The 109,852-nt window shown below is 72.5% G+C and carries 109 protein-coding genes, 2 tRNA genes and 1 pseudogene (1 of these 112 cut by a window edge); 51 read left to right on the top strand and 61 right to left on the bottom strand.

Going from position 1 to position 109,852, the window contains the following annotated elements; translation table 11 throughout:
- Both OF850_RS13810 and OF850_RS13805 read right to left on the bottom strand, forming a co-directional pair.
- A protein-coding gene (locus OF850_RS13810; protein WP_301590803.1) for a tetratricopeptide repeat protein crosses the window boundary here: on the bottom strand, window positions 1-1,213 show its 5' portion. It extends 101 nt beyond the left edge of the window; 1,213 of the gene's 1,314 nt are visible here — the first part of the coding sequence; it begins with the start codon at window positions 1,211-1,213; the stop codon falls past the left edge of the window.
- Between the two features lie 98 nt (window positions 1,214-1,311).
- A complete protein-coding gene (locus tag OF850_RS13805; protein WP_301590801.1) occupies window positions 1,312-2,529 on the bottom strand; it encodes a pyridoxal phosphate-dependent decarboxylase family protein in 1,218 nt (405 codons plus the stop codon).
- Between the two features lie 63 nt (window positions 2,530-2,592).
- Between OF850_RS13805 and gnd the strand changes: the two genes are divergently transcribed.
- The 4 genes from gnd (at window position 2,593) to OF850_RS13785 (ending at window position 5,367) form a co-directional block, all read left to right on the top strand.
- Window positions 2,593-3,555: a phosphogluconate dehydrogenase (NAD(+)-dependent, decarboxylating) gene (gene gnd, locus OF850_RS13800; protein ID WP_301590799.1), complete on the top strand. Its 963-nt coding sequence runs from the start codon at window positions 2,593-2,595 to the stop codon at window positions 3,553-3,555.
- A gap of 174 nt (window positions 3,556-3,729) precedes the next feature.
- Entirely contained in the window at window positions 3,730-4,239 is a 510-nt protein-coding gene (locus tag OF850_RS13795) for a gluconokinase (RefSeq protein ID WP_301590798.1), read from the top strand.
- Window positions 4,240-4,273: 34 nt separating this feature from the next.
- Window positions 4,274-4,990: a ribonuclease activity regulator RraA gene (locus tag OF850_RS13790; RefSeq protein WP_301590796.1), complete on the top strand. Its 717-nt coding sequence runs from the start codon at window positions 4,274-4,276 to the stop codon at window positions 4,988-4,990.
- Window positions 4,991-5,016: 26 nt separating this feature from the next.
- Complete coding sequence (locus OF850_RS13785; protein ID WP_301590794.1) at window positions 5,017-5,367, top strand: hypothetical protein; 351 nt, start codon at window positions 5,017-5,019, stop codon at window positions 5,365-5,367.
- Here the strand turns inward: OF850_RS13785 and OF850_RS13780 are convergent.
- Window positions 5,361-6,383 (bottom strand): asparaginase, encoded by a 1,023-nt coding sequence (locus tag OF850_RS13780; RefSeq protein WP_301590792.1) that lies wholly within the window; start codon window positions 6,381-6,383, stop codon window positions 5,361-5,363. The genes OF850_RS13785 and OF850_RS13780 overlap by 7 nt on opposite strands.
- Window positions 6,380-6,808 carry a PaaI family thioesterase gene (locus tag OF850_RS13775; protein WP_301590791.1) on the bottom strand — a complete coding sequence of 143 codons (429 nt, stop codon included), beginning with the start codon at window positions 6,806-6,808 and terminating at the stop codon, window positions 6,380-6,382. The genes OF850_RS13780 and OF850_RS13775 overlap by 4 nt, the downstream gene beginning before the upstream one ends.
- A 176-nt stretch (window positions 6,809-6,984) precedes the next feature.
- On the opposite strand from OF850_RS13775, the gene OF850_RS13770 reads away from it, so the two are divergent.
- Genes OF850_RS13770 through OF850_RS13755 form a run of 4 tightly spaced genes read left to right on the top strand, consistent with a single transcriptional unit; the run spans window position 6,985 to window position 17,373 of the window.
- Entirely contained in the window at window positions 6,985-14,028 is a 7,044-nt protein-coding gene (locus OF850_RS13770) for a type I polyketide synthase (protein WP_301590790.1), read from the top strand.
- Window positions 14,025-15,320: an aminotransferase class I/II-fold pyridoxal phosphate-dependent enzyme gene (locus OF850_RS13765; protein ID WP_301590789.1), complete on the top strand. Its 1,296-nt coding sequence runs from the start codon at window positions 14,025-14,027 to the stop codon at window positions 15,318-15,320. The genes OF850_RS13770 and OF850_RS13765 overlap by 4 nt, the downstream gene beginning before the upstream one ends.
- Window positions 15,317-16,084: a formyltransferase family protein gene (locus OF850_RS13760; RefSeq protein ID WP_301590788.1), complete on the top strand. Its 768-nt coding sequence runs from the start codon at window positions 15,317-15,319 to the stop codon at window positions 16,082-16,084. Before OF850_RS13765 ends, OF850_RS13760 begins: the two co-directional genes overlap by 4 nt.
- Window positions 16,081-17,373, top strand: a complete 1,293-nt coding sequence (locus OF850_RS13755) for a capsule biosynthesis protein (protein WP_301590787.1) — start codon at window positions 16,081-16,083, stop codon at window positions 17,371-17,373. The genes OF850_RS13760 and OF850_RS13755 overlap by 4 nt, the downstream gene beginning before the upstream one ends.
- On the opposite strand, the gene OF850_RS13750 is transcribed toward OF850_RS13755, so the two are convergent.
- Entirely contained in the window at window positions 17,318-18,103 is a 786-nt protein-coding gene (locus tag OF850_RS13750) for a M23 family metallopeptidase (RefSeq protein WP_301590786.1), read from the bottom strand. The genes OF850_RS13755 and OF850_RS13750 overlap by 56 nt on opposite strands.
- Window positions 18,103-19,596 (bottom strand): exodeoxyribonuclease VII large subunit, encoded by a 1,494-nt coding sequence (gene xseA, locus OF850_RS13745; protein ID WP_301590785.1) that lies wholly within the window; start codon window positions 19,594-19,596, stop codon window positions 18,103-18,105. The genes OF850_RS13750 and xseA overlap by 1 nt, the downstream gene beginning before the upstream one ends.
- A gap of 43 nt (window positions 19,597-19,639) precedes the next feature.
- On the opposite strand from xseA, the gene purD reads away from it, so the two are divergent.
- Entirely contained in the window at window positions 19,640-20,914 is a 1,275-nt protein-coding gene (purD, locus tag OF850_RS13740) for a phosphoribosylamine--glycine ligase (protein WP_301590784.1), read from the top strand.
- A gap of 99 nt (window positions 20,915-21,013) precedes the next feature.
- Here the strand turns inward: purD and OF850_RS13735 are convergent, their stop codons facing one another.
- Window positions 21,014-21,409: an SRPBCC family protein gene (locus OF850_RS13735; RefSeq protein ID WP_301590782.1), complete on the bottom strand. Its 396-nt coding sequence runs from the start codon at window positions 21,407-21,409 to the stop codon at window positions 21,014-21,016.
- 9 nt (window positions 21,410-21,418) lie between these two features.
- On the bottom strand, window positions 21,419-22,342 hold the full coding sequence (locus OF850_RS13730; protein WP_301590781.1) for an alpha/beta hydrolase family protein: 924 nt from the start codon (window positions 22,340-22,342) through the stop codon (window positions 21,419-21,421).
- Window positions 22,343-22,421: 79 nt separating this feature from the next.
- On the opposite strand from OF850_RS13730, the gene OF850_RS13725 reads away from it, so the two are divergent.
- A complete protein-coding gene (locus tag OF850_RS13725; RefSeq protein WP_301590780.1) occupies window positions 22,422-23,315 on the top strand; it encodes an NAD(P)-dependent oxidoreductase in 894 nt (297 codons plus the stop codon).
- Between the two features lie 21 nt (window positions 23,316-23,336).
- Window positions 23,337-24,908 carry a Na/Pi cotransporter family protein gene (locus OF850_RS13720; protein ID WP_301590779.1) on the top strand — a complete coding sequence of 524 codons (1,572 nt, stop codon included), beginning with the start codon at window positions 23,337-23,339 and terminating at the stop codon, window positions 24,906-24,908.
- Window positions 24,909-24,957: 49 nt separating this feature from the next.
- Here OF850_RS13720 and OF850_RS13715 read toward each other — a convergent pair whose 3' ends face one another.
- Window positions 24,958-25,752, bottom strand: coding sequence for an undecaprenyl-diphosphate phosphatase (locus OF850_RS13715; protein ID WP_301590778.1), 795 nt, complete (start codon window positions 25,750-25,752; stop codon window positions 24,958-24,960).
- A 3-nt stretch (window positions 25,753-25,755) separates the two neighbouring features.
- Complete coding sequence (gene proB, locus OF850_RS13710; RefSeq protein WP_301590777.1) at window positions 25,756-26,871, bottom strand: glutamate 5-kinase; 1,116 nt, start codon at window positions 26,869-26,871, stop codon at window positions 25,756-25,758.
- Window positions 26,872-26,952: 81 nt separating this feature from the next.
- Between proB and OF850_RS13705 the strand changes: the two genes are divergently transcribed.
- Window positions 26,953-27,597: a YjbF family lipoprotein gene (locus OF850_RS13705; RefSeq protein WP_301590776.1), complete on the top strand. Its 645-nt coding sequence runs from the start codon at window positions 26,953-26,955 to the stop codon at window positions 27,595-27,597.
- 13 nt (window positions 27,598-27,610) lie between these two features.
- On the opposite strand, the gene OF850_RS13700 is transcribed toward OF850_RS13705, so the two are convergent.
- From OF850_RS13700 to argH, 3 genes are all read right to left on the bottom strand, one after another.
- The gene (locus OF850_RS13700) at window positions 27,611-28,789 is read right to left on the bottom strand and encodes a sensor domain-containing diguanylate cyclase (protein ID WP_301590775.1); all 1,179 of its coding nucleotides are present in this window, start codon (window positions 28,787-28,789) and stop codon (window positions 27,611-27,613) included.
- A 212-nt stretch (window positions 28,790-29,001) separates the two neighbouring features.
- Window positions 29,002-29,199, bottom strand: a complete 198-nt coding sequence (locus OF850_RS13695; RefSeq protein WP_301590853.1) for a hypothetical protein — start codon at window positions 29,197-29,199, stop codon at window positions 29,002-29,004.
- The gene (argH, locus tag OF850_RS13690; protein ID WP_301590774.1) at window positions 29,196-30,587 is read right to left on the bottom strand and encodes an argininosuccinate lyase; all 1,392 of its coding nucleotides are present in this window, start codon (window positions 30,585-30,587) and stop codon (window positions 29,196-29,198) included. Before argH ends, OF850_RS13695 begins: the two co-directional genes overlap by 4 nt.
- An 18-nt stretch (window positions 30,588-30,605) precedes the next feature.
- Between argH and OF850_RS13685 the strand changes: the two genes are divergently transcribed.
- Window positions 30,606-31,127: a TlpA family protein disulfide reductase gene (locus OF850_RS13685; RefSeq protein WP_301590846.1), complete on the top strand. Its 522-nt coding sequence runs from the start codon at window positions 30,606-30,608 to the stop codon at window positions 31,125-31,127.
- Here the strand turns inward: OF850_RS13685 and OF850_RS13680 are convergent.
- Window positions 31,124-32,281, bottom strand: a complete 1,158-nt coding sequence (locus OF850_RS13680; RefSeq protein ID WP_301590773.1) for an alpha-hydroxy acid oxidase — start codon at window positions 32,279-32,281, stop codon at window positions 31,124-31,126. The two genes, OF850_RS13685 and OF850_RS13680, sit on opposite strands and share 4 nt — an antisense overlap.
- Window positions 32,282-32,428: 147 nt before the next feature.
- Between OF850_RS13680 and OF850_RS13675 the strand changes: the two genes are divergently transcribed.
- On the top strand, window positions 32,429-32,674 hold the full coding sequence (locus OF850_RS13675; RefSeq protein ID WP_301590772.1) for a helix-turn-helix domain-containing protein: 246 nt from the start codon (window positions 32,429-32,431) through the stop codon (window positions 32,672-32,674).
- On the opposite strand, the gene OF850_RS13670 is transcribed toward OF850_RS13675, so the two are convergent.
- Window positions 32,661-32,933 carry an usg protein gene (locus OF850_RS13670; RefSeq protein WP_301590770.1) on the bottom strand — a complete coding sequence of 91 codons (273 nt, stop codon included), beginning with the start codon at window positions 32,931-32,933 and terminating at the stop codon, window positions 32,661-32,663. The genes OF850_RS13675 and OF850_RS13670 overlap by 14 nt on opposite strands.
- Window positions 32,934-33,154: 221 nt before the next feature.
- Here OF850_RS13670 and groES point away from each other — a divergent pair, with 221 nt between their 5' ends.
- Entirely contained in the window at window positions 33,155-33,469 is a 315-nt protein-coding gene (gene groES / locus OF850_RS13665) for a co-chaperone GroES (RefSeq protein ID WP_301590769.1), read from the top strand.
- A gap of 33 nt (window positions 33,470-33,502) precedes the next feature.
- The gene (gene groL, locus OF850_RS13660) at window positions 33,503-35,140 is read left to right on the top strand and encodes a chaperonin GroEL (RefSeq protein WP_301590768.1); all 1,638 of its coding nucleotides are present in this window, start codon (window positions 33,503-33,505) and stop codon (window positions 35,138-35,140) included.
- Window positions 35,141-35,352: 212 nt separating this feature from the next.
- Here groL and OF850_RS13655 read toward each other — a convergent pair whose 3' ends face one another.
- Complete coding sequence (locus tag OF850_RS13655; protein ID WP_301590767.1) at window positions 35,353-38,538, bottom strand: DEAD/DEAH box helicase; 3,186 nt, start codon at window positions 38,536-38,538, stop codon at window positions 35,353-35,355.
- A 2-nt stretch (window positions 38,539-38,540) separates the two neighbouring features.
- Between OF850_RS13655 and OF850_RS13650 the strand changes: the two genes are divergently transcribed.
- Entirely contained in the window at window positions 38,541-38,849 is a 309-nt protein-coding gene (locus tag OF850_RS13650; RefSeq protein ID WP_301590766.1) for a hypothetical protein, read from the top strand.
- 100 nt (window positions 38,850-38,949) lie between these two features.
- Here the strand turns inward: OF850_RS13650 and OF850_RS13645 are convergent, their stop codons facing one another.
- Window positions 38,950-40,548, bottom strand: coding sequence for a DEAD/DEAH box helicase (locus OF850_RS13645; RefSeq protein ID WP_301590765.1), 1,599 nt, complete (start codon window positions 40,546-40,548; stop codon window positions 38,950-38,952).
- 49 nt (window positions 40,549-40,597) lie between these two features.
- Entirely contained in the window at window positions 40,598-41,767 is a 1,170-nt protein-coding gene (locus tag OF850_RS13640) for a zinc-dependent alcohol dehydrogenase (RefSeq protein ID WP_301590764.1), read from the bottom strand.
- An 88-nt stretch (window positions 41,768-41,855) separates the two neighbouring features.
- Between OF850_RS13640 and OF850_RS13635 the strand changes: the two genes are divergently transcribed.
- The 7 genes from OF850_RS13635 (at window position 41,856) to OF850_RS13605 (ending at window position 46,464) form a co-directional block, all read left to right on the top strand.
- A complete protein-coding gene (locus OF850_RS13635; protein ID WP_301590763.1) occupies window positions 41,856-42,638 on the top strand; it encodes an SDR family NAD(P)-dependent oxidoreductase in 783 nt (260 codons plus the stop codon).
- Window positions 42,639-42,648: 10 nt separating this feature from the next.
- A complete protein-coding gene (locus OF850_RS13630) occupies window positions 42,649-43,545 on the top strand; it encodes a PfkB family carbohydrate kinase (RefSeq protein WP_301590762.1) in 897 nt (298 codons plus the stop codon).
- Window positions 43,546-43,591: 46 nt separating this feature from the next.
- Window positions 43,592-43,789, top strand: a complete 198-nt coding sequence (locus OF850_RS13625) for a heavy-metal-associated domain-containing protein (protein WP_301590761.1) — start codon at window positions 43,592-43,594, stop codon at window positions 43,787-43,789.
- Window positions 43,786-44,103 carry a DUF305 domain-containing protein gene (locus OF850_RS13620; RefSeq protein WP_301590760.1) on the top strand — a complete coding sequence of 106 codons (318 nt, stop codon included), beginning with the start codon at window positions 43,786-43,788 and terminating at the stop codon, window positions 44,101-44,103. Before OF850_RS13625 ends, OF850_RS13620 begins: the two co-directional genes overlap by 4 nt.
- Before the next feature lie 113 nt (window positions 44,104-44,216).
- A complete protein-coding gene (locus tag OF850_RS13615) occupies window positions 44,217-44,981 on the top strand; it encodes a hypothetical protein (RefSeq protein ID WP_301590759.1) in 765 nt (254 codons plus the stop codon).
- Window positions 44,978-45,373, top strand: a complete 396-nt coding sequence (locus tag OF850_RS13610; protein WP_301590758.1) for a phage holin family protein — start codon at window positions 44,978-44,980, stop codon at window positions 45,371-45,373. The genes OF850_RS13615 and OF850_RS13610 overlap by 4 nt, the downstream gene beginning before the upstream one ends.
- On the top strand, window positions 45,370-46,464 hold the full coding sequence (locus OF850_RS13605) for a DUF3618 domain-containing protein (protein WP_301590757.1): 1,095 nt from the start codon (window positions 45,370-45,372) through the stop codon (window positions 46,462-46,464). Before OF850_RS13610 ends, OF850_RS13605 begins: the two co-directional genes overlap by 4 nt.
- A 70-nt stretch (window positions 46,465-46,534) precedes the next feature.
- Here the strand turns inward: OF850_RS13605 and nhaA are convergent, their stop codons facing one another.
- Both nhaA and OF850_RS13595 read right to left on the bottom strand, forming a co-directional pair.
- Window positions 46,535-47,776: a Na+/H+ antiporter NhaA gene (nhaA, locus tag OF850_RS13600; protein ID WP_301590756.1), complete on the bottom strand. Its 1,242-nt coding sequence runs from the start codon at window positions 47,774-47,776 to the stop codon at window positions 46,535-46,537.
- Between the two features lie 99 nt (window positions 47,777-47,875).
- Complete coding sequence (locus OF850_RS13595) at window positions 47,876-49,453, bottom strand: sensor histidine kinase (protein ID WP_301590755.1); 1,578 nt, start codon at window positions 49,451-49,453, stop codon at window positions 47,876-47,878.
- A 156-nt stretch (window positions 49,454-49,609) separates the two neighbouring features.
- On the opposite strand from OF850_RS13595, the gene OF850_RS13590 reads away from it, so the two are divergent.
- The 4 genes from OF850_RS13590 to OF850_RS13575 all read left to right on the top strand — a co-directional run bounded on the left by OF850_RS13590 (window position 49,610) and on the right by OF850_RS13575 (window position 53,681).
- Window positions 49,610-52,303 carry a hybrid sensor histidine kinase/response regulator gene (locus tag OF850_RS13590; protein ID WP_301590753.1) on the top strand — a complete coding sequence of 898 codons (2,694 nt, stop codon included), beginning with the start codon at window positions 49,610-49,612 and terminating at the stop codon, window positions 52,301-52,303.
- A 37-nt stretch (window positions 52,304-52,340) separates the two neighbouring features.
- Window positions 52,341-52,526, top strand: a complete 186-nt coding sequence (locus OF850_RS13585; RefSeq protein ID WP_301590752.1) for a hypothetical protein — start codon at window positions 52,341-52,343, stop codon at window positions 52,524-52,526.
- Between the two features lie 34 nt (window positions 52,527-52,560).
- A complete protein-coding gene (locus OF850_RS13580) occupies window positions 52,561-53,199 on the top strand; it encodes a TetR/AcrR family transcriptional regulator (RefSeq protein ID WP_301590751.1) in 639 nt (212 codons plus the stop codon).
- 74 nt (window positions 53,200-53,273) lie between these two features.
- Window positions 53,274-53,681 carry a phasin family protein gene (locus tag OF850_RS13575; protein WP_301590750.1) on the top strand — a complete coding sequence of 136 codons (408 nt, stop codon included), beginning with the start codon at window positions 53,274-53,276 and terminating at the stop codon, window positions 53,679-53,681.
- Window positions 53,682-53,820: 139 nt separating this feature from the next.
- Here OF850_RS13575 and rho read toward each other — a convergent pair whose 3' ends face one another.
- The 4 genes from rho to OF850_RS13555 form a co-directional block, all read right to left on the bottom strand.
- Window positions 53,821-55,101, bottom strand: a complete 1,281-nt coding sequence (rho, locus tag OF850_RS13570) for a transcription termination factor Rho (RefSeq protein WP_301590749.1) — start codon at window positions 55,099-55,101, stop codon at window positions 53,821-53,823.
- Window positions 55,102-55,213: 112 nt separating this feature from the next.
- Window positions 55,214-55,687 (bottom strand): hypothetical protein, encoded by a 474-nt coding sequence (locus tag OF850_RS13565; RefSeq protein ID WP_301590748.1) that lies wholly within the window; start codon window positions 55,685-55,687, stop codon window positions 55,214-55,216.
- Window positions 55,688-55,689: 2 nt separating this feature from the next.
- Entirely contained in the window at window positions 55,690-56,139 is a 450-nt protein-coding gene (hemJ, locus tag OF850_RS13560; protein WP_301590747.1) for a protoporphyrinogen oxidase HemJ, read from the bottom strand.
- Window positions 56,136-56,636 (bottom strand): D-glycero-alpha-D-manno-heptose-1,7-bisphosphate 7-phosphatase, encoded by a 501-nt coding sequence (locus tag OF850_RS13555; protein WP_301590746.1) that lies wholly within the window; start codon window positions 56,634-56,636, stop codon window positions 56,136-56,138. Before OF850_RS13555 ends, hemJ begins: the two co-directional genes overlap by 4 nt.
- 48 nt (window positions 56,637-56,684) lie before the next feature.
- On the opposite strand from OF850_RS13555, the gene hisB reads away from it, so the two are divergent.
- The 12 genes from hisB to OF850_RS13495 all read left to right on the top strand — a co-directional run bounded on the left by hisB (window position 56,685) and on the right by OF850_RS13495 (window position 67,470).
- Window positions 56,685-57,284, top strand: coding sequence for an imidazoleglycerol-phosphate dehydratase HisB (gene hisB / locus OF850_RS13550; protein WP_301590745.1), 600 nt, complete (start codon window positions 56,685-56,687; stop codon window positions 57,282-57,284).
- Window positions 57,284-57,649: a DUF2628 domain-containing protein gene (locus OF850_RS13545; protein ID WP_301590744.1), complete on the top strand. Its 366-nt coding sequence runs from the start codon at window positions 57,284-57,286 to the stop codon at window positions 57,647-57,649. The genes hisB and OF850_RS13545 overlap by 1 nt, the downstream gene beginning before the upstream one ends.
- Complete coding sequence (gene hisH, locus OF850_RS13540) at window positions 57,646-58,293, top strand: imidazole glycerol phosphate synthase subunit HisH (RefSeq protein WP_301590743.1); 648 nt, start codon at window positions 57,646-57,648, stop codon at window positions 58,291-58,293. Before OF850_RS13545 ends, hisH begins: the two co-directional genes overlap by 4 nt.
- Entirely contained in the window at window positions 58,281-58,856 is a 576-nt protein-coding gene (locus OF850_RS13535; RefSeq protein WP_301590742.1) for a GNAT family N-acetyltransferase, read from the top strand. Before hisH ends, OF850_RS13535 begins: the two co-directional genes overlap by 13 nt.
- The gene (hisA, locus tag OF850_RS13530; RefSeq protein WP_301590741.1) at window positions 58,853-59,578 is read left to right on the top strand and encodes a 1-(5-phosphoribosyl)-5-[(5-phosphoribosylamino)methylideneamino]imidazole-4-carboxamide isomerase; all 726 of its coding nucleotides are present in this window, start codon (window positions 58,853-58,855) and stop codon (window positions 59,576-59,578) included. The genes OF850_RS13535 and hisA overlap by 4 nt, the downstream gene beginning before the upstream one ends.
- Window positions 59,579-59,667: 89 nt before the next feature.
- Window positions 59,668-60,441, top strand: a complete 774-nt coding sequence (hisF, locus tag OF850_RS13525; RefSeq protein WP_301590740.1) for an imidazole glycerol phosphate synthase subunit HisF — start codon at window positions 59,668-59,670, stop codon at window positions 60,439-60,441.
- Window positions 60,441-60,947 carry a phosphoribosyl-ATP diphosphatase gene (locus OF850_RS13520; RefSeq protein ID WP_301590739.1) on the top strand — a complete coding sequence of 169 codons (507 nt, stop codon included), beginning with the start codon at window positions 60,441-60,443 and terminating at the stop codon, window positions 60,945-60,947. The genes hisF and OF850_RS13520 overlap by 1 nt, the downstream gene beginning before the upstream one ends.
- A gap of 54 nt (window positions 60,948-61,001) precedes the next feature.
- Window positions 61,002-61,092 (top strand) — tRNA-Ser (locus OF850_RS13515).
- Window positions 61,093-61,296: 204 nt separating this feature from the next.
- Window positions 61,297-62,388, top strand: coding sequence for an MBL fold metallo-hydrolase (locus tag OF850_RS13510; RefSeq protein WP_301590738.1), 1,092 nt, complete (start codon window positions 61,297-61,299; stop codon window positions 62,386-62,388).
- A 101-nt stretch (window positions 62,389-62,489) separates the two neighbouring features.
- Window positions 62,490-65,468, top strand: coding sequence for a PAS domain-containing protein (locus OF850_RS13505; protein ID WP_301590737.1), 2,979 nt, complete (start codon window positions 62,490-62,492; stop codon window positions 65,466-65,468).
- A gap of 84 nt (window positions 65,469-65,552) precedes the next feature.
- Complete coding sequence (locus OF850_RS13500; RefSeq protein WP_301590736.1) at window positions 65,553-66,011, top strand: MarR family winged helix-turn-helix transcriptional regulator; 459 nt, start codon at window positions 65,553-65,555, stop codon at window positions 66,009-66,011.
- 55 nt (window positions 66,012-66,066) lie between these two features.
- On the top strand, window positions 66,067-67,470 hold the full coding sequence (locus OF850_RS13495) for an MATE family efflux transporter (protein ID WP_301590735.1): 1,404 nt from the start codon (window positions 66,067-66,069) through the stop codon (window positions 67,468-67,470).
- Between the two features lie 28 nt (window positions 67,471-67,498).
- On the opposite strand, the gene OF850_RS13490 is transcribed toward OF850_RS13495, so the two are convergent.
- On the bottom strand, window positions 67,499-68,398 hold the full coding sequence (locus OF850_RS13490; protein WP_301590734.1) for a hypothetical protein: 900 nt from the start codon (window positions 68,396-68,398) through the stop codon (window positions 67,499-67,501).
- A 164-nt stretch (window positions 68,399-68,562) separates the two neighbouring features.
- Between OF850_RS13490 and OF850_RS13485 the strand changes: the two genes are divergently transcribed.
- Window positions 68,563-69,585, top strand: coding sequence for an LLM class flavin-dependent oxidoreductase (locus OF850_RS13485; RefSeq protein WP_301590733.1), 1,023 nt, complete (start codon window positions 68,563-68,565; stop codon window positions 69,583-69,585).
- An 18-nt stretch (window positions 69,586-69,603) separates the two neighbouring features.
- On the opposite strand, the gene fdhF is transcribed toward OF850_RS13485, so the two are convergent.
- Together fdhF and OF850_RS13475 are read right to left on the bottom strand one after the other, a co-directional pair.
- Window positions 69,604-72,351 carry a formate dehydrogenase subunit alpha gene (gene fdhF, locus OF850_RS13480; protein ID WP_301590732.1) on the bottom strand — a complete coding sequence of 916 codons (2,748 nt, stop codon included), beginning with the start codon at window positions 72,349-72,351 and terminating at the stop codon, window positions 69,604-69,606.
- Window positions 72,348-74,048, bottom strand: a complete 1,701-nt coding sequence (locus OF850_RS13475; RefSeq protein WP_301590731.1) for an NADH-ubiquinone oxidoreductase-F iron-sulfur binding region domain-containing protein — start codon at window positions 74,046-74,048, stop codon at window positions 72,348-72,350. The genes fdhF and OF850_RS13475 overlap by 4 nt, the downstream gene beginning before the upstream one ends.
- A gap of 144 nt (window positions 74,049-74,192) precedes the next feature.
- On the opposite strand from OF850_RS13475, the gene OF850_RS13470 reads away from it, so the two are divergent.
- Together OF850_RS13470 and OF850_RS13465 are read left to right on the top strand one after the other, a co-directional pair.
- A complete protein-coding gene (locus OF850_RS13470) occupies window positions 74,193-75,392 on the top strand; it encodes an MFS transporter (RefSeq protein WP_301590730.1) in 1,200 nt (399 codons plus the stop codon).
- Window positions 75,393-75,451: 59 nt separating this feature from the next.
- On the top strand, window positions 75,452-75,676 hold the full coding sequence (locus OF850_RS13465) for a hypothetical protein (protein ID WP_301590729.1): 225 nt from the start codon (window positions 75,452-75,454) through the stop codon (window positions 75,674-75,676).
- Here the strand turns inward: OF850_RS13465 and OF850_RS13460 are convergent.
- Genes OF850_RS13460 through OF850_RS13445 form a run of 4 tightly spaced genes read right to left on the bottom strand, consistent with a single transcriptional unit; the run spans window position 75,613 to window position 79,184 of the window.
- Entirely contained in the window at window positions 75,613-77,517 is a 1,905-nt protein-coding gene (locus OF850_RS13460; RefSeq protein ID WP_301590728.1) for a heavy metal translocating P-type ATPase, read from the bottom strand. The genes OF850_RS13465 and OF850_RS13460 overlap by 64 nt on opposite strands.
- Window positions 77,484-77,657 carry a hypothetical protein gene (locus OF850_RS13455; RefSeq protein WP_301590726.1) on the bottom strand — a complete coding sequence of 58 codons (174 nt, stop codon included), beginning with the start codon at window positions 77,655-77,657 and terminating at the stop codon, window positions 77,484-77,486. The genes OF850_RS13460 and OF850_RS13455 overlap by 34 nt, the downstream gene beginning before the upstream one ends.
- Window positions 77,658-77,667: 10 nt before the next feature.
- Window positions 77,668-78,366 carry a CBS domain-containing protein gene (locus OF850_RS13450; protein ID WP_301590724.1) on the bottom strand — a complete coding sequence of 233 codons (699 nt, stop codon included), beginning with the start codon at window positions 78,364-78,366 and terminating at the stop codon, window positions 77,668-77,670.
- Window positions 78,367-78,404: 38 nt separating this feature from the next.
- Complete coding sequence (locus OF850_RS13445) at window positions 78,405-79,184, bottom strand: universal stress protein (RefSeq protein WP_301590723.1); 780 nt, start codon at window positions 79,182-79,184, stop codon at window positions 78,405-78,407.
- A gap of 263 nt (window positions 79,185-79,447) precedes the next feature.
- Here OF850_RS13445 and OF850_RS13440 point away from each other — a divergent pair, with 263 nt between their 5' ends.
- On the top strand, window positions 79,448-80,512 hold the full coding sequence (locus tag OF850_RS13440) for a sensor histidine kinase (protein WP_301590716.1): 1,065 nt from the start codon (window positions 79,448-79,450) through the stop codon (window positions 80,510-80,512).
- Between the two features lie 9 nt (window positions 80,513-80,521).
- Here OF850_RS13440 and OF850_RS13435 read toward each other — a convergent pair whose 3' ends face one another.
- On the bottom strand, window positions 80,522-80,929 hold the full coding sequence (locus OF850_RS13435) for a response regulator (protein WP_301590715.1): 408 nt from the start codon (window positions 80,927-80,929) through the stop codon (window positions 80,522-80,524).
- A 250-nt stretch (window positions 80,930-81,179) separates the two neighbouring features.
- Here OF850_RS13435 and OF850_RS13430 point away from each other — a divergent pair, with 250 nt between their 5' ends.
- Window positions 81,180-82,415: an MFS transporter gene (locus tag OF850_RS13430; protein ID WP_301590714.1), complete on the top strand. Its 1,236-nt coding sequence runs from the start codon at window positions 81,180-81,182 to the stop codon at window positions 82,413-82,415.
- A 7-nt stretch (window positions 82,416-82,422) separates the two neighbouring features.
- On the opposite strand, the gene OF850_RS13425 is transcribed toward OF850_RS13430, so the two are convergent.
- The 8 genes from OF850_RS13425 to nrdR are packed head-to-tail and all read right to left on the bottom strand — an operon-like array spanning window position 82,423 to window position 88,805.
- Window positions 82,423-83,613, bottom strand: a complete 1,191-nt coding sequence (locus OF850_RS13425) for an MFS transporter (RefSeq protein ID WP_301590713.1) — start codon at window positions 83,611-83,613, stop codon at window positions 82,423-82,425.
- On the bottom strand, window positions 83,610-84,539 hold the full coding sequence (gene thiL, locus OF850_RS13420) for a thiamine-phosphate kinase (RefSeq protein WP_301590712.1): 930 nt from the start codon (window positions 84,537-84,539) through the stop codon (window positions 83,610-83,612). Before thiL ends, OF850_RS13425 begins: the two co-directional genes overlap by 4 nt.
- Window positions 84,540-84,554: 15 nt before the next feature.
- The gene (nusB, locus tag OF850_RS13415) at window positions 84,555-85,043 is read right to left on the bottom strand and encodes a transcription antitermination factor NusB (protein ID WP_301590711.1); all 489 of its coding nucleotides are present in this window, start codon (window positions 85,041-85,043) and stop codon (window positions 84,555-84,557) included.
- Entirely contained in the window at window positions 85,040-85,516 is a 477-nt protein-coding gene (gene ribH, locus OF850_RS13410) for a 6,7-dimethyl-8-ribityllumazine synthase (RefSeq protein WP_301590710.1), read from the bottom strand. Before ribH ends, nusB begins: the two co-directional genes overlap by 4 nt.
- On the bottom strand, window positions 85,513-86,640 hold the full coding sequence (gene ribB, locus OF850_RS13405; RefSeq protein ID WP_301590709.1) for a 3,4-dihydroxy-2-butanone-4-phosphate synthase: 1,128 nt from the start codon (window positions 86,638-86,640) through the stop codon (window positions 85,513-85,515). The genes ribH and ribB overlap by 4 nt, the downstream gene beginning before the upstream one ends.
- The gene (locus OF850_RS13400; RefSeq protein WP_301590708.1) at window positions 86,637-87,239 is read right to left on the bottom strand and encodes a riboflavin synthase; all 603 of its coding nucleotides are present in this window, start codon (window positions 87,237-87,239) and stop codon (window positions 86,637-86,639) included. The genes ribB and OF850_RS13400 overlap by 4 nt, the downstream gene beginning before the upstream one ends.
- Window positions 87,240-87,244: 5 nt before the next feature.
- Window positions 87,245-88,342 (bottom strand): bifunctional diaminohydroxyphosphoribosylaminopyrimidine deaminase/5-amino-6-(5-phosphoribosylamino)uracil reductase RibD, encoded by a 1,098-nt coding sequence (gene ribD, locus OF850_RS13395; protein ID WP_368044692.1) that lies wholly within the window; start codon window positions 88,340-88,342, stop codon window positions 87,245-87,247.
- 10 nt (window positions 88,343-88,352) lie between these two features.
- Window positions 88,353-88,805 carry a transcriptional regulator NrdR gene (nrdR, locus tag OF850_RS13390; RefSeq protein ID WP_207538212.1) on the bottom strand — a complete coding sequence of 151 codons (453 nt, stop codon included), beginning with the start codon at window positions 88,803-88,805 and terminating at the stop codon, window positions 88,353-88,355.
- A gap of 144 nt (window positions 88,806-88,949) precedes the next feature.
- Between nrdR and OF850_RS13385 the strand changes: the two genes are divergently transcribed.
- Window positions 88,950-89,621, top strand: a complete 672-nt coding sequence (locus tag OF850_RS13385; protein ID WP_301590707.1) for a phosphoribosylanthranilate isomerase — start codon at window positions 88,950-88,952, stop codon at window positions 89,619-89,621.
- Window positions 89,622-89,631: 10 nt separating this feature from the next.
- Here the strand turns inward: OF850_RS13385 and glyA are convergent, their stop codons facing one another.
- The 7 genes from glyA to OF850_RS13350 all read right to left on the bottom strand — a co-directional run bounded on the left by glyA (window position 89,632) and on the right by OF850_RS13350 (window position 96,134).
- Window positions 89,632-90,930, bottom strand: a complete 1,299-nt coding sequence (glyA, locus tag OF850_RS13380; protein WP_301590706.1) for a serine hydroxymethyltransferase — start codon at window positions 90,928-90,930, stop codon at window positions 89,632-89,634.
- Window positions 90,931-90,941: 11 nt separating this feature from the next.
- Window positions 90,942-91,382 (bottom strand): ribose 5-phosphate isomerase B, encoded by a 441-nt coding sequence (gene rpiB / locus OF850_RS13375; RefSeq protein WP_301590705.1) that lies wholly within the window; start codon window positions 91,380-91,382, stop codon window positions 90,942-90,944.
- A gap of 47 nt (window positions 91,383-91,429) precedes the next feature.
- The gene (locus OF850_RS13370; protein WP_301590704.1) at window positions 91,430-92,236 is read right to left on the bottom strand and encodes a dienelactone hydrolase family protein; all 807 of its coding nucleotides are present in this window, start codon (window positions 92,234-92,236) and stop codon (window positions 91,430-91,432) included.
- Complete coding sequence (locus OF850_RS13365; protein ID WP_301590703.1) at window positions 92,233-93,279, bottom strand: methylated-DNA--[protein]-cysteine S-methyltransferase; 1,047 nt, start codon at window positions 93,277-93,279, stop codon at window positions 92,233-92,235. Before OF850_RS13365 ends, OF850_RS13370 begins: the two co-directional genes overlap by 4 nt.
- Window positions 93,280-93,333: 54 nt before the next feature.
- Window positions 93,334-93,927, bottom strand: coding sequence for a tetratricopeptide repeat protein (locus tag OF850_RS13360; RefSeq protein WP_301590702.1), 594 nt, complete (start codon window positions 93,925-93,927; stop codon window positions 93,334-93,336).
- 196 nt (window positions 93,928-94,123) lie between these two features.
- On the bottom strand, window positions 94,124-94,906 hold the full coding sequence (locus OF850_RS13355) for an NYN domain-containing protein (protein WP_301590701.1): 783 nt from the start codon (window positions 94,904-94,906) through the stop codon (window positions 94,124-94,126).
- Window positions 94,907-95,144: 238 nt separating this feature from the next.
- Complete coding sequence (locus tag OF850_RS13350; protein ID WP_301590699.1) at window positions 95,145-96,134, bottom strand: Bug family tripartite tricarboxylate transporter substrate binding protein; 990 nt, start codon at window positions 96,132-96,134, stop codon at window positions 95,145-95,147.
- 213 nt (window positions 96,135-96,347) lie between these two features.
- On the opposite strand from OF850_RS13350, the gene OF850_RS13345 reads away from it, so the two are divergent.
- The 4 genes from OF850_RS13345 (at window position 96,348) to OF850_RS13330 (ending at window position 100,568) form a co-directional block, all read left to right on the top strand.
- Entirely contained in the window at window positions 96,348-97,745 is a 1,398-nt protein-coding gene (locus OF850_RS13345) for an SEL1-like repeat protein (RefSeq protein WP_301590698.1), read from the top strand.
- Window positions 97,742-99,040, top strand: coding sequence for a glycosyltransferase (locus OF850_RS13340; protein ID WP_301590697.1), 1,299 nt, complete (start codon window positions 97,742-97,744; stop codon window positions 99,038-99,040). The genes OF850_RS13345 and OF850_RS13340 overlap by 4 nt, the downstream gene beginning before the upstream one ends.
- Window positions 99,018-99,094, top strand: a tRNA-Arg gene (locus tag OF850_RS13335). Before OF850_RS13340 ends, OF850_RS13335 begins: the two co-directional genes overlap by 23 nt.
- Before the next feature lie 796 nt (window positions 99,095-99,890).
- Window positions 99,891-100,568 (top strand): hypothetical protein, encoded by a 678-nt coding sequence (locus tag OF850_RS13330; RefSeq protein ID WP_301590696.1) that lies wholly within the window; start codon window positions 99,891-99,893, stop codon window positions 100,566-100,568.
- A 50-nt stretch (window positions 100,569-100,618) separates the two neighbouring features.
- Here OF850_RS13330 and OF850_RS13325 read toward each other — a convergent pair whose 3' ends face one another.
- The 11 genes from OF850_RS13325 to OF850_RS13275 form a co-directional block, all read right to left on the bottom strand.
- Entirely contained in the window at window positions 100,619-100,897 is a 279-nt protein-coding gene (locus tag OF850_RS13325; protein WP_301590695.1) for a hypothetical protein, read from the bottom strand.
- 167 nt (window positions 100,898-101,064) lie between these two features.
- The gene (locus OF850_RS13320; RefSeq protein ID WP_301590694.1) at window positions 101,065-101,292 is read right to left on the bottom strand and encodes a hypothetical protein; all 228 of its coding nucleotides are present in this window, start codon (window positions 101,290-101,292) and stop codon (window positions 101,065-101,067) included.
- A 98-nt stretch (window positions 101,293-101,390) separates the two neighbouring features.
- Window positions 101,391-101,801, bottom strand: coding sequence for a hypothetical protein (locus OF850_RS13315; protein ID WP_301590693.1), 411 nt, complete (start codon window positions 101,799-101,801; stop codon window positions 101,391-101,393).
- Complete coding sequence (locus OF850_RS13310) at window positions 101,798-101,995, bottom strand: hypothetical protein (protein WP_301590692.1); 198 nt, start codon at window positions 101,993-101,995, stop codon at window positions 101,798-101,800. Before OF850_RS13310 ends, OF850_RS13315 begins: the two co-directional genes overlap by 4 nt.
- Before the next feature lie 206 nt (window positions 101,996-102,201).
- The gene (locus OF850_RS13305) at window positions 102,202-103,725 is read right to left on the bottom strand and encodes a DUF3987 domain-containing protein (protein WP_301590691.1); all 1,524 of its coding nucleotides are present in this window, start codon (window positions 103,723-103,725) and stop codon (window positions 102,202-102,204) included.
- The gene (locus OF850_RS13300; RefSeq protein ID WP_301590690.1) at window positions 103,718-104,590 is read right to left on the bottom strand and encodes a DUF7146 domain-containing protein; all 873 of its coding nucleotides are present in this window, start codon (window positions 104,588-104,590) and stop codon (window positions 103,718-103,720) included. The genes OF850_RS13305 and OF850_RS13300 overlap by 8 nt, the downstream gene beginning before the upstream one ends.
- Window positions 104,587-104,799, bottom strand: a complete 213-nt coding sequence (locus tag OF850_RS13295) for a hypothetical protein (RefSeq protein WP_301590689.1) — start codon at window positions 104,797-104,799, stop codon at window positions 104,587-104,589. Before OF850_RS13295 ends, OF850_RS13300 begins: the two co-directional genes overlap by 4 nt.
- Window positions 104,796-105,026, bottom strand: a complete 231-nt coding sequence (locus OF850_RS13290; RefSeq protein WP_301590688.1) for a hypothetical protein — start codon at window positions 105,024-105,026, stop codon at window positions 104,796-104,798. The genes OF850_RS13295 and OF850_RS13290 overlap by 4 nt, the downstream gene beginning before the upstream one ends.
- The gene (locus tag OF850_RS13285) at window positions 105,023-105,247 is read right to left on the bottom strand and encodes a hypothetical protein (protein WP_301590687.1); all 225 of its coding nucleotides are present in this window, start codon (window positions 105,245-105,247) and stop codon (window positions 105,023-105,025) included. Before OF850_RS13285 ends, OF850_RS13290 begins: the two co-directional genes overlap by 4 nt.
- 233 nt (window positions 105,248-105,480) lie before the next feature.
- Window positions 105,481-105,708, bottom strand: a complete 228-nt coding sequence (locus OF850_RS13280; RefSeq protein WP_301590686.1) for a hypothetical protein — start codon at window positions 105,706-105,708, stop codon at window positions 105,481-105,483.
- A 107-nt stretch (window positions 105,709-105,815) separates the two neighbouring features.
- Entirely contained in the window at window positions 105,816-106,319 is a 504-nt protein-coding gene (locus OF850_RS13275; protein ID WP_301590685.1) for a hypothetical protein, read from the bottom strand.
- A gap of 505 nt (window positions 106,320-106,824) precedes the next feature.
- Here OF850_RS13275 and OF850_RS13270 point away from each other — a divergent pair.
- A complete protein-coding gene (locus tag OF850_RS13270) occupies window positions 106,825-107,115 on the top strand; it encodes a hypothetical protein (protein ID WP_301590684.1) in 291 nt (96 codons plus the stop codon).
- Window positions 107,116-107,187: 72 nt separating this feature from the next.
- Here OF850_RS13270 and OF850_RS13265 read toward each other — a convergent pair whose 3' ends face one another.
- From OF850_RS13265 to OF850_RS13255, 3 genes and pseudogenes are all read right to left on the bottom strand, one after another.
- Window positions 107,188-108,483 (bottom strand): tyrosine-type recombinase/integrase, encoded by a 1,296-nt coding sequence (locus OF850_RS13265; RefSeq protein WP_301590683.1) that lies wholly within the window; start codon window positions 108,481-108,483, stop codon window positions 107,188-107,190.
- Window positions 108,484-108,863: 380 nt separating this feature from the next.
- Window positions 108,864-109,056 (bottom strand): annotated as a pseudogene (locus tag OF850_RS13260) (IS481 family transposase); the annotation flags it as partial.
- A gap of 294 nt (window positions 109,057-109,350) precedes the next feature.
- Window positions 109,351-109,852, bottom strand: a 502-nt coding sequence (locus OF850_RS13255) for a transposase (RefSeq protein ID WP_301590682.1), incomplete at its 5' end; no start/stop codon positions are given.

Genomic DNA, 109,852 nt, shown 5'->3' with positions numbered 1-109,852 from the left:
CGAGATAGGCCTTCAGCAGCGTGAACTCGACGAGGTCGATCTGCGCGCGGCTGCCGCCCATCCGCTCCCGCTCGGCGAAGACGCTCTCGATGCCGGTGATCGCCGCGTCGTAGTCCCGCTTCTCGAAGGCGATGAAGGCACGCGCCAGGGCGGCGACGACGTGCCCCGCCGGGTAGCGCCCGGCGCTCGCCATCCCGTCCATCTCCGCGAGGCGCGCCTCGGTCTCCGCCGGGTCGCCGTTCACGGCGTCCACCAGGGCGATGTGCCAGTCCGCGTAGGGCAGGCCCGGGCGCGGAAACAGGCGGCGCACGAAGCCGCGCAGCGCCTCCCAGCGCGCATGGTCGCGCGGATGTCCCGCCAGCTCGGCGCGCCACAGGAAGGAGGGCGCGTCGAAGATCTTGATCAGCGCCGGGCCCGGATGATCCTCCGCCGCGAAGCCCGTGTCGAAGAGCCGGGAGGCTTCGTCGAACTCGCCCTGGTGCAGCCGGACCACTGCCAGGTGCCAGCTCAGGTGGCCATGCAGGGCGCCGTTGCGCGGGTAGTCGGTCAGCCAGGAGCGGAGGAAGGCGGTGGCGGCCTCGGCCTCGCCGTTCTCGTAGTGGAAATGCGCCAGCGTGTGCGCCGCGTAGGCGTTGCGCGGGCATTGCGCGATGGAGGATTCGATGCGCGGGCGCGCGGCGTCCTGGTGGCCCAGCTCGGAAAGGGCGAAGGCGTAGTGGCTGTTGAACCACCAGTCGTCGCCGTAATGCGGTTCCAGCATCGCCAGAAAATCCAGCTGGTCCTGCTCGCGCGTCGGGCTTCCGGAGATGCCGATCAGCCCGGTCTGGTTGGCCGCGACGCTGACCGCAACCGCATCGCGCGGCCAATCCGCCACGTGGCGCCGCAGGGCTTCCAGCGACGATGCGGGCTTGCCACCGAGCAGCAGGTCGAAGACCTCCACGTGGCTGGCATCCCGGTCCGAGGCCCCGCTGCCGAGGGCGGTGCGTGCGGCGGCGATGGCCTCCCGCGCGCCGGCAACGTCGCCGCCGAGCTGCAGCGCCCGCGCGCGGCCGGCATGCGCCAGCGCGAATCCCGGATCGGCGTGGGCGGCACGCTCGAACAATTCGGCCGCGCCGGGGTACATGCGCAGCAGGATGTCGCATCCCTCGACATAGGCGTCGCGCGCCTCGGGCGATGAGGTGGAAAGGGGGAGTCCGTATTGGTCTGTGAGCATGGGCCGCGTCCCGTCGCGAGGGAAATTTCTCATTCGGCGGCGGAAGTCTAGGGGAATGGGGGGCGGGACCGCAACGAAAGACGCGGCCCCGCGCAGCCTCAATAGGCGCGCACCTCCTCCTTCGGCCGTGCCACCCCGGTGCGGCGCGCCTCCGCCGCCGCCTCACGCAGGGCGGCGGCGTATTCCTCCGCCACCTCGGCATGGAGGGGGTTCAGGTGCAGGTGGATGCCCTCCGGCTCCACCTGGCGGGAAACGAGCCAGCCGCGCCGCTCCAGCCCGTCCGCCACGGCGGCGATGGGCAGCGCCGGGTCGGCCGAGCGATACACCAGGATGGCGTGGTTGCCCGGCAGGGCCTCGAGGCCCGGGATGGATTCCACCGCCGCCACGATCGTCGCGCGCGCCCGCATCACCCGCTCCGCGCAGTCGCGGTAGCCGGCGCGGCCCAGGAAGCGCATCACCGCCCATGCGGCGGCGACCGCCCCGCCCGGCCGCGTGCCCTGCGCCGTGTGGGCGGCGTAGAGGCCGCGCGCCCAGGCGCGGCTTTCGAAGCGGTGGAAGCGGCGCAGCGCCTCGTCGCGCACCAGCAGCAGCGACGCGCCCTTGGGCGCCATGCCGTGCTTGTGGATGTCGGCGCTGATGCTGCTCACGCCGGGCACCGCGAAGTCCCAATCCGGCAGCCCCTCGAGGAAGGGATTGATGAAGCCGCCGACGCAGGCATCCACGTGCAGCCACAGCCCGCGCTCCGTCGCCAGCGCGCCAAGCTCGCGGATCGGGTCCACCGTGCCGAAGGGGTAGCCGGGAGCGGAACCGACGATCGCGACGGTCTTCTCGTTGCAGGCGGCCGCCATCGCCGCCACGTCGCCGCGCCGGTCCGCGCCCACGGGCACGCGCCTCACCTCGAGGCCGAGATACCAGCAGGCGCGGTCGAAGGTGAGGTGCGCCGTGTCGGGCATGACGACGTTGCCACCGACGGCGCCGGATTTTTCGCGCGCCGCCAGCATCGCCAGGAAGATGCTCTCGCTGCCGCCGGAGGTCATGGTGCCGCCCGCGCCTTCCGGCGCGTGCATGAGGTCCAGCGCCATGGAGACCACCTCGCCCTCCAGCTTTGCCAGCGAGGGGAAGGCGCGGCCCGCACCCAGGTGATTCTCCGTCCAGAACAGGCGGTAGGCGTCCTGTCCGATGCGCTCCAGTTCCTCGTCCAGGTAGTAGAAGAACACGGCCATGCGGCCCTTGCGCCAGGAATGGTCGCGCGCCTTGGCGTCGCGCAGCGCCTCCTCCAGGGCGGGCCAGGCCTCGCCCTTCTCCGGCAGCTTCATCGGACTTTCCTCCCCATCGCGTTTCCGCCATCACAGCATGAGGATGCGCGGGGAGGAAACTTCATGACGCTCGGCATGGTCGGACTGGGCCGGATGGGGGCCAACATCCTGCGCCGCGCGATGCGCGCGGGCATCGCGGGGGCGGGGTTCGACCGCGACGCGGGCGCCGTCGCCGCGCTGGTGGCGGAAGGCGCGGCGGGGGCGGACAGCCTGGAGGGGCTGGTGGCGATCCTGGACGCGCCGCGCACCGTCTGGGTCATGCTGCCTGCCGGCGAGGCGACCGAGGCCGCGCTGCGCGAGCTTCACGCGCTGCTCGCCCCGGGCGACACGATCATCGAGGGCGGCAACTCCCTCTACAAGGACAGCATGCGCCGCGCCGCCGAGGCGCGGGCGAAGGGGCTGCACTACCTCGACGTCGGCACCTCCGGCGGGGTGTGGGGGCTTGGGCGCGGCTACTGCCTGATGATCGGCGGCGACGCGGCCGCCGTGCAGGCGCACGAGGCGCTGTGGCGCGCCCTGTCCCCCGGCGAGGGGGCCGCCCCGCCCACGGGCGGCCGCGAGAGGCGCGACCCACGGCCAGAGGCGGGCTTCGTTCATTGCGGGCCGAGCGGCGCCGGCCATTACTGCAAGATGATCCACAACGGCATCGAGTACGGGATGATGCAGGCCATGGCCGAGGGGCTGGACCTCTTGCGCCGCGGCCCATTCCCCGAACTTCCGTTGCCCGACGTGACCGAGGCGTGGCGGCGCGGTTCCGTCGTTTCCTCCTGGCTGCTGGACCTGACGGCGCAGGCCCTGGCGCTGGACCCGGACCTCACGGAGTACGGCGGGGTAGTGAGCGACAGCGGCGAGGGGCGCTGGACGGTGGACGCGGCGGTGGAGCACGCCGTGCCCGCTCCGGTGCTGGCCGCCGCGCTCTTCGCGCGCTTCCGCTCGCGCGGGACGGAGAACTTCGCCGACAAGGCACTGAGCGCGATGCGCAAGGGTTTCGGTGGGCATCTGGAGCCGAAGGCTCCAGATGCGTGATTCCTGCCCTCAGACGCCGGGCGCGGCCTCCGGCCGCTTGGCTTCGCCGCGCGACGGGCGCGCTGATCGGACGGGCGGTCTGGCGGCGCCGGCCGCTGTGCGGCCGGATTCTTCCTGGGCGTCGCATCGTCGGGGCAGGGACTGGCTGGCTTCGGCGTGTCGGACCCTTCCGCCATGACCCCCCGCCGCGTCCTGGTCATGGGCGTGTCCGGCTCGGGCAAGTCCACGCTGGGGGCGCTGCTGGCCCAGCGCCTCGGCCTGCCCTTCGCCGATGCGGACGCGTTTCACCCGGAGGCGAATATCCGCAAGATGAGCGCGGGCAACCCGCTTTCCGATGACGACCGCTGGCCCTGGCTGGACGCGCTCGGCGCGTGGCTCGCGGCGCAGGAGCGGGGCGGGGTGATCGGCTGCTCGGCGCTGAAGCGTTCCTATCGCGACCGGCTGCGGGGCCATGCGCCCGGTCTCCTGGTCGTGCATCCGTATGGCGATTTCGCGCTGATCGCCGCGCGCCAGGCGGCGCGGCCCAGCCACTTCATGCCGCCCGCCCTGATGGAAAGCCAGTTCCGCACGCTGGAGCCCCCCACGCCGGAGGAAGGGGCGCTCGGCCTCGACGTCGCGGACCCGCCGGAGGCGCTGGCGGCGCGCGCCGCCGCCTGGGTGGACGCGCGGTCGGGCCGCGCATAAAGCGGTCGGGACCGAAAGGAAGGGGGAAGACACCATGGCGCTGTCCGCTGAGACCAAGAGCAAGCTGGAAGGCATCACCACCGCGACGCTGACGACGGTGCTGCTGAAGAAGGGCCTCCGCAACGTGTGGATGCGCGGCGCCGTCCCCTTCACCCCCGCCGCCCAGGGCAAGCGCCTCGTCGGCGAGGCCTTCACCCTGCGCTTCATCCCCGCGCGCGAGGATCTCGCGACGCCGGAATCCTGGTCCTCGCCGAAATCCACCCGCGCCGCCATCGAGGCGATGCCGGAAGGCGCCATCGTCGTCGCCGACGCCATGGGGGTGAAGGACGCGGGCATCTTCGGCGACATCCTCTGCGCTCGCCTGCACAAGAAGAACGTGACCGCCCTGGTGACGGACGGCGCGGTGCGCGACGTGGCCGGGGTGAACGGCACCGGCCTGCCCGTGTGGTGCGCGGGCGGCGCCGCCCCGCCCTCCGTCGCCGGCCTCACCTTCGTGAACTGGCAGGAGCCGGTGGGCTGCGGCGGCGTGGCCGTCTTCCCGGGCGACGTGATTGTGGCCGACCCGGACGGCGCCGTGGTCATCCCCGCCGACCTCGTGGAGGCGGTGACGGAAATGGCGGTGGAGCAGGAGCGGCTGGAAGGCTGGATCATGAAGCAGGTGGAGGCCGGACAGGCCCTGCCCGGCCTCTACCCCGCCAATGCCGAGAACAAGGCCCGCTACGAGGCCGACAAGGCGGCCGGCCGCATCTGACGTCCGCGCCCGGCGTTGGGAGGGGGATGACGCTCCGCCTCCTCCCCACCCTGGCCCTGCTGGCGGCCTGCTCCCCCGTGGTGGTGGTGCAGCCCATCGACATCCGCATCCCGGCCTGCGACGGCCGCTTCCAGGTGGTGAACGTCTCGGGCGCCACCGTCCGCAGCCTCGTCGTCCGCACGCCCGGCGGGGGCGAGCGCGACGTGCTCGGCCTCGGCAACCTGCCGCCGGGGACGGAGCTCACCGTGGCGGCGCCGCCCGGCCCCAACCTGGTGCGCGCCATCCTGGCCAGTGGGCAGGAAATGGCGCTGGGTGGCTTCGACCCCTGCCGCGCCGAGATCCTGCGCGTGACGCCGGTGGGGCTGCGCCCTCAATAGGCGTCGAACAGCGCCCGCAGCTCCGCCCGGTCTCGCGTGCGCGTCAGCCCGAGCATCAGCAATACCCGCGCCTTGGCCGCGTTGAGGTTGTCCGCCGGGATCAGCCCCGCCGCGCGGCTGCGCGTCGTTTCCACCACGCGGCCGCCCCCGGCGCGGGTGGTGGCGGCGACCGGCACGGGGGCGTCGCGCAAGGCCTCCATCAGCGCGGGCGTGCCGCCGCTGGGCGCGAACCCGTCCAGAACCAGCCCTTCCGCCCCAGCGCGCAGGAAGGCCTCCACCGCCACCCCGTCCGCCCCGGCATAGCAGGGCACGATGTCCACCCGCGGCAGCGCCGCCAGGCCGGACAGGTCGAAATTCCCGGGCGGGCGCAGCGGGCGGCGATACCAGTGCACCGCATCCGCCTCGGCCAGGCCCAGCGCGCCGAAATCCGGGCTTTGGAAGGCCTGGAGCCGCGCCGTGTGGGTCTTGGTCACCTCGCGCGCCGCGTGGATCTCGTCATTCATCGCCACCAGCACGCCGAGGCCCCGCGCCCCCGGATCGCCCGCCACGCGGCAGGCATTGGCGAGGTTCATCCCGGCGTCGCTGGACAGAGCGCTGGACGGGCGCTGCGCCCCCACCAGCGCCACCGGCGGCTGCTTGCCGCCCTGCGCGGTGAGGTGGAGGAAATACGCCGTTTCCTCCAGCGTCGCCGTGCCATGGCCGATGACGATCCCGTCCACGCCCCGCGCGGCCACGGCATCCACCAGCCGCCGCAGCTCCAGCCAGTCCGCCGGGCCGATGGCGGTGGATGGGACGGCGCGAAAGGCGATGGGCTCCACCGCCGCCACCCCTGCCGCTTCCGGCCAGCGGGCGAGCAGGGCGGCCGCTTCCATCACCGTTCCGTGGCGCCCGTAATCCTGGATGTCGAACGGCCCCTCGCCGAGCGAGGCGATGGTGCCGCCCGTGCCGATGAAGGCGATGCGCTTCTTGTCCGACTGATTCACGCTCCGCTCCGCGATCAGGCGGGGCCGCCTCACTTGCGTTCCACGATCGCGGTGGTGAGGCGGGACACGCAGGACAGCTCGCCGTCCTCGCGCCGCAGCTCGATGTTCCAGACATGGACGGAGCGGCCGATCCGCACCGGGGTGCAACGCCCGCGCACCGTCCCGCCCTTAGGCACGGGGCGGAGGTGGTTCGCGTTCACCTCCAGACCCACCGCGCCGAAGCCCGGATCGCAGCACATCACGGAGGCGAGGGAGCCCAGCGTTTCCGTCAGCACCACGGACACGCCGCCATGCAGGATGCCGAAGGGCTGCACGTGGCGCCCGTCCACCGGCATCTCCCCCTCGATCCAGTCCGGCCCGACCTCGGTGATGCGGATGCCGAGCAGGCCGTTCACCGTGTCCGCGCTGAAGCGCTGGTTGATCTCCTGGGCAGTGGCCGGTTGGCGCCAGATGGTCATGCGGGCTGTCCTTCGCGTATGAGGCGAGGCCACGCCAGGATGGAGGAGCTGTCAACCGCTGGGGGTCGGAAGTTGCAACCCAGGGGCGAAAACCTTTCGCTCGCCTGTTTCCATTGCGGCCCCGTCCCCTTAACCTGTCGTCATTCAATGAACAGTCCGGGGATCCAGGCGCTGGGATGAGCGGGGGCCGAATCCGCAAGCGAAACGGGGCATTCGGCCGGGGGGCCGTTGCCGTGGTGGGGGCGGCTTGCCGCCTGCCCGGCGCACCTGATCGCGCGGCCTTCGCAAGGCTTCTGATGGAGAGAAGGGACGCGGTCACCACCGTGCCCGCCGACCGCTTCTCCCAGGAACGCTTCCTCCATCCTCGCCCCGGCGAACGCGGCCGCGCGCTCCATTTCCAGGCTGGCACGATCGGCGAGGTCCATCGCTTCGACGCCGCCGCCTTCGGCATCTCACCGCGCGAGGCGGAGGAGATGGACCCGCAGCAGCGCCTCCTCCTCGTGCTCGCCCGCCGGGCGTTGGAAGATGCGGGCTGGCCGGAGGACAAGGCGGCCGGGCAGCGCATCGGCGTCTTCGCCGGCGCCTCGACCACGGACTGGTCGGACCTCCGCCAGCACGACATGGGCGGCGGCGACCGCTACGCCATGACGGGTGGCGCCCTGTCCATTCTGGCCAACCGCCTTTCCCACGCCTTCGACTGGCGCGGCCCGGCCATGACGGTGGACACGGCCTGCTCCTCCGGCCTTGTTGCCCTACATCAGGCGATGACGGCGATCCGCGCCGGGCTGCCGGCGGCGCTGGTGGCCGGGGTGAACCTGCTGCTGTCGCCCTTTCCCTTCGGCGGATTCTGGCGCGCGGGCATGCTCAGCCGCCGCGGCCGCTGCCAAGCCTTCGGTGCCGGGGCCGACGGCTACGTGCGCGCCGAGGGCGGGGTGGCGCTGCTGCTGAAGCCGCTGGAGGCGGCGCTGGCCGATGGCGACGCGGTGCGCGGCGTGATCCTGGCCAGCGGGGTGAACGCGGCCGGACGCACCAACGGCATCTCCCTGCCCGACGGCGCCGCCCAGGCCGCGCTGATCGCCGAGACCCTCGCCGCCTCCGGCCTCGCCTCCGACGAGATCGGCTATTTCGAGGCGCACGGCACCGGCACCCCGGTGGGCGACCCGATCGAGGCCGAGGCGATCGCGCACGGGGTCGGCGCGCGGCGCCGCCCGCTCCCGGTCGGCTCGGCCAAGAGCAATATCGGCCACACGGAGGCGGCGTCCGGCCTGGTTGGCGTGCTGAAGGCGCTCGCCGTGCTGGAGAGCGGGCGCATCCCGCCCACACTGCACGCCGACCCGCCCAACCCGGCCATCCCCTTCGCGCGGCTCGGCCTCGCCCCGGCGGTGTCGGCGCGCCGGCTGGCGGGGCGTGGCGTGATGGTGAACGCCTTCGGCTTCGGCGGCACCAATGGCTGCGCCGCCCTGGCCCGCGCGCCGGGACCGGCCCGCCCCCGCGCCGCGAAGGCCGCTTCCCCCGCGCCGCCCCTGCTGCTGTCCGCCCATTCGGAGGCGGCGCTGCGCGGCCTCGCCCGCGCCTGGGAGGCGCTGCCCGCCACCCCCGCCCTGCTGCGCGGCCAGGCCCGGCACCGCGACCTGCGCCCGCATCGCCTCGTCTTGCGCGACCCCGCTGCCCTCGGCCCCTGGCTGCGGGGCGAGGAGGTGCCGGGCGCGGTGTCCGGCCTCGCCGGGCCGGGCGCCGGGGTGGGCTTCGCCTTCAGCGGCAATGGCGCGCAATGGGCCGGGATGGGGCAGGGGCCGATGCGCCATTCCGCCGCCTTCCGCACGGCGGTGGAGGCGGCGGACGCGCATCTCCGCCCCCTGCTCGGCTGGTCGGTGGCAGAAGTGCTGGCGCGCGGCGCCACCGCCGAGGAGGCGGAGGGGACGGACCGCGCCCAGCCGCTGCTCTTTGCGCTGCAGCTCGGCATCGTCGCGGCGCTGGCTGAGGAGGGGATCCGACCCGACCTCGTGCTGGGCCATTCGGTGGGAGAGGTGGCGGCGGCGCAGGTCGCCGGGCTGCTCGCCCCCGCCGAGGCGGCGCGGCTCGTCGCCGTGCGCTCGCGCCACCAGCACGCGACGCGCGGCGCCGGGCGCATGGCCGCCCTCGGCGCCCCGATGGAGGAGGCGGCGCCGGTCCTCGCCGCGCTGGGCCTCGAACTGGCGGCCGAGAACGCCCCCGCTGCCCTCACCGTGGCGGGGGACGAGGCGGCGCTGGAGCGGCTGCGCACCGAGGCCGAGGCGCGGCGCTGGTCCTTCGTGCCGCTCAGCCTTCCCTACGCCTTCCACTCGGCGGCGATGGACCCGGTGCGCGACGCGCTGCTGCGCGACCTCCGGGGGCTGCAGAGCCACGCGCTGCGCCTGCCCATGATCTCCTCCGTTTCGGGCGCGGAACTGCGCGAGGCGCCGGCGGAATACTGGTGGCGCAACCTGCGCGAGCCGGTGCGCTTCCGCGACGCGGCGCGCGAGGTGGCCGCGCGCCGCCCGGCCGTCCTGCTGGAGATCGGGCCGCATCCCATCCTCCAGGCCTATCTGCGCGCGACCACCCGCGCCGCCGGCTGGGACGCCGCGACCTTGCCGACGCTGCGCCGTGCCCCCGAGCCGGAGGCGGCCGACCCTTTCCCTGCCATCGCCGACCGCGCCACCGCCGCCGGGGCCGACCCGCGCGGCGGCCCGGCCTTCGCGGGACCGGCCACGTGGCGCGACCTGCCGCCCCTTCCCATGGAGGGCGAGGCGTTGCGCCCCGCCGCCTCGCCGGAAGCGCGCAGCCTGGTCGTTCCGCACCGCGACGGAAGGCTGCTCGGCTTCCGCCACGACGAGGAAGGCGGCGAGGAATGGCGCCGCAGCCTCGACACGCTGGAGGAGCCGTGGCTGGCCGACCATGCGCTGCGCGAGGGCGTGGTGCTGCCCGCCGCCGCCATGGCCGAGATCGCGCTGGAAGCCGCCGCGCACCGGCACCCCCAGGCCCCGGCGCTGGAACTGCGCGACTTCGCCATCCTCCAGCCCATCCCGCTTTCCGCCGAGACGCCGCGCGAGATCCGCGCCCGGCTGGACGCAGCGGGCGGCTTTTCCCTGGAATCCCGCCGCCGCCTGTCGGGCGAGGCCTGGTCGCGCCATGCCACCGGCCGGGTCGCCGCCCTGCCGGGCCTCGCCGCCCCCGGCCCCGCCACCACCGATGCCCCCTGGCGCGACGGCGCCGCGCTGACGGAGCGGGCGCGGCTGCGCGGCCTCCATTACGGACCCGCCTTCCGCCCGGTCTGGCGCTGGCGCCTGGGCGCCGCGGCCTTGGAAGCCGAGCTGGCCTTGCCGGATGCTGCCCCGCCCGACAGCGACTTCGTGCTGCATCCGGTGCGGCTGGACGGCGTCCTCCAAGCGCTGCTCGGCCTGCCGGGCGAGGGCGACACGGAGGACGGGTTCCTGCCCGTGCGCTTCGGCCGCATCGCCCTGCGGCGCGGCGCCGCCGCCCCGGTGCGGGCGGAGCTTCGCCCCGTCGCGTCCGGCGCCCGCTCCCTCCTGGCCGATGCCGTGCTGCGCGACGCGCTGGGCGAGGCGGTGGCGGTGGTGGAGGCGGCGGAACTGCGCCGCGTCTTCCGGCCCGAGCCGGGGCAGGACCTCCTGTTCCGCGCCGAGATGGTGCCCGCCGCCCCGCCGCCCGCCTTTCCCGCCGCCCCGCCCGTGCTCGACCCGGCGCGCCTCGCCCCCAGGATGGAGGAGGATCTGCGCGAGGCGGCGATGCTGCTCGACGCCTTCGCGGAGGCCGCCCTGGCCGAGGCCGGGCTGGCCACCGCCCCCGGCGCCCTGGCCGAGGCGCTGCGTGCGCGGCTTCCCGACTCCGATGCCACCTCCCTCCCTGCCGCCGGCGACATCTGGGGCGAGGTCTGGGCGGAGCGCCCGGCGCTGGCGCATGAACTCGCCCTGCTGGCCGAGGCGCGCGAGGCGCTGCCGGCCGCGCTGGCGGGCGGCGCCGTCCCGAAGCTGCGCCTTTCGCCGCATGCCGAAAGCCTGCGCCGCCTCGCCGAATGCCTGGCGGAGGAGGCGGCGCGTCTGCTGACCGGCTGGCCCGCCGACCGGCCCTGCCGCGTCCTCGTGGCGGGGGCGGAGGAAGGGCCGCTGCTGCCCGCCTTGCGCCGCGCCCTTCGCTTCCTCGGCCCGGCGCTGCGCCTTTCCCTGGCGCCGCTGCCGGAAGCGCGGCTTCCTTCCGTGCCGCCGGAAACCGGCCTGGTCGAGTGGAGCCCGGCCGCCTCGCCCGAGGCGGAGGCGGAACTCGTGCTGGGGCTTGGCCTGTCCGGCCGCGCCGGCCCGGCCGCGACGATCGCCGCGCGGCTGCGCCCGGCCCTCGCCCCCGGCGGCGCCCTGCTGCTGGCGGAGCCGGCGCCGCACCTGTTCTGGGATCTTTCGGAGGGGCTGCACCCCGACGCCCGTGCCCCCGGCCGCCTCGCGGGGGCGGAGGGCTGGGAGGCGACGCTGCTTCAGGCGGGGCTGGACGGGGTGCGCGCCCTCGCCCTGCCGCCCGTGCCCTGGCCGGCCCTGCTGCTCTGCGGCGCGGCTCCGGCCGGGGCGCGACTCCTGGCCGCCGCGCCGGGGCGCCGCTTCGTGATCTCCCCCGCCCCGGCCACCTCCGGCCTCGCCGCCGCGCTGACGGAAGCGCTGGAAGCCGCGGGCGCCCAGGTTTCGCTGGCGGAAGGCGAACCCGCGCCGCGCCAGCTTCGCGGCGCCGCGCTGGTGGCGCTGCCCGGCTCGGGTCCCGATGCCCTGGCCGCGCTGGGCCGCCTTGCCGCCACGGCCGAAGGTGCTGCCGCTTCCTTCCATCTCGTCGTCCGCGACGGCGAAACGAATCCGGACTCCGCCGCCGCCCTGGCGCTGGGCCGCGTGCTGGCCAACGAGGCGACCCGGCTGAAGCCGCGCCGGCACGACCTGTCCCCCCGGCTGTCCCCCGAGGAAGCGGGCCGCGCCCTCGCCGCCGCCCTGCTCGCCCCGCCGGATGGGGAGGGGGAGCAGCGCGTGACGCCGGCGGGGCGCCTGGTCCCGCGCCTGCGCGCCGGGTTGGCCGAGGCGCCCCGGTCCGCGACGCTGCGGCTGGAGGCGGCCCGGCCCGGGCGGCTGGACAGCCTCGCCTGGCGCCCCGCCGCCCTGCCGGAACCCGGGCCGGGCGAAATCCGCATTGCAGTCGCCGCCGCCGGGCTGAATTTCCGCGACGTGCTCTGGGCGCAAAACCTCCTGCCCGAGGAGGCGCTGCTGCCGGGCTTCGCCGGGCCGGGGCTGGGCATGGAGGTGGCGGGCACGGTCGAGGCGGTGGGCGAGGGCGCGCCCTTCCGCCCGGGGGACCGGGTCTTTGGCGTCGCGCCGCGCGGCCTCGCCACCCATGCCGTCACCGGCGCCGCCGCCCTGGCCCCGCTGCCGCCCGGCCTGTCGATGGAGGCGGCGGCGGCGCTGCCCGTGGCCTTCCTGACGGCGCTGCATGCGCTGGAGGAACTCGGCCGCGTCGAGGCGGGCGACCGGGTGCTGATCCATGGCGGGGCGGGGGCGGTCGGCCTTGCCGCGCTGCAGGTGGCGCTGGCGCGCGGCGCCCGCGTCGCCGCCACCGCCGGCACCCCTTCCCGCCGTGCCCTCCTGCGCGCCGCGGGGGCGGAACTGGCGCTGGACAGCCGCGACGCCTCCTTCGCCGATGCGCTGCGCCTCCACTGGGAAACCGCGCCGGGCGAGGGCTGCGTGGATGTCTGCCTGAACTCCCTGGCCAGCGAGGCGATGGAGCGCTCCCTTGGCCTCATGGCGCCCTTTGGCCGTTTCCTGGAGCTGGGCAAGCGCGACTTCGCCGAGGCGACGCGGGTGGCGCTGCGCCCGCTGCGCCGCAACGTCGCCTGGTTCGCCGTGGATCTGGACGAGCTGGCCCGCGCCCGGCCGGCGGTCGCCGCGCGCCACATGGCGACGCTGACCCGCCGCTTCGCCGAAGGGGAGTTTCTCCCCCTGCCGGTGCGCGCCCACCCGGCCGAGGAAGCGGAGGAAGCGTTCCGGCGCCTCCAGGCCGGCGGCCACATCGGCAAGCTTGTGATCCGCCCGCCCGCCCCTGCTCCCACGGCGCCCCGCGCCTGGTCGGTCGAGGGGACGGCCGTGGTGACCGGCGGCACGGGCGGTTTCGGGCTGGAGGCGGCGGTGGCGCTGGCGCGGGCCGGGGTGCGGCACTTCGCCCTCCTTTCCCGGCGCGGCGCGGGGACGCCCGGCATCGCGGAGGGGCTGGCGCGGCTGGAGGCATTGGGGGCGGAGGCGCGGGTTCTCGCCGCCGACGCCGCCGACCGCGACAGCCTCGCCGCCGCCCTGGCGGAGATTCGGCGCGACCTGCCGCCCATCGCCCACGTAGTCCACGCCGCCGCGGTCTTCGCCGACGCGCTGGCCGCGCGCATGGACGAGACGAAGCTGCGCGCCGTGTGGGACAGCAAGGTGACGGCAGCGCTGCAGCTGGACGCGCTGACGGCGGGCGACGCGCTGCACTCCTTCGTCCTTTTCTCCTCCGCCACCGTGCCGATCGGCGCGCCGGGGCAGGGGGGCTACGTCGCCGCCAATGCGGGGCTGGAGGCCATCGCGCGCAGCCGCCGCGCGCGGGGCCTGCCGGCGCTGGCCGTGCAATGGGGGCCGATCGCCGATGCCGGGGCCCTGTCCGCCGATGGCGGCGCCGCCCTGTCGCACCGGCTGGGCGCCAGGCCCATGGCGGCCGCCGAGGCGCTGTCCTTCCTGCCGCGGCTCCTTGCCGGGCCGGATGCGGTGGTGGCGGTGGCGCGGCTCGACTGGGGTGGCGCCCGCCGTTCCCTGCCCGTCCTGGCCGAGGCACCCTTCCATGCCCTGGCCGGCGAGGCTGCGCCGGAGAACGAGGAGGGCGAGGACATCGCCGCCCTGCTGCGTCGCCTGGGTCCGGAGGAGGCGCTGGAGGCGCTGCGCCGGGGCATCGGGCGCGAGGTGGCGCGCATCCTGCGCCTGCCCGAGGGCGCGGTGGCGGCGCAGGCCCCCTTGCAGCGCCTGGGCGTCGACTCGCTGGGCGGGCTGGAACTCCGCACGGCGCTGGAGCGCCGCTTTTCCGCCGCCCTGCCGCTCGAGGGGCTTTCCGAGGAACTGACCGTGGACCTTCTCGCACGGCGCCTGCTCGCCGGGGCCGCCACCTTGCCGGACGCCGCCTCCCGGCCGGAGGCGGCGGAGTGATCCGCCGCGGCCTGTCCCCCGAAGCGCGCGCCAGCCTGCTGGGTCGCTTCTGCACGGGCGGCGGGGCGCCCGCCCCGTCCGGCTCCCCGGCGCGCGACTTCGCGACCCTGCCCAATGCGCGCGAGCTGGCGGAGGCGCGGCGCCTCGGCCAGCGGCACAATCTCAGCAACCCGTTCTTTCAGCCGCATGACGGCGTGGCCGGCGCCCGCACCCGCATCGCGGGGCGGGAGATGCTGAACTTCGCCTCCTACAACTACCTGGGCCTCAACGGCGACCCGCGGGTGAACCTGGCGGCGGCGGAGGCGCTGGCGCTGCACGGAAGCTCCGCCTCCGCCTCGCGCATGGTGTCGGGAGAACGGCCCGTCCACGCGCAGCTCGAAGCCGCGCTGGCCCGCAACTACGGGGCGGAGGAGGCGCTGGTGCTCGTTTCCGGCCATGCCACCAACGTTTCGGTGATCGGCCATCTGCTCGGGCCGGACGACCTCGTGGTCCACGACCAGCTGATCCACAATTCCTGCGCCGAGGGGATGCGGCTTTCCGGCGCGCGGCGCGTCGCCTTTCCGCACAACGACCCGGAGGCGGCGGAACGCGCCCTGGCCGGGGCGCGGGCGCGGCACAAGCGGGCGCTCCTGCTGATCGAGGGCCACTACTCCATGGACGGCACCGTGCCCGACCTCGCGCGGTTCCGCGACATGGCGCGGCGCCACGATGCCTGGCTGATGGTGGACGAGGCGCATGGGCTGGGCTGCCTGGGCCCCACCGGGCGCGGCGTGTGGGAGGCGCAAGGCGTCTCGCCCGACGCGGCCGATATCTGGATGGGCACGCTCAGCAAGACGCTCGCCTCCTGCGGCGGCTTCATCGCCGGGTCGCGGGCGCTGGTGGACTGGCTGCGCCACACCCTGCCGGGCTTCGTGTATTCCGTGGGCCTGCCGCCCCCCATGGCAGCGGCGGCGGAATGCGCGCTGCGGCTCATGGAGGAGGAGCCCTGGCGCGTGGAACGGCTGCAGCGCAACACGCGGCGCTTCCGCGCGGCGCTCCAGGCGCGCGGCTTCGACACGGGCGGCTCGACGGGCGGGTCCATCGTGCCGGTGATCCTCGGCTCCTCGCTGCGCGCCGTGCGCCTCGCCGAGAAGATGGCGGCGCAGGGCATCAACGTGCAGCCCATCGCCTTTCCCGTGGTGCCGGAAGGCCAGGCGCGGCTGCGCTTCTTCCTGTCCTCCGAGCACGAGGAGTCCGAGCTGGACGAGGCCGCCGAGGCGCTGGGCCGCGCGGCGCGCGAGGTGGCGGCGTGAGGCCATGCATCGCGCTCTTCACGCTCGAAGGCGCAGCCAGTGCCGAGGCGGCGCTGCGCTTCGCCGAGACCCACGCGGATCGCATCGCCCTGGTCGGCTGGTCCTCGCCCTTTCGCGCCGGGCGGGCGCTGAGCCGGGCGCTGCGGCGCGGCGGGCCGGGGCTGCTGCCCTATCTGTTCGTGAACCACGCCCTGCCGGCGCTGTCCGGCCGCCCCGGCCTCGCCGCCTTGTGCCGCGGGCGCGGCATCCCCGCCCTGCGCCTGGGCGACGAAGCGGCGACGATCCGGGCGCTGCGCGACAGCGGGGCCGAGCTGCTGGTCTCCTTCCACCTGGACCGCATCCTGTCCCCCGCCCTCCTTGCCGTGCCGAGGCTGGGGGGGGTCAACGTGCATCCCTCGCTGCTGCCGCGGCATCGCGGCCCCATCCCCGCCTTCCATGGCCTGGCCGAGGGGCGGACCGGCGTGTCGGTCCACGCGCTCACGCCGGAGGTGGATGCGGGCGGGATCTGGGCGCAGCGGGAGGTGGCGCTGCCGCCGGGGCTTTCCGCCTCCGCCGCCGCACGCAACCTGCACCTCGCCGCCCTGCCGCTGCTGGAGGAGGCGATCGCCCGCATCGCCGCGGGGGAAGCGCCGCCGGAGCCCCCGCCGCGCCTGCCCTACGCCCCCTGGCCCGACCGCGCTGCCCGCCGCCGCGCCGGCGTGCCCCTCTTGCGGCTTTCCGACATCGGCGCCGCCTGGCGCGCCCCGGCCGGGGGGTGGCGGTGAGGCGCTCCTTCCTGTTCCTCCAGGGGCCGACCAGCCCCTTCTTTCGCGAACTGGGCGCCGCGCTGGCTTCGCGCGGCCACGCGGTCCGGCGCATCAACCTGTGCCTGGGCGACCGGCTCTTCTGGAAGGACGAGCGCTCGGAGGATTTCACCGGCCGCGCCCGGGACTGGCCGTGTTTCCTCGAATCCCGCCTCGGGGGCGTGACGGATCTCGTCCTGCTCGGCGAGCAGCGGCCGCTGCACCGCGCCGCCATCCTCGCCGCCCAGGCGCGCGGCATCGCGGTGACGGTGACGGATTTCGGCTATCTTCGCCCCGACTGGATCGTGCTGGAGCGGGACGGGATGAACGCCCTGTCGCGCTTTCCCCGCGACCGCGCCGGCATCCTCGCCCTGGCGGCCGAGGCGCCACCACTGGACACGGCGCTGCGCCATCCGGGGCGCTTCGCCCTGCTGGCGCGGGGCGACATGGCGTTCCACCTCGCCTCCGCCATGCCCTGGCCCTTCCCGCACTGGCGCAGCTTCGCGGTCCACTCGCCCTTCCTGTCCTACCCGGCGACGGGGCTGCGCCTGCTGCTGCGGGGCCGGGAGACGCGGCGCGCCCAGGAATTCGTGGCGTCCATCCCGGCGGAGGCGCCGGTCTTCCTTTTCGCCATGCAGATGGAAACGGACTATTCCATCCGTGCCTATTCGCCCTTCCCGGACATGGACACGCCGCTGCGCGCCGCCATCCGCTCCTTCGCGCGCGAGGCCCCGGCGGAGGCCCGGCTGCTGGTGAAGCCGCACCCCTACGATGCCGGGCTGAAATCCTGGCGCGTCCGCGTCTCGGCCATGGCGCGGGAAGCGGGGGTGGCGGACCGCGTCGCGCTGGTGGACGGCATCCCGCTCGACCCACTGCTGGAGCGCGCGGCCGGGCTCGTCACGGTGAACAGCACCACCGGCATCCGCGCCCTGCAACTCGGCCGTCCCGTGCTGGCGATGGGCGAGGCGCTGTGGGACGTGGAGGGGCTGGCGCACCGGGGCGGGCTGGACTCGTTCTGGGCGGCGCCGCAAGGCCCGGATCCGGTGCTGGCCGATGCCTTCCTGCGCGGCATCGCGCACCACCTGCATATCCGCGGCGACTATTACGAGCCGGGCGGGCGCCGCGCCGCCGTGGCAGCGGCGACCGAGCGGCTGGAGGCGGGCGCCGGCCCGCCGGAGGTCGCCGCCCCGCCGCGCCCGCGCCTCGTCGTTTCGGTTACGCCGGAAGCAGCGGCTGCGGGTCCAGCCATACGGGCCCGAGCCCCAGGCTGAAATGGAGGTGCGGGCCGGTGACGCGGCCTGTCGCCCCGATATCGGCGATGCGCTGGCCCTGGCGCACCTCCTCCCCCGCGCCGACATGCTGCGCCGAAAGATGGGCGTAGAGCGTGTGGACGGCGTGGCCGTGCTCGACGACCAGGAGGCGGCCGAAGAAGTGGAAGTCGCCCGCCAGCGTCACCCGCCCGGCAGCGGCGGCCAGGACCGGCGTTCCCACCGGCCCCGCCACGTCCAGCCCATAATGCGGGGCGCGGGGCTGGCCGTTCAGCACGCGCTGCGAGCCGAAGACGCCGCTGACCCGCCCGCGCGCCGGCCAGGCGAAGCCCCCGGCGAAATCCGTGCGCTCGGAGGCGAGGGCGCGGGCGCGGGCCAACTCCTCCCGCTCGCGCGTGATGCGGCGCAGCGCCTCGGCATCGGGCGTCACCTGGGCGGGGGGCAGGCCGGAGATGTGCTGCACGTCCCATTCGCGCGGCCGCACCGGCAGTTCCTGCGCCGCGCCGTCCACGGAAAGCACGGCGCGCGGCCCGTGGTCGCGCCCGAAGCCCAGGGCGAAGAATCCCTCGGGCGAGACGCGCACCGGGCGCCCGTCCAGCGCGACGCGCCGCCCGGCCGCGCCGCTGCCTAGCACCAGCGCCCCCTGGGTGGGGGCGGAATGCAGCGTCACCGCTGCCCATGCCGGCCGCGCGAGGAGCAGGCCAGGCAAGGCGAGAAGGATCCGGCGATGCATCAGAACAGCCTCCCCTGGCGGTCGCTTTCCTCGCGCACCGTGGCGCTGCCATCGGCGAAGACGAGGGTGAGCTTCTCCCCGCGCTTCAACGCCGCGGCCTCGGTGACGGCGGCACCGCCGGCGCGCTGCACCAGGGCGAAGCCGCGCCGAAGCACGGAATTGTAGCTCACCGCCTCCAGCGCCGCCGACAGCGCCTCCAGCCGCGCCCGCGCCTCCCGCCCCGGCCGCCCGTCCGAGCCCAGCGCCTCCAGCCGCGCCCCGAGGTCGCGCAGGCGGTCATGGCCGGCGCGCAGCCGCGCCTGGATGGGAGCGGGGGACAGGCGCTGGATGGCGGGGGCGGAGCAGCGGCGCTGATGGGCCTGGCCCCAGGCGGCGTGGAGCTTGCCCGCCGTCTCGCCCAGCGTGCCGCGCTTCGCCGCGATCACCTCGCGCGGGTGGCGCAGCGCCCCGGCGAGGCGCGACAGGACGAGGCGGCGCCCGTCCAGGAAGCGGGGCAGGGCGCCGTCCAGTCGCTCCGCCCGCTCGTCCAGGCGCTGGCGGGCGTTGGAGACGAGCGAGGGCAGGTCGGGCAGGCCGCGCCCGGCGACGCGCAGCCGCAGCCGCGCATCGCCCAGGCAGGAATCCGCGCGCCCTTTGAGCCGCGCCCCAAGCTGGGCAAGGCCGGCCGCCATCTCGTCGCGCGAGGGGACGGCCATCTCGGCGGCGGCGGTCGGCGTCGGGGCGCGGCGATCGGCGGCGAAGTCGATCAGCGTGGTGTCCGTCTCGTGCCCCACGGCCGAGATTAGCGGGATCGTGCATTCCGCCGCCGCACGCACCACCGCCTCCTCGTTGAAGGCCATCAAATCCTCCAGCGAGCCGCCGCCGCGCGCGACGATGATGACGTCCGGGCGCGGCACCGCGCCCCCCGCGGCCAGGAGGGAGAAGCCGCGGATCGCCGCCGCCACCTGCTCCGCCGCCGCGGCGCCCTGCACCTGCACCGGCCACAGGATGACCCGGCGCGGGAAGCGCCGCGCCAGCGTGGTGCGGATGTCCTGGATCACCGCGCCGCTTTCGCTGGTGACGACGCCGATCACCTCGGGCAGCAGGGGCAGGGGGCGGCGGCGCTCGAACAGCCCTTCTTCCTGGAGGCGCTGGCGCAGCATCTCGATGCGCTTCAGCAGCGCGCCCTCGCCCGCGTATTCCAGCCGCTCGATGATGAGCTGGTACTTGGAGCGGTCGGCGTAGGTGGAGATGCGGCCGGTGGCGATCACCTCCACCCCGTTCTCGGGCTTGAGGCCGACGCGCGGCACGGTGCCCTTCCACACCACGGCCTCGACCTTGGCCTGGCCATCCTTCAGCGACAGGTAGACGTGGCCCGAGGAATAGGGCTTCACCTCCGTCATCTCGCCGCGCACGCGGATGCGCCCAAAGGCGGATTCCAGGGTGCGCTTGATGGCGCCGCCCAATTCGCCCACACCGTATTCGGGAATGTTGCCGCTGGCGCCGTCCATCATGCGTCCTCTTACCGCCGCGGCGTCCGAATGCGGAGTGGTCTCAATGAACATCCTCGTCGTCGGCTCGGGCGGGCGGGAGCACGCGCTGTGCTGGAAGCTCGCCCGGTCGCCGCTGCTCAGCAAGCTGTGGTGCGCGCCGGGCAATCCCGGCATCGCCGCGGTGGCGGAATGCGTGGAGGTCGGCGCGACCGACATCGAGGCGCTGGTCGCCTTCGCGCGCGACCATGCGGTGGACCTCGTGGTGGCAGGGCCGGAGGCCCCGCTGACGCTGGGCCTCGCCGATCGCTGCGCGGCGGCGGGCATCCCCTGCTTCGGCCCCTCCGCCGAGGCGGCGCGGCTCGAGGGCTCCAAGAGCTTCTTCAAGGAGATCGCCTTGGCCGCCGGCGCCCCCACGGCGCGCCACGCCGAGTTCACCGATGCCGCGGCCGCGCGCGAATACATCCGGCGCGAGGGCACGCCCATCGTGGTGAAGGCCGATGGGCTGGCCGCCGGCAAGGGCGTGGTGGTGGCGACGAGCGTGGCGGAGGCGGAGGAGGCCATCGCCGATTTCATGGAGCGCCGCATCCACGGCGATTCCGGTGCACGCGTAGTCGTCGAGGAATTCCTGGACGGCGAGGAGGTGTCCTTCTTCGCCCTGTGCGACGGCACGCGCGCCGTTCCCTTGCAGGGCGCGCAGGACCACAAGCGCGCGGGCGACGGCGACACCGGGCCGAACACGGGCGGCATGGGCGCCTATTCCCCCGCCCCGGCCTTCACGCCGGAGATGCAGGGGGCGGTGATGGAGTCCTGCATCGCCCCCGTCCTGGCCGAGATGGCGCGGCGCGGGTCGCACTTCCGCGGCGTGCTCTTCGCCGGGCTGATGCTGACGGCGCAGGGGCCGAAGCTGCTGGAGTTCAACGTCCGCTTCGGCGACCCGGAATGCCAGGCGCTGATGCTGCGCCTCGAATCCGACCTGCTTCCCGCGCTGCTCGCCGCCGCGCGCGGCGACCTGTCGGGCGTGGCGCTCGAATGGTCGCCGGAGCCCTCGCTGCTGGTGGTCCTGGCGGCGGAGAACTACCCCGGCACGCCGCGCACCGGCACGGTGATCGGCGGGCTGGCGGAGGCCGCCGCCGTGCCCGGCGTATCCGTGTTCCACGCCGGCACGAAGGCGGGGCCGGACGGGGCGGTCCTGGCCGCCGGCGGGCGCGTGCTGGGCATCGGCGCGCGGGCCGCCACGCTGCGGGAGGCGCGGGACGCGGCCTATCGCGCCGTGGACGCGATAAACTGGCCCGAGGGGTTCTGCCGCCGCGACATCGGCTGGCGGGCGCTCGGGCGCTGAAGCATTTTCAAGCCGAGCGGAATCGCTTAGCGACTCGAAAAATGCGTGCAAACAATAGGCTAGATTCGTTTTGCCGCATCCGGATGTGGCGAAACGGGCCTAGCCCCCGGCCCAGTCCCGCAGCGCCTGGAGGTCGCGCCGCATCCAGGCGAAGTCGGCCTCGAACTGCTCGTCCGTCATGCCCGGCTGCCGGAACAGGGTGAGCATCACCTCCGCCCCCGCCCCGTTCGGCACCACCCGCATCGGGACATGGATCACCGACCCGTCGCCCGTATCCACGAAGTGGTCCATGACGCCGAAGGCGTTGTGGCCGGTGAAATGGATGCGGACCGGCCCCTCCGGGCCTTGCGCCGTCCACGCATCGCCCTCCGGCTGCAGGGTGGACCGGCTCAGCCCGGAGGCCCAGCGCGGAAAGCATTCCGGCCGCCAGATCGCCTCGTAGAGTTCCCGCCAGGGGCGGTTGACCGAGACGCTGACCGTCCGCGCGTCCAGCATGCGCGGTGCTTACCCCACCCAGTCCTTGGTGGTCAGCCGGTCGCCGGGCTGAAGCAAGGCACTCGCGCCGCGCCCGATCTCCGCCGCCGCCTCGGCATCGGCCAGCAGCGCGGCGCGCAGGAACAGCACGGCGAGCGCGGCGGTGCGGGCATGGAAGGTGGGCGCGACATGGCCTGCCCCAGCCTCCTCCCGCCCCGCAAAGGCGAGGTGCCCGGCCCCGGCGAAGATGGCGGCCGCCTGCGGCGTGCCCGCGATGGCCTCGAAGATGGCCAGCCTTTCCTCCGGCCCGGCGCGGTCCAGCAGCGTCCGGTCCTCCGTGCCCGTGATGTGCAGCAACGGCACGCGGATGGCGTTCGCGGCGGGCGGGCCGAAGAAGCCCAGAACGGGGGAAAGCAAGATGCCGGCGCGCAGCCTTGCGTCGGGAATGCGGGGCAGGGAGAGCGGCAGGGCCTGGCCCAGCGCGTGCTGCGCGGTCCAGGAGCCGAAGGAATGCCCGGCGATGGCGATGCGCGCGGGGTCGATCCGCGCGCCCAGTCTCCGCTGCGCCTCGTCGAGCGCGAAGGGCACGTCCAGCAGACGGTTCGCCGCCACCAGCGGGTCGCGCCCCGCGTTGCGCATGCCCGAGACCGGATCGGAAGCGCCGCGCCAGATCGCGCTGTCGCTGCCCAGGTGCTGCAGATGCACCGCGATGAAGCCCGCAGCCGCCATGGCCTGGCCCAGAAAGGCCATCCCTTCGCGCGAGCCGCCGAGGCCGTGCGAGACGAGCACGAGCGGCGCGGGCGCCTCGCCCGCCGGAAGGCGCAGGAGCACCGGCACGTCGCGGTCCCGCGCCGCATCGCGCCAGGTTTCACGCCGCTCCGCCGCAGCGGCGGCACCGGCAGCGGCGGGAAGGATGAAGGGCAGGCTCATGGCGAGGCGGCGGGGCGGCGTCATCCCGCCCCCAACGCGCCGGGCTTCGCGCGGCTGCCCCGAGGGGCCATGCTGACACGAAGCTTTCACGAGGGGGATTCGGATGGAACGGGTGGGATTCATCGGGCTGGGCAACATGGGCCGGCCCATGGCGGCCAATATCCGCCGGCGGCAATTTCCGATGACGGTGTTTGACCTCGCGCCCGGCCCCGTCGCCGCGCTGACCGAGCTGGGCGCCGAATCGGCGCCCGATGCCGGCGCGGTGGCGCGGGCCAGCGACGTGGTCATCACCATGCTGCCCGGCCCGCGCGAGGTGTCCTCCACCGTGCTCGGCCCGGTGCTGGACAACGCAAAACCGGGCGCGCTGGTGCTCGACATGTCCACGGTGGACCCGGAAACCACGGACGCGCTGGCCAAGGCTTGCGCCGAGCGCGGGCTGGGCTTCGTGGACGCGCCGGTCGGCCGCCTCGCCGCCCATGCGGAGCGGGGCGAGAGCCTGTTCATGGTCGGCGGCTCCGACGCCGACGTGGCGCGGGCACGGCCGCTGCTGGAGGCGATGGGGAGCACCATCCACCATTGCGGCGGGCCGGGTGCCGGGACGCGCACCAAGCTGGTGAACAACTACCTCGCCATCCTGCTCTGCCAGATGAACGCGGAAGCGCTGAGCCTCGCCACCGCCTTCGGCCTGGACCTGTCCAAGACGCTGGAGGTGCTGCACGGCACCACCGCCACCAACGGGCAGCTCCTGGTGAACTGGCCCAACAAGGTGCTGAAGGGCGACGTGCAGCCCGGCTTCGCCATCGACCTCGCGCACAAGGATCTGTCGCTGATCCTGGGCGCGGCGAACGCGGCGCGGGTGCCGCTGCCCATGGCGGCGGCGGGGCGCGAGGCCTTCACCGCGGCGCGGGCGCGCGGCATGGGCGGGCAGGATTTCTCCTCCATGCTGGACGCGCAATGCGCCGCCGCGGGGGTCGCGCCGCCGCGCCTCCCACGCTGACCGCCACGCGTTGGGCGAGCGATGCGCGAACTGGCCTTTCTCCTGGAATTCGCTGGCGAAGCGGCGCTGCTGCTCTGGGGGCTGCACATGGTGCAGACCGGGGTGCAGCGCGCCTTCGGCACGCGGATGCGGGCCGGACTCTCGCTTGCCCTCGGCACGCGGCGCCGCGCCTTCCTCGCGGGGCTGGTGACCACCTTCGCGCTGCAATCCTCCACCGCCACGGCGCTGATGGTGGCGGGCTTCGCCGCCTCCGGCACGGTGGCGCTGGCCCCGGCGCTGGCGGCGGTGGCGGGGGCCAATCTCGGCACCGCCATCCTGGTGCCGCTCCTGTCGCTCGACACGGGGCCGCTCGCCTTCGGCCTCATCCTCGCGGGGGTGGCGGTGTTCCGGCGCCGCCCCTCCTCGCGTCTGCGCGACCTCGGGCGGGTGGCGATCGGGCTCGGGCTGATCCTGCTGTCCTTGCACATGCTGACCGCGACGCTGACGCCCATCGAGCAATCGCCCGGGCTGCGCGCGGTGCTGGGGGCGATGGAAGGACGGCCGCTGCTCTTCGTGCTGATGGCGGCGGTGCTGGCCTGGGCGGCGCATTCCTCGCTGGCGGGGGTGCTGCTGGTCGCCTCGCTCGCCGGCTCGGGCAGCGTCACGACGCCCGATGCGCTGGCCATGGTGCTGGGGGCCAATCTCGGCTCCGCGCTCAACCCGCTGATCGAGTCCGCCTCCGGCCCCGCCGGGCGGCGCATGCCGGTGGGCAACCTGCTGAACCGGCTGGCGGGGGTGGCGCTGGGGCTCGCGCTGCTGCCCTGGCTGGCCGAGGGCCTCGCTGCGCTGGACCTCAAGCCCGCCACGGGGGTCGCGCTCGCGCACCTGCTGTTCAACGTGGCGACCGGGCTGCTTTTCCTGCCCTTCCTGCCCGCCCTGGCGCGCTGGCTGGAGCGCTTGCTGCCCGACCCGCCGCCCGGCCCCGACCCCGGCGCGCCGCGCTTCCTCGACCGCGCGGCCTTGCGCGCGCCCTCCGTCGCGCTCGCCCAGGCGCAGCGCGAGGTGCTGCGCATGGCGGAGATGATCGAGGACCGGATCGAAGGGCGCGAAGCCGGCAGCGCCGCCGATACCGGACGGCTCCAGGCCGCGATCCACGCCTACCTGTCCGAGCTGCCTTCCGAATCCCTGGGCGAGGAGGAAGCGCGCCGCGCCGCCGACCTGCGCCACTTCGCCCAGGTGCTGGACGGCACCATGCTGGCGCTGGAGGCGGATCTGCTGAAGCCGCTGGCCCGGCGCCGCCGCGCCGGCGAGGCCGGGGACGCGGTGCTGCACGCGCTCCGGACGCAGATGCAGCTGGCGCTGACCGTCATGGTGCTGGACGACGCCGCCGCCGCGCGCCGCCTCGTCCAGGCGAAGGAGGAGCTGCGCGAGACCGGCGGGGGCGAGGCGGCGCGCGAACTGGCGCGCGGGCTGCGGGTGGTGACCGGCCAGCTGGCCGCCATCGCCCACCCGCTGCTGCGGCGGCGCGGCGAGTTGCTGCCGACGCGCCTCGTGGGCGGGCTCAGCGCATTCTCAGGGCGGGCGGACACGCCCGACGCCCCGGAGAATGCTTGAAGGCCCGATGCCCGAGCGGAGGGCGTGAGCCCAGCGAACAGGGTCCGCCCTAGCTCCCCAGGCTGAGCACGAGCAGCATCACCAGCCCGACCGCGATCCGGTACCATCCAAAGGGCGTGAAGCCGATCCGCGCGATGAAGGCCATGACGAGGCGCACCGTCACCAGCGCCACCAGGAAGGCGGCGACGAAGCCCACCGCGATCAGCCCGAGCCCATCCGCCGACAGCTCGTCCCGCACCTTGAACAGGGAGAAGGCGGCCGCCGCCAGCATGGTGGGGATGGCGAGCAGGAAGGAGAACTCGGCCGCCGCCTTGCGCTCCACCCCGCACAGCAGCGCGGTGATGATGGTGGCGCCGGAGCGCGAGGTGCCGGGAATCATCGCCAGCACCTGCCCGAAGCCGATCAGCAGCGCCGCGCCGGGTCCCATCTCCTCCAAGGTGCGGATCGTGGGCACGCGGACCTTGCGCTCGATCACGATGATGGCGATGCCGCCCGCGATCAGCGCGAAGCACACCACCCAGGGGTTGAACAGCATCCGCGTGATCGTGCCGTGCAGCGTCGCGCCGATCACCATGGCCGGCAGGAAGGCCAGCAGCAGGTTCACGGCCAGCGCCCGCTCATCCGTGCCCGGGAGCCAGGCGCGCCGCGCCAGGGCGAGGAGCCGGGCGCGAAACAGCCAGATCACCGCCAGGATGGCGCCGAGCTGGATGGAGATCTCGAACACCTTGCCGGGCGGGCCTTCGAAGCCGATCAGCTCGCCGAGCAGGATCAGGTGGCCGGTGGAGGACACGGGAAGGAACTCGGTGAGCCCTTCCAGAATGCCCATGAGGATCGCGTCGAGCATGGTTCAGTCCTGCGTCAGGACGAGGTCGTCCCGGTGGATGATCTCGTCCCGGCCGCGCCAGCCGAGCAGGGTCTCGATCTCGTCGCTGCGGTGGCCGGCGATGCGCGCCGCGTCAGCGCTGTCATAGGCGCAAAGGCCGCGCGCCAGCTCGCGCCCTTCGCCGTCCCGCACGGAAACCGCGTCGCCGCGCACGAACTCGCCGGAAACCTGTCGCACCCCGGCGGGAAGCAGGGAGCCGCCGCGCCGCAGCGCCCCGGCCGCCCCGGCATCCACCACCAGCGCCCCCTGCGGCTGCAGCGATCCGCCGATCCATCGCTTGCGGGCGGTGCGCCCCTCCGGCGCCGGCAGGAACCAGGTGCAGCGCCCGCCGCCGCGCAGCGCGGCGAGCGGGTTCATGCCCTCCCCCTTGGCGATGGCCATCGCGCAGCCCGCGGCGGTGGCGATGCGCGCCGCGATCAGCTTGGTGCGCATGCCGCCGGAGGAATAGCCGGGCGGCGGCTCGCCCCCCATCGCCATGATCTCGTCGGTGATGCGCTCCACCACCGGAAGGTGCGCCGCGCCGGGGTCCACCCGCGGGTCGGCGGTGTAGAGCCCGTCGATGTCGGAGAACAGGATCAGCGCATCGGCGCCGATCATCTCCGCCACGCGGGCGGCGAGGCGATCATTGTCGCCGAAGCGGATCTCGGCCGTCGCCACCGTGTCGTTCTCGTTGATGACGGGCACGCAGCCGAGGCCCAGCAGGGTTTGCAGCGTGGCGCGGGCGTTGAGGTAGCGGCGACGGTCCTCGCTGTCCTCCAGCGTGAGGAGGAGCTGCGCGGCGCGCAGCCCCTCGGCGCCCAGCGCCGCGTCCCATGCCCCGGCGAGGCGGATCTGCCCCACCGCGGCGGCCGCCTGCTTCTCCTCCAGCCGCAGGGTGCGGCGGGTCAGGCCGAGCACGCGCCGCGCCAGGGCGACTGCGCCGGAGGAAACCACCACCACCTCGCGCCCCTCCTGCCGCAGCGCGGCCAGGTCGGCGGCGACGCTGGCCAGCCAGCCGCCACGCGGCTCCGCGAGGCTCGGCTCGACCAGAAGGGCGGAGCCGATCTTCACGACGATGCGGCGGGCGTTCTCGAGGCTCATGCGGCCTCTCCCTTGCGGCCTTCCCGCGCCTGGGACAACCCCTCGGTTCCGGCCCGGCCCCGCCCATGCCATAGGGCCGCCATGCGCCGCCTTGCCTGCCTCGTCCCGCTCCTTCTCGCCGGTTGCGGCGCCACGCTGGACGGGACGGCCCGCGCGGTGCGGAGCGGCCTGGGGCTGGGCGACGGGGAACCGGACCGCCTCGCCATCGCCCAGGCCGAAAGCGGCGACGAGGACGAGGGGGCGACGACGCTGCGCCTCGCCCTCGGCCGGCGCCAGGCCACGGCGACGCTGATCCAGCAACTGGGCGAGCGGCGCATGTGGCGCGCCCCTGGCGGGGTGGTGGTGCAGACGGACGGGCCACGCGTGGCCGCCACCGCCGGGCTGCCGCAGACGGTGATGGCGACGCGCTTCGATGGTCCCGACCCGCTGGAGGATCCCCGGTCGCTGCTCGGCCGGTCCGTCGAGGCGCGGCGCGTCGTGGACCTGGGAACGCCGGGGCGCGATCCGGCCACGATGCGCTTCGGCATCGCCTTCGATTGCCGGCTGCGCGGCTTCCGCACGGAAGACGAGCACGGGATCCTTGTCGAGGAAACCTGCCGCGCCACCGGGATGCGTCGCGTTTCCAACCAGTTCTGGGCCGATGCGCGCACCAACCGCGTCGGCTTCGCCGAGCAATGGGTGGGGCCGGGGCTCGCGCCCCTGGCCCTGGATTTCGAACCGGAGTGAGGCTCGGACGCCGCTAGGCCAGCCGGACCGGAAGCATGGCCGGAAGCGCCGCTTCCGCCTCGGCGGGCAGGGCGCGCCGCGCGGCGGCGAGCTTCGCTTCCAGCGCCGCCATCACCTCGCCATCGCCCTGCCGCCACTCGATTGCCGTCACGCCCAGGGCCAGGCTCACCGGCAGGGCGCCTTGGGGCGTGGGAATCGGCGAGGCGGTGACGTGGCCCTGCAGGCGCGAAAGGCTGGCCCGGGTCTGCGAAAGCCCGATGCTGCCGAGATAAACGGCGAACTCGGCCTCGCCGAGGCGGCAGGCGAGATCGCCCTGGCGCAGACTCGCGGCCAGCCGGTCGGCCACGCCGAGCAGCACCGCGCTGCCGACGCGATGGCCGAAGCGGGCGGCGATGCCCTCGAAGGCCTCGACACGGATCAGGGCGAAGCAGGGTTGCCGGCGCGGCTTGGCGCCGGGCAGAAGGAGGTCGGCGGCGATGGCCTGGAGCAGGGCGGCCTCGCCGCGCAGCCCGGTCAACTCGTCGCGTTCGCCGTCGAGATCATCCGCGTGGCTTCCCGGTCCGGCCGGGCGCCCCACCAGCACGGTGCAGGGATAGGGTCCTTCCGCCTCCACGAGGAGCGGCGCTTCGCGCAGGTCGAGCGGCAAGGGCACGCCGCCTTTCCGCCGCAGCGACACGCGCTGTCCCACATCCTCGGCGGCGCCGGCCCGCTTTTCCCGCTTCTCAAGCAGGAGGCTCAGCCTGGTCCCGCGAAGCTCCGCGACATGGAAGCCGCTCAGCCGGGCGCAGGCCGGGTTCACGTGGAGGATCTCGGCTTCCTCGGCGCCGGGGCGCTGCGTGGTGACGAGGACCGCCTCCTCCGTGATCTGCGCGACGGGGCCGAGGGCGCGCGCCACCTCCTCCGGCCTCGGAAGGCGCCCGGCCCCGGCCGGTGCGCTTCCGCCCTCGAGCCGCAGGGTGCGCAGCGCCTCCTCCGAAAGGGAGGCATCGAGGCCCTGGCCGCGCAGCGTTTCGACCCGCGCCACCAGGCTCGCCTCGTCGAAGCGGAGCTCGTAACTCTCCACGATCCGGGTCGCGCCATCCGGCCAGGTTTCCGTGCGGAGTTCGGGCACGCGCAGCTCCAACACCACGACCTTGCCACCTGCCCGACCGGGCCGAAGCTGGAAACCGGAGAACTGATCGGTCTCGGTCATGAACGAGGCCGTCCTGGACGAAACTGCGCTGGGTGGAGCAACGGCCAGACTCCCAAAATACTCAACTTGCGGTTGTGAGGAATTATGGCGGAAAATTAAGGGCCAGCAAGGTGCTGGCAAGGGGAATCGCCGGGGATTTCAACAGGGGAGGCCTGCGGAAAGCGGGGCTCAGCCAAAGCCGGCCGCAAGCCCCTTGCAGGACCAGGAGACGCTCAGCGCAGCAAGTGGTCCGGAACGGGCTGCCCCGCCGCGCGATAGCGCTCGATTTCCCGCGCACGTTCCGCGGGCGTCGGGGCCGGGTAGCTGCGCGGAAAGGCCACCGCCTCGGGCGGTCCGGGCGGGCGGGGCGGGCCATAGCGCCCGCAACCCGATAGGGCCAGCGCAGCGAGGAGCAACGAGGCCGCCCTCACGACAGCCGCTCCTTCCATTCCGCCGCCATGGCCCGCACGTTCTCCGGCGCCGTGCCGCCGAAGGAGCGGCGCGAGGCCACGGAGGCGGAAGGCGACAGGACGCCAAACACGCCGTCATGGATGCGCGGCTCCGCCTCGCGCATCTCCTCCAGCGAAAGCGCCGAAAGGTCCACGCCCCGCGCTTCGGCCTGGGCGACAAGGCGGCCCGTGACGTGGTGCGCGTCGCGGAAGGGCAGCTTCAACTCCCGCACCAGCCAGTCGGCGAGGTCGGTGGCGGTGGAGAAACCGGCCCCCGCCGCCTCGGCGAGGCGGGTCGCGTTGGGGCGCATGTCGCGCACCATGGCGGCGGTGGCGGCCAGGGAGAGGGTCAGGTTCTCCGCCGCGTCGAACACGCCTTCCTTGTCCTCCTGGAGATCCTTCGCATAGGTCAGCGCCAGGCCCTTCACCACGGTGAGCAGCCCGACCAGCGCGCCGGTGACGCGCCCCGCCTTGCCGCGCACCAGCTCCGCCGCGTCGGGGTTGCGCTTCTGCGGCATGATGGAAGAGCCGGTGGTCAGCCCGTCGCTCAGCTTCACGAAGCCGAAGGAGGGGTTGGTCCAGAGCACGATCTCCTCCGCGAGGCGGGAGAGATGCGTGGCGCAGATGGCGCAGGACGCCAGGAATTCCATGGCGAAGTCGCGCGAGCCGACCGCGTCCAGGCTGTTGCGCGCCGGGCCGTCGAAGCCCAGCGCCTGGGCGGTCATGTGGCGGTCGATGGGGAAGCCGGTGCCGCACAGCGCCGCCGCGCCGAGCGGGCAATCGGCGTTCAGCCGGGCGCGGGCGTCCAGCATCCGGCCGCGGTCGCGCCACAGCATCTCCGCATAGGCCAGCATGTGGTGGCCGAAGGTGGTGGGCTGCGCGGGCTGGAGGTGGGTGTAGCCCGGCATCAGCGTGTCGGCGTGCTCCTCCGCGCGTTCCACGAAGGCGCGGATGCAATCCTCCATCTGCGCCGCCAGCCCATCCATCGCGTCGCGCACCCAGAGGCGGAAATCGGTCGCCACCTGGTCGTTGCGGGAACGGGCCGTGTGCAGGCGCTTGCCCGCCTCGCCGATGCGCTCGGTCAGCCGCGCCTCGACGTTCATGTGCACGTCTTCCAGCGCCTCGGACCACTGGAAGCGCCCGGCCTCGATCTCCGTGGCGATGGCCTGGAGGCCGGCGCGGATTGCGGCCTCGTCATCGCGCGAGATGATGCCTACATGGGCCAGCATGGCGGCATGGGCGAGGCTGCCGCGGATGTCCTGCCGCCACATGCGGCTGTCGAAGCCGATCGAGGCGTTGATGGCCTGCATGATAGCGGAGGGTCCGGCGGCGAAGCGCCCGCCCCATTGGGTGTTGGTCTGCTGATCCAAAGGAGTGCCGCTTCCGTGATGGTCCCGCGCCGCCTGCTGGCGGCATCCCTGGCTCTACCCTTCGCCGCCGCGCGGGCGCAAGCGGCCACCGGCCTCGACCGGCTGCGGGAAGAGACGCGGCCCGTCCCCGCCGTGTCCTTCACCGACGCCGAGGGCAAGGAGCACGGCTTCGAAGCGTTCCGCGGCCGGGGCCTCGTGGTCAACCTTTGGGCGACCTGGTGCCCGCCCTGCGTGGCCGAGATGCCGGCGCTGGATCGGCTGGCCGGGCTGGTGGAGGGGGATGGGATAACCGTGCTGCCGCTTTCCTCCGACCGGGGCGGCAAGGCGCAGGTGCAGGCCTTCTACGAGCGCACCGGCATCAAGGCGCTCGGCATCTGGCTGGACCCGCGTGGCGCGGCGACGCGGGCGCTGGGCGTGCGCGGCCTGCCCACCACGCTGATCCTCGACCGCGCGGGGCAGGAACGCGCCCGGCTGACCGGCGAGGCCGAGTGGGACGCGCCGCCTTTGGTGGAAGCGGTGCGGCGATTGGCGGGAGGCTAGTTCCGCACCCGCACGAGGCATTCCGGCGTCACCTCGTCCAGCGAGTTCACGCCGAGCAGCGCCATGTCGCGGTCCACCTCGCCCTTCAGCAGGTCGATGGCGTGCGCCACCCCGGCCTCGCCGAACACGCCCGCGGCGTGCAGCATCGGCCGGCCGACGAAAACGAACTTCGCCCCCATGGCCACGGCCTTCAGGATGTCCGTGCCGCGCCGCACCCCGCCATCCAGCATGACGGTGATCCCCGGCGCGGCCTTCACCACCTCCGGCAGCACGCGCAGCGGCGAGGCGGTGCCGTCCAGCTGCCGCCCGCCATGGTTGGAAACGATGACGCCATCCGCGCCCTCGCCCTCCGACCGGCGGGCATCCTCCGGGTGCATCACCCCCTTCACGATCAGGCGGCCCTTCCAGCGGCGGCGGATCAGCGCCAGGTGCTCCCAGTTCAGGTGGTCGCGCGCCGAGAAGTCGCGCAGCACGTTGCGGGCCAGGATGGGGGCGCCGCGCTCGGCAAAGCTGTTCTCGAAATGCGGCATGCCGTGGCGCAGCAGAGTGCGCGTCCAGGTGTTCAGCAGCCAGCGCGGGCGGATCGCCCCGTCCCAGGCAAGGCGAAGCGACGGGCGCAACGGGGTGGAGAAGCCGTTGCGGACGTTGTTCTCCCGGTTCGGCAGCACGGCCGTGTCCACCGTCAGCAGCAGCGTGCCGAAGCCGGCCGCGGCCACGCGGTCCACCAGCGCCTCCACCCGGCGCGAATCGCCGGGCAGGTAGGCCTGGAACCAGGCCTCTGGATTCGCCGCGATGATCTCCTCCATCCGGATCAGGGAGGAGCCGGACATGATCATCGGGATGTCCGCCGCGCGGGCGGCACGAGTGAGGGCGAGGTCGCCACGCCAAGCCACCAGCGCGCTCATTCCCATGGGCGCGAGGCCGAAGGGCGCTGACCATTCGCGCCCGAACAGCGTCACCGCCTGGGAGCGCTTAGACACGTCGGTGAGGACGCGGGGCACGAAGCCCCATTCGGTGAAGGCGTCCGCGTTCTCGCGCAGGGAGGCGTTGCGCTCCGTCGCACCGGCGACATAGCCGAAGACGGGGCGGGGCAGGTAGCGGCGGGACAGGGGCTCGAAATCGTCCAGGCAAAGGACGCGCGACAAGGCAGGCATGGGGCGGGACTGTAGCGAAAGGGGGCGGCTCCGCCAGACCGGGCAATCCGTGCGATTTCAACAATTACGCAATGTTCGGTTCAACTTGTGTTCAGCATCGCAATCCGGCATACCGTTCCCATAGTGTCACGAGGTTGGGTTGCGTGCATGTCCATGACGGGTGCGGAGTTGAAGGCCACGCTCGGGCGAATCGGACTGACCCAGGCCGAGTTCAGCCGGCTGGTCGGCTGCCAGCCCCCGACCATGAGCCGCTACATTCATGGCGCGCTGCCGGTGCCGCCGATCCTGGCCGCCCTTGCCGGCGTGCTGGACCGGGTGCAGGAGGCGGGCGGCGATGCCGCGGCGCTGCTGCGCGCGGCGCGCCAGCCCCTTTCGGACCTCAGTGCAGCGTGAAGGCGCCGTTGGCGTAGCGCAGTTCCGCCGGACGCACCAAGGCGGAGGAAGCGACCCGCACCGAATGGAGCGGTCCGTGGATCTCGCGCTGCCAGAAGGCCAGGAAGCCCGACAGGCGCGGGAATTCCGGCGCCAGATCCTCCTTCTGCCAGTAGAAGCTCTGCAGCACGTGCGGATGATCGGGCAGGTGGTAGAGGATCTCCGCGGTGAGCAGCCGCCAATCCGGGTGGCGGATAATGGGCGTCAGCGCGTCGAGCATCGGGTCTTGGCCTCCTCTTGCCTGTCACTACCGGAACGCCAAGCGTGGCACGGTGGCTGCGGCGCAGGCAAGAATTTCGTTTGATTTCAAGGCATTGGCACTCGCGCTCGAAGAGTGCTGCCATTTGGCTTGACTCCTTCCTAAGCCTCTCCTAGATCGCTGGCACTCCTCGGCGGGGAGTGCCAACACCGCCGGGGCCTGACCCAGGAGAGAGAACCGCCATGAAGTTCCGCCCCCTGCACGACCGCGTCCTCGTTCGCCGCATCACGGCCGAAGAGAAGACTGCGGGCGGCATCATCATTCCCGACACCGCCAAGGAGAAGCCGCAGGAAGGCGAGGTGATCGCCGTCGGCTCCGGCACGGTGAACGACAAGGGCGAGGTCCGCGCGCTCGACGTGAAGGCCGGCGACCGCATCCTGTTCGGCAAGTGGAGCGGCACCGAGGTCAAGATCGACGGCGAGGAGCTGCTGATCATGAAGGAGAGCGATGTCATGGGCATCGTCGAGACCTCCGCCGCGACCGCGAAGGCCGCCTGAAGAACCCCCACCCCTTTTTCGGAGAACTGACACATGGCAGCCAAGGACGTTAAGTTCGGTGCCTCCGCCCGCGAGCGCATGATTCGTGGCGTGGACATCCTGGCCGACGCGGTGAAGGTCACGCTGGGCCCCAAGGGCCGCAACGTGGTGCTCGACAAGAGCTTCGGCGCGCCGCGGATCACCAAGGACGGCGTGACCGTCGCCAAGGAGATCGAGCTGGCCGACAAGTTCGAGAACATGGGCGCGCAGATGGTGCGCGAAGTGGCCTCGAAGACCAACGACATCGCCGGCGACGGCACCACCACCGCCACCGTGCTGGCCCAGGCGATCATCCGCGAGGGTGCGAAGGCCGTGGCCGCCGGCATGAACCCGATGGACCTCAAGCGCGGCGTCGACAAGGCCGTCGCCGAGGTCGTGAAGGAGCTCGAGGCCAAGACCAAGAAGATCACCACCTCCGCCGAGGTGGCCCAGGTCGGCACCCTCTCCGCCAATGGCGAGGCCGAGATCGGCAAGATGATCGCCGAGGCGATGGAGAAGGTCGGCAACGAGGGCGTGATCACGGTCGAGGAAGCCAAGAGCATCCAGACCGAGCTCGACGTCGTCGAGGGCATGCAGTTCGACCGCGGCTACGTCTCCCCGTATTTCATCACGAATGCGGAGAAGATGATCGCGGAGATGGATCAGCCCTACATCCTGATCTTCGAGAAGAAGCTCTCCCAGCTCCAGCCGATGCTGCCGCTGCTCGAGGCCGTGGTGCAGTCGGGCCGTCCGCTCGTCATCATCGCCGAGGACGTGGAGGGCGAGGCCCTGGCCACGCTCGTCGTCAACAAGCTGCGTGGTGGCCTGAAGATCGCCGCCGTGAAGGCTCCGGGCTTCGGTGACCGCCGCAAGGCGATGCTCGAGGACATCGCCATCCTGACGGGCGGCCAGATGATCTCCGAGGATCTGGGCATCAAGCTCGAGAACGTGACCCTTCAGATGCTGGGCAAGGCGAAGACCGTCCGCATCGAGAAGGAGAACACCACGATCGTGGACGGCGCCGGCGAGAAGTCGGAGATCCAGGGCCGCTGCGAGCAGATCAAGGCGCAGATCGAGGAGACCACCTCGGACTACGACCGCGAGAAGCTGCAGGAGCGCCTGGCGAAGCTGGCCGGCGGCGTGGCCGTGATCCGCGTCGGCGGCTCGACCGAGGTCGAGGTGAAGGAGCGCAAGGACCGCGTGGACGACGCGCTGCACGCCACCCGCGCCGCGGTGCAGGAAGGCATCGTGCCGGGCGGCGGCGTGGCCCTGCTGCGCGCCTCCGAGAACCTCGCCAGCCTGAAGGGCGAGAACAGCGACGAGCAGGTCGGCATCGAGATCGTCCGCAAGGCCATCCAGGCTCCGGCGAAGCAGATCGCCGCGAATGCCGGCAAGGACGGCGCCGTGGTGGCCGGTGAGGTTCTCCGCACGAGCGACTACAGCCACGGCTACGACGCCCAGAAGGACGAGTACAAGGACCTGGTGTCTGCCGGCATCATCGACCCGACCAAGGTCGTGCGCACGGCGCTGCAGGATGCGGCCTCCGTCGCCTCCCTGCTGATCACCACCGAGGCGATGGTCGCCGAGCGCCCCGAGAAGAAGGCGGCTCCGGCGGGCGGCCCTGGCGGCGGCATGGGCGACATGGACTTCTGAGACGGGACGGCCCGCAAGGGCCGGTCCAAGCGAGGGGGCGGTCCTGGTGGACCGCCCCTTTTTTTGTGCCCTCAGACGCCGGGCGCGGCCTCCGGCGGCTTGGCTTCGCCGTGCTGCTGGCCCGGCAGTTTGTCTGGCGGCGCCGGCCGCGTTGCGGCCGGATGCCCGCCCTCGGGCGCATCGCGGCTCCGCGCGCCGGCTAGGTGTTGCGATCAGGCTTTGGTCTTCCGCCGCAGCCGCGCCAGCAACTCCTCCGCCGCCTCCGCCATCGCCTCGGGCGTGGGGCAGTCGCGGCGCAGCAGCACGCGCCCGTCCTTGACTTCCAGCGGCGATGCCGCCTCCGGCGCCTCGCCAGCGAAGCTGGCGGCCGCGGCCTTTGGCCCTGCCTCCAGCCGCGTCACTCCTAGGCGCCGTGCCCGCAACCGCAGCCGGGCGCGGGTCAGCACCGCCTCCGCCGGCTCGGGCAGGGGGCCGAAGCGGTCCTCCATCTCCTCCGCCACCGCATCCAGTTCCAGAAGGCGACGCGCCGCGCCGATGCGCTCGTGCAGCGCGATCCGCAGCGCCTCCTCGCGCACGTAATCCTCGGGGATATGCGCGGGCAGGGGCAGGACCAGCGCGGCGGGCGGCGCTTCCTCCCGCGCCTCGCCGCGCGCCTCGGCCAGAGCGCGGTCCATGAGGTGCCGCGTCAGGTTCAGGCCGAGGCGGCGCACGTGCCCCGCCTGCTCCTCGCCCAGCAGGTCGCCGGCGCCGCGCTGGTCCAGGTCGCGCGCAGCGATGCCGAAGCCCGCGCCGAGATGGGATTCCTCCGCCAGCGCGCGCAGCCGCCGCGCGGCGGCCGGGGGTGGCTTGCCCTCCGTCAGCAGCCAGCACGCGCCCCGCTGCCCACCGCGCCCGACCCGGCCGCGCAACTGGTGAAGCTGCGCCAAGCCGAAGCGTTCCGCACCGCAGATCAGCATCGTCCCGGCGCGCGGCACGTCCAGCCCGGTTTCCACGATGGCGGTGCAGAGCAGCACCTCCGCCCGGCCTTCCGCGAAGCGCAGCATGGCGTCATCCGCATCGGCCGCCGCCATCTCGCCATGCGCCTCCGCCACGCGGAAGCGCGGCGCCACCTGCCGCAGCCGCGCCCGCATGGGCGCGAGGTCCTCGATGCGCGGCACCACGACGAAGCTCTGCCCGCCGCGTCGCCGCTCCCGCCGCAGCGCCTCGACCAGCAGTGAATCCTCCAGCGCCGCCACGGCGGTCCGCACCGGGCGGCGCCGCGCCGGCGGGGTTTGCAGCACGGACAGCGCCTGCAGCCCCAGCATCGCGCCCTGAAGCGAGCGCGGGATGGGCGTCGCCGTCATGGACAGCAGGTGCGCCTCCTCCGCCAGGCCGCGCAGCGCCTGCTTCTGCCGCGCCCCGAAGCGCTGCTCCTCATCCACCACCACGAGGCCGAGCCGCGCGAAGCGCGTCGCCTTGGCGAGCACGGCCTGGGTGCCGACCACGATGGGCAGCCGCCCCTCGGCCAGGGATTCGCGCGTCTGCCGCGCCTCGCGCGCCGGGGAAAGCCGCGACAGCCCGCCCACCGCGATGCCCAACGGCGCGAAGCGGCGGCGGAAGCTGTCGAGGTGCTGCCGCGCCAGAACCGTGGTCGGCGCCAGCACTGCCACCTGCCCGCCCGCCAGCGCCACGGCGGCGGCGGCGCGCAGCGCGATCTCCGTCTTGCCGAAGCCCACGTCGCCGCAGACCAGCCGGTCCATCGGCCGCCCGGCGGCGAGGTCGCGCCTCACCTCCGCCGAGGCCTCCTCCTGGTCGGGTGTCAGCTCGAAGGGAAAGCCGGCGCAGAACCGGGCAAAGGCGCGGCGCGGCGGCACCCAGGCCGGGGCACTCCTGCCTTCGCGCTCGCGCAGCGCAGCGACGAGGCCGCGCGCCGTTTCGGCCAGCGACGCCTCCGCCTCCGCCCGCCGCTTCGCCCAGGCATCGCCGCCCAGCCGGTCGGGCGAGATGCCGCGCGCCTCGGCACCGTAGCGCCAGATGCGGTCCAGCTCCTCCGCCGGCACCAGCCGCGTCGCGCCGCCGTGAAACTCCAGGCGCAGGCAGTCCATCCCCTCCACCGCCTCGATGCCCAGCAGCCGGGCCATGCCGTGCTCCTCATGGATCACGAGGTCGCCGGGGGCGAGGGGCGCTTCCTCCACCGGCAGCCGCGCTTCCCGCGCTCCGCCCGGCGGCGGCAGGATCTCGGCCGCCGCGGCGACGAGCATCCCATCGGCAGCGAAGGAGGAGCGCAGCGGGCGGCGCAGCCAGTGCAGCGTGCCGGGCTTCGCCTCGCGCAGCGCCAGCCACCCCTCCACCTCCGCCAGCATCCCGACGCGGGCACGCAGCAGGCGGGCAAGGCGCGTGGCCCTTGCGCCCGCCCCCGCCAGGGCGACGCGCGCGCCGCCTTCCAGCGCCGCCGTCACCGCATCCAGCAGCGCCGCTTCCGGCTCCTCGGCACCCAGGAAGGCGAGGGGCTCCGGCTCCTCCTCGGGTCGCGGCAGCGGGGTCGCCCGGCCGAGCACGGATTTCCAGGCGGCGGGGTCGAGAAACAGCGCGGCCGGCTCGCGCATCTGCGCCTCGCCCGCTTCCATCCCGGCGGCGAGGCGCAGGCGGAACCCGTCCTCCGCCTCGCGCCAGAATTCCGCCGCCTGCTCCGCCGCCTCCGGTTCCGCCAGCAGCGCGGCGTCCGGCCACAGCTCGAAGGGCGAGACCAGCTCCCCGCCCGTGTCCTCGCGCGCCGCCGGAAGGCGCAGCGAATCCTCCTCCGCCTCCGAGCGCTGCGTGTCCGGGTGGAAACGCCGGATGGCGGCGATGCGCCCCTCCTCCAGTTCCAGCCGCCGGGGCAGGGCGTCGGGCAGGGCGGGAAAGACGTCCAGCACGGTGGCGCGCAGCGCGAACTCGCCGGGGCTATCCACGAGTTCGTCGGCGGCATAGCCCAGCGCCTCAAGCGCCTCCGTTTCCACCGCGTCGCCGGGGCGGAGCAGGAGGGGGGGCGGCACCTTGGCCGGCAGGCGCTGCATCGCGGCGGCGGGGGACAGGATCAGCAGGCGCGGCCCGGCGGCCGGGCGGCGCATCGCCTCCAGCGCCGCCATGCGGGCCCCCAGCAGGGCAGGCGAGGGGCCGAGCCGGTCATAGGGCGGCGTGTCCCAGCCGGGCAGGTGCAGCACCTCCACCCCCGCGCCCAGGGCTTGCGCCGCCTCGGCCAGCCGCGCGGCGCGGCCCTCCGAGCGCGCGAGGTGGATCAGCCCCTCCGGGCCGGCCCGCTCAATCAGCCGGGCCGCCAGCAGCCCTTCAGGGTCCAATTCCATGCGGGTGCCGAACGCAGCCGGGCAGGGGACGTTGAGCGGCACGGCAGCCTGGAGGCCTTCTCGTCCGTTCTTCATCCATGAGACGCCGCATCCTCCTCCTCGCCGCCCTTGCCCCGCTGCCGGCCCTCGCGCAAAGCCAGGTCGGCGCCGCCCCGCCCATCGACCCGCCGCCGCGCCCCGGCACGGCCCCGATGCCCGACCGCCGCTTCCCCAGCGCCGAGCAGGCCGCGCAACCTGAGACGCGCCTGATCCCTGCCGTGCCGGGCACGCGCAGCCCCACGCGCGGATCGAGCTTCGCCGACCGCGACGCCAACCCGGAGCGGATGAGCAACACGCAGGCGCTGCGGCCCGAGCCTGGCGTCTCGCTCACCGCGCCGCTGCGCTGAGGCTCGAGGCGATCCAGCGGCCCGAGCGCCCGAACGGGCGCCGCCGCGCCCCGCCCGGCGACTGAGGGGCACGAAGGCAGAGCCTTCGTGCGGCCAGGAACTACCGCATCTTCTCGATGCGCACCTGTCCGTCCTGCCCGCCCACGGGCCGGCGGATGGCGGTGGCGAAGCGGGGCACGACGCGCGGGTCCACCTCGAACTGCGTTTCGCGGCCGAGGATGCGGATTCGGCCGATCGCCTCGCGCGTCACGTGGCCGCGCCGGCACAGGAAGGGCAGAAGCCATTTCGGGTCGGCCCCGTCGTCGCGCCCCACATCCATGCGAAACCAGTTGCCGCCGCCCGTGTCCTCGCGCCGCTCGCGCGGGGGCGGGGCCTGGCGTTCCGGCGCATCGGCCAGCTCCTCCGGCGCGGGAAGGGGCGCGCGCAGGAGTTTCACGAAAGCGGAGGCCAGGGCGTCCGGGCTCGCCTCCGCGACCAGCTGCGCGGCCAGGGCGGCGTCGCCATCCTCCCGCTCCTCGGCGAGCAGGGCCTTGGCCTGGACCAGGAGCCGCTCGGCGTCGCGCGCGCGCACCGCCTCGGCATTGGGGGCCGGCACGGTGGAGACGCGCAGCTTCGCGCCCGCAAACAGGCGCTCCGCGATGCGGCGCCGGTTGTGCGGCACCACCAGCCAGCTCACCCCCTTGCGTCCGGCGCGGCCGGTGCGGCCCGAGCGGTGCAGCAGCGTCTCGGAATCACGCGGCAGCTCGGCATGCAGCACGAGGCCGAGATCGGGCAGGTCGATGCCGCGCGCCGCCACGTCGGTCGCGACGCAGATGCGCGCGCGGCCGTCGCGGAGCGATTGCAGCGCGCGGGTGCGCTCGGATTGCGACAGCTCGCCGGACAGGGCGACGGTGGGGAAGCCGCGCTCGGTGAGGTTGGCGTGCAGCCGGTTCACCGCGGCGCGCGTGGCGCAGAACACCATGGCGAGGCGCGGATCCTCCAGGCGGAGGATGTTCACCACCGCGCGCTCCACCTCGTGCGGGGCCACGAGGCTGGCGCGGTACTCGATGTCGACGTGCTGGCGGCTTTCGCTCCCCACCTCGATGCGCATCGCGTCGCGCTGGTACTGCTTCGCCAGCGTGGCGATGGGCTTGGGCACGGTGGCGCTGAACATCAGCGTCCGCCGCTCGGCCGGGGCGGCGTCGAGGATGGCCTCCAGCTCCTCGCGGAAGCCGAGGTCGAGCATCTCGTCCGCCTCGTCCAGCACCACGGCCTTCAGCGCGGTGGCGTCGAGGTTGCCGCGCTCGATGTGGTCGCGCATGCGGCCCGGCGTGCCGACCACGAGGTGCGCGCCGCGCTGGAGCACGCGTCGCTCGGCGATCGGGTCCATGCCGCCCACGGCGGCCGCGACGACGCCGCCGGCGCGGGCATAGAGCCAAGTCAGCTCCGCGCGCACCTGCAGGGCCAGCTCGCGCGTCGGCGCGACGACCAGCGCCAGGGGCTGCCCCGCGCGCGGGAGGCGCGGCGCGTCGCCCAGCAGCTCGCTGGCCAGCGCCAGGCCATAGGCGACCGTCTTGCCCGACCCGGTCTGCGCGGAGACGAGCAGGTCGCGCCCCGTGGTTTCTTCCGCCAGCACGGCGGACTGGACGGGGGTGGGCTCGGCATAGCCGCGCTCGGCCAGGGCGGAGGCGAGCGTTTCGGGCAGGGAGGGGAAAGCCATGGCGCGGTTTACGCGGGTTCCCGGCGGAAGGGGAACCCGCGCCCTTTCATCAGGGCCGGAGGATGACCTTGATGCACCCGTCCTTCTTGTCGCGGAACGTGTTGTAGAGGCCCGGCGCGTCCTCCAGCGACCCGCGATGGGTGATGACGAAGGAGGGGTCGATCTCGCCCCGCTCGATCCGTTCCAGCAGCAGCGGCATGTACCGCTGCACCGGGGTCTGGGCCATCTTGAAGGTGATGCCGCGGTTGATTGCGCTGCCGAGGGGCACCTTGTCCAGGAAGCCGCCATACACCCCGACGATCGAGACGGTGCCGAAGTTGCGGCAGCAGTGGATCGCCTGGCGCAGCACGTGCGGCTGGTCCGTGCCCATGAAGGTCGCGACCTTCACCCGGTCCACCGCCGCCATGAGCGAGGAGGTGGGCGAGGGCTCGGTGCCCACTGCGTCGATGCAGGCATCGGCGCCGCGGCCATGGGTGCGCTGCATGATGGCGTCGTAGATGTCCTCCTCGCGGAAGTTCAGCGTCTCGGCGCCGGCCTGCTTCGCCATCTCCAGCCGTTCCGGCACGTCGTCGATGGCGATGACGCGCTCCGCGCCCAGCAGGATGGCGGAGCGGATGGCGAATTGCCCGACCGGGCCGCAGCCCCAGATGGCGATCGTCTCGCCGCCCTTGATGTCGCAGAAATCGGCGGCCATGTAGCCGGTCGGGAAGATGTCCGACAGGAACAGCGCCTGCTCGTCCGTGATGTGGGACGGGACCTTGATCGGCCCGACATCGGCATAGGGCACGCGCAGGTATTCCGCCTGCCCGCCCGGGATGCCGCCCAGCATGTGCGAATAGCCGAACAGCGCGGCAGGGGAGTTGCCCCACATCTCGCGCGCCATCTCGAAGTTGGGGTTGGAGCGCTCGCAGCCCGAGTAGTAGCCGCGCGTGCAGAAGAAGCACTCGCCGCAGGAGATGGTGAAGGGCACCACCACGCGGTCGCCCACCTTCAGGTTGCGGCATTCGGGGCCGACCTCGACCACCTCGCCCATCGTCTCGTGCCCGACCACGTCGCCCGACTTCATGGTGGGCATGATCCCGTCCATGAGATGCAGGTCGGAGCCGCAGATGGCGCAGGACGTCACCCGGATGATGCAGTCGCGCGGCTGCTCGATCTTGGGGTCAGGCACGGACTCGCAGCGCATGTCCATCTTGCCGTGCCAGGTGATCGCCTTCATCGCCGCCTCCGTCCTGTGTGACCGGGGCAACGCCGCGCGGGAGGGGGCGTTGCGGGGGGGAACCATTCCCTCGCAAGGAAACACTGCCATGAGCGGCAAGCCTCTCGCCCTTGTCACGGGCGCGTCCACCGGCATCGGCCTCGAACTTGCCCGCATCGCGGCGCGGGAGGGACACGACCTCGTGATCTGTGCCGACGAGGCGCGCATCGAGGAGGCCGCGACCGAATTGCGCGGCATGGGCGCCGAGGTGACGGCGGTGGAGGCCGACCTGGCGACGGAGGAAGGTGTGTTCCGCCTCCATTCGGCGCTGGGCAGCCGGCGGGTGGACGTGCTTTGCGCCAATGCCGGGCGCGGGCTGGGCCATGCCTTCCTGGACCAGGAGTGGAAGGAGGTGCGGCGCGTCGTGGACACCAACGTCACCGGCACCATCATGCTGATCCAGAAGATCGGGCAGGAGATGCGGCAGGCCGGCGCGGGGCGCATCCTCATCACCGGCTCGGTGGCTGGCTACCTGCCGGGCTCCTTCCAGGCTGTCTACAACGGCACCAAGGCCTTCATCGACAGCTTCTCCGCCGCCCTGCGCAACGAGGTGCAGGAGCACGGCATCTCCGTCACCTGCCTGATGCCGGGCGCCACGGAAACGGAATTCTTCGAGCGCGCGGGCATGGAGGACACCAAGGTCGGCGCGGGGTCGAAGGACGACGCGGCCGCCGTGGCGGAGACCGGCTGGAAGGCGATGCAGAAAGGCGACGGCCAGGTGGTGCACGGCTTCATGAACAAGGTGCAGACCACCCTGGCCAACGTCACCCCTGCCGCGGTGCTGGCGCAGCAGCACCGCAAGCAAGCCGAGCCCGGCTCGGCGAAGGAGTGAGGCGGACGGGATGGCGGCGCCGCGCGTGATCTGCCTGGGCAGCGCCGTCACCGACCACGTGTTCCGGGTGGACGAGGTGCCGACCGCCCCGGCCAAGGCCCGCGCCGGCGACTACCGCGCGATGATCGGCGGCATGGCGGCCAATGCCGCCATCGCCGTGGCGCGGCTGGGCGGCCGGGCCGCGCTGTGGGGCCGGCTGGGCGACGACCCGAATGGCGAGGCGGCGCGTGAGGCGCTGGAGGCGGAAGGGGTGGATGTTTCCGCCCTGCGCCTTTTTCCCGACGCCCGCTCGCCCGTCTCCGCCGTCATCGTGGACCGGTTCGGCGAGCGGGTGACGCTGGGCTGGCGCGGCGAGAACCTGCCCACCGACCCAGGCTCCCTGCCGCTGGAGGCCCTGGCGGAAGCCCAGGCGCTGCACTGCGACCCCCGCTGGCCAGAGGCCGCCGCGCGCGCCCTGGATGCCGCCGGCGAGCGCGGCCTTTCCTCCGTCCTGGACGGGGAGCGGGGCGAGACGCGCATTCTGCGCGACCTGGCGCCGCGCGCCACCCATGCGGTGTTCTCCGCCCCCGGCCTCGGCAACTACGCGCCTGGCCTGCGCCCGGCCGAGGCGCTGCGCCGCGCGGCGGGGGAGGGGCGGACGATCCTGGCCGCCGTGACGCGGGGCGAGAAACCGACCCTCTGGCTGCTCCGGGGCGAGGAGACGATGCGGGAGATGCCGATCTTTCCCGTCCAGGCCACCAACACCACCGGGGCGGGCGACGTGTTCCACGGCGCGCTGGCCTTGGCGCTGGCCGAGGGGCAGGAGCCGGAGGCGGCGCTGCGCTTCGCCTCGGCCGCGGGGGCGCTGCGGGCGCGGGACGGGGAAACGCCGCACCGCCCGGCCCTGGAGGCGATGCTGCGCGCCTGACCGCCGCGTGGCAAAACCTTCGCCTCCCCCTGGAGGTTATCCCGCCATGATCCGCATCCGCATCGAGAACATGACCTGCGACGGCTGCGCCTGCGGCGTCGCCGCCACGTTGCGCGAGGCGGCGCCGGACGCCGCGGTCGAGGTGTCGCTCGAGCAGCGCGAGGCGCGGGTGGAGGCGCCCGACGCCGCTCCCCTCCTGGCCGCGCTGCAGGATGACGGGTGGGAAGCGAAGGAGGTTCCATGATGCGTCCGGTCCTGGCCCTTGGCGGAGCGCTGCTCCTGGGGGCCTGCACCCTGCCCCCGCACGACCGCTATTACGGCTGGTCGATGGTGGAGGAGGACGATGACGACGACGTCGAGATCGTCACCTCCGGCAATCCCGACGTGGATTTCCTGCGCGCGATGATCGCGCACCAGCAGGAAGGGACGGCCATGGCGGCCGAGGCGGCAAGCGAGACGCAGAACCCGCAGCTTCGCAACCTCGCGCGGCGGCTGGAGCGGCAGGGAAGGCGCGACACGGCGCGGATGGAGGCGCTGGAGCGGCGCCTCGCGCCCTAAGGGGTCTTTGGGGGCGAGGGGCCAACCTTCCCCTCCCCCTCAACCGAAACGCCCCTGGATGGTTGTGCCCGCACAGCACGCAGACTCTTCGTTCCCGACTCCAGGAGGCCAGAATGAGCGACAGACCCGGTGGCGCCGATACGCCCCGCGCGACCCTGACGGGCGCCCTTGAGGATGCGAAGCACCTCGCCCACCGCGCCAAGGACGAGGCCGCCGAGACGGCGAGCCACGTGAAGGACCGTGCCGTCGGCCTCGCCCAGGAGGCCCGCGCCCAGGGCGAGGAGATCCTCGGCTCGGCGCGCGAGCAGGCCGAGGATTTCGTGGAACAAGGCAAGGAACGTGGCGCCGGTGCGGCCTCGGCCTTTGCCCAGGCGATCCACCGCATCGGCTCCGACCTCGACGAGGGCGCGCCGGAGATCGGACGCCACATCCACCGTGCCGCCGACGCGGCCGAGGGCATCGCCCAGGCCCTGCGCGAGCGCTCGATGGGCGAGCTGATGGGCGACGTTTCCGCCTTCGCCCGCCGCAACCCGACGGCGTTCTTCGCCATCGCCGCCGTGGCGGGCTTCGCGCTGGCGCGCTTCCTCAAGAGCGCCCCGCCCGCCCCCCGCCGTGCCCAGATGGCGCCGGGCTGGGTGGACCACGACGTGCAGGAAACGCCGCGCCCCGCCACCATGGCGGCGGCCTCGCTGGGGGGTGCCGTGGCGCACCGCGCCAACCCGGCGGGCGGCCAGCCCGGCACCATGCCGCAGGCGACCACCACTTCCGGCGGCACCGGACCCGGCGCCTCGTCCTCCGGGCTCAGCACGCCGAATATCGGCTCCTCGTCCGGCGGCACCTCGCCGGTGCCCAACCAGAACTCAGGCACGCCGCTATGAGGGAGAACACCGAACGCTCGGTCGCCGACCTGCTCGGCGACCTGGTGGACCAGACCACCACGCTGGTGCGCAAGGAGGTCCAGCTCGCCCGCGCGGAGCTGGGCGAGAAGGCGGGGCAGGTCAGCTCCGCCGTCATCTCGCTCGGCGCCGGGATGGTGCTGGCGATCGGCGCGCTGATCGCCCTCACCCAGGCGGCGATCGCCGCGCTGGTGGAGTATGCCGGGCTGTCCGCCACCGTCTCCGCCCTGATCGTCGCCGCGGTGCTGGCGCTGATCGGCTTCCTCGTGGTGCGCGGCGGCATCGCCACGCTCCGGTCCTTCAACATCACCCCAGACCGCACGGCGACGCAGCTTTCGCGTGACGCCCAGGTCGTCAAGGAGCAGGTGCGATGAGCGGCAACACCGACCCCGGCGACAAGAGCCCAGCCGAGCTGGAGCGCGAAGTGGAGCAGACCCGCAACAACGTGTCCGAGACGCTGGACACGCTGCGCGAGAAGCTGCGCCCCTCCCAGATCATGGATGAAGTCATGGGCGAAGCGACAGACTGGATCCGCGGCTCCGGCGGGACGGAGTTCGTGTCCAACCTCGGCGCCACGGTGCGCGACAACCCGCTGCCGGTGGTGCTGATCGGCGTCGGCGTCGCCTGGATGCTGCTGGGCGGCCGCTCCTCGCGCGACGCGGATGACTACTACGACTCCCAGCGCACGGCGCGGGCGGTGCCGCAGGGCGGAAGCCGGAGCCACACCCGCACCTACCGCATGCAGCATGAGCCGGTGCACTCCTCCGCCGGGCCGGTGCGGCGCTTCATGAACGATGCGCGCGACGCCATCGCCTCCGGCCCCTCGGCCGTGGCCTCGGCGGTGGGGGACGCCGCGTCGCGCGCGGCTTCCGCCGTGTCCGGGGCGGCGTCCTCGGCCGCCTCGGCCGTGTCGGGCGCCGCTTCCTCGGCCGCTTCCACGGTCAGCAGCGCCATGCCGTCGGGCTCCTCGTCCTCGTCGTCCTATGGCTCCTCCTCCTACGGCTCCTCGGGGTCGGGCGGCGGGATCGGCGCGCATGTGTCGCATCTGACCGGGCAGGTCGGTGACATGGCGAGCGACGTGGCGGACCGCGCCGCGCGGCAATACCGCCAGGCCGAGCCCTTCCTGTACGGCGCGCTGGGCCTCGCCATCGGCGCGGGCATCGGCGCGCTGCTGCCGGCGACCGAGGTGGAGAACCGCCTGCTGGGCGAGAAGCGCGAGGCTGCCTTCGATGCCGCGCGCGAAAGTATCGACACGGTGCGCCACATCGCCGAGGACAAGATCGCCGAGGCGCGGGACACCATCGTCGAGACCTATGAGGGCGCGATGGAGCAGCTGGACCGCGAGAGCCTGGTGGATGCGCCACGCATCATCGCCGACGCGGCGTCCAAGGTCGGCGAGGCGGCGCAGGACACGCTGCGCTCCGCCGCCACCGAAGCGAAGCGCGGCCTCTCCGGCCAGGGCTGAGACCCTTCCGGAAAAGCGAACCCCCGGGACTCGCGTCCCGGGGGTTTTTTCGTGGCGCGGTGCCGGCGGGCTACCGGCTGGCCGTTCCCTTCGCCGGCGCCCCGGCGCGGATCTGGTCCGGCGTCGGCACGTCGCGCGGGGCGACGCGCAGGATGGCCCAGCCGATCAGCCCCGCCAGCAGCGAGCCGCAGAGGATGCCGACTTTCACCTCGTTCTGCATGTGGAGGTTGTCCGCGAAGGCCAGCATCCCGATGAACAGGCTCATGGTGAAGCCGATGCCGCAAAGCAGCGACACGCCCAGCATCTGCATCCGTCCCGCGCCCATCGGCATGTCGGCGTAGCCGAGGCGGATCACCAGCGCGGCGGAGCCATAGACGCCGATCAGCTTGCCGAGGACGAGACCGAGCGCCACGCCCAGCGTCAGGTGGTCGGTCAGCGCGTCGACGGTCATGCCCGCGAAGGACACGCCCGCATTGGCGAAGCCGAAGATTGGGATGATGGCGAAGGTCACCCAGGGGTGCAGCGCATGCTCCAGCCGATGCAGCGGCGAGCCGTGCATGTCGTCCGGGTGCGCCGGGTTGGGGCGGATCGGGATGGTGAAGGCCAGCACGACGCCCGCGATGGTGGCATGGACGCCGGAGCGCAGCACGAAGAACCACAGGATCGCGCCCAGGATCATGAAGGGCCACAGGTTCCGCACCCCCGCGCGCCCCATGCCGAACAGCACGGCCGTGACCGCGGCGGCCAGCGCCAGGTCCAGCGTGGACAGGTCGCTCGTGTAGAACAGGGCGATGATCACCACCGCGCCCAGGTCGTCGATGATGGCCAGCGCGGTGAGGAAGATCTTGAGCGACACCGGCACCCGGTCGCCCAGCAGCGCCAGCACGCCGAGGGCGAAGGCGATGTCGGTCGCGGCCGGGATGGCCCAGCCGCGCGAGGCCACGGGGTCGTTCCAGTTGAAGAGGAGGAAGATCACCGCCGGCACGGCCATGCCGCCCGCCGCCGCCACGCCGGGCAGGACGCGGCGGCTCCAGGTCGCGAGCTGGCCGTCCAGCACCTCGCGCTTGATCTCGAGGCCGACGAGCAGGAAGAACACCGCCATCAGCGCGTCGTTGATCCAGTGCTGGACGCTGAGCGGGCCGAGATAGGCGTGGATCGCGCCGAAATATGCCTCCGAGAGCGGCGAGTTCGCGACGACGAGCGCGAGCGCCGCGGCGCCCATGAGGACCAGTCCGCCTGAGGCGGAATTGTCCAGGAAGGCGCGCAGCATCGAAGGCGGGCGGTGGTCGTCGGTCCTCGCGGGGGCGGCCATGCGCGTGTCTCCTGAAGCGTTTCGCGACAGCGCCCATAGATGGCGCGCCGGGGCATGGCAAGGAAGCTTCGGCGCCGCGAAGCCGCTTTTCGCCGCGCTTCAGGCGGCGGGCAGGGCCAGGGTGACGGTCGTTCCGCGACCCGGCTGCGTATCGATCGCCGCCTCGCCTCCCGAGTCCTGCGCGAAGCCGAAGACCTGCGCGAGGCCGAGCCCGGTGCCCTTGCCCTCCCCCTTGGTGCTGAAGAAGGGCTCGAAGGCGCGAGACGCCACTGCCGGCGCCATGCCGGTGCCGGTGTCGCCGACGGCGAGGCAGACCTGCCGTCCCCTTTCCGCCGCGCGGCCGAAGGTCCGCAAGGTGAGGCGCCCGCCCTTCGGCATGGCGTCGCGCGCATTGACGACGAGGTTCAGCACCGCCGCCTCCAGCGGGCCGGGATCGGCGAAGGCATGGGGCAGGGCGGGGTCGAGGTCGAGCACCAGCTCGATATGCGCGCCGAGCGAGCGTTCCAGCAGCGCGCCCATGGCGGCGATGCGGGCATTGAGGTCGAAGCCCTCGGGGGTCCGGGTCCCGCGCCGCGCGAAGGCGAGCAGCCTGCCGCACACATCCTGCGCCGCGCGCGCCGCCTCCGTCATGCCGGACAGGACCATCTGGCGTCCGCGCTCGTCCAGCGTCTCGCGCTCCAGCAGCGACACGCCGCTCATGATGACCTGGAGCCAGTTGACGAAGTCGTGCGCCACGCCGCCGGTCAGCTGCCCCAGCGCGGCCAGGCGCTCGGCGCGCCGCGCCTCCTCCCGCGCCTGGGCAAGTTCGGTGGCGCGGGCCTCGGCCAGGGCACGGAACCGCGCCTCGCTGTGCGCCAGCGCCTCGCGCGCCGCGCGAAGCTCGGTGATGTCGAGATGGGCGCCGCGCATCCGCAGCGCCCGCCCCGCGGCATCGCGCTCGATCTCGGCGCGGGCGTAGATCCAGCGCTCCTCCCCCTCGGGCGTCAGGATGCGGTATTCCTGCTCGTAGTGGGTCGTGGGCGCGAAGTCGCGCACCGCCTCCAGGAAGTGGCGCTCGGCACGCTCGCGATCCTCCGGATGGAGGCGCGCGACCCAGTCCCGATGCTGCTCCGTGCGCGCGGCGGCCGGATGGCCTTGCAGCACCATGTATTCGGGCGAGCGGAGATTGGCGCCCGTCGCGAGGTCGATCTCGAACCCGCCGACGCGGCCGATGCGCTGCACGCGCCGCAGCCGCGACTCGCTCGCCGCCAGCGCTTCCTGCACCTGGCGGCGCGGCGTGACGTCCAGCGCGATGCCGCGCCAGGGCGTCACGGCGGGTCCCGACCCCTCCGCCCGGCCGACGAGGCGCACCCAGCGCGGCTCCATCCCCTCCTCGGCGCGCAGCCGGTACTCGATGTGGAACTCGGTCGCGCCTCCCAGCGCCGCGTCGAACTCGCGCTCGACCCGGTCCTTGTCCTCGGGATGCAGCAGGGCGCACCACTGGGCGCGCAGGACCAGCGGCGCCTCGGGCAGGCCGTGCAGCGCGTGCATCCGCGCATCCCAGGAGGCGGCGCCGGTCCCGGGGTCGAGGCGCCAGGTGGCGAGGCCGCCCAGGGCAAGCGCCTCCTCCAGCACCGCGAGGCGCTGCGTCCCATCGGCCACCCGCGCCGCGTCAGGGGTGCGGGCCAACTCGTTCACGCGGGGCGCCGCGATGCTTGGGCGTGGGGCTGCACCCTCGTGTCCCTCCCAGGCCACCGGAATCGGCCGCCGCGGCCCCAATATGTGGCACCCTGTCCCCTTTCGGAAGGGGCGTCGCGCAACGCTTGCCTCGCCCCGCACGCTCTGCGATGGAGGATGGCGCGCGCCGCGCCGCCCTTCCGCCGGAGGCCGCCCCTGGACCCCATTCGCGCCGACGCTGCACAGCCACCGCGACGCGGGCTCCGCCTCTCGCTGGCCGCGCTCGCGCTCGTCGCGCTGCTGCCCCTCGCCCTCTGGGCGTGGGTCGCGCTGGAAGGGCGTTCCCGCGCCCTGGCGAGCGCCGAGGCGGAGATGGGCCGCGCCACCGCCATCCTGGCGGAACAGGCGCTGCGCCTGCTGGAAAGCCAGTCCACCGTGCTGGAGCTGGTGGATCAGGTCGCGGGTGAGCGCGCCTGCCCGGAGCTGCGCTTCGATCCCTCCATGCGCGCCTTCCTTCGCACCGCCGCGCATCAGGCGGCGCAGACCGAGGCGGCCTGGATCATCAACGCGGACGGGACGATCTGCCTCGGCAGCCGCGCCGGGCAGCTGGATGACCTGTCCCGGGCCGAGCGCGGCTACTTCACCGGCGCGCGGGACGCCCCGCGGGGCCATACCCACATCGAGCGGGCGATGACAAGCATGGCCGACGGCCTGCCCTTCTTCAGCCTGTCGCGCCGCCGCGGCGAGGACCGTTTCGACGGCATCATCGTGATCACCGTGGACCTGAGCGGGCTCGTGGCGTACTGGGGCCGCACTGTCGCGGTCCTGCCGTCCCAGCGGGTGGCGATGCTGCGGGCCGATGGCGCCTTCATCGCCCGGTCCTGGGCACCCATGGTGCCCGCGCCCGATGAGCGGATGGAGGCGGGGCTGGCCGCGCTGTGGGGCGAGGCGCCGCAGGGCGGCGGGCTCGGCATCGTTTCGCCGGTCGACCACAACCAGCGCATCGCCTCCTGGCGCCGCCTGCCGGGCTGGGACGTGGTGGTGACGAGCAGCATGGCGGCGGAGGAGGCGCTGCGCCCCTGGCGCCGCTTCACCCTGCTGTCTGGCTTGGTCGCCCTCGGCATTTCGACCCTGCTGGCCGCCTTCCTTTGGACCGTCGCGCGCGCGAGGATGCGGCTGGAGGAGGCCAATGCCGCGCTGGAAGGGCGGGTGGCGCAGCGCACCGCGCAGCTTCGCGAAAGCGAGGCGCGGTTCCGCGCCATCACCGACGCCATGCCGCAGATCGTCTGGTCCACCCGCGCCGACGGGTTCCACGATTTCTACAATCGCCGCTGGTACGAATACACCGGCACCACGCCGGAGCAGGTCCACGGCATGGGGTGGGCGCCCGTCTTCCATCCCGAGGACCAGCCGCAGGCCTGGGCGCGCTGGCGCCGCTCGCTCGACACGGGCGAGCCCTACGAGGTGGAGTACCGGCTGCGCGCCACCGATGGCAGCTATCGCTGGATGCTGGGGCGCGCCCTGCCGGTGCGCGACGATACGGGCGAGATCCTGCGCTGGTTCGGCACCTGCACCGACATCCAGGAGATCGTGGAGGCGCGCGAGGTGCTGGCCCGGTCGCGCGCGGAGCTGGAGACGCTGATCCAGGGCCGCACCCGCGACCTCCAGGCCACCCAGGCCCGGCTCGCCCAGGCGCAGCGCATGGAGGCGCTGGGCCAGCTGGCCGGCGGCATCGCGCACGACTTCAACAACGTCCTCCAGGCCGTGCAGGGCGGCGCCGGGCTGATCGAGCGCCGGCCGGGCGAGGCGGCCTCGGTGCACCGCCTGGCGCGCATGGTGGTGGAGGCGGCGGAGCGCGGCGCCTCCATCACGCGCCGCCTCCTGGCCTTCGCGCGGCGCGGCGACCTGCGCGCCGAGCCGGTGGAGGCCGCGCCGCTGCTGGCCGACATGGCGGAGATCCTGCGCCACACGCTGGGCACCGGGATCGAGCTGCGCGTCGAGGCGCCGGAGGGGCTGCCGCCGCTGCTGGCCGACAAGGGGCAGCTGGAAACCGTGCTGGTGAACCTCGCCACCAATGCGCGCGACGCGATGGACGGGCAGGGGCGGCTGACCCTTTCCGCCGCCACGGACTCCCCGCGCGAGGACGGGGCGCCAGGGCGGCCGGTGACGCTGCGGGCCGGGTCCTATGTGCGGCTTTCCGTGTCCGACACCGGCACCGGCATGTCGCCGGAGATCGTCGCCCGCGCGACGGAGCCCTTCTTCACCACCAAGCCGCCGGGCCAGGGCACGGGGCTCGGCCTCGCCATCGTGCGCGGCTTCGCCGAGCAGTCCGGTGGCGCCCTGGGCATCGAGAGCGCTTCGGGACGCGGCACCGCCGTCCATCTCTGGCTGCCCCTCGCGGAGGCCGAGGCGAGCGGGGAGCCTCCTTCCGTCGCCCCGGCCGAGGCGCCGCGCGACGGGGTGCGCGCGCGGCTGATGCTGGTGGACGACGACGCGGTGGTGCGTGGCGTGACCGCGGAACAGCTGGCCGAGGCCGGCTACGCGGTGCGGCAGGCGGCGGATGGCCCCTCTGCCCTGGCCTTGCTGGACGCGGGCGAGGCGGTGGACCTGCTGGTGTCGGACCTGTCCATGCCCGGAATGGACGGGGTGAGCTTGGTTCGCGCGGCGCAGCGCCGGCGCCCGCGCCTGCCCGCCATCCTGCTGACCGGCTTCGCGACCCATGCGGCGGAGCTGGCGCTGGGCGGGGCGTTGAGCGGCACCTTCTCCCTGCTGCGCAAGCCCGTGACGGCAGAGCAGCTGGCGGAGCGCGTCGCCGTGCTGCTGGAAGGTTCCGGCGTCGCGGATGCAGCCCCACCTTCGCGGAAACGTTAAGGCCGCAACGGTTTCCCCATCAGAGGAGGAAGGACCGATGGCCGACTCGAAACGCGAGTTGATCGATACCGGAACCGACAAGCGCTACGTGCGGCGCGACGAGGAGGGCCGGTTCAAGGAATCCGACGACGTGGGCCGCTCGCTGAGCCAGGACGTGAAGCGGAAGGCCTCGATGGAAGCCAAGAAGGGCCAGGGCGACAAGGGCGACCGCAAGAAGGGTTGAGGCGGCGGCCCGCGCCGTTGCACCATCCCGCCGCATGAGCGCGACCGACAGCCCCAACGCCCTTCCTTCCGACGCCGATGCCGCGGTGATCGCCGCCTTCTGGCGCGTCCTCGCCAGCCAGGGCTGGCACCGCCTGTCCATGCGCGAGGTGGCGGCGGAGGCCGGCATCACCAGCGCCGCGCTGCGGCGGCGCTTCACCACGCCACACGCCATCCTGGTCGCCCATGCCCGTGCGGTGGACGCCGCCGTGCTGGAAGGCACGGTGGACGACCCGCATTCCACGCCGCGCGACCGGTTGTTCGACGCGATCATGCGGCGCCTCGACGAGCTGCAGCCGCATCGCGATGGCGTCCTGCGCCTGTTGCGCGACCTGCCGGGCGCCCCCCTGACGGCGATGTTCCTGGCGGCGGAAACCGCGGCCTCCATGGCCTGGATGCTGGAGGCGTCGGGGATCAACGCGTCCGGCGTGCGGGGGCTGGCGCGGATCAAGGGGCTGGGCCTCGTGTGGCTCGATGCGCTGCGTGCCTGGTCGCGCGACGAGAACCCCGACCTTTCCGGCACCATGGCGGCGCTGGACCGCACCCTGGACCGGGCCGACCGCGCGGCCCGGATCCTGGGGCTGGGCGAGGCGCCGGTGCAGATGCCGGAGGAAACCCCGCCCGAACCCGTTTGACCTCCGCGCGTTCCCCTTCCTAGGGTGCTTGTGCCTGTCCAGGCAGCAAGGCTTCACCCACGGAGGAGAGCGCGATGTCGGGCTTCAACATGAACGAGATGATGAAGGGCTTCGGGCAGATGCCCGACATGCAGGCTCTGGCGGAGGCGCAGCGACGCAACCTGGAAGCCTTGGCCGCTGCGAACCGTGTCGCGATGGAAGGGGCGCAGGCCCTGGCCCGGCGCAACATGGAAATGCTGCAGCAGACCATGACGGAGATGACCGAGGCGGCGCAGCGCCTGGCCTCCGCAGAGGCCTCGCCCCAGGCCAAGGCGGCGCAGCAGGCGGAGATGATGAAGGCGGCCTATGAGCGCGCCGTGTCGAACATGAGGGAGATCGCCGACCTCATCCAGAAGAGCAACGGCGAGGCGGTCGGCCTGCTCAATCGACGCTTCACCGAGGCGATGGAAGAGGTGAAGACGCTAATGAAGCCGGGCAGCTAGACGACCGGCCTCGGTCCTTCCTCCGGCCGCAACGCGGCCGGCGCGCGGCTCGGCACCTTCCCGGCCGCGCCCTTGCCTGAGCGCGCGAGCCAAGAGGCCCGGCGCCCGAGGGCAGGCAAATGACCTGAGCGCGAAGCGCTCAGGTGTTCATGGCGTCGAAGAAGTCCTGGTTGGTCTTGCTGTACTTCAGCTTGTCCTGCAGGAACTCCATCGCATCCTGCACGCCCATCGGGTTCAGGATGCGGCGCAGCACCCACATCTTGCTGAGCGTGCCGCGATCCACCAGCAGCTCCTCCTTGCGGGTGCCGCTCTTGGTGATGTCGATCGCCGGGAAGACGCGCTTGTCGGAGAGCTTGCGGTCCAGCACGATCTCCGAGTTGCCGGTGCCCTTGAACTCCTCGAAGATCACCTCGTCCATGCGGCTGCCGGTGTCGATCAGCGCGGTGGCGATGATGGTGAGCGAGCCGCCTTCTTCGATGTTGCGCGCCGCGCCGAAGAAGCGCTTCGGCCGCTGCAGCGCGTTGGCGTCCACGCCGCCCGTCAGCACCTTGCCGGAGGAGGGCACGACCGAGTTGTAGGCGCGGCCCAGGCGGGTGATGGAATCCAGCAGGATCACCACGTCGCGCTTGTGCTCGACCAGGCGCTTCGCCTTCTCCAGCACCATCTCCGTCACCTGGACGTGGCGCGTCGCCGGCTCGTCGAAGGTGGAGGCCACGACCTCGCCGCGCACGGTGCGGGCCATGTCGGTCACTTCCTCCGGCCGCTCGTCGATCAGCAGCACCATGAGGAAGACGTCGGGGTTGTTGGCGGTGATGCTCTTGGCGATGGTTTGCAGCATCACCGTCTTGCCGGTGCGCGGCGGCGCCACGATCAGCGCGCGCTGGCCCATGCCGATGGGGGCGATCAGGTCGATGACGCGGTGCGTCATGTCCTTCATCGCGCCCTTGGCGGCAGGCGTCGCCTCCAGCTCCGGATTCTCCATCTGGAGGCGCCGGTTGGGGTAGAGCGGGGTGAGGTTGTCGAAGTTGATACGGTGGCGCAGCGCTTCCGGCTGCTCGAAATTCACCGCCGTCACCTTCAGCATGGCGAAGTAGCGCTCGCCATCCTTGGGGGCGCGGATCTGGCCCTCGACCGTATCGCCGGTGCGCAGGCCGAAGCGGCGCACCTGCGCCGGGCTCACGTAGATGTCGTCGGGACCGGGGAGGAAGTTCGCCTGCGGCGAGCGGAGATAGCCGAAGCCGTCGGAAAGGATCTCGAGCGTGCCATCGCCATAGATGGCCTGGTCGTTGTCCGCGAGCGTCTTGAGGACGGCGAACATGATGTCCTGCTTGCGGAGGACGGAGGCGTTCTCGACGCCAAGCTCCTCGGCGAAGGCGAGGAGTTCGGGCGGCGTCTTGGCCTTGAGTTCGGAAAGGTGCATCGGATGTCCGGAATGGGGATGCGGGCGGCGGACACGGCAGGCCCCGCAGGGCTGTGACGCATCGGCGGCGGACGGAAGGGAGGAGCCGGCGCGGAGCGACGGCCCCCCGAAGCTAGGCAGGGCGCTGCCCCGCGTCAACCGGCAGGCGGCGGGAAGCCAGGAGCAGGGCCAGCGCCAGGCCGAGCGCCGCCCCCTCGGCCGGCAGGCCCAGCCCGACTTCCGATGCGATCACCAGCGCGTTGAACCCGGCATGGAGGGGCAGGGAGGCGCGCAGCACCCCATAGCGGGCGGCGAACCCGGCGAGCGCCGCGTGCAGGGCGACGGAGGCCAGCCCGCCGGCCCAGGCGCCGCTCTGCCAAAGCTTGAACCCGCCCTCCAGCAGCCCGAAGCCCAGCCCGACCGGCAGCCACGGCAGGCGGAACCAGGCGACGCAAAGGCGCTTAGCCCCCTCCTCCATCGCGGGCGCGACCAGCACCGCCATCAGCGGCAGCGCGGGGGCGAGGGCGACGGCCAGCGGCAGCAGCGCCAGCTCCGCCGCGAAGGCCATGAAGAAAGCAGCGGCCGAGGCGGCTGCGGCGCGGCCCATGATCAGAACGGCTTCGCGATGACCATGGTGACGATGACGATCAGCAGCAGGGTCGGCACCTCGTTCAGGAAGCGCCAGCCGCGCTCGGTCAGGGGGCGGCCCCCCGCCTCGAAGCCGCGGCGCTGCCGGGCCAGCACCATGTGGAAGCCGGTCATCAGCAGGACGGAGGACAGCTTGGCGTGCCACCACCCGGCCCGCCAATCCACCACGCCGGGGGTGAGGACCAGCAGCAGGCCGAACACCCAGGTGGCGATCATGGCCGGGTTCATGATGGCGCGCAGCAGGCGCCGCTCCATGAGCACGAAGCGCTGATGCTCCGTCCCGTCGCCCGGGACCTGGTGGTGGTAGATGAACAGGCGCGGCAGGTAGAACAGCCCCGCCATCCACGCCACCATGGAAATGACGTGCAGCGACTTGGTCCAGGGATAGGCCGCGGCCAGGAACCCGCTCACCGGCCGAGGATCCCGGCCACGAATTCATCCAGGTCCCCGCCGGGAAACAGGTGCCCCGGGATGCCCGCCGCCGCAGCAGCCCGGAGGTCGGTGTCGCGGTCGCCGACCATGAAGGAGCCCTCGCGCCGCAGGGGGAAGAAGCGCAGGAGGTCGAGGATCATTCCGGGCCCGGGCTTCCGGCGCTCCGAATCGCGCCGGTAGTGGCCCTGCCCTGCCTCCGGGTGGTGCGGGCAATGGGCGAAGGCGGTGATCCGCCCCCCGGCCTCGCGCGCCAGGTCGCGCAGCCACAGATGCATCCGCGCCACGTCCGCCTCCCCGTAGAGGCCGCGCCCGACCCCGGCCTGGTTGGTGACGACGCAGACCGCCAGCCCGGCCTCGTGCAGCCGCCGCAGCCCGGCCAGGGCGCCGGGGATGAGGCGCGCCTCCTCCGGGCGGTGGGGGTAGCCCGTGTCCTCGATCAGCACGCCGTCGCGGTCCAGGAAGGCGGCAGGTCTCATCGCCCCTGTGTAGCCATCCGGCCGCGCCGGGACTAGACAACCCAGGCCATGCCGCCCCGCCAAGCCACGATCACGCGCCGCACCGCCGAGACCGACATCTCCGCCCGCCTGTCCCTGGACGGGACGGGCGAGGCGCGCATCGCCACGGGCATCGGCTTCCTGGACCACATGCTGCACGCGCTCACGCGCCACGCCCTGCTGGACCTCGACCTGGAGGCGAAGGGCGACCTCCACATCGACTTCCACCACACCACGGAGGATTGCGGCATCGTGCTGGGCCAGGCGCTGCGGCAGGCGCTGGGCGAGAAGCGCGGCATCCGCCGCTACGGCCACGCCATCCTGCCGATGGACGAGGCGCTGGCCGAGGCGGCGCTGGACATTTCCGGCCGGCCCTTCCTGGCCTGGACCGTGCCCTTCGCGCGCCCCAAGGTCGGCGAGATGGACACGGAACTCTTTGAGGAGTTCTTCCGCGCCTTCGCCTTCAATGCCGGCATCACGCTGCACGTGACGCTCAAGGCCGGGACCAACGCGCACCACGTCGCCGAGGCCTGCTTCAAGGCGGTGGCGCGGGCGCTGCGCATGGCGGTGGAGCCCGACCCGCGCGCGGCGGATTCCGTTCCCTCCACCAAGGGCGTTCTGGAGGCCTGATGCGCAGCTGGACCCTGCACCTGCCGCCCGAGGGCGCGGCGAAGGGCCCCGTGCTGCTGCGCGAGGGCTTTTCCTGGGGCGCCTTCCTGTTCGGCCCCTTCTGGCTGTGGTGGCACCGATGCTGGCTCGCCGGGCTGGCGGCGTTCCTGCTGCTGGTGGCGCTGAACTTCGTGCCGGGATCGATGGGGCTGGCGCTGGTGCTGGCCGCGCACATCCTGCTGGGGCTGCACGGGCGCGATCTCCGGCGCTGGACGATGGAGCGGCGCGGCTGGCGCCTCTCCCACGTGGTGCTGGCGAAGGACGAGGAGTCGGCGCTGGCGCGGCTCTTCCGCAAGGCGCCCGCCGTGGCGGCGCTCTGGCGATGAGGCGCGTGGTCATCGTGGACCCGGGCTCGGGCAACCTCGCCTCCGTGCGGCGGGCGGTGGAGCGCGCGGCCGAAGCGCCGCTCCAGGTGGAGCTGGTGCGCGAGGCTTCGGCGCTGCACGGCGCGGATGCGATCATCATGCCGGGGCAGGGCGCCTTCGCCGCCTGCCGCGCCGGGCTGGACGCGCTGGAGGGCATGGTCGGTGCGCTCTACGAGGCGGTGCGGGTGCGCGCGACGCCCTTCCTGGGCATCTGCGTCGGCATGCAGCTCCTGGCCGAGCGGGGGCTGGAGCACGGGGAAACCCCCGGCCTCGCTTGGTTGCAGGGCGAGGTCGCGCCGATGGACCCGCGCGGCCTTGAGGGCGAGGCGCTGCCCCTGCCGCAGATGGGCTGGAACGGGCTGGACTTCGCGCCGGGCGCGCACCCGCTGCTGGCGGGGCTGGAACCGGGCGACCACGCCTATTTCGTCCATTCCTATTCCTGGCGCGGCACGGCGTCGAACCAGGTGCTGGCGACCACGGATTACGGCGGCCCGGTGGTCGCCATCGTCGGCGAGGGCAACATCGCGGGCACCCAGTTCCACGTCGAGAAATCGGCCGCCACCGGCCTTTCCATCCTGCGGAACTTCCTCGCATGGCGACCGTGACGCACCGCCTCGCGGTCGAGCGCGCCGAATCGCTCGATCCGCATGACCTCGCCGCGCTGTGCGAGGCGACCAACGCCGCCATCATGGAAGGCGGCGGCTTCGGCTGGGTGGAGGCGCAAAGCCGCGCCGCGCTGGAACGCCATTTCCGCGGCGCCCTGCTGGTGCCCGAGCGCGAGCTGTTCATCGCCCGGCTGGATGGCGAGGTCGTGGGCTCCGCGCAGCTGGTCCGCCCGCCCCGCAACAACGAGGCGCAGGCCTTCAGCGCCACCCTGACCCACGCCTTCATCGCCCCCTATGCGCGCGGCCACGGCCTCGCGCGGCTGCTGGTGCGGCGGCTGGAGGAGCGGGCGGCGGCGCAGGGCGTGCGGGTGCTGAACCTCGACGTGCGGGCGACGCAGGAGACCGCCATCACCCTGTTCGAGGGGCTTGGCTACACGCGCTGGGGCACCCATCCCGCCTATGCGCGGGTGAATGGCCAGACCGTTTCGGGCTTCTTCTACTACCGCGTGCTGGAAACGCCGCGCGGCCGCTCCACCGAGGCGGCGCTGGGACCGATCGAATGAGCTTCACCCTGTATCCCGCCATCGACCTCAAGGGCGGCGAGGTGGTCCGGCTGCGGCGCGGCGCGATGGAGGAGGCGACGGTCTTCTCCGCCGATCCCGGCGCCCAGGCCGCTGCGTTCGGGGCGCAGGGCTTCCCCTGGGTGCACGTGGTGGACCTCGACGGCGCCTTCGCCGGCCGCCCCGCCAATGCGGAGGCCGTGTCGCGCATCCTCGCCGCCACGGCGGCACCGGTGCAGCTGGGCGGCGGCATCCGCACGCTGGACACGGCGCGCGCCTGGATCGAGGCGGGGGTGGCGCGGATCATCCTCGGCTCCGCGGCGGTGAAGGATCCGGGCTTCGTGCGGGCGGCGGCGCGGGAATGGCCGAGCCGCGTCGCGGTGGGCATCGACGCGCGCGACGGCATGGTGGCGACGGAAGGCTGGGCGGAAACCAGCGACCTGTCCGCGCGCGACCTCGCGCTGCGCTTCGCCGATGCGGGCGTCGCCGCGATCATCTTCACCGACATCGCGCGCGACGGGATGCTGGGCGGCGTGAACGTGGAGGCGACGGCGGCGCTGGCGCGCGACGTTCCAGTGCCCGTCATCGCCTCGGGCGGCGCCGCGTCGCTCGACGACATCCGCGCGCTCAAGGAGACCGGCGTGGTGGCGGGCTGCATCCTGGGCCGCGCGCTGTATGACGGGCGCATCATCCCGCACGAGGCGCTGGCCCTGGCGGCTGCGTGAAGTTCCGCACTTGACCCTGGCGGCATGGGGTTCCATTTCGTTCCGCCGGAACCTGGCGTCCGGTTGAACAAGCGTGGAAATCATCCTCGATGCCGCTGGCGCTTCGCATCATCCCCTGCCTGGACGTGAAGGACGGGCGCGTCGTGAAGGGCGTGAACTTCGTGTCCCTGCGCGACGCGGGCGACCCGGTGGAGCAAGCTGCCGCCTATGATGCGCAGGGCGCGGACGAGATCACCTTTCTCGACATCGCCGCGACGCACGAGAACCGCGACACCATGCTGGACGTCGTGTCGCGCACCGCGTCGCGCGTCTTCATCCCGCTGACCGTGGGCGGCGGCGTCCGCTCGGTGGAGGACATCCGCAAGCTGCTGCTGGCCGGGGCCGACAAGGCGAGCATCAACAGCGCCGCCATCGCCGACCCCGCCCTCGTCACCCGCGCGGCGGAGGCCTTCGGCTCGCAATGCATCGTCGTCGCGGTGGACGCGAAGCAGGTGCGCCCCAGCCACTGGGAGATCTTCACCCATGGCGGACGGCGCGAGACGGGGATCGAGGCAGTGGGCTGGGCGCGCCGCATGGCCGAGGCGGGGGCGGGAGAGATCCTGCTCACCTCCATGGACCGGGACGGCACCAAGGCCGGCTTCGACCTCGAGCTGCTGCGCGCGGTGCGTGCCGCCGTGCGCGTGCCCGTCATCGCCTCGGGCGGGGTGGGGACGCTGGAGCATTTCGCCGAGGGTGCACGCGCGGGAGCGACGGGTCTTCTTGCCGCCTCCGTGTTCCATGACGGGATCTTCCGCATCGCGGAAGTCAAGGATGCGTTGAACCGAGAGGGATTTCCGGTCCGCCGGGCAAGGGAGGCCGCCTGATGGCGAAGACCGAGAAGAAGAAGGCCACCCCGAAGAAGCCGAAGCTGCCGCTGCCCGAGGGCGTGCCCGCCGTGAAGGCGCGCATTCCCAAGGCGGTGCGACGGGCCGAGTCCGCCCACCTCACGCCGCTGCCGCCCCGCGGCGAGGGGAGTGCGGCGGTGCTGCAACGCCTGTGGGACACGGTGGAGCAGCGGCGCATCGCGGGCGATGCCGCGACCTCGCACTCCGCGCGGCTGCTGAAGCGCGGCACGCCCAAGGTGGCGCAGAAGCTGGGCGAGGAAGCGGTCGAGCTGGTGATCGAGGCCGTGGCCCGCAACCGCGAGGCCACGATCGGCGAGGCGGCGGACGTGGTCTACCACCTGCTGGTCCTGCTGGTGGACGCAGGCATCCATCCGAACGAGGTGTGGGGCGAGCTGGAGCGGCGCGAGGGTCTTTCGGGCATCGTGGAGAAGGCAAGCCGGCCCAAGGCCCTCCTCGCCATCGCGCAGACCACAAAGCTGCCCTGACCCCGGCCAGCCGGCTTGCCGCGCGGCGCGGGCCGGCCTAAGAAACCCGCCATCGGACAGGTGGCCGAGCGGTCGAAGGCGCGCGCCTGGAAAGTGCGTATAGGTCAAAAGCCTATCGTGGGTTCGAATCCCACCCTGTCCGCCAGAAATCATCCTCATGGGCAGGGAATCCCGCGGCTTTCCACAACCCTGTCGAGACCGTGCCCCAGGATTCACGATCGAGCCCCGCCTTGGCCGGCGTCCTCCTGCCTTCGCCGCTCCACCTTCGGTGCCGTAGCGCCTCGACGGGCAACGCGTAGGATCCGGAAGGCTGCGCCGTTCGAGGTCAGCATTCACCGGGGGGAGGACGATGCCGGGAAGCGACAACGAACCCATCCCGACCCGCCTGCGCCGTCGCCAGCTTGGCGCGCTGCTGGCTGCGCTGCCCTGGCTCGGTGGCTGCACCGGCGGGGGCGCGCTCCATGCCGGGCCGGTGAGCGACCATTTCGACGGGCAGCGCTTCTTCAATCCTGGCGGCGCCGGGCCGCGAAGCCTGCTCGAACTGGCGCGCTGGCGGCTGGGTGGGCAGCGCGAGGACTGGCCCGACGCCTATCCCAGCCCCTTTCCGCCCGACCGCCCGCCACCGCGCGTTGCCGGCCGAGCCTTGCGCGTGAGCTTCGTCGGCCATGCCAGCTTCCTTCTGCAAGGCGCGGGCCTCAACATCCTCACCGACCCCGTCTGGTCCGAGCGCGCCAGCCCCTTTTCCTTTGTCGGGCCACGCCGCGCCAATCCGCCCGGCATCGCCTTCGACGACCTGCCGCCCATCGACGCCGTGCTGGTCTCGCACGGGCATTACGACCATCTCGACGTCGAGACGCTGGCGCGGCTCTGGCGGCGCGACCGGCCGCGCATCGTCGCCCCGCTCGGCCACGACGCGACGATCCGCGCGCATGACCCTTCCATCGCCGTCACCACGGCGGATTGGCGCGATGCCGTGCCGCTCGGCCCGGGCGTCGAGGCGGTGCTGGAGCAGGTGCATCATTGGACCGCACGCGGCATCGGCGACCGCAACCGCGCGCTGTGGTGCGGCTTCGTGCTGCGGGGCCTGGGCGACGGCGTGTTCTTCGCGGGCGACACCGGCTTCGACGAAGGCCGGCCCTTTCGCCGCGTTGCCGAGCGCCACGGCCCGCTCGGCCTCGCGTTGCTGCCGATCGGCGCCTACGAGCCGCGCTGGTTCATGGAACCGCAGCACATGAACCCGGCCGAGGCCGTCGAGGGCTTCCGCCTTCTCGGGGCGCGGCAGGCGCTCGGCTATCACTGGGGCACGTTCCGCCTGACGGATGAGGGCGTGGCGCGTCCGGCCGAGGATCTCGCCGGGGCGCTCGCCGCATCGGGGCTGGAACCCGCGCGCTTCCTGGCCGCAAGGCCGGGGCAGGTGCTGGAGAGCGCGACGCGGGGCTGACGGCGAATGGGCCGCATGGTACCGGTGGGGGTCGGGAGCGGATGTCACGCAGGCTTCCCTGCCGGTCGCCGCAACTCTCTGCCCTGCCGGGCATCTTGGTCATGACGAACCCGGACCGGCGCAATAAGACGGCCTCACCCTTCCCGTGCTCCGATGGGAAGACAGGATCGAAAGGACCTCGACTGGCCGGCGCCCAGGACCCCGCGCATCATTCCGAGTTCCTGACGGGCGGCGGCGAGGCGGGCGCCCTGATGCGCGCCCATGACTGGCAGGACTCGCCGCTGGGGCCGCCGGCGGCTTGGCCGCAATCGCTGCGCTCGGTGGTCGGGCTGATGCTCGGCTCCAAGTTCCCGATGTTCGTCGCATGGGGGCCGGAACTCGGCTTCCTCTACAACGACCCCTACGCGGAAATCCTCGGCGCCAAGCATCCGTCGGCCATGGGCGCGCGCTTCCACGACATCTGGTCCGAGATCTGGCCCGACATCTCGCCGCTGATCGATGCGGCGCTGGCCGGGCAGGCGACCTACCGCGAGAACCTGCCGCTGCGGATGAACCGCAAGGGCTTCGACGAGCAGACCTGGTTCACCTTCTCCTACTCGCCGGTGCGGGACGAGGGCGGGGTCGTGGCCGGCATGTTCTGCGTCTGCACGGAAACCACGGAGCAGGTGCTGGCCGAGCGGCGGCGCGCCTTCCTGCTCGAACTGGATGAGCGGTTGCGCGACGCGGCGGGGCCACGCGCGGCCATGGAGGCCACCGCCGCGGCGCTCGGGCGCCACCTGGGCGCCTCGCGCGTCGGGTTCAGCGAGATGCAGGAGGACGGCGAGACCATCCTTTGCACCACCTGCCACGCGGATGGCGTCGCGCCGATCCTCGGCCTCTTCCGCACCGACGCTTTCGGCCTCGCGAGCATCGAACGGCAGCGCCGCGGCGCCACGGAGGTCGTTGCCGATGTGCGGGCGGACCCGGCGCAGGTGCAGGAAAGCTGGGACGCGATCGAGACCCGCGCCTTCGTGTCCGTGCCGCTCGTGCGCGAAGGGCGCTTCCACGCCTCGCTCTACGTGAACCACCGCGAGCCGCATGCCTGGACGGCGGACGAGGTCGCGCTCATCGAGGAGGTCGCCACCCGGAGCTGGGCGGCGGTGGAGCGGGCGAGGGCCGAGTACCACCTGCGCGAAAGCGAGGCCCGCTTCCGGCTGATGGCCGATGCCATTCCCCAGATCATCTGGATCACCGACGCGGAAGGCCGCACCGAGTTCTTCAACAAGCAGTGGTCCGACTACACCGGCATCCCCTACGAGTCGACCACCGCCCCCGAGGTCGCGGCCAACCACGTGCACCCCGAGGACGGCGCCGCCACGATGGCCGCCTTCGACGAGGCCCGGCGCACCGGGACGGCCTTTCTCGTCGAGCACCGCATCCGCTCGGCATCTGGAAGCTATCGCTGGTTCCTGGTTCGCGCCTTGCCCCATCGCGATCCGGCGACGGGCGAGATCGTGCGGTGGTTCGGCGCATCGGTGGACATCCACGATCGCAAGCTGGCGGAGGAGGCGCTTCTGGCGCTCAACGCCGATCTCGAGCGCAAGGTGGTCGAGCGCTCGCGGGAGCGGGGCCTGATCTGGCAGCACAGCCTCGACCTGCTTTCCGTCGTCAACATCGGCCGTGCGACTTTCGACGCCGTGAACCCGGCCTGGACCAGCGCGCTCGGCTGGCGGACGGAGGAGCTCGAGAACCGACCCTATGCGGATTTCGTGCACCCTGACGACATGGACGCGAGCGCCACGGCCTTCGCGCAGGTGCGCGAAGGCAACTCCGTGCTGCGCTTCGAGAATCGCTACCGCACCAAGGATGGCGGATGGCGCTGGCTGTCCTGGGTCGCGGTGCCCGAGGGCGGCAACCTTTATTCGGTGACGCGCGACGTCACCGCGGAAAAGGAACGCCAGGCCCAGCTGGAGGCCGCGCAGGAAGCGCTGCGCCAGAGCCAGAAGATGGAAGCGATGGGCCAGCTGACGGGCGGCGTCGCGCACGACTTCAACAACCTGCTGACGCCGATCGTTGGCGCGCTCGACATGCTCCAGCGCCGCGGCGTCGGCACCGATCGCGAGCGCCGCCTGATCGCCGGGGCCGCGCAATCGGCGGAGCGCGCCAAGACGCTGGTGCAGCGGCTGCTCGCCTTTGCGCGGCGGCAGCCGTTGCAATCCGTGCCCGTGGACGTGAGGAAGCTCGTGGCCGGCATGGCCGAGCTCGTGGCGAGCACGACGGGACCGCAGATCCGGGTGGCCATCGAGGCGGCGGAAGACCTGCCGCCCGCCAAGGCCGATCCCAACCAGCTTGAAATGGCGCTGCTGAACCTCGCCGTGAATGCACGCGACGCGATGCCCGAGGGCGGCACGCTCCGCATCTCGGCCAGCGCCGAACTCTTGGGCAGCGGCCACGGCCTCGCCCTGAGGCCGGGCGCCTATATCCGCCTCTCCGTGGCGGATACCGGCACGGGGATGGACGAGGCGACGGCGGCCCGCGCCGTCGAGCCCTTCTTCTCCACCAAGGGCATCGGCAAGGGGACGGGGCTGGGCCTGTCCATGGCGCATGGCCTCGCCTCGCAGCTGGGCGGCGCGCTGCGGATCCACAGCAGGCCGGGGCTCGGCACCAACATTGAACTCTGGCTGCCGCAAAGCGCCGTCGCGCCCGAGGCCGCCGAGGCGGAGCCGGAAGCGGTGCCCGACGCCGGCTCCTGCGGACGGGCCTTGCTCGTGGATGACGAGGAACTCGTGCGGCTGAGCACGGCCGACATGCTGTCCGACCTCGGCTACGAGGTGATCGAGGCTGCCTCCGCCGAGGAGGCGATCCACTTGGTGAACAACGGGGAGGCCTTCGACCTCCTCGTCACCGACCACCTCATGCCCGGCATGACGGGCACGGGTCTGGCCCACGCGGTCCGGTCGGCGCGCCCGGAGGTGCTGGTGCTCCTGGTGTCTGGCTATGCGGAGAATGAGGGGATCGCGCCGGACCTTCCCCGGCTGACAAAGCCGTTCCGGAAGGACGAGCTCTCGGCCAGCCTCGCGCAGCTCCTCGCCACGGGCTGACACGGCCGAAGCCCCTCCTGCCGAAGTTCCTTGCATTAGGCGTATATGCACCTATTATCCGCCTGCTGCCCCCGGAGCACGGTGATGGACAAGGGTCTTCCGCAACCTGGCCTCTGCAACTGCCTCGCGATCCGCAAGGCCGCGCGGCATGTCACGCAGTACTACGACAGCCACCTGGCCCCGACGGGGCTGCGCACGACGCAATTCTCGATCCTCGCGCGCCTCAAGCGCCTGGGGCCGCGCACCATCAACGAACTCGCGGCCGATCTCGTGCTGGACCGCACGACGCTCGGACGGAATCTCGGCCCGCTGGAGCGCGACGGGCTCGTCGCGGTGGGCGTCGACCCGCGGGACCGGCGCAGCCGCGTCCTCGACGTGACGGAAGCCGGTGCAGAGCGCCTGACCGAGGCGCGCCGGCGCTGGACGGACGCGCAGCGCGGCTTCGACGAGGCCTTTGGCGGCCCGCAGGCCGCCGCGCTGCGCCAGACCCTCGCGGTCCTCGTGAACACGGATCTCGGGGCGGCCGAGCCGCCCGGCCAATGACGCGCCCCGCCCTCACGTGACCGACGACACCACCCTGCCACAAAGGACGCACGCCATGTCCACGGGTTCGACCGCCTTGCCAGCCGGTGCGGCACCGCTCGCCGCCACGCTGGCGCCGCCGGTTCCCGGCGCGGAGCTGCTGCGCCGCATCCTCAAGCTCGCCGCGCCGACGACGCTTCTCGCCGCGGTGCAGGCGGGCGGGCAGCTCTTCGAGACGTGGCTCGCGGCGCGCCAGGGCACCGCGGCCCTGGCCGGCTGGGCCATCGTCCTTCCCTTCGCCCTGCTGATGCAGATGATGTCCGCGGGCGCGATGGGCGGGGGCGTGGTGTCCGCCGTCGCCCGGGCGCTCGGCGCGCGCAGGCCGGACGAGGCCGCGGCGCTGGTGCTGCATGCCGTGCTGATCGCAGTCACGGCAGGGCTCCTCTTCGCCGTGGCGCTGGCCGGGTTCCCGCGCCTGCTGCTCGGCCTGATCGGCGGCGCGGCGGTCGCGGACGCCGCGGCGCCCTATGCGATCTGGCTGTTCGGCCTCGGCGCGATCCCGGTCTGGCTGGCGAACACCCTCGCCTCGGTGCTGCGCGGCGGCGGGCGGCACGCGCTGGCGGCGCGCGTCCTGCTCGTCACCGGCCTGGCCTATCCGCCGCTGGCCTGGGCCCTGGCGGAGCCGGCGGGCATGGGCCTGGCCGGGGCCGGCCTCGCCTACGCGCTCACCATGCTGGCGGCGACGATCGGCCAGGGCGCGGTGGTGCTGGCGGGCGGCGCTGGCTTCAAGCCGACGCTGCGGATCCGCCTCAGCCGGTCCTTGTTCAGCCGCATCCTGTCCGTCGGCCTCGTCGCCTGCGCGCTGGCCACGGTGGCCAACCTCACCACCATCCTCGTGACGGCGCGGATCCAGTCCCATGGCCCGGCGGCCGTCGCGGCCTATGGGGTCTCCGCCCGGCTCGAGTTCCTGATGATCCCGCTGGCCTTCGGCGTCGGATCGGCGCTGACGGCCCTGGTCGGGCGGTCGGTCGGGGCCGGGGACTGGGCGACGGCGCGCCGGACGGCCTGGACCGGCGCGATGCTGGCCCTGGCCGTCACCGGACCGGTGGGCCTCCTCGTGGCGCTGTTCCCGCGCGAAACGGCGCTGGCCTTCGCCTCGGACCCCGAGGTCGTGTCCATCGCGACCCGCGCGCTGGCCGTGATCGGGCCTTCGCTGCCGGGCTTCGGCGTCGGCATGGCCTTCTACTTCGCCGCCATGGGCGCCGGACGCATGCGCTGGCCGGTGGCGGCCGGCCTGTCGCGGATTTCCATCGCGGTGGGCGGCGGCTGGCTGCTCGCGGACGCGCTGGGCTGGGGGCTGGACGGGCAGTTCCTGGCCGTTGCCCTCGGGGTGACGGCCTATGGGCTGCTGACGGCGGTCGCCGTCCGCCCGGGCGTCTGGTCCGCGCGCCCCGCGCCTGCGGCAGCGCCTCGCCCGTGATGCGGCCCTGCCCGGCAGGCGGCGCCCATCATGCCCTGAACCGGCGCGTTGCCTGCGCCCGCTCCAGCGATGCCGCCTTGCGGCGTTCCTCGCGCAGCACCTCGATGACCGGCTGCCACCAGCCGCGCGCCAGCTCATCCGGGCCCGGTGGCGCCCGCGCCGGCCAGGTTTCCACCAGCTCCGCGTGGGTCGGCCTGCGCCAGCGCGCCCAGAGCAGCGTGGCCGCGCCTGCGGCGACGCCAGGGTAGAAGCGGGCGGCGATGGCCGGCTCGGCCAGTTCGCCGCTGACTTCCTCGAACACCACGCATCCCCCATGGGTCATCACCACGCGGTCCAGCGGCGGGAGCGCATCCTCCGGCACGGGATAGCGGCTGCGCCGGCGCTCGGCCTCCGCGGCCCGCCTTTCCCCGTGCTCGGGGGACGCCTTGCGGCTTTCCTCTCGCTTGCGCCGTTCCTCGGGCTCGGCCCGGCGGGCGGCTTCCTCGATGGCGGGCCAGCGCCGGCTCAGTTCCTCGAAGGAACGGAAGGGCACGCGCCACGCCTTCAGGGCCGCGTCCCAGCGGGCCCAGGGCACGGCCCGCAACTCGGCGATCACGCTCCGCGAGAAGGGGGTGCGGACCACGAAGCCGTCCCCGACCTCGAGATAGGGGCTCGTGATCGGCTCGAAGGCGAATGCGTCGCGGCCGCGCTGGTCGGCATAGGCGAGCACGCCGGACCATTGGCGGCCCATCCACGCGGTCAGGCGCTTCTCCGCGCGGGTCCCCGGCACGAACCAGGCCTGGAGGTCGTCGCGCCACCGGGCGCGGGGAAAGGCCTCGCGGAAACGCTCCACGGTCATCCGGTCATAGGGAAAGGCGGCCACCGCCCCGGGCGCGCCATCGCTGGCGTTTCGCGGCGTCACGCTGAACTCCACCGTCTCGTCGGCCACCGGTCGTCCTTCGGCGGGGGCGCCCCGGTTCCATCACCGTCATTGGCGCCGGTGATTGGGACGGATGCGCCAGAAGCCCCATATCCTCCCTCAACGAGAACCTGCCCCGTCCGTTGGCTGCCGCCTCCCGGGCAGGTCGCATCCCTCACTGGATACTCCTTGCGATGAAGAAGATCGGCTTCCTGTCCTTTGGCCATTGGTCGCCTTCGCCCGGCTCGGGCACCCGCTCCGCCGCCGATGCGCTGCTGCAATCCATCGACCTCGCCGTCGCGGCGGAGGAGCTGGGCGCAGACGGCGCCTATGTCCGGGTCCACCATTTCGCGCGCCAACTCGCCTCGCCCTTTCCGCTGCTCGCCGCCATGGGCGCGAAGACGAGACGCATCGAGCTCGGCACCGCCGTGATCGACATGCGCTATGAGAACCCGCTCTACATGGCCGAGGATGCCGGCGCGGCCGACCTCATCAGCGGCGGCCGCCTCCAGCTCGGCCTCAGCCGCGGCTCGCCCGAGCAGGTGATCGATGGCTGGCGCCATTTCGGTTACGCGCCCACCGAGGGCGAGAGCGATGCCGAGATGGGCCGTCGCCACGCGCTGGTCTTCCTGCAGGTGCTCGGCGGCGAGGGCTTCGCCCGGCCGAACCCGCGCCCGATGTTTCCCAACCCGCCCGGCCTGCTGCGGCTCGAGCCGCATTCGGAGGGGCTGCGCGAGCGCATCTGGTGGGGCTCCGGCTCGGACGCCACGGCGGTCTGGGCGGCGCAGCAGGGCATGAACCTGCAAAGCTCCACCCTCAAGGACGACGAGACGGGCGAGGCCTTTCACCTCCAGCAGGCCGCGCAGATCCGCGCCTTCCACGCGGCCTGGAAGGAAGCCGGCCACGCCCGCACGCCGCGCGTCTCGGTCAGCCGCAGCATCTTCCCGCTGCTCGATGACCGCGACCGCGCCTATTTCGGCCGCAGCGGCAAGGAGGGGGACCAGATCGGCTTCCTGGACGAGAAGACCCGCGCCATCTTCGGCCGAAGCTACGCGGCCGAGCCGGATGCGCTCGTGGAGCAGCTTCGCGCCGACGAGGCGATCGCGGCGGCGGACACGCTGCTCCTCACCATCCCGAACCAGCTGGGCGTGGAATACTGCGCCCATGTCATCGAGGGCATCCTGAAGCACGTCGCCCCCGCGCTGGGGTGGCGCTGAGGCCGCGGGCGCCGCGCCTCAGGCCGGCTCCAGCCGCGCGGCGCAGAACTTGAAGCCTGGAATCTTGCCGTCGGGATCGAGGCGGGGGTCGGTCAGCAGGTTGGCCGCCGCCTCGCGATAGGCGAAGGGGATGAAGGCCAGGCCCGGCGGCAGGGCCGGGTCCTCGCGCGCCAGCAGCTCCACCGCGCCGCGCCGCGTCGCCACCCGCAGGCGCTGGCCGCTGGCGAGGCCCAGGCGCCGCAGCTCCGCCGGCGCCAGCGAGACGGTCGGGGCGGGTTCCAGCGCATCGAGGACGCGCGCGCGGCGGGTCATGGCGCCGGTGTGCCAGTGCTCCAGCTCGCGGCCCGTCGTGAGCACGAAGGGGTATTCGGCGTCCGGCATCTCGCCGGGATCCGACAGGCCGGCGGGCGCCAGCCGCGCGCGGCCGGAGGGGGTGGGGAAGGCGTCCCGGAACACGATGGCCTCGCCCGGCGCGTCGGGCGCGGCGCAGGGGTAGGTGACGCTGTTCTCGCGCTCCAGCCGCTCCCAGGTGATGTTGGCGAGGGAGGGCATGGCCTGCGCCATCTCCCCGAACACGTCGCGCGCCTGGAGTTGCGGCCAGTCGAGCCCGAGGCGACGCGCCAGATCGGCGATGATCCGCAGATCCTGCCGCGCCTCGCCCGGCGGAGGGACGGCGGCGCGGCCGACCTGCACCTGTCGGTTGGTGTTGGTGACGGTGCCGTCCTTTTCCGGCCAGGCGGAGCCGGGCAGGACGACATCGGCCAGCGCCGCGGTCTCCGTCAGGAACAGGTCCTGCACGACGAGGTGATCCAGCCGCGCGAGGGCGGCGCGCGCATGCGCGAGGTCGGGATCGGACATGGCGGGGTTCTCGCCCATCACGTACATGCCGCGGATCTCGCCGCGCTCGGCCGCCTGCAGGATCTCCACCACCGTCAGCCCGGGCTGCTCATCCAGCTTCGCGCCCCAGAGTTCCTCCAGGAAGGAACGGGCGACGGGGTCGGCGGTGCGGCGGTAATCCGGCAGCATCATCGGGATCAGCCCGGCATCGGAGGCGCCCTGCACGTTGTTCTGCCCGCGCAGCGGATGCAGCCCGGCGCCCTCCCGCCCGACATGGCCGCAAAGCAGCGCCAGCGCGATCAGGGCGCGGGCATTGTCCGTGCCGTGCACGGACTGGCTGACGCCCATGCCCCACAGAGTTAGCGCCGAGCGCGCGCCCGCGTAGAGCCGCGCGACGCGCCGCACCTGTTCCGCCGGCACGCCGGACAGGCGCTCCATCGCCTCCGGCGCGTAGGCGGCCAGATGCGCCCGCAACTCGGCGAAGCCGTCCACGCGCGAAGCGACGAAGGCGGCGTCGTAAATCTCCTCCTCCACGATCACGTGCAGCAGGGCGTTCAGCAGGGCGACATCCTGCCCGGGCGCGAAACGGACCACCTCCGTCGCGAAGCGATCGAGGCCGGTGCCGCGCGGGTCCATCACCACCAGCTTCGCGCCGCGCGCGGCGGCATCCTTCAGGAAGGTGGCGGCGACTGGGTGGTTCTCCGTCGGCCGCGCGCCGATCACCAGCAGCAGGTCGGCCTCGGTTGCGGCGGTGAAGGGCGCCGTCACCGCGGCGCTGCCGACATCCTCTAGCAAGGCCGCGACGCTCGCCGCGTGGCAGAGCCGCGTGCAGTGGTCCACGTTGTTGGTGCCGAAACCCGTGCGCACCAGCTTCTGGAACAGATAGGCCTCCTCGTTGGAGCCCTTGGCGCTGCCGAATCCGGCCAGCGCCGCCGGACCCCCGGCGCCGTCGCGGATGCGGGCGAGCCCCTGCGCGGCGCGCTCCAGCGCCTCATCCCAGCTTGCCTCGCGGAAGTGGCGGCGGGCGCGGGCGGGATCGAGGCAGTCGGCCGGGTCCTTGGGCGCGCCGTCCAGCCGGATCAGCGGCTTCGTCAGCCTTTCGGGATGGGCGATGTAGTCGAAGCCGAAGCGTCCCTTCACGCAAAGCCGCCCTGCATTCGCGGGGCCCTCGCGGCCCACCACCTCCTCGATCCGGTCGTCGCGCACACGGAAGCCAACCTGGCAGCCGACGCCGCAATAGGGGCAGATGCTCGCCACCTCCTTCGCGGGCGGCGCGGCGCGGCGCCCCGCCGCGTCCAGCACGCTCTTGGGCAGCAGCGCGCCCGTCGGGCAGGCCTGCACGCATTCCCCGCAGGCCACGCAGGAGGAGGCGCCCATCGGGTCCAGCAGGTCGAAGCTGACCGTCGCCTCCATGCCGCGGCCAGCGAAGCCGATGACGTCGTTGTGCTGCACCTCGCGGCAGGCGCGTTCGCACAGACCGCAGGTGATGCAGGCGTCGAGCTGCACCGCCATGGCCGGGTGGGACAGATCCGGCGCCGGCCGCGCCGTCTCCGGCGCGAAGCGGGAAGCGGAAACGCCCATCTCCCGCGCCCACTGCGCGAAGATGCCGCTGTCGTCGCGCGCCGCGCCCTCGGGCATGTCGGCCAGCAGGAGTTCGAACACCATTCGGCGGGCGCGGCGCGCGCGCTTGCTCGCGCTGCGCACCGCCATCCCGGGCGTCGGCACGCGGCGGCAGGAAGCGGCAAGCACGCGCTCGCCCTCCACCTCGACGAGGCAGGCGCGGCAATTGCCGTCCGGGCGGTAATCGGCACGCGGCAGGTGGCACAGATGCGGGATGGCGACGCCCACGCGGCGCGCCACGTTCCAGATCGTCTCGCCTGGCGCGGCCTCGACCTCCCTTCCGTCCAGGGTGAAGCGGACCCCCGTCACGGCACCTCCTCCGGAAAGAAGCGCAGCAGGCTGCGCACCGGGTTCATCGCCGCTTGGCCGAGGCCGCAGATCGAGCCATCCGCCATCGCCTCGCCGAGTTCGCCGAGCAGCGCGCGATCCCACGCCGGCGCGTCCAGCAGCCGCACGGCCTTGGCGGTGCCGACCCGGCAGGGCGTGCATTGCCCGCAGCTTTCCTCGCGGAAGAAGCGCAGGAGGTTGCGCGCCACCTCGGCCAGGTCGTCGCGGTCGGACAGCACGACCACCGCGCCCGAGCCGACGAAGCAGCCCTCCGCATCCAGCGCGCCGACATCGAGCGGCATGTCGGCCAGCCGTGCGGGGAGGATGCCGCCCGAGGCGCCGCCCGGCAGATAGCCGACGAAGCGATGGCCTTCCGCCATGCCGCCGGAGAATTCCTCGATCAGTTCCCGCGCCGTGACGCCGGCGGGGGCGCGCTTCACGCCCGGTTCGCGGACGCGGCCGGAAACGGAAAAGAAGCGCTCGCCCTTCGCGCCCCGGCGCCCGGCCGAGGCGTAGCGATCCGCACCCTCCGGCGCCGCCAGGATGCCGGGCAGCCACCACAGCGTCTCGACGTTGTGGACCACCGTCGGGCGGCCAAACAGCCCGTGCTCGCCCGGGAAGGGCGGCTTGTGTCGCGGATAGCCGCGGCGCCCCTCGAGGCTTTCGAGGAGAGCGGTTTCCTCGCCGCAGATATAGGCGCCGGCGCCGCGGCGGAGATGCACGGGCGGGCCGGCGATGCCGGCGCCGCGCAACTCCTCCAGCGCGTGTTCCACGACGCGGCGCAGGTCGGGATATTCGTCGCGCAGGTAGATCCAGCACGCCTCCGCGCCGATCGCATGGGCGGCGACCAGCATGCCTTCCAGCACGCGGTGCGGCTCCGCTTCCAGGCAGAAGCGGTCCTTGAAGGTGCCGGGCTCGCCCTCGTCGGCATTCACGACGAGGTGGCGCGGCGCCGGATGGGCCAGGGCGAGGCGCCATTTCCGCGCGGTGGGGAAGCCGGCGCCGCCGAGGCCGCGCAGGCCGGCCCGCTCCACGATGGCGACGGCCGCCTCGGGCGTCAGGCGGCCCGCCTGTGCGGCCTGCAGCGCGACATGGCCGCCGCGCGCGCGGTATTCCTCGAGGCCCTGCGTTCCCGGTGCGACGGCGAGGCCGGATCGCGCGGCGGCCAGCAGCGCCTCCGCCTTCGCCGGCGCGAAGGGTTCGAAGCCGACCGCCGCAACCGGTGCGCGGTGGCAATTGCCCATGCAGGGGGAGGCGAGCACGCGCGTGCCCGGCGGCGCCATCTCCCGCGCCGTTTCGAGCAAGGCGCCGGCACCGGCCATGGCGCAGGGCAGCCCCTCGCAGACGCGGATCGTCACGGGGGGCGGTGCGGGCGCGTCGTCGGGCAGGATCTCGAAATGGGCGTAGAAGCTCGCGGCCTCGAACACCTCGACGGGGGCAAGGCGGTGCCACTCCGCCAGGGCGACCAGATGGCCTTCCCGCAGGCAGCCGAAGCGGTCCTGGAGGGCGTGAAGCTGCTCGATCAGCAGGTCGCGCCGCGGCTCCGCGACGCCGGAGGCGGCGAGGGCCGCCTGCACCGCCGCATGCGCTTCCGCCGTGGCGACGCGGCCCCGCGGGCGAAGCCGCGGCCTGCGCGGCCCGGCAGCGCCTCCGAACGCCAGCGGCTTCGTCGCAGACATTCCCATCCCCAGCCCGTTCTTTCGTCTAGCGATAACGTAGTTCGGCGCAGGATGTGAGACCCTTCCGGCACCCGCCGGCGCTTGTCACCGGCCCGCCCGCGCTGCAAGGAACAGGAACCCGGTCGAACAGGGACGGAAACGACGTTGAAGCTGCCTTTGTGGGCCAGCGCCCTTGCCGGGACGCTGCTGGTCCAGACCGTGTGTTCCTTCGCCAGCATCTCGGTGCCGGTCCTCGGGCCGCCCCTGATGATGCGGGCGGGCCTGTCGCCCGAAAGCATCGGCCTAGTCTCGGCCCTTTCCGCGGCGGGGATCTGCTGGTTCCTCGCCTCCGGCGGCGCGATGCTCAGCCATTTCGGGCCCATCCGCACCTTGCAGCTCGGCATGGTCTGCATGGCGCTCGGCATCGTCGTCCTGTCGCAGCCCCTGGGCCTCCTCGGGCTACTGGGCGCGCTGGCGATGGGCCTCGGGAACGGGCCCAACACGCCGGCGGGCAGCCAGATCCTCATCCGCCACGCGCCGCCCGCGCATCGCACCCTCATCTTCTCGATCAAGCAGGCCGGCGTGCCGCTTGGCGGGGCGCTGGCCGGGCTGGTCGCCGCGCCGGTCGCCGCGGCTTATGGGCTGTCGGTGGCGCTGGGCCTGCTCGTCGCGATCCTGCTCGCCTGCTGCCTCCTCATCGAGGGGTTTCGCGGCGCGCTGGACACGGAAAAGGGCCCCCGCCAGCCCGGCTGGGCGCGCGCGCTGGTCCAGCCGGCGGAGATGGTGCGCTGCGTAGGCGCGCTGCGGGCGCATCCCTCCCTGCCGGTGCTGACGGTGATCGGCGCCTCCTACTCGCTGATGCAGGCCTGCCTGACGGCGTTCGTCGCCACTTTCGTCTACACGCGGCACAGCGCCTCGCTGGCGGAAGCGGGGCAGGTCGTCGCGGTGATGCAGTGCGCCAGCATGCTCGGGCGCATCGCGCTCGGCTGGGTGGCCGACCGGATGGGACATGCGCTGCGACACCTCGGCCTCCAGGCGATCCTGTCCGGCGCCGCCGTCTCGCTGCTGGTCGTGGCGGGGGATGAGGGGCGATGGGCGCTTTATGCCTGCGCGGGGCTGGTGGGCTTCACCGCCATCGGCTGGAACGGCGTCCACATCGCGGAGCTGGCAAGGGTCGCGCCGCTGGCTCTGGTGAGCAGCGTGACCGCGGCCTCCAGCCTGTTCGGCTTCGTCGCCTCCGTCACGGGCCCGCTGATCTTCATGGCGCTGGTGAGCGCGGGCGCCGGGTTCGAGGCCGCCTTCCACGTCATGGCCGCGCAGCTCGTCGCCGTCGGGCTTGCCTGCCTCTTCCTGAAGCCACGCTGATCCTCGCCACGCGGCGAAGCCTTTCATGTCAGCCGCGGGGATGGACGAGTTCCCGGCCCATGGAACCCATGCGCCGCATCGGCGCCGAGGAGGGCGTTCCCGCCAAGGCCCATGGCCGCATGGAGGAATTCGTGATGGGGCTGCCTGGTGGCTCGATGGAGGATGTCGTCGGCTGCTTCGCGCCGCCGCCGCGCCGGGGGGTGACCGGCTTCGGCGCGGATCACGCCGCCGCGGCCTCGGCCTGCCGCTCCTCCACGCCGGGGCGGAGCGCCCCCAGCGCATAGAGGATGGCGAAGACGTCGATGCCCTCCTGCACCAGCGCCCCGGCCAGCGGCGACAGCAAGCCCGCTGCCGCCACCCCCATCGCCAGGGCCGACATGCCGATGCCAAGCGCGATGGCCCGCAGCGCGACGCGACGGGAATGCCGGGCGATGGCGATGGCCTCCGCCACGCGGTCCACGCGGTCCACCAGCAGCACCACCTCGCCCGCCTCCGCGGCCGCGGCGGTGCCGCCCGCGCCCATGGCGATGCCGACATCCGCCGCCGCCAGGGCCGGCGCATCGTTCACCCCATCCCCCACCATGATGGTGGGCGCGGCCAACGCCTCCGCGCGCACGGCGGCGATCTTATCGGCGGGGGTTTGATCGGCCAGCACGGCGTCGAGGCGCAGCGCCTCGCCGACCGGCGTCGCGGCCTCCGCGCGGTCGCCGGTGACCAGCACCATGCGCCGCACGCCCAGGGCGCGCAGGCGGCGCATCGTCGCCGGCGCTTCCGCGCGGATGGCATCCACCATGACGAAGGCGGCGGCGCCCTGCCGGTCAGCGGCGAGCCAGGCGACCAGGGCGCCCCCGCGCGAAGCCTGGGCGGCGGCGCCGAAGCCCTGGCGCGGCACGATCCCCAGGCCGCGCAGAAAGGCCTCCGAGCCCAGGGCCAGGGCGCGACCCTCCACCAGCCCGGTCAGCCCGCCGCCCGGCCGCTCCGCGACGCGGGCGGGGACGGGCAGGGCGAGGCCGCGCGCCTGCGCCGCGGCCACCAGCGCGGCCGAGACCGGGTGCGTCGAGCCCTGCGCCAGCGCCGCCGCGAGGCGCAGCGCCGCGTCCTCCCCGAGGCCCGGCGCCGCCTCCACCGAGGCGAGGCCCGGATGGCCGGAGGTGAGCGTGCCGGTCTTGTCGAACAGCACCGTGCGTGCGCGTGCCAGCCGTTCCAGCGCGCCGCCGCCCTTCACGACGATGCCGCGCCGCGCCGCGCGGCCGATCCCCGACACCAGCGCGACCGGCGCCGCGAGGATCAGCGGGCAGGGCGTGGCGACCACCAGCACGGCAAGGGCGCGCAGGGGATCGCCGCTCAACGCCCAGGCGCCGCCGGCCAGGACGGCGGTGAACAGGATGAGGCCCACCGCCCAGCGATCGGCCAGCCGCGCCAGGGGCGCACGCGAGGCGGCGGCCTGCTCCGTCAGGCGGAGGATGGCGGCATAGGTGCTCGCCGCGGCCTCGTGCGTGGCGCGCAGGCGGAAGGCGCCGCCCGCATTGACGCCGCCGCTGCGGATGGCGGCGCCGGGGCTGAGCTCCACCGGCAGCGCCTCGCCGGTCAGGGCGCTCTCGTCCAGTGTCGCCGCGTCCTCCAGCGTCCCGTCGGCCGGAACCGTCTCGCCCGGCCGCACCAGGAGGAGGTCGCCGGAACGGAGGGCGGCGACCGCGATCTCCTCCATCCCGCCATCGCGGATGCGGATCGTGCGGCGCGGCGCCCGCTCCACGAGGTCGGAGAGGGCGCGGGTCGCGCGGCCGCCCGCCCAGGCCTCCAGCGCCTCGCCGCCGGCCACCATCAGCCCGATCACCGCCGCCGCAGCCGCCTCGCCCAGGGCCACCGCGCCGAGGATGGCGGCGAGGGCGATGGCATCCACCCCGACCCGACCGCCCACCAGCGACCGCGCCAGCCCCAACGCGACATGCGCCGCCACGGGTAGGCTGCCTGCCGACCAGGCGGCCTCCGCGAGACCGGGATGGCCGAGCAGTCGCAACACCACCCCGACCGCGAGCGCGGCGCAGACCCAGGCCAGCAGGGCGTAGCGGCGCAGCGTCACGCCCGCCTGCCTCAGCCCTTGCCCGCCAAGCGCCGCCGCGCCCATTTCTCGCCCTCCAGCACCAGCACCAGCACCAGCATCAGCATCAGCAGAAGCCCGGCGCCGGGGATGGGCAACCCGTCCGCGACCGGGTCGAGCGGGCGCGTGGCGAAGAGCGCCTGCAGCGGCGGCGAGGGCGCCGACAAGCCCCTGCCCTCAGGGAACTCCCAGGACGAAGGGCGGCGGCGGGGCGAGGTCCATCTCGACGCCCTTCACCCCGGGCACGCGCTCGGCCAGGACGCGCAGCGCCTTGGGCACGGAGGGCGAGCGGCAGAAGCCGTGAAAGGTGACCACCCCCGAGGACACGGCGGGATAGACCAGCGAGGCATCCGCCCAGTTCTGCTCGCGCAGCGCCGCCTCCACGGCGCGGCGGATCCGCTCGTCCGGCACCGGTCCGGCGGTGGCGGAGGGCGGAGCGAAGGCGAGGCCGAGCAGGTCGGCGCGCGAGACGATGCCAACGAGCTGGCCGTCGCGCAGCACCGGCACGCGCTTGACCTTCCGATCCTCCATGAGGCGGGCGATGTCGGCGGCGGGAGTGTCCTCCTCCACCGTCACCACCTCGGTGGTCATGACGTCCGAGGCGCGGGCGCCATGCATCCGGGCGTAGTGGTCGGCCTCGGTTCCGACGCGGCCGGTCACGACGGTGGAGAACCAGCCGGGCCGGCGCCCCGCTGCCTCGCCTGCCACGCGGCGCACCAGGTCGGCTTCCGTGACGATGCCGGCGAGGCGCCCATCCGCCTCCAGCACCGGGACCGCGGAAACCCCGCGGCTGGCCAGCAGGTTCGCGACCTCCGCGATGGGGGTGTCGGGCGTGACGGTGAGCAGGGAGGCGGTCATGAGATCGGCGGCGCGCATGGTGCTGCTTCCTTTCTTGTCTGGCCGAGGAGGGCGGGTCAGGCGGCGACCAGGGTCGGCAGGCTTGGCCCGCCGGACAGCAATTCCCGCGTCGCGCTGCCGAACACCATGTTGTGCAGCGGCGAATGGCGCTGCGCGCCCATGACGAGCAGGTCCGCCTCCGCGCCCCGCGCCGCTGCATACAGCGCCTCGGACACGCTGCCGCCATCGCGCGGCACCGCGACGAAGCGGGCCTTCGCCCCGTGCCGCGCCAGCAGGCGCGTCACCTCGACGCCCGATTGGTCCGGCCGGAAATCCTTCTCTTCCGTGACGGTGACGACCAGGGTTTCCGCGGCGCGCCGGATGAAGGGCAGGGCGCCGTGGATCGCGCGCACCGCGGCGGCCGAGGCGTCCCACGCCACCACGACGCGGCCGAACTCCGCAGCCGGCATCCCGCCATGCGGCGCCAGCAGGACGGGGCGGCCGCTTTCGAAGATCGCGGCGCCCAGCATCATGCGGTGCCCCACGCCCGCGCCGCCGCGCAGCGCCAGCACCCCGAGATCGGCGACGCGGAGATGGTCCACCAGGACCTCGCCGATGCCATGGGCGAAGCTGCTGCGGGAGCGGATCTCACAGGACACGCCGCGCCGCTCCGCGGCCTCGCGCACATGGGCGGCGGCCTGCGCCTCGTCGGCGGCCGCCAGCGTGTCCGTGGTGAAGACCAGCGTCGTGAGATGGGCGGACCAGGCCTCGGTCAGGGCGAAGGGCATGGCGAGGGTCGCATCGAGGGAGGCGGCCTCGCCCGGCTCGACGTGGGTGACGAGGGTCGTAAGCGTCATGCGTGTCATTCTTCCGGCCAGGAGGGGTGCTGCCGGGTGCTCCCGACTGTTCACGCCGGCACGATGCAGGACCGAGATGGATGCCACATTGATTTGCGTCAACCTTGCCCGGAAAAACGAAGGCTTCCCCGCGCACGGTGCTCTCCCGTTTGACCCGCAATCGCGCGGATGGCCCTCGGTTCGGGCGGGGGCGCCGGACAGCGCGCTTCTCGTGTCGAGGGTGATTTCAACCGCAGGGACCCTTGCAAGGTTAAGCGCGGGCCATGCTGCGCCGCCTGCTCCGACCTGCCTTGACCCAGTCCGTCTCCACCGCCCTGCGTTGGCTGGCGGCAGGGGGGCTCGTGCTGGTGTTCTTCGGCATCCGCGTCTCGCTGTTTCCCGAGCAGCAGGGGCTGCCCTTCCTGTTCTTCTTCCCCGCAATCATTCTTTCAGCCGTGGTGTTCGATCGGGGATCGGGCATCTTCGCCACGCTGCTGAGCGCGGTGCTCGCGGTTTATTTCTTTTTTCCGCCCCATGGCTCCTTCGCCGTGCTGGACCGCTCCGCGCTGGTCAGCATCGCGCTGTTCACCGTGACCGGCCTTTTCGTCGCGCTGGTGACGGAGGCGCTGCACCTTGCCTACCAGAACGTGGAAAAGCTGCGGGAGCAGGCGGAGGAGGCGCGGCGCCACGCCGAGGAAGTGGCCCACGAGCGCGACCTCCTCCTCGCCGAGCTGGAGCACCGGGTGAAGAACGACCTGGCCCGCATCAGCGCCACCATCTCGCTCCAGGCCATGGAATCCTCGCCCGAGACGGTGGCGGCGCTGGATGCGGTGAACGAGCGGGTACGGGTGCTGGCGCGGGTCCATGACCGGCTCGGCCGCCCCGATGGCACCCACCCGATGGAGATCGATGTCTGCGACTACCTGCGCGACCTGGTCACGGACCTGCGCACCAACCTCACCAACCTCACGCCCATCGCCCTCGCGCTGGCAGGGGAGAGCCACCTCCTGTCCATCTCCCGCGCCGGGGCGGTGGGGCTGGTCCTGAACGAACTCGTCACCAACGCGGTGAAGCACGCCTTTCCCGGGGACCGGTCCGGGACGGTGACGCTGCGCTTCAGCCGCGAGGGGGATGAATACCTGCTCGCGGTGAGCGATGACGGGGTGGGAATGGCGCAGTCGCCGCCCGAGGAGGTGCCCGAGGAGTTCCGCCGCCGCGCCGGCATGGGGCGGCGCCTGATGCGCGCCCTGGCCGCGCAGCTGGATGGCAATATCGTGACAGGCCCGACCGGCCCGGGTGGCGGCGTTACCCAGACGCTGCGCTTCCCGGTCCAGGCGCGTGCGGGCTGAGGCCGGACCTCAGACCCCGGCCAGCATCTTTCGCAGCAGGGCGTGCAGGTCCTCGTCAAAGGTCGGCTTCGGCGCCGTCGGCCGGTCGCGATGGTGCGATTCCCGAACGCGACGGTCGGAGGCGGTGATGAAGCCGAAGGGAATGCCCTGCGCCTCCAGCACATCGGCGATGGGAATGGAACTGCGCCCCTCGCCGAGGTTGAAGTCCAGCAGCGCGGCATCGGGTGCGCGGCTGCTGATCGTTTCCAGCGCGGTGGTCACGTTGCTGGCATGCGACACCGTCGCACCGAGCCCGGTGAGCACCTGCTCCAGCCAGCAGGCGATCAGGAACTCATCCTCGACGACAAGGAAGTGGCGCCCCTCCAGCTGAGGGTACCAGTCCTCCAACGTCGCGTTGTCGCTGCCCCTGTTTGTCATGCACCCCATGCGCCTGTCACGGCCGAAACCAAACGCGGCGTCCGGCAGAAGCCGGCCCCCTCGCCGCGTTGTCTCCACAATGCAACATCTTTGGGGGTGCGGTTGAAAAGTAAAGCGAGACCTGCGAAGCCCTTCGTATAAAAGTGAACGCTGCGCCCTGAAAGCCACAGGCTGCATTCCCGGTCATCCGCCCGCGTCCTGAGGCGTTGGGCACGGAAACACCTCCCCCACATCAACAGGAGCCTTCCGCATGAGGGCATTGCTGTCCCCGATCTCCGCATTGCTGCTGTCCGTCGCGATCCTCATCATGGGCAATGGGCTGCAATCCACCTTGCTGCCCGTGCGTGCCAGCTTCGAGGAATTCGACCCGACGGAGATCGGTCTGCAAGGCTCCTCCTACTTCCTCGGCTTCGTCGTGGGCTGCATCCTCGGTGGGCGGATGATCCAGCGCGTGGGTCATATCCGCACCTTTGCCGCGCTGGCCTCCGTCGCCTCCACCGTGGTGCTGATCCACGCGATGGTGATCGAGCCCTTCACCTGGGCGGTGCTGCGCGCCATCACCGGCTTCTGCTTCGCCGGCCTCTACCTCGTCATCGAAAGCTGGCTGAACGAGCGCGCGGGCAACGAGAACCGGGGCATGGTCATGGGCCTCTACACCATGATCAACCTGGGCGTGATCGTGATCGGGCAGATGATGCTCACCCTGGCGGATCCGTCGCGCTTCCCGCTCTTCGCGCTCGCCTCCATCCTCGTGTCGCTTGCGGCGGTGCCGGTGGCGCTCACCGCCTCGCCGCCGCCCGCGCCGCTGGCCGAGGCGCGGCTGCGGCCCATCAAGCTTTACCGCATCTCGCCGGTGGGGGTGGTGGGGGTGATGATGGCCGGCCTCGCCTCCGGCGCCTTCTGGGCGCTGGGCCCGGCCTATGTGGTCGCGATGGGCGCCGACACGCGGCAGGTGGCGATCTTCATGTCCATCGCCGTGTTCGGCGGCGCGCTGGTGCAATGGCCCATCGGCCGCCTGTCCGACCGGCTGGACCGTCGCATCGTGGTGATCGGCGCCTGCCTCGTCGGCGCGGCGGCGGCGATCGGCCTCGTCATGGGGGTGGGCGAGACGGGGCTGGCCATGGCGCTGCTGGCGGCGCTGTTCGGCGCGGCGGCATTTCCGCTCTACGCCATCTGCGCTGCCCATGCCTTCGATTACTCGGCGTCGTCGGAATTCGTGGAATCCTCCTCCGGCCTGCTGCTCGCCAATGGGATGGGGGCGGTGGCGGGGCCGCTCCTCGCCTCAATCCTGATGCGCGTCTTCGGGCCGTCGGGGCTGTTCATGGCGACGGCGATGGCGCATCTCGTCCTCGCGGCCTTCGTCGCCTGGCGCATCACCCGCCGCGCCGCCATCCCGGCCGAGCTGCGTTCCGATTTCGACCTCGCCGCAACGGCGCAGACCATGGTGGCGCCGCAGGAGGGGGCGGCGCCGGCGGGGGCGCGCTGAGGCCCGGTCAGGCGGCGGCGGGGGCCGGACGCACCCGCGCCGCCTGCCAGGCGATCAGCGCCACCGCGCCTGCCAGGGCAGGGAGGAGGAGGAGGTTCAGCGCCTCCCATCCCAGCCGGGCATGGACGAAGCCGGACAGGAAGGCGGTGGCCGCCACCGTGCCGAAGACCAGGAAGTCGTTGGCCGCCTGGGCCTTCACCCGCTCCTCCGGCCGATGCGCCGTGCCGAGCAGGTTGGTGGCGCCCACGAACATGAAGTTCCAGCCCAGACCCAGCAGGGCAAGCCCGGTGGCGAAGTGCCAGAACTCCTTACCCGCCACCGAAACCAGCACGGAGGCGGCGATCAGCGCCGCCCCCACGGCGATGATGCGCCGCACGCCGAAGCGCACGATCAGGTGGCCCGTGAAGAAGCCCGGCGCGAACATGGACACGGCGTGGAACTGGATCACCGTGGCGGAGGAGGCGACGCCGAAGCCGCACAGCATCATCTCCAGCGGCGTCGCCGTCATGGCGAGGTTCATCGCGCCATAGGACACCATGCCCGCGGCGGCGGCGGAGATGAATTGCGGCCGCCGCATGATCTCCAGCAGCGGGGTGCGCCCGGCGCCGCGCGGGGGCAGGGGCGGCAGGCGCAGCCCGGTCAGCAGCAGAAGGCACAGCACCGGCAGCACGGCGAGGACGAGATAGGTGCCCAGGAACAACGTCGGCGCGAAGGCGGCGTGGGTGTGCTTCACGATCTCCGGCCCGAAGATCGCGGACAGCACCGGCCCGGCCATCACCAGGGCGATGGCGCGCGGACGGTATTCGGGCGTCGCCGCCTCGGCCGCCGCGAAGCGGTAGTGCTGGCCGATGCCGATGCCGAGCCCGGCGAAGACCGCGCCCGTGCAGTAGACGACGAAATCCCCCATCCACACGCCCGCAGCGAAGGTGATCGAGCCCAGCAGCGACAGCATCGCGCCCAGCAGGAAGCCGGTGCGCCGCCCCCAGCGCGCGAAGATGAGCGAGGCAGGGATGGAGGCCGCCATCACCGCGGTCATCTGCACCGCCATGGGCAGGGTCGCGAGCGACTTGTCGGTGGAAAGCGAGTGGCCGATCAGCGCCGCCATGGAGACCTGACCCACCAGCGTGGTGTTCAGCAGCGCCTGGCAGAAGAACAGGCGCCAGACGGTGCGGCGCATGCCGCGCTCCTCGGGGGTCATTCGACGTGGCTCCATCCCAGCCGGCGCGGGGTGATGTCCCCCCCGGCCGCGTCGCGCAAGGTCACACGCGGCGGTCCTTCCGTGAAGCGACCGATGGGCGCGAGGCCGAGCGCGGCGCAGCGCGACGCATCCTCCGGCGCGGCGGCGAGCAGCAATTCGTAGTCGTCGCCGCCCGTCGCCAGCGCGGCGATGTCGGCGGAAGCGTCGGAAACGGGGATGCGCGCCGCCTCCACCTCCGCCGCGCAACCGCCGAGGCGGCAGAGATGCGACAGGTCCTGCAGCAGCCCGTCCGAGACATCGAGCATGGCGCGCGCCACGCCGCGCAGCGCCCGCCCGGTTTCGACACGCGGCTCGGGCAGGCGGTAGCGCCGCGCCAGCGCGCCCTCCGGATCGGGCCATTCGCCCCGCGCCGCCCGCAGCCCGAGCCAGCCATCGCCGATCCGCCCGGACACCCAGATCTCGTCGCCCGGACGTGCGCCGACGCGCCGGATCGCCTGCCCCGCAGGCACGGTGCCGAGGATGGTGAGGGACAGCGAAAGCGGCCCGGGGGTGGAGACGGTGTCGCCGCCCAGCACGCGCAGCCCGAACCGCGCCTGGTCCTCCGCCAACCCGGCGGCGAAGCCCGCGAGCCAGTCATCGCCGGTGCCACGCGGCAGGGCGATGGTCATGAGGTAGCCGAGAGGATCCGCCCCCATGGCGGCGAGGTCGCTGAGATTCACCCGCAGCAGCTTGCGGCCGATCGTGTCGGGCGGGTCGTCGGGCAGGAAATGCACCCCGGCCACCATGGCGTCGGCGGCCAGCACCAATTCCTGGCCCAGGGGCGGCGAGAGCAGGGCCGCGTCGTCCAGCAACCCGAGCCCGCCCGGCCCGGCCAGCGGCGCGAAATGCCGCGCGATCAGTCCGAATTCCGGCGGCGGGCCAGACATCTCAGAGGCGCATCGCTAGAAGTCGCCGGGCCGGAGGCTCCGCGCCATGGCGTCCAAGACGCCGTTGCAGAAACGCGGCTCCTCGCCCCCGAAGAAGCCGTGGGCGATGTCCATGTATTCCTTGATGACGACGCGGGCCGGCGGACCCTCGCGGTCGCGCAGCTCCGCCCCGGCGGCGCGCAGGATGCCGCGGATCACCGGGTCCAGCCGCGGCATGCCCCAGCCGGCGGCGAGGTGCTTGGCGATCAGCGTGTCCAGCGCGTCGCTTTCCGTCGCGGCGGAGCGGAGGATGCGGACGAAGAGCGAGGCATCCGCCTCCTCCACCCGCCCGTCCTCGAAGCCTTCCTGGCCGGGAACGGTGCCCAGGCGGTGGCGCAGGAACTGGTCCAGCACCGTCTCGACGGTCTCGCCCGAAGCCTCGGCGTTGAACAGGGCCTGCACGGCGGCGACGCGCGCGCCGGTGCGCTTGCGGCCCTTGGCGGGATCGCGCGGCTGCGCCTTCACGCCACGCCCCACTGGCGGCGCAGCGCCACCTGCAGGAGGCAGGCGGAGGCCGCCTCGGCGCCCTTGTTGTGCCGGTCGTCGCGGGAGCGCGCCTCGGCCTGGGCCAGGGTGTGGACGGTCAGGAGGCCGAACCCCACCGCCGCGCCCGTTTCCGCCGTGATGGCCATGACGCCGGAGCAGGCCTCGCGGCAGATATGGTCGTAGTGGTCCGTCTCGCCGCGCACCACGCAGCCCAGCAGCACGAAGCCGTCATAGGGCTGGGACAGGGCGAGGCGCAGCGCGGCCGGAAGCTCGAAGGCGCCGGCCACGTCCACCGTGTCGAGCGTGCCGTCCAGCTCCGCCACCACGCGCCGCACGCCGCGCGCCATGCCCTCCACCACCTCGGCGTAGTAGGGGGCCTGGATCAGCAGGATGCGTGGGGGCGCGCCCTCCAGCTTGGGGAGGGCGCGTTCGGGCGCGTCGGCGGTGCTCATGCGCGGCGTTCTTGCGCCAAGGGCCGGGTTTCCACAACCCGCAGGCCCCACCCGTCCAGCCCGACCAGGGGGCGGGGGTTGTTGGTCAGGCGCACGATGTCGCGCACCCCCAGATCGGCCAGGATCTGCGCTCCGATGCCGTAGTCGCGCAGCTGCGGGGTGGCGTTGCGGTCGCGGGTCTGTCGCAGCTGCGTGGACAGCCCGTCGGGCCGCCAGTCGCGCAGCAGCACCACCACGCCGCGCCCCTCCGCCGCGATGGCCTCCATCGCCGCGTGCAGCTCCCGCGTGCCGCGCCCGGCGACGAGATCGTTGATGACGTTGGCGGCGTGCATGCGCGCGAGCACCGGCTCCGGCCCATCCAGCTCGCCCTTCACCAGCGCCACGTGCTCGCCCGGCTCGATGGCGCTGCTGTAGGCGATGACGCGCCAGTCCCCGCCCACCGCGTGGTGGATCTCCGCCTCCTCCACGCGCCGCACCAGCTTCTCCGTGCGGCGGCGATAGGCGATCAGGTCGGCGATGGTGCCGAGCTTCAGCCCGTGATGCTGCGCGAAGGAAACGAGGTCCGGCAGGCGTGCCATGGAGCCGTCGTCGTTCATGATCTCGCAGATCACGCCCGAGGGGTTCAGCCCGGCGAGGCGCGCGAAATCCACCGCCGCCTCCGTGTGCCCAGCGCGCACCAGCGTGCCGCCCTCGCGCGCCACCAGCGGGAAGACGTGGCCCGGGGTGACGATGTGCTCGCGCCCCATCTCCGGATTGATGGCCACCGCGACGGTGCGGGCGCGGTCGGCGGCGCTGATGCCGGTGGACACGCCGTCCCGCGCCTCGATGGAAACGGTGAAGGCGGTCTGGTGCCGCGTGCCGTTGCTCTGCGCCATCAGCGGCAGCCCAAGCTGCTCGACGCGGTGGCGCGTCATGGCGAGGCAGATCAGCCCGCGCGCGAAGCGGGCCATGAAGTTGACCTGGTCCGAGGTCGCGAATTGCGCGGGAATGACGAGGTCACCCTCGTTCTCACGGTCCTCGTCATCGACGAGGATGAACATGCGGCCGCGGCGCGCTTCCTCCAGCAATTCCTCCGTGGGGGAGATGAATTCGTGCAGGGAGGTGGTGCGGGTCTGGGTGGTCACGCGCGGAACTCCAGGAGGCGGCTGACATAGCGCGCCAGCGTGTCGGTCTCGACATTCACACGGTCGCCGGGCTGCAGCGTCCCGAAGGAGGTGATCGCGGCGGTGTGCGGGATGATGTTGACCCCGAACTCGCACCCGTCAACCTCGTTCACCGTCAGGGAAACCCCGTCCAGCGCGACGCTGCCCTTGGGCGCGATGTGGCGCGCCAGCGCTTCGGGCACACGGAAGCGCCAGCGGACCGAGGCGTTCTCCGGATTGTTCGACACCACCTCGGCCACCCCGTCCACGTGGCCTGAGACGAGGTGCCCGCCCAGCTCGTCGCCCAGCCGCAGCGAGCGTTCGAGGTTGATGCGCCGCCCCTCGCGCCAGGATCCCATGGTGGTGCGGCTCAGCGTCTCGGCGGAGGCGTCCACGCTGAAGCTGTCGGCGTGAAGCTCCACCGCCGTCAGGCAAATGCCCGAGCATGCGATGGAGCAGCCCAGCTCCGCGCCGCGCAGGAAATCCGGCGCGACGCCGATGACGAGGCGCATGTCCTGCCCCGCGCCCATCGGCAGCACCTCGCGCAGCGTGCCGAGCCCCGTGACGATCCCGGTGAACATCCCACTCACTCCCTCTCGAACTCGGTCAGCACGTCCTGGCCCACCGTCAGGCTCCGCAGGCGGCGGAAGCGCGGCATGTGCCCCAGCCGGACGAGGCCGAGCGGCCCCACGGCCGGCAGCCCCTCGGCGCCCATCGCGCCCGGGGCATGGAACCAGGCGATGCGGTCCACCAGCCCCGCGCGCAGCAGCGCGGCGGCGAGGCCGGCCCCGCCCTCCACCAGCAGCCGCGTCACGCCGCGCGCCGCCAGGGCCGACAGCATGGGGCGCGGCAGCAGGCCGCCACCCGGCGCGCGGCGGATCGCCGCCACCTCCACCCCCGCCTCGATGAAGGGGGCGAGGGCGGCCGGGCGGTGCCCTGCGCCGGTGAGCAGCCATGTGGGGATGGAGCGCGCCGTCCGCACCACCCGCGCGGAAGCGGGCGTGCGGAGGCGGGCATCGGCCACGACGCGCAGCATGGGCACGCGCTCCATGCCCGGAATGCGGCAGGACAGGTCGGGGTCGTCGGCCAGCACGGTGCCGCTGCCCACCAGGATGGCGTCGTGGCGGGCGCGCATGGCATGGACGGCGCGGCGCGATTCCGGCCCGGTGATCCAGCGGCTTTCCCCCGACGAAGTGGCGATGCGCCCATCCAGAGTGGAGGCGAGCTTCAGCGTCACCAGCGGCAGGCCTTCGCCGATGCGGCGCAGGAAGCCCTTCTGCATGGCGCGCGCCTCCGCCTCGCCGAGCCCTTCCTCCACCGCGATGCCGGCATCCCGCAGGCGGTTGAGGCCGCGCCCGTCCACGCGCGGGTCGGGGTCGCGCATCGCCACCACCACGCGCGCGACGCCCGCCGCGATCAGCGCGTCGCAGCAGGGGGGCGTGCGGCCGTGATGCGAGCAGGGCTCCAGCGTCACGTAGGCGGTGGCGCCGCGCGCCAGCGGGCCGGCGTGGCGCAGCGCCTCCGTCTCGGCATGGGGGCGGCCGCCGGGCTGGGTCCAGCCGCGCCCGACCACACGCCCCTCCTGCACCAGCACGCAGCCCACCGCCGGGTTCGGCCACGCATTGCCGAGGCCGCGCCGCGCCAGCAGCAGGGCGGCGCGCATATGCGCCCCGTCCTCGCTCACGGGCCGGGGCTCACGGCGCCTCGAGGTCGCCGAGGAAGGCCTGGAAGTCCTTGGCCTCGTTGAAGTTGCGATAGACCGAGGCGAAGCGGACATAAGCCACTTGGTCCACCTCGCGCAGCGCCTCCATCACCATCTCGCCGATGCGGCGGGACGGGATCTCGGCCTCCGCCTCCATCTCCATGCGGCGCTGGATGGCGTTGACGATGCGCTCGATCCGCTCCTCCTCCACCGGGCGCTTGCGGCAGGCGATGCGGATGGATTTCAGCAGCTTGTCGCGGTCGAAGGGCACGCGGCGCCCGTCCGACTTCAGCACCGTGAGGTCGCGAAGCTGCACCCGCTCGAAGGTGGTGAAGCGATTGCCGCAGGCGGCGCAGAAGCGCCGGCGCCGGATCGCCGAGGCGTCGTCCGACGGCCGGGAATCCTTCACCTGGGTGTCTTCATGTCCGCAGTAGGGGCAACGCATCGCGTCCTCGTCTTCCCACGCCCGGCGGCTGCTGGCTGATCGCCTTCATCTAGGGTCGCGGCCGGCGGTTTGGCTAGACCAGGCGCCGGTCCGGGCACGCGGAACCTCATTGACCGGGCAGGATTTCTTGCTACGGACCGCCCCATGCGCACCCGGGTCAAGATCTGCTGCATCGCCTCGCCCGAGGAGGCTGCGCTGGCGGAGGCGCATGGCGCGGACGCGCTGGGACTGGTGGGGGCCATGCCCTCCGGCCCCGGGGTGGTGGATGATGCGACCATCGCCCGCATCGCCGCGGAAGTCCCGCCGCCCGTGGCCACCTTCCTCCTCACTTCCGAGTGCAGCGCGGATTCCATCGCCCGCCATGTCGCCGGGACGGGCACGACCGCGGTGCAGATCGTTTCCCACATCCCGCCCGACGAATCCGCGCGCCTCGCGGCGCTCCTGCCCGTCACGCGGCGCGTGCAGGTCATCCATGTCGAGGACGAGGCGGCCCTGGACCTCATCGAGGCCTACGCGCCCCACGTGCACGCCTTCCTGCTGGATTCCGGCCGGCCGAGCCTGGCGGTGCCGGAACTGGGCGGAACGGGACGCGTGCATGACTGGGCGGTGAGCGCGGATTTCGTCCGGCGCAGCCCGCGGCCGGTCTTCCTGGCGGGCGGACTCACGCCGGACAACGTGGGGCAGGCGATCCGGATGGTCCGGCCCTATGGGCTCGATCTCTGCTCCGCCCTGCGGCCCGAAGGCCGCCTCGATGCCGGGCGGCTGGAGGCCTTCATGGCGGCCGTGCGCGCGGCGGATGCCGCGCGCAGCGTATGATGACCTCGCCTCAGTAGATCGGGAACTTCGCGCAGAGGGCCTTCACCTCCTGCGCCACCTCCGTCTCCACCGCGCTGTTCGCCTCGGGCGCGTTGGCGGAAGCCAGCCCGTCCAGCACGCGGCCGATCATGCGGCCCACCTGGCGGAACTCCGCCTCGGTGAAGCCGCGCGTCGTCGCGGCCGGCGTGCCGAGGCGGATGCCAGAGGTGACCATCGGCTTCTCGGGGTCGAAGGGGATGGCGTTCTTGTTGCAGGTGAGGTGGGCGCGGCCCAGCGCCGCCTCCGCCGCCTTGCCGGTCAGCTTCTTGGGACGCAAATCCACCAGCATCAGGTGGCTGTCCGTGCCGCCGGAGACGATGGCGAGGCCCTGGTCCACCAGCTCCGCCGCCAGGGCGCGGGCATTGCTGACCACCTGCTTCGCATAGGCCCGGAACTCGGGGCGCAGCGCCTCGCCGAAGGCCACGGCCTTGGCGGCGATGACATGCATCAGCGGCCCGCCCTGCAGGCCGGGGAACATGGCCGAGTTGATCTTCTTCGCGATCGCCTCGTCATCCGTGAGGATCAGGCCGCCACGCGGGCCGCGCAGCGTCTTGTGCGTCGTGGTGGTGGTGACGTGCGCGTGCGGCACGGGCGAGGGATAGGCGCCCGCCGCCACGAGGCCGGCGTAGTGCGCCATGTCCACCATCAGGATCGCGCCCACCTCGTCCGCCACGGCGCGGAACCGGGCGAAGTCGATCTCGCGCGAATAGGCGGAGCCGCCGGCAACGATGAGCATCGGTTTGTGCTCGCGCGCCAGCCGCTCCATCGCCTCGTAGTCCAGCAGCCCATCCGCCTCGCGCACGCCGTAGGGAAGCGGCTTGAACCACTTGCCGGAGTAGTTCACCGGTGCGCCATGCGTCAGGTGCCCGCCCGCGGCGAGGTCCATCGCCAAGAAGGAATCGCCCGGCTGCAGGAGTGCGAAGAACACGCCCATGTTCGCGCCCGCGCCCGAGTGCGGCTGCACGTTGGCGAACTTGCACCCGAAGAGCTGCTTCGCGCGCTCGATCGCCAGCGTCTCCGCCACGTCCACGAACTCGCAGCCGCCATAGTAGCGGCGGCCCGGATAGCCCTCCGCGTACTTGTTGGTCAGCACCGATCCCTGCGCCTCCAGCACCGCGCGGGACACGATGTTCTCCGAGGCGATCAGCTCGATGCCGTCCTGCTGGCGCACCAGCTCCTTGCCGATGGCGGCGTTGAGCTCGGGATCGGCCTCGGCGACGCCCGCCTGGAAGAAGCGCGCGGGGAGGAAGCGGGCGGTGCTCTCGTTCATGGCGGGGCCTTTCAGGCGAGGGCGGTGGGGGAAAGCTTGTCCAGGCGGCGCTGGTGGCGCCCGCCCTCGAACTCGCCGCCGATGAAGGCGCGCAGCGAGTCCAGCGCGACCTCGACGCCCGTGGTGCGGGCGCCGAAGCAGGCGATGTTCGCGTCGTTGTGCGCACGCGTCAGCCGCGCCTCGGTGGAGTTGTGCAGCACCACGGCGCGGATGGCGGGGTTGCGGTTGGCCGCGATGCTCATGCCGATGCCGCTGCCGCAGACCAGCACGCCGAACCGTGCCTCGCCCGCGGCGACCTTGCTGGCGACCTCATGGGCGAAGTCCGGATAGTCGCAGCTTTCCTCGCCATGCGTGCCGGCATCGAGCAGCGTGTGCCCCTCCGCCTCCAGCGCGGCGAGGATGCTGCGCTTCAGCGGCAGCCCGGCATGGTCGGAACCGATGGCGATGATCATGAGGGGCGTCTAGCACGCCCCCAGGCCGCGCAGCATCCCCGCCGGGGTCATGGGAGGGCTGCCAGGAACTCCATGACCCGGCGCCGCGCCTCCGTCCGTGCGGCCCCGTCCGGCCCGAGGGACACGGTGCGCCCATCCGGCAGGGTGCGGCGGCGCAGCCCACCCGAAAGCCCGTCGAAGCCGTGATGGGCGCCGGGAAAGATGGTGACGGCGACGCGGCCCGCCGGGGCGCGGGCGGCCCAGCCTTCGCAGGGTGCGGCGGGCGTCCAGTCGTCGGAACCGCCGAGCAGGAGCAGCATCGGCACGGCGCCGCGCGGCGCGGGGGCGCCCAGGCAGCCGGGATAAAGGGCCACGGCGCCCGAAAGCGCGCCGGGTGGCGCGGCGGCCCAGGCCGCGAGGGTGGTGGAGCCGCCATGCGACCAGCCCAGCAGCACGGGCCTTCCCCAGCCCTGCGCCGTGGCCCAGGCGGCGGCGGCCAGCGCGTCGTCGCGCCGGACGGCGAAGGGGCCGGCGGGGAAGGGGCGCTGCCCGCAGGCCTCGCCGAGCCCGCGCGAGCCGAAGCTGTCGGGGAAAAGGACCGGATGCCCGGCCGCGACCAGGCGCGCGGCCCAGTCGCGCTCGCGCGCCCCCAGCCGGATCGGCGCCCCAGCCATGCCGATGCCGGAACAGCCATGCAGCGCCACCACCGCCGGGCCGCGCGGGGCCTCCGGCGTCATCACCAGGGTGCGCAGGGCGAGGCCGCCGGGTCCGGGCAGCGACACCTCGCGGGTCGAGGAGGGCAAGGGCGGCGCGGCCTCGTCCGGGGTGGCGCAGCCCAGGAGCAGCAGGAACAGCAGCGGCAGAGCCCGGATCATGCTTCCCCTTCGAGGAGGCGGCGCTTGTTGGCTACCCCCCAGCGATACCCGGTCAGTGCGCCATCCGCGCCGACCACGCGGTGGCAGGGCACGGCCAGCCCCACCGGGTTGCGCGCGCAGGCCGAGGCCACGGCCCGCACCGCGCGCGGCATGCCCAGGCTGGCGGCGAGCGCGCCGTAGGTGGTCGGCCTTCCGGGCGGGATCGCCTGCAGCGCCTCCCAGACCCGGCGCTGGAAGGCGGTGCCGCGCAGGTCGAGCGGCAGGTCCAGCGCGCGGGAGGGTTCGCGCAGCTTGGCCGCCACGGCGGCGACGATGTCGGCGAGGGCCGGATCCTCCTCCACTGTCGCGTGGGGAAAGCGGCGGCGCAGGTCCGCCTCCAGCGCCGGGAAGGGCTCCGCGAAGCCGATGAAGCACACGCCGCGCGCGGTGGCCCCGACCAGGAGCGGTCCCATGGCGCTGTCCGCCCGGCCGATTCCAATGCGTTCCCCCGCGCCGCCACGCCGGGCCGCGCCGGGCGTCATGCCCAGGGGCGGGCGTTCATAGACGCGGCTCTCGCTGCCGAAGCCGGCGCCGGCCACCGCATCCGCCACGCGCTCCCCCTCGCCGAGCGCGGCGGCGAGGCGACGGGCCCGCACCGCCTCGGCATAGGCGCGGGGGGTGACGCCGGACACGTCGCGGAACAGGCGCAGGAAATGGTGCCGGCCGAACCCGGCGCGCGCCGCCAGCTCGGCGAGGCTTGGCGGGGTTTCCGCTTCCTCGATCATCCGCGCCGCCTCCGCCACCGCTTCGCGGTGCAGCGCTGCGCGCTCGCCCAGAGGGTCGCAGCGGCGGCAGGCGCGGAATCCGGCGGCCGAAGCCTCGGTGGCATCGGCGAAGAAGCGCGTGTTGCGGCGCAGCGGCGCGCGGGACGGGCAGCCGGGGAGGCAGAACACCCCCTGCGTCACCACGCCATACAGGAAGGGCCCGCAATCCGGCTGGGGGTTGCGCGCCAGCACCGCCAGGAAGCGGCGCTCGTCGAGGGGGAGGGGGGCGTCGTCGGGCATGGGGCGACTATCCGCCCGGCGCGGCGCGCGGCGCCATCCGGGCGTTGCGGCGCTTCACATCCGCTCCCCTTCCGCCCGGCGTCGCAGCTCGCGCAGCCGCTCCTCGCCGCCGGGCAGGCGGGGATGGATCTCCAGCGCCTCTTCCTGGCTCCGCAGCGCCCCGGCGGCGTCGCCCGCCGCTTCCTGGAGGCGCGACAAGGACAGCAAGGCGGCGAAGTGGCGCGGCTCCAGCCGCAGCGCCTCGCGCAGGTCGGCCGCAGCGGCGCGGTTGTCGCCCGCGCGGGCGTGGGCCTGGGCACGCCAGTGCCATGCGTCGGCGAGGGTGGGGGAAAGGATGATGGCGGCGTCGAAATCCTCCAGCGCTTCCTCCATCAGGTTGGCGCGGAGGTTGCGGATGCCCCGATTGAGCAGGAGCTGCACGGCGGGGCTGGCCTGCCGCGCCCAGATCTGCCGGATCACGGCTTCGGCCATCTGGCCGCCCTCGGCGTCCGGCGCGGCGCGCAGCGCCTCGAAGGCGCGGTCCAGATCGCGTGCGGCCGGGGGCGGCGCCTGGGCGGGGGCCGGGGCGGCGAGGAGAAGCAGCACCGGGAGGAGAAGGGCCAGGGCGCGCATCGCCGCATGGTCGGCTGTTGCGGGGCGCGCTGGCAAGGCCGCGATCAGGCCTCTTCCCGAAGCATGGGCCGTCTGGGAGCGCCCCAAGGTTTCCTTGAGTCCGCTAGGTGGCGGTCCGGTCTTTCGGGCGCCGAACACGGCAGACCCATCCACGCCAGCAAGGAACCCCTCTCGAAAACGCCCGGCGCCGCAACTCCGGTGGCATGCCTCCGCCCTGCACAGCCCGTGCTGATCACTGTGCGGCGGTTGTTGACGGAGTCCTGACCGGCCTCACGAACAACGTCTTGTCGTTGTACCTTCCTTCAAAGACGCCGGTCTTCCTGACGAGATCGCTGAGCTTCTTGCAGCCATAGGTTCGAGGGTCGAAGTCGGATTCCAGGTTCGTGAGCAGGGTTCCGACCTGCGACAGGTTCACCCAGCTATCCTCGGTGGATTGAAGTTCGGAAACCGCCTTCAGCAGCAACACTTTTGCGTTCGGCACCTCCTGGATTGCCGTGCGCCCCTGCGAACCAGGCGGGGCGGCCGTTCCTTCGTTCCCGAGCACCGGCGAGCCTTGATGCCCCGGGGCGCTAGGCAGCAGGTTCTCGGTGTAGACGAACTTCCTGCAGGCTCGCCGGAAGCTTTCGGGAGTCTTCTGCTCACCGAAGCCGTAGACGTCCGACCCGTGCTCTCGCAGACGCGACGCAAGTCCGGTGAAATCGCTGTCGGAGGAGACGAGGCAGAATCCGTCGACCCGACCAAGGTGCAGCAAATCCATCGCATCGATGACGAGCGCGATGTCGGAAGCATTCTTGCCTGACGTGAAGGCAAATTGCTGGCGCGGTGTGAGCGCGAGTTGGTGGACGATTTCCGCCCAACTCTTCAGCCGCGACGACGAGAAGTCACCGTAGATCCGGCGGACAGTGGCCTCGCCGAACTTCGCGATCTCCTCGAACAGTCGAGGCGCAATCTGGGGAGAGGCGTTGTCACCGTCGATCAGGACGGCGAATCGAGGCAATCGAGCGTCTTCGGTCACGGGGATGCCTTCCGCAGGCAGGCGTCGGTCCTGGGCAGCGCCTTGGCTGTCCCAGGATGGTAAGAAACTGGGGCGGCAGCAAGATCACGATGCAGACTGACCCGAAGCCTCTCTCAATGGAGGTGTCCACACCGCGGTCCCTGGCGCTGCGGCGCCAGCGGCTTGAGGGCTCCGATCCGCGAAGGCGTGGAGAAGTTCGGAACGCTGCGAGGAACCGTCCTGGCCCCGCGGCAAGCCCTCATCCCCGCCCCAAACGCAGCCCGGTTTCGCGCACGATGCCCTGAAACTTGCGCAGTTCCGCCGCGACGAATTCGCGGGTGGAATCCGGGGTGGAAGGCTCGGCCGGATCGATGCCGGCGGCGGCGAGGCGGCGGCGCAGATCCGGCTCGGCCATCGCCTCGGTCGCGGCGCGGTTGATGCGGCCGGCCACCGCGTCGGGGATACCGCGCGGCCCCTGGAGGACATTCCAGGTGACGATGTCGAAGCCGGCGAAGCCCTGCTCCTGCAGGCTGGCCACGTCGGGCAGGAGCGGGTGCCGCCCCGGCGAGGTGACCGCGAGGGCGCGGGAGGAGCCGTCGCGCAGATGCGGCATGGCCGAGGCCAGCACCTCCACCGAGAAGTCGATCTCGGCCTTGCGCATCGCCTCCAGCACGGCCGAGCCGCCGCGATAGGGCACGTACTCGCCGCGGAACCCGGCGCGGTGGGCGAAAAGCTCGCCCGTCAGGTGGCCGATGCCGCCGGAGCCGGAGGAGCCCCAGAGCAGCGGCGCCCGCGCCGCCTTCGCCGCCTCCGCGAGCGCCGCGATTGACCGGTGCGGCGAGGCGCCCGGCACCACGATGCACATCGGGCCGCCGCCGATCACCGCGAGGTGGGAAAAGTCGCCCACCGGGTCGTAGCGCACCGTGTCGGGCAGCGCCGCCGGGTTGGTGCCGTGGGAGGAGGCGGAGGAGACGGTGAGGACATGCCCGTCCGCCGGCTGCCGCGCCACGTATTCCGCGGCGAGCGAGCCGCCGGCGCCCGGCCGGTTCTCGATGATGATGCGGGCCTGCGGGCCGAGGCGCGGGGCGATGCGGTCCGCCAGCAGCCGCGCGCCGATATCCACCGAACCCCCGGGCAGGAACCCCACCACGATGGCGATCGGCCGGTCGGGCCAGGCGGGCTGTGCCCCGGCGCGCGGCGCGGTGGCCAGCAGCGCCGGCAGGGCCAGGAGCGTGCGGCGTCGTGCCATGGACAGGATTCCCTCCGTTTCGTTGCCGGCAGCTTGGCGCGCCGGGATGGTGTCTTCAACGGTGGCGCGGCCGGGCGGGGATTCCTAAGCTGGGGCATGGATCTTCCCTGCCTCGTCCGGCGGCGCCGGCCGCTCACCTCGCGCCGCCGCGCGTGACGTCGTAAGAAGTCCGGCGATGATTGCCCTTTCTTTCCGCGTGGGAGCGCCGCGCCCATGGCACTGAGCGGCCCGATCTCCTGGTTCATCAACCTCGTGGGTGGCGGGGTCGAGGAGGCGCCGCCCGGCCCGGCGGCGCGCACCCCCCGCTCGCCCTCCGAGATCCGGCGTTTGTCCCGCGCCGCGTCGCGCGGCGATGCCACCGCGCAGCGCGAGCTGGGCGAGGCCTACCTGTCCGGCCTGGGCGTGCCCGAGAACACGGCCGAGGCCGCGCGCTGGCTCAATCTTTCCGCTGCCCAGGGCGAGAACACGGCGCGGCTGCTCCTCGCCATGATGCACCTGCGCGGCCAGGGGCACGGCGCGTCGGAGGAGCTGTTCGGCGCCGCCAAGGGCGAGCCGGACCCGGCGGAAGCGGCGCGGCTGGCCCTGGCGGCGGCGGAGGCGGGCGACGTCGCCGCCATGTCGCTCCTCGCCTGGCTGGCGGCGACGGGGCAGGGCATGGAGGCCGACCCCGCCCTGGCGGCGCGCTGGTACGGCAAGGCGGCGGAGATGGGGCAGCCCCAGGCCAAGCTCGGCCTCGGCCTCATGCGCCTTCACGCCACGGATGGGATCGAGGACAAGGCGCTGGCCTGCCGCCTGATCGCCGAGGCGTCGGAGGCCGGGCTGGCCACGGCGCAATATGTCCACGGCACGCTCTACGAGGCGGCGGTGCCGCCCTTGCCCTTCGACGAGGCCAAGGCCTTCGAGCTGTATCGCCGCGCCGCCGATGCGGGCCTGCGTCCGGCCTGTGCGCGCCTCGGCCTCGCCCTTCTCAAGGGTTGGGGCACCCCGGCCAACCCGGTGGAGGGCGAGCGCTGGCTGCGCCGCGCCGCGCTGGCGGGCGATGCCGAGGCGGCGGCCATGGTCGGCGACATGCAGATGAGCCCGGCCGACGGCTCGCCCGCCAATCCGATCGAGGCGCTGAACTGGTACCGCATCGCCGCCGAGAGCGGCCACGCCGTGGCGATGCGCGTACTGGGGCTCATGTACCATCGCGGCACCGGCACGGCGCCCAGCCCGCAGGACGCGATGCACTGGCTGGACCGCGCGGCCGAGCGCGGCGATGCCGAGGCCGCCGCGTCGCTGATCCGCATCGCCGCCGGGCTCGGTCCCGATTCCGCCGAGGCGCGGGGCGCGGCGGACCGGCTGGAGGCGCTGGCGGAGCGTGGCGACGCGCAATCCGCCTTCAACTACGCCGTCTGCCTTCGCAACGGCGTGGGGCGCGCGGCCGACCCCGCCGCCGCCCTGCCTTGGATGCGTCGCGTGGCGGAAGCGGGGCGTGCGGACGGGCAGTTCTGGTACGGCCGCCTGCTGCTGGAAACGGGCGGCGACGCCACGGAGGCGTGGCAATCCATCTCCGACGCCGCCGAGCAGGGGCACGAGGAGGCGCGGCAGGCGCTGGCGCAGCGCGCATGAAGCTCCTCTTCCTGCACCAGAATTTTCCCGGGCAGTACCTGCACATCCTGCGCCGCCACATCCGCGAGGGCGTGCACGACCTGCTGTTCCTGTCGCAGCCCAACACCAACTCGCTCGCGGGCGTGCGGAAGATGGAATACCCGCTGGTCCGCGCGCCGCTGAAGCAGGCCGACCCGCTGCTGCACGATTTCGACCTGGCGATGCTGCGCGCGCAATCCGTCGCGGCGCGGGCGCGCGAGCTGGTGAAGCTGGGCTACGAGCCGGACGTGATCCTCGGCCACAATGGCTGGGGGGAATTGCTGCACCTGCGCGAGGTGTGGCCGCGCGTGCCCATCATTCCGTATTTCGAGTTCTACTATCACACCTCCGGGCTCGACGTGGATTTCGACCCCGAATTCCCCATGGATGCCGACAAGCGCAGCCAGGTCCGCATCCGCAACGCCACGAACCTGCTGGGGCTCGAACTGGCGACGCTGGGCCAGGTGCCGACGCGGTTCCAGGGTTCCACCTATCCCGACTGGGCCCAGCCCAAGCTGCGCCACGTGCCCGAGGGCGTGGACCTCGACCTGTGCAAGCCCGATCCGGGGGCGGAGTTCGCGATCGGCGAGCGGCGCTGGCGCAAGGGCAGCGGGCGGCGCCTCGTCACCTATGTGTCGCGCAACCTGGAGCCCTATCGGGGCACGCATATCGTCATCCGCGCCCTGCCGAAGCTGCTGGCCGCCTGTCCTGACGTGGACGTGGTGCTGGTGGGTGGGGACAGCGTGTCCTACGGCGCCGCGCCGGCAGGCGGAGGCAGCTGGAAGGACCGCTTCCTGGCGGAACTCGACGCGCCGCTCGACCCGGAGCGCGTCTTCTTCCCCGGCAAGATCCCCTACGATTCCTTCCGTGCCATGCTGCAGGCGAGCAGCCTGCACCTCTACCTCACCTATCCCTTTGTCGCCTCCTGGTCGCTGCGGGAGGCGCTGGCTTCGGGCTGCACCATCCTGGGTTCCGACGTGGGGCCGGTGCAGGAATTCGTGACCCATGGCGAGACGGGGATGCTGTTCCCCTTCCTCCGCCACGACCTCCTGGCCGAGGCGGCGATCGACCTGCTGGCCGACCCGGCCCAGGCCGCCCGCCTGGGCGCCCGGGCCCGCGCATGGGCCGAGGCGCACCTGACGCTGGACGAAACCCACCGGACCATGCACGCGGTGATGGAGGAAGCCATCGCCCTGGAAGGGAGCGCCCGACAGGGGTTCCCCGCGCCGCGCCGATCCGCTAAGAAACGCGCGGGGACCCGTAGCTCAGCTGGATAGAGCGTTGCCCTCCGAAGGCAAAGGCCGATGGTTCGAATCCATTCGGGTCCGCCAGATATCCCCGCTAGAAGATTGAAGCGAAGGGATTTTTCGTTAAACCTTCGTGCTCAGTCCACAATTTGGTCCACAAGCCTCGCGAACGGTGTTGTCGCTAGCGGGTTGGTCAGCGCCGTGTGGGTGTAGCCGCGCTCGAGAGGAAAGCGGGTCTAGATAGACCTTTCATCTACGTTCGGCGGGGGGGATTGAGGCGCTGGGCTCGGCTCCTCGGGCGGAAGTTCTGACAGAAGGCGAGCGGTGAAAGCTTCTACACACTGACCAAACCGCCTCCGCGCCTCCACACCTTGAGCGCCGCTCAGATCAATTGATGCATGAGCGTCCAGCGTACCGCCGGGCCTGCGGACACCAATCCGTAGCGTGGAAACTCCGAGTATACCCGAAACGACTTGGCCGAGCCCCGCTGTTCCGCCAGCGCAAAAGCCGCCCTGCTCGCATCGAGAGCGAGTGACTTCTCGCAATCCCTCGTGACCGGCCCACGCTTCTTATCGAGGCGAAGCCGTGCACCAGCCTGGCCAGCCCTTCGAGCTGTTTCGTCACCTCTTTGATCGAGGCTACGCGGGCTGGTTTCTTTGGCGGGGTGAACGGGTGCCAGCCGAAGCTTTCTCGCCCGAGACACACCAGCGGTAGGACCGGATGGGCGGCTACGCTCACAACTTCGTGTTCAAGGCCAATCCGGATTGGCCGTTGCGCTGAGCCCTCGCATTTGAGCGAGTGCCCTTCTTTCATGAGGGGGCTTGCATATACGTTTCCATGCGGTGGTAGCATCCTTCCGTTAAACATCCGGGAGGAAATCATGATCCGAAGAATGGGCCAGCGGGTCGCGCTGGGACTGCTGCTGCTTGGCTCGGCCGGCGCCGCGCAGGCCGCGCCCGCCACCGTCAACATCAACTTCAGCGCCGCCTACTCCGGGCGGGTGGATGGCAACATCCCGACCCAGAACACGATGTACGGGCAGATCACCGTGACCGTGGCGGCGTTCAACAAGGGCTTCGACTTCGACTTCGACAATTCGTTCCGCTACCGCGAGGTGGACGGATCGGTCTTCCCCGGCCCCGGGATCGACCAGACGGACGGGCTGGTGGACCTGAAGGTAGTCTTCAACGGCGGCAGCAACCATGTGGACCTGGCCTATCTGCGGGACGTTCAGATCGGCCCCCATGACACCCTTCAGATCAAGCGCTTCGACCTCCAGGGCGGCCGGGCCACCGGGATCTTCGGCTCGTTCGAGTTCAACGACGACAACTTCATGCCCTACGGCAAGGTGCTTGGCGTGAACCTCGCTTTCAGCGGCTGGGGCTTCTCCGGCGATGCAGTCGCCCTGGGCACGGGCTGCAATGCCACTTTTGACCCGTGCCTGTTCTCTGGCCCGATCACCGCGGCCATGGCCGTGCCCGCGCCCGGCGGCGTCGCCCTGCTGGCCCTCGGCGTGCTGGGCCTCGGCTTCGTGCGGCGCGGCCAAGCCAGCGCCTGAAGGACCGAAGCCCTCGCCGGACTTGGCGGGGGCTTCGTCGTTTCGGGACTTTATTCCTCCAGCGTCACCGGCAGCGGCCCGTCGCGCTCGACCACATCGGGTGGGCGCGGATCTCCATGGACCGTGATTAGCGCGCCCCGGTGCCCGCATTCCCGGCAGCGCATCCGGGCCAGGAACTCCTCCGTGGACAGGTCGCCGCAAAGCCGCACGGCGCGGCGAATGCCCACGTCCACGGAGCGGCCGCAGCGGCGGCAGCTGAAGGCGAAGTAGTGGATGTGCGCGTGGGGCAGACTGATTGAGAGGGGGAGGAGCGGCTCGTCGCGGGGCATGGGGCGACCGTACCGGGCAGGGGCTCAGATGGGCAGATGGCCTTGGTCGTTTCCCGGAAATCCGCAGAATGCGAAGCGTGCAGCGTGAATGCCTTCGCCATTCATAATGCTAAGGCCAGTAGTCACATTCGCTCCGCATCCCGTGTCAGCTCGGCGATGCCTCCGCACTACCGCAGTGCGCCCTCTGCCGCCTCGCGCACCATCTCCACCACGCGTGCTCGCATGCGGGGCGGCAGGCGCACAGCAGCGGCACCGTAGGCATCGGCCGGGCCTCGCACCTCCCACCGGCCACGCCGCAGCCGCGCAAAGCCAAAGGTCACGACCGCCGGCCCCAGGCGCACGTCCACCAGCACCAGGGGCGTCCGGCGGTCCTCCGGCCCTCGCCGAACGCCCACCACAGCCGGGCCATCCTCGCCCCTCGCGCGCGCGCGCACATCCGCGCGTGATTTTCGGGCGGCTCCCTCGCAGGTTTGGGGACGTCGCAGTGGCTCGCTCATGGCGCCCCGTCTCCGAACGCGCGCTGCCACAGGGCGTCGAGCCACGCGGCGTCAGCGTGGTTGATGCGGACATGAACCTTCGCGCCCAGCAGCCTCGCCTTGAGGGCTTCGATGGCCGCCACCTGTTGCCGCGTCAGGCCAGGGCGCGAGGCCAGCAGCGCCAGCGCCTTGCGAGCGCCGCGGGGCGGTAGGGTGGCGAAGGAGAAGGCGGCGGCCGGTGCTGTCCCAGGGCGCACCGGCAGGGCGGCGTGGCGTTCCACCACCAGGGCCAGCGCATGCCAGTCCAGCCCTGCGGCCATTAGGGTGCGGCCGATGGCAGCAGCGGTTGCCGTCACCTCGCCGGGCTTGTCACTGCCCAGCAGGGGCAAGAGCTTCGCCACCTTGGCTGGGATCTGAGCGGCGCTCATGGATGCGCCTCCCTCACCGCCTCGGGCAGCAGTCGTTCGGCGCGCAGCCGCGCGACCATCTCCGGCGACAGGCACCACAGCAGGCCATCGGGCTTGGTCACGTCGAGGCCGCCAGCCGGGCACCAGCGCCATTCCGCACCAGCACTCACCAGCCCGGATAGGCGCGCCGCGTCCCACGTGAGGTGCCAGTCCACACCGGCCGGCCAGGGGGCCGCGGTGACAGGCGCGACCGGCTCCCCAAAATCCCCAATACTCCCAAAAACCCCCTGCGCCGGCTGCGGCTCGTTGGTGTTCGCGCTTCGGGGTGGCTCCCCAATATCCCCAAAATCCCCATAGGTCGGCGTCTGGGGCGCTGGCTCCGGCGTCGCGGCCCTCGCGAGGGCGCGTTGCAGGAAGCGGCTCATGGCGCCTCCCTCCGCGAACGCCACGCGGGCGCCACCTCCGCGAGCTTCGGGTTGACGCGGTAATCCCCACGCGGCCGGCCAGGCTTGGCCTCGTGCGACACGGGCAGCAGCACGTCATCGCGCCGCAGGGCCGCCACCGCCATCTTCACCGCGTCTGCGCACGATAGGCCGGGCAGGCCCGGCGTCTCGCGGATCGCGCGCTCGTTCACCACCTCCAGCCCGGCGGCGATGATGTGACGCAGCAACGTGCGCCCATGCCGGTCGCCCTCGCGCAGCGCGCCAGCCCCGAAGGCCCGCTCCGCCATGGGCAGGAAGTAGCCGTCGAGCAGGCCCGCCGCCGCCTCGGCCGCTGCCTCGCCCACCGCCTCCGGTGCCGGCTCGGTGGGCCGCTCCGCACACCAGCGCACCAGCTCCAGCACCAGCGCCAGGCGCACCATCTGCCCGCGCGCCTTGCCCAGCACGCCCAGCACCAGCCCGCCCGCGGATGCCTCGCGCCCCGCCCAGTCGCGCGCCGCCTCCTCCACGATGGCCTGCGCTGGCTCCGTGAAGGGCAGGAACCAGGGTCGCGCCTCGCCGTCCTCGTCCGGCACCATCGGCAGAGCCAGCAGCCGGCGGAGATCCGCCGCCCAGGCCGCCGGATCAGTGCGGCGTGTCGGCCGGGCGAATGGCCGCGGCTCGGGAAAGAACCACAGGAAGCGCGAAGGGAAGCCGTCATCGGCCCCGGTGGTGATCTCCTCCAACCGGTCGGGCTGGATCGTGCCGACGATGCCCGCCCCGAAGCGCCGCACGAAGATCGGCTCAGGGTGCTTCACCCGGTCAATCGTCTTGGGCCGGGCGCCGTAGCTTTCGAGCCATGCCGCGCGCTCGCCGCCCTTGCCGCCGGAGTAGGCGTCGAAGTTGCCGATGAAGGCCGCCAGCTCGTCCCGGTGCAGCAGGAGGCCGCGCGGGTTGTCGCGCAGCAGTTCGGCCACTTTCTGCACCGTGGGCTCGCTGGTGACGATGCGCGGCCGGATGGGACGGGGCGGCGCCGCGGCGCGGTCGGGTCGTGCGGGAGGCGGAGTGTTGTCCTTCACCGCCTTTCGCACCTCGCCTTCCCAGTTGCCGCGCGCCACTTCTGCTTCAGCGCACAGCATCTCCCATTCGCGCAGCTTGTCGGGGTAGTCGCCGGCCAGTTCGGTTTCCAGATCCGGCAGCACGTCGCCCAGCACCGCGTCGAGGCCGGGGCTCTTGCCGCTGGAGGGGTTGCCCACCGCCCCGCACCACAGGAAAGGCGGCTCGGCCCACCCCTCCCAGGGCGAGGCCCAGCGGCTGTTTCCGATCAGCGCGCAGGACGCGGCCAGCAACCCAGCCGCTACGTAGTCGGGCGGGCAATTCTTCGCCTCCGCCGCTGCTGCGATGCGCGAGGCCCATACGGAGCCGAACAAGGCCAGCGGCAGGGCCGGGGGCGGCTGCCGATCGCGCAGCAGTGCCAGCGAAGGCAGGGGAAGTTCCGCTTCGCGCGTCGAGTAGCCATCAGCCATGATTGCCGTCCCGCGCCGTGCGGCGCTGCAAGAGGTCGTTGAAGTCGCCGCGGTCGGGGGTCAGCACCTCCACGCGCAGCCCAGCGGCCGTGAAGGCGTCGGCGGCGGCCCAGGCGTGGCGCTGGCCCGTCGGGTCGGGGTCGGCAGCGATCAGGAGATGCGTCAGCCCACCCGGCAGAGGCATGCGCGCGAGGTTGCCGGCGGAGAGTGCCGCCCAGGCAGGCGCGCCCAGGATCAGCCCGGCCGATAGGCTCGTCTCGATCCCTTCGCCCACCACCAGCGGCCGGCCGGGTGTCCAGCGGCACAGACGCACCGCCCCGTCGCCCACCGGCCCCAAGGTCATGCGCGGCGGGTCCAGCGCGGCCTTTCCCGCACCGCCAGGCGCCAGCCACGTCCGGTGCACCGCCTGCGGCTTGCCGGCGGCGTCCGTCACCAGAGCGACCATGCACAGGCCCCGCGTGCCGGACGGCTTGTGCAGAGCGTCGGGGAGGCAGCGCAGCGCGCCGCTATCGGGCAGCGAAAGGCCACGCCCCGCGAGATAGGATTGCGCCGGGCTGCGATCGGCGGGCAGGGCCGCGTTCCACATTTCCAGCGCCAGCGCAGTCTTGCACGCGCCGTCAGGCGGCTCGCTGCGGTCGTGCCCAGCGCCGGCAGCGGTGCGCTGTGGCGCGCGGCCCAGCACCGCCTCCGCCAGCTTGTCGCGGTCGCTCCCACAGGAGGCGCACCACCACAGGGCGCGGCCGTCCTTCTCGCGGAGGGAGAAGGCATTGGCGTAGCCACAGGCAGGACAATCCCCGGCCCAATCGCGCCCACCCGTGCGGCGGCGCAGCCCGTGACGGGCGGCGAGGTCGGCGGCGGCGATCATGCGTCGCCTCGCGTGGCGGAGGCCGCCAGCAAGGCGCCCAGGCCGCCCAGCACGTGCAGCACCGGGCGCCGGGGATGACCGGTCGCCAGGGCTTCCACGGGGCCACCGGAAGGCGTTTCGAGGCCGGGGAGCAGCACGCGGCGCGCCGGCTCCTCGGAAGCCGCCAGCGGCGCCCGCAGGGGCGGGGTGATCCGGTCGGGGCGGCTCATGCGCGCGTCCCCCGAAGGTGACGATGGGCGCGAAGAAGCAAGCTGCACTCGGCCCAGGTCAGCAGCTCGGGATCGCGCTCGGTGACGATGGACTGAAAGGCATGCCACAGCGCCCCGCTGCCGATCCGGCTGGAGTGCTCGGCGCCCAGGTCGAAGGCGCATTCCCAGCAGCGCCGCGAGAGTTCGGGCGGCACAGGGACGATGAAATCCGGAAGGGTCGCGCTCACCGGCCGCCCTCCCGTCCCTCGTCGCGTTCGGGTGCGGCGCCAATCAGCAGTGTGTGCGAGTGCTCGCCGTCCTCGCCATCGCGCTTGGGCATGACCAGGACGCGGAGGCCGCCCAGGCGCCCCATGAGGTAGTGCACGCCCTTGGCGCTGGTCCGTCGGTAGAGCTTGCAGGCCGGGGCAAGGGCGCCCCCTTGGCCGGTGTTGCGGTAGTCGGTGGGCATGGCTTGCCTTTCGATGGCCGCCGCCCGGAAAACCTTGGAAATCGGTGGATCGCGCGCTAAGTCTCGGGTGCTGCCAAAGACTTCACGCATGTTGCGATCAGCGCCGTTCGGTCCCCCAGGCCGGCGGCGCTTTTCAGTTGTGAGGGATGAAGCGGGCGAGGCCAGCGCCAAGCGCAAGCCCCAGGAGCGATGCGCCGGTCAGCTCGGCAGCGGTGCGGAGGGCAGCGCGCATTTCACGCGGCCTTCCGGCGGGCATCGGCCTTCACCTCCGCCACGGGCAGCGAGGCGAGGAAAGCAAGGGCGCTCTCAGTGTCCACCAAGGTGGACGAGCCCAGCTTGCGGAGGATGATCTTGCCTTCCGCAGCGGCGCGGTAGATCGCGCTGCGGCTAAGGCCGAATACTGCGGGCGCCTTCGGCATGGGAACTGCTGCGGGGCGCTCGTTCCAGGGGATTGGGCTCATGTCACCGTCTCCAGATGTTGCGCAAAATGCGCTGGGACGGGCGAGCAGTTATCGCTGAAGGTGCAGCCAATCTTCCCCACAAGTTGCAGCGCTCGAAGTTGTGGCGGTCACAACTCAACAGGCCAGCAATGACGCCTTAGTGTCATAGCGATAGCGCTCTTGTCCGGCACCGGGCGTTCGCCAAGCAGATCCAAGGCACCATGAATGAAACGGACTGCTTCGCCTTCTCGGTCTATAGATGGCAAGCGTTTCATGCCCGGGTCAGCTTCTTTCGCCGCCAGCAGATATGCGCGGTGAAGCCGAGCGATGAGAGCGGTTTGCCTTCGATGGATGCCTGCCATCTTCGCTGGCGGGGACAGCTGCCGTTCGATGGCCTCCATCGCGACAACAAGCGCGGATTTTAGCCGTATGAAATCTTGCCGGTCGGCTTCGTGACCTGGGCCTTTGGGCACGAGGCGCTGCTGCACTCCAGGCTGAAGCTCCCATATCTGGTCGCCGTCATTGTCGAGCCAGTGTGAAACGGCCTTCAACAGTTCCGCCGCGGCCTTATGCCCTCGCGCACGCTCGCGCGGAAAATGGGGATCCAGCAGTTGAGGGCCTGCCACGCTCATCGGGGCGCACACCACCGCGATTGCTGCGTCCCGCATTGCTGAGGGAGGAAATGGAGGGCCACGCTTCCGAACGCGGCGAAACAATGCCTCCACCTCAGCGTAAGTAGGTAGAGCCTTCCTTCTGCCCTGCCGGATTGCTGGAAGGTCCAGAGTTTCCGCCAACTCCGGCGTGATCAAGTCTGACAGGTCCGCCTCCGCTGGCGCATCCGCATGGGAAGCGGCGAGGCTGCGCGGTGCGGAAACCGCGCGGGCTGGCCGGCCCCGCCCCGCCGTGTGTCACGCTACGCGTCGAAGCGGGCGTGTCGCTAGAGCCAAAGCCGGGCGCGATCGAGTTCGCATTCGGCCTTATGGTCAGCGCCGCCGCCTGCGCGGAAAGGAGGATTTTGGGGGTTTTGGGGATATTGGGAACGGAGCGCAGCCAGAGATGCAGCGCCCCTCATTCTTGGCGTTGCGATCCCTGAAATTAATATTGCCATTTTAGGAGGCTATAAGTGAAGCTGGGGCCATGAACCGTGCCGTTGCGTTGCTGGTCCTCATCCTGTTTGCGGGATGTACATCCACAAACGTGGTCCAGCTTGGCGCAAACCGTTTTCGTGCCACCGCTGAGAACACCTATACGGCCGCTCAGGCGGAAGTCGCGGCGCTGGAAGCCGCCAATGCTCACTGCGCCCGGCTGGGGCGTCGGATGGAGGCGGAAGTGGCGCGATCCGATACTCAGATGATGTATTTCTTCACAGGACGGAGCGTGGCGCCTGCTTCCTACGGCTCGGGAGCGGTTAACTTCATATGCATCTAGCTGCACGTGCTACTGTGCACGGGCTCTGAGGATTTAACGACATTGGGATGGGGCCGGGGTGGTGATGCAAGGTTATGCCCCGGCCCTCTGCGCCCGTGCGGAGGCTAGGTCCGCAACGGATGCGGCCGGAGCGGTGCAAAACGCGGCCCATGCCTCCATCATCGGCCGGCGCTCCTCCAGCAGATCGTCGCGCGCATAAGCCGCGCGGGCCTCGTTGTGATCCACATGCGCCAGGGCACGCTCGCCAAGGTGGTCCGGGTAGCCACGCGCCAGCGTCCATCCTTTGAAGGTGGCACGGAAGCCATGCGGCACGATGGCGCGGCCTTCCTTGTCCACCCACAGGGGCGCGCTCGCTTCGGCACCCCTCGACGGCTGGTTCATCCGCCGCACCACTGCCAGCAGCGTCATGTCAGACGGCGCCGTGTTGGCAGTGGTCGGGAAGATTAGCGCCTTGGGGTCAGGCTTGGCGGGCCGGATCGCGCGAAGGAGGTCGAGGGCCGGGCCAGGAAGGGGAACCCGATGCACGATGCCCCCCTTCATGCGCGCGCCGGGCACCACCCAGACAGCATGCTCCAGATCCACCTCGCCCCATGTCGTCTTGCGCGCCTCCCCGGACCGGGCCGCGGTCAGGATGGCGAAGCGCAGGGCCAGCGCCCCGGCGCCGTGATGCCGCGCGAGCGCCGCCATGAAGGCGGGCATGCGTTGGACCGGAAGCGAAGGGTGATGCCGCACCGCCCGCACCTTGCGGGCCTGCGGCAGCAGCGCCGCCAGATGCCCACGCCACCGCGCCGGGTTCTCGCCGCTGCGCCAGCCCTTCACGCGCGCAGCGTCCAACACATTTTCCAACCGGCCCCGCACCCGCGAAGCCGTCTCGGGCACCCGTGTCCAGATCGGGCGCAGCACCGCCAACACGTCCTCGGTGCCGATGCTGGAGACGGGCTTTGCCCCGATCAGTGGGAAGGCGTGCGTCTCCAGGCTCGTCAGCCATTGGGCCGCGTGTTTGGGGTTCCGCCAGCCTGCAGCCCTCTCCTGGCAGACGTGCCGCGCTGCTGCCTCAAAGCTGGTCGCCGCGGCTGCGGCACGGCTCGCGGCCTCTGCCTCAGCGCGTCGCGCCTCCAAGGGATCGGTGCCCGCTCGCAGCGCGGGGCGCAGCGCCTCGGCCTTGATGCGTGCCTCCGCCAGCGACACCTCGGCTGCACTGCCTAGGCCCATCTCGCGCGATTTGCCGGCCAGCATGTAGCGGAGCGTCCACTTGCCTGCGCCGGGCGCCGTCACCCGCAGATACAGCCCGCCCCCATCGGCCGTAGCGCCGGGCTTGCCCTTCGCCACCAGACCCCTCACCGCGGCTGCTGTCAGCTTGCCCGCCATCTGCGCGCCCCTCGGTCCACAAGACGGTCCACAACTAACTTGTGGACTGGCGGGGTTCAACAGGAAACGGCCAGGGACGAAGGAATGGAAGAAAGCGAGGCGTATCCTAGGTTCCTGAAACCGCCAGGAACAGGCGGGGATGGTTTAGTGGCAGAATTCGGGTCCGCCAATCGGTCCCCAAAAGCAATTGCTTCGAAAGAATTCTCGTGCCTAGCGCGAGTGGTGGTTCGCAAACCGGTCCCCGAAATGGACGCGGCATCCTTGTGCTTGAAGCCTTGAGTTCTTCCTGAGCCACTGCCACCGAAATTCAGGCGCTAGCTGTGCAGCCCCGCGATGGGGTGTGACGGGTCGAGCCTGAACCGGTCAGCTTCTTTCGCTCAGGTTTGGCAGACGAACTCGTGGGGCGTGAGGCCCCAGAGTGGTCTTCAGCCGGCAGGCATGGTTGTAGGCGTCCAGGAACAGCTTGAGGTGCACCCGCGGCTGGTCATGGCTGTCGCGGTGGAGGCGCTTGACGGCCGCCTCCTCCATGAGGTGGTTCATCTGCTCAACCTGCTCGAGCATCCGCGGATGGTTCTGCCTTGGGGAGCCGACGCCCTAAACCATTCGAACAGGGGCCGTTCTCTAATCGCCTGCTCCTTGTCAATGAGCGAAATGTTTCGGGTGCTGCCAGGCCGGGGTCACGGTTCTCTTCGCGGTCGAACAAGTCCGCCGCAACATCGGGTTCGAAGCACAGGCGCTGCAATGTCCACAACGAGCTCGCGTGCCGGGCACGTGGCTCAAGGCCCTCTTTCGCAGCCTGCCTGCACCTTCGCCCCGGGGGGCAGCCCTCACATCCGGCGTCGGGCCGAAGTGCTGGTCAGCAAACGGTCATGCGGCCTGCAGGCACCCTTGCCGCTCCTCCGCCGACCAGCGGAACGGCTCGCCAGAGCGCCAGATGCTGTGCAGGATCACCGCCAGCTTTCGCGCCAAGGCCCCACGCGCCTTGCCGAAGCCCGACCGGCTTGCGATCGCCAGCGCCCAGTCCTTCAGGCTCGACGAGCGCTTGACGCGCGTCAGGATGACCACGGCCGCCTCGTACATGAGGGTCCGCGCGAGGCCATCACCGCACTTCGAGATCCTGCCGCTGCGATCGATGTCGCCCGATTGGTACCGCTGAGGCGTCAGCCCCATGTGAGCGCCGACCGATCGCGACCGGGCAAAGCGCGCCGGATCCTCCACCGTGCTGATAAAGGACAGGCCGGAGACCACCCCGATGCCGGGCACGCTCATCAGGAGGCGACAGGCCGGGCTTGCTCTCGCCAGCGCCCGGATCGCCTTGTCGAAGGCCGCGATCTGCTCGCGTAGCCCTCGCCAGGCAGCCAGCATGGGC

The sequence above is a fragment of the Sabulicella glaciei genome (genome assembly GCF_026183895.1).
GTDB classification, from domain to species: domain Bacteria; phylum Pseudomonadota; class Alphaproteobacteria; order Acetobacterales; family Acetobacteraceae; genus Roseococcus; species Roseococcus glaciei.
Note: the sequence above shows the minus strand (reverse complement) of the source record. Positions and strands in the feature narration are given on the sequence as shown.

Bases quoted from the DNA above. Each gene is read 5' to 3' on its own strand.
- OF850_RS13805 (WP_301590801.1), bottom strand. From the start codon at position 2,529: ATGAAGCTGCCGGAGAAGGGCGAGGCCTGGCCCGCCCTGGAGGAGGCG.
- gnd (WP_301590799.1), top strand. From the start codon at position 2,593: ATGACGCTCGGCATGGTCGGACTGGGCCGGATGGGGGCCAACATCCTG.
- OF850_RS13795 (WP_301590798.1), top strand. From the start codon at position 3,730: ATGACCCCCCGCCGCGTCCTGGTCATGGGCGTGTCCGGCTCGGGCAAG.
- OF850_RS13790 (WP_301590796.1), top strand. From the start codon at position 4,274: ATGGCGCTGTCCGCTGAGACCAAGAGCAAGCTGGAAGGCATCACCACC.
- OF850_RS13785 (WP_301590794.1), top strand. From the start codon at position 5,017: ATGACGCTCCGCCTCCTCCCCACCCTGGCCCTGCTGGCGGCCTGCTCC.
- OF850_RS13775 (WP_301590791.1), bottom strand. From the start codon at position 6,808: ATGACCATCTGGCGCCAACCGGCCACTGCCCAGGAGATCAACCAGCGC.
- OF850_RS13770 (WP_301590790.1), top strand. From the start codon at position 6,985: ATGAGCGGGGGCCGAATCCGCAAGCGAAACGGGGCATTCGGCCGGGGG.
- OF850_RS13750 (WP_301590786.1), bottom strand. From the start codon at position 18,103: ATGCATCGCCGGATCCTTCTCGCCTTGCCTGGCCTGCTCCTCGCGCGG.
- xseA (WP_301590785.1), bottom strand. From the start codon at position 19,596: ATGATGGACGGCGCCAGCGGCAACATTCCCGAATACGGTGTGGGCGAA.
- purD (WP_301590784.1), top strand. From the start codon at position 19,640: ATGAACATCCTCGTCGTCGGCTCGGGCGGGCGGGAGCACGCGCTGTGC.
- OF850_RS13735 (WP_301590782.1), bottom strand. From the start codon at position 21,409: ATGCTGGACGCGCGGACGGTCAGCGTCTCGGTCAACCGCCCCTGGCGG.
- OF850_RS13730 (WP_301590781.1), bottom strand. From the start codon at position 22,342: ATGACGCCGCCCCGCCGCCTCGCCATGAGCCTGCCCTTCATCCTTCCC.
- OF850_RS13725 (WP_301590780.1), top strand. From the start codon at position 22,422: ATGGAACGGGTGGGATTCATCGGGCTGGGCAACATGGGCCGGCCCATG.
- OF850_RS13720 (WP_301590779.1), top strand. From the start codon at position 23,337: ATGCGCGAACTGGCCTTTCTCCTGGAATTCGCTGGCGAAGCGGCGCTG.
- OF850_RS13715 (WP_301590778.1), bottom strand. From the start codon at position 25,752: ATGCTCGACGCGATCCTCATGGGCATTCTGGAAGGGCTCACCGAGTTC.
- proB (WP_301590777.1), bottom strand. From the start codon at position 26,871: ATGAGCCTCGAGAACGCCCGCCGCATCGTCGTGAAGATCGGCTCCGCC.
- OF850_RS13705 (WP_301590776.1), top strand. From the start codon at position 26,953: ATGCGCCGCCTTGCCTGCCTCGTCCCGCTCCTTCTCGCCGGTTGCGGC.
- OF850_RS13700 (WP_301590775.1), bottom strand. From the start codon at position 28,789: ATGACCGAGACCGATCAGTTCTCCGGTTTCCAGCTTCGGCCCGGTCGG.
- OF850_RS13685 (WP_301590846.1), top strand. From the start codon at position 30,606: ATGGTCCCGCGCCGCCTGCTGGCGGCATCCCTGGCTCTACCCTTCGCC.
- OF850_RS13680 (WP_301590773.1), bottom strand. From the start codon at position 32,281: ATGCCTGCCTTGTCGCGCGTCCTTTGCCTGGACGATTTCGAGCCCCTG.
- OF850_RS13675 (WP_301590772.1), top strand. From the start codon at position 32,429: ATGTCCATGACGGGTGCGGAGTTGAAGGCCACGCTCGGGCGAATCGGA.
- OF850_RS13670 (WP_301590770.1), bottom strand. From the start codon at position 32,933: ATGCTCGACGCGCTGACGCCCATTATCCGCCACCCGGATTGGCGGCTG.
- groES (WP_301590769.1), top strand. From the start codon at position 33,155: ATGAAGTTCCGCCCCCTGCACGACCGCGTCCTCGTTCGCCGCATCACG.
- groL (WP_301590768.1), top strand. From the start codon at position 33,503: ATGGCAGCCAAGGACGTTAAGTTCGGTGCCTCCGCCCGCGAGCGCATG.
- OF850_RS13655 (WP_301590767.1), bottom strand. From the start codon at position 38,538: ATGAAGAACGGACGAGAAGGCCTCCAGGCTGCCGTGCCGCTCAACGTC.
- OF850_RS13650 (WP_301590766.1), top strand. From the start codon at position 38,541: ATGAGACGCCGCATCCTCCTCCTCGCCGCCCTTGCCCCGCTGCCGGCC.
- OF850_RS13645 (WP_301590765.1), bottom strand. From the start codon at position 40,548: ATGGCTTTCCCCTCCCTGCCCGAAACGCTCGCCTCCGCCCTGGCCGAG.
- OF850_RS13640 (WP_301590764.1), bottom strand. From the start codon at position 41,767: ATGAAGGCGATCACCTGGCACGGCAAGATGGACATGCGCTGCGAGTCC.
- OF850_RS13635 (WP_301590763.1), top strand. From the start codon at position 41,856: ATGAGCGGCAAGCCTCTCGCCCTTGTCACGGGCGCGTCCACCGGCATC.
- OF850_RS13630 (WP_301590762.1), top strand. From the start codon at position 42,649: ATGGCGGCGCCGCGCGTGATCTGCCTGGGCAGCGCCGTCACCGACCAC.
- OF850_RS13625 (WP_301590761.1), top strand. From the start codon at position 43,592: ATGATCCGCATCCGCATCGAGAACATGACCTGCGACGGCTGCGCCTGC.
- OF850_RS13620 (WP_301590760.1), top strand. From the start codon at position 43,786: ATGATGCGTCCGGTCCTGGCCCTTGGCGGAGCGCTGCTCCTGGGGGCC.
- OF850_RS13615 (WP_301590759.1), top strand. From the start codon at position 44,217: ATGAGCGACAGACCCGGTGGCGCCGATACGCCCCGCGCGACCCTGACG.
- OF850_RS13610 (WP_301590758.1), top strand. From the start codon at position 44,978: ATGAGGGAGAACACCGAACGCTCGGTCGCCGACCTGCTCGGCGACCTG.
- OF850_RS13605 (WP_301590757.1), top strand. From the start codon at position 45,370: ATGAGCGGCAACACCGACCCCGGCGACAAGAGCCCAGCCGAGCTGGAG.
- nhaA (WP_301590756.1), bottom strand. From the start codon at position 47,776: ATGGCCGCCCCCGCGAGGACCGACGACCACCGCCCGCCTTCGATGCTG.
- OF850_RS13590 (WP_301590753.1), top strand. From the start codon at position 49,610: ATGGCGCGCGCCGCGCCGCCCTTCCGCCGGAGGCCGCCCCTGGACCCC.
- OF850_RS13585 (WP_301590752.1), top strand. From the start codon at position 52,341: ATGGCCGACTCGAAACGCGAGTTGATCGATACCGGAACCGACAAGCGC.
- OF850_RS13580 (WP_301590751.1), top strand. From the start codon at position 52,561: ATGAGCGCGACCGACAGCCCCAACGCCCTTCCTTCCGACGCCGATGCC.
- OF850_RS13575 (WP_301590750.1), top strand. From the start codon at position 53,274: ATGTCGGGCTTCAACATGAACGAGATGATGAAGGGCTTCGGGCAGATG.
- rho (WP_301590749.1), bottom strand. From the start codon at position 55,101: ATGCACCTTTCCGAACTCAAGGCCAAGACGCCGCCCGAACTCCTCGCC.
- OF850_RS13565 (WP_301590748.1), bottom strand. From the start codon at position 55,687: ATGGGCCGCGCCGCAGCCGCCTCGGCCGCTGCTTTCTTCATGGCCTTC.
- OF850_RS13555 (WP_301590746.1), bottom strand. From the start codon at position 56,636: ATGAGACCTGCCGCCTTCCTGGACCGCGACGGCGTGCTGATCGAGGAC.
- hisB (WP_301590745.1), top strand. From the start codon at position 56,685: ATGCCGCCCCGCCAAGCCACGATCACGCGCCGCACCGCCGAGACCGAC.
- OF850_RS13545 (WP_301590744.1), top strand. From the start codon at position 57,284: ATGCGCAGCTGGACCCTGCACCTGCCGCCCGAGGGCGCGGCGAAGGGC.
- hisH (WP_301590743.1), top strand. From the start codon at position 57,646: ATGAGGCGCGTGGTCATCGTGGACCCGGGCTCGGGCAACCTCGCCTCC.
- OF850_RS13535 (WP_301590742.1), top strand. From the start codon at position 58,281: ATGGCGACCGTGACGCACCGCCTCGCGGTCGAGCGCGCCGAATCGCTC.
- hisA (WP_301590741.1), top strand. From the start codon at position 58,853: ATGAGCTTCACCCTGTATCCCGCCATCGACCTCAAGGGCGGCGAGGTG.
- hisF (WP_301590740.1), top strand. From the start codon at position 59,668: ATGCCGCTGGCGCTTCGCATCATCCCCTGCCTGGACGTGAAGGACGGG.
- OF850_RS13520 (WP_301590739.1), top strand. From the start codon at position 60,441: ATGGCGAAGACCGAGAAGAAGAAGGCCACCCCGAAGAAGCCGAAGCTG.
- OF850_RS13510 (WP_301590738.1), top strand. From the start codon at position 61,297: ATGCCGGGAAGCGACAACGAACCCATCCCGACCCGCCTGCGCCGTCGC.
- OF850_RS13505 (WP_301590737.1), top strand. From the start codon at position 62,490: ATGACGAACCCGGACCGGCGCAATAAGACGGCCTCACCCTTCCCGTGC.
- OF850_RS13500 (WP_301590736.1), top strand. From the start codon at position 65,553: ATGGACAAGGGTCTTCCGCAACCTGGCCTCTGCAACTGCCTCGCGATC.
- OF850_RS13495 (WP_301590735.1), top strand. From the start codon at position 66,067: ATGTCCACGGGTTCGACCGCCTTGCCAGCCGGTGCGGCACCGCTCGCC.
- OF850_RS13485 (WP_301590733.1), top strand. From the start codon at position 68,563: ATGAAGAAGATCGGCTTCCTGTCCTTTGGCCATTGGTCGCCTTCGCCC.
- OF850_RS13475 (WP_301590731.1), bottom strand. From the start codon at position 74,048: ATGTCTGCGACGAAGCCGCTGGCGTTCGGAGGCGCTGCCGGGCCGCGC.
- OF850_RS13465 (WP_301590729.1), top strand. From the start codon at position 75,452: ATGGAACCCATGCGCCGCATCGGCGCCGAGGAGGGCGTTCCCGCCAAG.
- OF850_RS13460 (WP_301590728.1), bottom strand. From the start codon at position 77,517: ATGGGCGCGGCGGCGCTTGGCGGGCAAGGGCTGAGGCAGGCGGGCGTG.
- OF850_RS13450 (WP_301590724.1), bottom strand. From the start codon at position 78,366: ATGCGCGCCGCCGATCTCATGACCGCCTCCCTGCTCACCGTCACGCCC.
- OF850_RS13445 (WP_301590723.1), bottom strand. From the start codon at position 79,184: ATGACGCTTACGACCCTCGTCACCCACGTCGAGCCGGGCGAGGCCGCC.
- OF850_RS13440 (WP_301590716.1), top strand. From the start codon at position 79,448: ATGCTGCGCCGCCTGCTCCGACCTGCCTTGACCCAGTCCGTCTCCACC.
- OF850_RS13435 (WP_301590715.1), bottom strand. From the start codon at position 80,929: ATGACAAACAGGGGCAGCGACAACGCGACGTTGGAGGACTGGTACCCT.
- OF850_RS13430 (WP_301590714.1), top strand. From the start codon at position 81,180: ATGAGGGCATTGCTGTCCCCGATCTCCGCATTGCTGCTGTCCGTCGCG.
- OF850_RS13425 (WP_301590713.1), bottom strand. From the start codon at position 83,613: ATGACCCCCGAGGAGCGCGGCATGCGCCGCACCGTCTGGCGCCTGTTC.
- thiL (WP_301590712.1), bottom strand. From the start codon at position 84,539: ATGTCTGGCCCGCCGCCGGAATTCGGACTGATCGCGCGGCATTTCGCG.
- ribH (WP_301590710.1), bottom strand. From the start codon at position 85,516: ATGAGCACCGCCGACGCGCCCGAACGCGCCCTCCCCAAGCTGGAGGGC.
- OF850_RS13400 (WP_301590708.1), bottom strand. From the start codon at position 87,239: ATGTTCACCGGGATCGTCACGGGGCTCGGCACGCTGCGCGAGGTGCTG.
- nrdR (WP_207538212.1), bottom strand. From the start codon at position 88,805: ATGCGTTGCCCCTACTGCGGACATGAAGACACCCAGGTGAAGGATTCC.
- OF850_RS13385 (WP_301590707.1), top strand. From the start codon at position 88,950: ATGCGCACCCGGGTCAAGATCTGCTGCATCGCCTCGCCCGAGGAGGCT.
- glyA (WP_301590706.1), bottom strand. From the start codon at position 90,930: ATGAACGAGAGCACCGCCCGCTTCCTCCCCGCGCGCTTCTTCCAGGCG.
- rpiB (WP_301590705.1), bottom strand. From the start codon at position 91,382: ATGATCATCGCCATCGGTTCCGACCATGCCGGGCTGCCGCTGAAGCGC.
- OF850_RS13370 (WP_301590704.1), bottom strand. From the start codon at position 92,236: ATGATCCGGGCTCTGCCGCTGCTGTTCCTGCTGCTCCTGGGCTGCGCC.
- OF850_RS13365 (WP_301590703.1), bottom strand. From the start codon at position 93,279: ATGCCCGACGACGCCCCCCTCCCCCTCGACGAGCGCCGCTTCCTGGCG.
- OF850_RS13350 (WP_301590699.1), bottom strand. From the start codon at position 96,134: ATGGCACGACGCCGCACGCTCCTGGCCCTGCCGGCGCTGCTGGCCACC.
- OF850_RS13345 (WP_301590698.1), top strand. From the start codon at position 96,348: ATGGCACTGAGCGGCCCGATCTCCTGGTTCATCAACCTCGTGGGTGGC.
- OF850_RS13340 (WP_301590697.1), top strand. From the start codon at position 97,742: ATGAAGCTCCTCTTCCTGCACCAGAATTTTCCCGGGCAGTACCTGCAC.
- OF850_RS13330 (WP_301590696.1), top strand. From the start codon at position 99,891: ATGATCCGAAGAATGGGCCAGCGGGTCGCGCTGGGACTGCTGCTGCTT.
- OF850_RS13325 (WP_301590695.1), bottom strand. From the start codon at position 100,897: ATGCCCCGCGACGAGCCGCTCCTCCCCCTCTCAATCAGTCTGCCCCAC.
- OF850_RS13315 (WP_301590693.1), bottom strand. From the start codon at position 101,801: ATGAGCGCCGCTCAGATCCCAGCCAAGGTGGCGAAGCTCTTGCCCCTG.
- OF850_RS13305 (WP_301590691.1), bottom strand. From the start codon at position 103,725: ATGGCTGATGGCTACTCGACGCGCGAAGCGGAACTTCCCCTGCCTTCG.
- OF850_RS13300 (WP_301590690.1), bottom strand. From the start codon at position 104,590: ATGATCGCCGCCGCCGACCTCGCCGCCCGTCACGGGCTGCGCCGCCGC.
- OF850_RS13295 (WP_301590689.1), bottom strand. From the start codon at position 104,799: ATGAGCCGCCCCGACCGGATCACCCCGCCCCTGCGGGCGCCGCTGGCG.
- OF850_RS13285 (WP_301590687.1), bottom strand. From the start codon at position 105,247: ATGCCCACCGACTACCGCAACACCGGCCAAGGGGGCGCCCTTGCCCCG.
- OF850_RS13280 (WP_301590686.1), bottom strand. From the start codon at position 105,708: ATGAGCCCAATCCCCTGGAACGAGCGCCCCGCAGCAGTTCCCATGCCG.
- OF850_RS13275 (WP_301590685.1), bottom strand. From the start codon at position 106,319: ATGAGCGTGGCAGGCCCTCAACTGCTGGATCCCCATTTTCCGCGCGAG.
- OF850_RS13270 (WP_301590684.1), top strand. From the start codon at position 106,825: ATGAACCGTGCCGTTGCGTTGCTGGTCCTCATCCTGTTTGCGGGATGT.
- OF850_RS13265 (WP_301590683.1), bottom strand. From the start codon at position 108,483: ATGGCGGGCAAGCTGACAGCAGCCGCGGTGAGGGGTCTGGTGGCGAAG.